We start from the raw sequence: 114110 nt of genomic DNA, 5'->3' as shown, positions 1-114110 counted from the left end.
CGGAGAGGGTGGAGGTGTCACGGCGGTGGCCGGTCCATTGGTCCACCACTTCGAGCCCAAGCCCTGACTTGGCGCCGCGGGCTGCCCTGGCGTCCGTGTGCTGCAGCAGGTAGCGGCCGTCACTCATTGCCACCAGGCGCTCGGACGCCGCCACAGCCACCTGCTCCAGCCTGGCCGCCAGGACGTAGCTGTTCAGGCTCATCCGGTAGGTGTTCTCACCGCGGCCCGACGCGGCCTCAGCGAGCCCGGCCAGCATCTGCGCCCGCTCCGCCGGGCCGCGGCAGGCCCCGGCCGCCTCGTGGTATTCAGTCGTTATGGCCTGCAGTGCGGTGAGGCAACGGGAAGCCACACCGGCAGCCACTTCGGCATCCCGCGCTGCGCGGACTGCCTCCGCGGCTTCGGCGCGCAACCGCTCCAGCCGTTGCGGATCAGCCTCGAAGCCGGCGGCTTGTTCGTCCAGCGCCAGGACAATGTCTTCGGAATCGAAGAGCTCTGCGACCCGGGCAGCCTCGTCCTGCGCGGTGCGCACTGCTTCCTGGAGCGCTGCCGCTGAGGGGGCGTCCAGCAGCTGGCCGCGGACTTCCGCTGCGGAATTGAAGCCCGCAGCAGGCAGGGCGAGGTCAAGCCGGGCCGTGGTTTCCCATTCGTGCTCTTCCGCCGCAGCCAGGACGGCATGCGCCTCAACAGCCTGGTCCAGGACGGCCACGGCCTTGCCAAGTGAGCGCAGCCGGCGTGCCAGCGAGGGGTGTCCGGCACGCAGCTCCGCCAGGGCCTGGTTGAGGGCGTTCTGCTGCTCTGCCAGGTCCCTGCCCGCGGATGCGGACCTGGCAAGTTCCTTGTCCGTTTCCTGCCGGGACCGAGAGGCAGCGTCCAAGTCGTCTTTCAGCGTGCCCAGGCGGGACCGCAGGGTTTCAAGCTCTTCTGCTGCGAGCGCGGCATCGTCGGCAGCACGGACCGCGTCCGCGCAGTCCTTTGCGGCTTGCTCCTCCGCGGCGTCGCCGCCCCGGCCGGCGAGGACGGCCACCAGTTGCTCCGCTTCGGCCAGACTGCGGGCGACGTCCGAGTGTGCAGCGTCTGCGTCCTCGTAGGCCTGCCGGGCGTCTTCTTCCTGTTGCGCGAGGCCCGGGCCTGTGGCCCTGCCCTTCGCGGGGTCCGGGTGGGCGGCGCTGCCGCAGACGGGGCAGGGAGCTCCATCAGCAAGGCTTGCCGCGAGCTCCGCCGCAGTGTTGGCCAGGCGCTCTTCCCTCAGGTCCAGCCATACCTGCTTGGCTTCAAGCTGGCTGCTGCGGGATTCTTCCCAGCGGGCTTTGACGGCGTCCCGGGCCTCAGCGGCCCGACGATAGCGCCTCACCACCTCAAGCAGTTCCTTTGCGTCCCGGGCTTCCTTGGCGAGCAGCGGGGCCGCCGCCGCGCGCTGTTCCAGCGGACCCGATTCCTCCAGCAGGCGGTCCTGTTCACCCTGCAGTTCCGCGGCCCTCCGGCCCAAGTCCGTGAGCGCAGCCGCAAGCTTCTCCTGCTCCTTGACCAGGCCGGCCTGCCGGCCCCGAAGCGACTGCAGCCGCTCCTCATCCGGGAGCCGCGCCTCCACCACGGCCTGCAGGGAACGCAACCGGCCAAGTTCGGCCGCGGCATTCGCCGGCAGGCCGGCCGAATCCCGCAGCTCCAGCCCGGCAAGCTCCGCTTCTTCCGCCGCGGAGACCCGCAGCAGGGTGAGCGAGGATCCGGCGGCCCCTGCGGCGGCACGCACCTTTGCTGCGGCGGCATCAACGCTGTGCAGCTGGCCGGCAAGCACTTCTGCCTGGCGGTGCCGTGCAAGCCGGAGAAGGTGCCCTTCCAACTCCGGGCCGCCAGCCTCTACGGCAGCCTTCCGGACCGAAGCGGCGCGGAGCCTCCGCCCGCGTTCGGTCCGGGCTTCCTCGGCTTCGGCCGCCGCCACCCGGCCGCGGCTGATCTTCCCTGCCTCGTCCGCGTCAGCTTCCAGCGCCGCCAGACGGTCGACGGCGGCCTGCTGCAGCCAGGCAAGCCGGGCCTCGGCACCTGTGTCCTGCTGTTCTGCGGCGTCGAGGCCCAGCGCTGCGGCTTCTGATTCCGCCCTGCCCGCAAGCATCGCAAGCTGTCCGGAAATCGCGGCAACTTCCTGGCGGGCCAACTGCGCCTGGCGGACCAGGTCCTGTTCCACGGCTTCGAACCGCTGCGTTCCAAAAAGCTTCTGCAACAGCTCCAGCCGGTCCGTGGCCTTGGACCGCAGGAAGGCAGCAAAGTCCCCCTGCGGGAGCATCACCACACGGGTGAACTGTTCCCGGTCCATTCCCAGCACGGCCATGATCTCCGCACCGGCCTCGTCGTTGCGGGCGGACAGCTCTTTCCAGTCCGCCCCGATCCGCTCCCGAAGAAGCGTCTTGGCCTGCTGCGTAGTGAAACCGTTGCGGCCACGGGCACTGGGCTTATCCCATGCCGGCGAACGAGTCACCTCGAACCGGCGCCCCTGGGCCGAGAAGACACAGGTCACCGCCGGTTCCCGGGAGGGATCCGCGTGGTCGCTGCGGAGCCGCTTTCCCTCCTGGCGGGCGCCCGGCACGGAGCCGTACAGGGCGAAGCAAATAGCATCCAGGACACTGGTTTTTCCGGCACCCGTCGGTCCGTTCAGGAGGAAGAGGCCGTGGGCGCTGAGCCGGTCGAAGTCGATCTCCTCCGTACCCGCGAACGGGCCGAACCCGGAAATCCGCAGGGAATGAATCCTCACCCCGACACCTCCTGCAGGCGGACATTTTCAAGGGCGGCGGCCAGCGCGGCCTGCTCCGCTTCATCGGCGTCCCTGCCGCGGACATGGGAGAGAAAGCCGCAGCACACTGCGAGATCGTCCGGAGCCTCGGCGAGCCGGCTGCTGTAGGTGGCGGATGTGCCGGCGGCGCCGCCCTCGGGGTCGAAGCCCAGCACCAGCGTGTCGGGGAAACGGGTCCGCAGGCGCTCCATGGCGCGCGCAGGCCGCTGCGCATCCGTCAGGGTGATCTGGCAGTAAGCGGACTCGGCCCACTTGTGGTCTTCGGACGCCAGGAGGTCTTCAAGCCTGCCCCGCAGCACGGCCAGGGCGCGGGGCGCTGCCCAGGTCACCTCCTGGATTTCCTCCAGCCCGTCCGGACCAATGTCCACCAGCCACGCGCCCTTGCGGTGGTTTGCTTCCGAAAACGAATAGGCCAGGGGCGACCCGGAGTACCGGACCGTATTCGAGAGTTCCTGCCGGCCGTGCAGGTGGCCGAGCGCGGTATAGGTGAAGGCGTCGAACAGGTCCAGCGGCACCGCCCCCACGCCGCCGATGCTCAGGTCCCGTTCGCTGTCGGAGCTGATGCCTCCGCTGGCGAAGGTGTGGGCGAGGACCACCGAATGAACCGGCGACTGCTCCGAGCGCCGTTCAATGTCCGCCTGAACCAGTGCCGCGGCCGCACGGGTCACCTCGAAATGGCTGGCGGTCTCCACACCCAGCTGGTCCGCCACGAGCCTGGGTTCCAGCCACGGGATGCCATAGACGGCCAGGACAGGACTGCCTGCCCCGGTGCCGGGTCCCAGCGGCAGGACAACAGGCTCGGCAAGTCCTTCGACCCTGGTGCGAAGGTGCACTCCCCCGCGTTCCAGCAGCCGCGAGGCGAAGCCCAGCCTGATGGCGGAATCATGGTTTCCGCTGGTGAGCACCACCTGCGCGCCGGCAGACGTCAGCCGCACCAGCGCGTCATCCAGCAGGCGGACCACGTCCACACCGGGGAGTGCACGGTCGTAGACGTCCCCGGCGATCAGGACCACGTCCACCGCGTGGCGGGTGACGGCATCCAGCAGCTGCTCGACGAAGTCCCGCTGGGCATCGAGCATGCCTACGCCGTGGAAGGACCGGCCCAGGTGCCAGTCGGAAGTGTGAAGTAACCGCATGTTCCTACGCTATCGGCTGGCACTGACAGAACGTGGCCGCACCCGCAGCTCCACGCAGCGGTCTGCCCTATCGCTTCCCGTCGCCGTCAAAGAATGCCTGCGCCTCACCGGCCCGGGCCGCAGGCAGTCCGGACCGGGACGGTTCGGCTGCAGCTGCCCGCGGATCACCCAAAGGGGAGCCGGCGGTGGTCTCCTCCGCTGCCGTCAGGCCGCCGTCCGCACCCGGCCCCGCCACCTCCACGGAGGCCCCGGCCGCTGGGGAGGGGAGGGCGCGGAAGACCAGTCCCGCGATGGCAGCGCCGGCCAGCGGCGACAGGACGAAGACCCAGAGCTGCTCCATGGCCCAGGCCGAGCTGAACACCGCGGACGCAGCGGCGCGCGCGGGGTTGAACGGCAGGTTGCCGATGGCCTGTCCCAGCTGGAGCAGGACGGCGAAGCTCAGGCCAACCGCCAGGGCAGCCGCCGGCGTGTTCGAGTTATTGCGGCCGGCCGCCCCCAGGAATACGGCGACGATCAGGGCAGCGCCCAGCATTCCAAGCAGCAGCCCCGCTGCCAGCGGCGCCTGGATAATGGAGTGCTCACCGTACCCCGGGCTGACGGTGTCGAACGCCGTCCGGCTGTCCGCGATGCCGGGAAGGGTCCGCAGGACGCCATAGAGCACCAGGGCGCCCGCCATCGCTCCCGCCAGCTGTGCGGCCATATAGGCAGCCGCCGCCACGGTGCGGATCCGGCCGGCCAAGAGGTGCCCCAGCGTAATGGCTGGATTGAAGTGGCCCCCTGAGACATGCCCGAACGCCAGCATTGCTGCTGTTACGGCAAGGCCCGCAGCCAGCGGGGCGGGCAGCGGGCTGGACTGCGGGATGGTGAACAGCGGCACGCCGACCGCGGCCAACATCAGGAACAGGGTTCCGAAGGCCTCAGCTGCAAGGCGGGGCACCAGCCCGTACTGCGCCGCCGCCGTTCCGGGCAGCGAGGTATCTTGGCGGTCGGTGCCGGGCATGCTCATGTGTGACCTCGGGGTAGGTGCGGGAACGGGTGCTGCACGGGGCAACCCCACCATTATTCCAGCCCGGTCCGCAGTTTTGGACCCGGGCCGGCCGGGTGCCGCAGTCCGGGTCGCCCCCCTCCCCGCAGGCCACGGTAAATTTGGCCCATGAGCAACGACCCGGCACTTCCCGCGCCCACCTTGAAATCCCGCATCCACGGCTGTCTCCTGGGTGGTGCGTTGGGCGACGCCCTGGGCTACGCCGTGGAGTTCGACTCCATCGGCAGCATCCGGCAGCGGTTCGGCGGCCGGGGTCTCACAGATTTTGCGCAGCTCCCGGACGGGGGCGTGTTTTCGGACGATACCCAGATGACGCTCTACACCGTGGACGGGCTGGCGGAAGCACTGGAGTGGGCGAATTCGGGGGTCGGAGCAGACGTCAATGCCTGCCTTTGGCTTGCGTACCTGCGCTGGCTGGCCACGCAGGGCGAGGACGCCGGCCCCTCCGCGCCCGCGCCCCAGCCCCGCTGGATCGACGGACAGACGGTCCTGCACCAGCGCCGGCACCCCGGCAAGGCCTGCATTTCCGGCCTGGCCACCGGGGAGATGGGCACCTCGGCCCGTCCCGTCAATCCCGATTCGAAGGGCTGCGGCACCGTGATGCGCTCAGCGCCGTTCGGCCTGATTCCGCACATAGCGTCCGACGCCGTCTACAAGCTAAGTGCCGACGCCGCCGCCCTGACACACGGACATCCTTCGGCGCGGCAAAGCGCCGGAACATTCAGTCTCCTGATCCATCGGCTCGTGGCCGGCGAGGGCCTGCAGGAGGCGGCCTCCGCGGTGGCGGCGTCCGCCCGCGACCTGCCGGACGTTGCGGCCGAGCTGCCCGATCGCCTGGCCGCTGCCCTGGACCTGGCGGCCAGGGGCTTAGTCTCCCCCGAGGAACTGAACCAGGCACTCGGGGAAGGCTGGGTCGCGGAGGAGGCTCTCGCCGTCGGACTTTATGCGGCGCTGGCCACCCTGCCGGGCCGGCGCGCAGGCACCCGGGACGCGGCGCAACGGCACTTCCGCGAAGCGCTGGCGGTGGCCACCAACCACAGCGGGGACAGCGATTCCACCGCGTCGGTTGCGGGCAACATCCTGGGTGCCCTCTATGGCGAGGACTGCCTGCCGGAGGAATGGCTGGGCGCACTGGATGGCCGGGACGTCATCCGCGGGACGGCCGGCCTGCTGGTAAAGGTCACGACTGGCGAAGGCTGATGTTGTTGCACGCCTCGCAGACGTCCTCGGGGATCAACCCCCGGCTCTGGAGGAGTGCGAAGGCCCGGCATCCCAGGCAAAACCCGGCGAAGGCTTCCAGGGAGGCCGCCACCACCAGGATCCCGAGCACCGTCCAGGCAGCGGGCTGTGCGCCGGCGAGGAACAGGGCGAGTGCCAGTGTGGACATCGCCGCACCGATGCCCTGGGCAAAACGCTTGGGCGGGCCGGGCACCAGCTTGGTCCGGCCCAGCCTGGGCGCGATGACCTTGACTGACAAAAGCGCCAGCGGGGAAAAGCGCGGCCCGGACAGGACCCTCAGCCAGAAGCCGGCGGCGATCGCCAGGAGGCCCCAGCCCGAGCCGGTGACAGCGGTGACCAGTGCCAACAGCACTACGAGGCCGGCGGTGATGCGTGCTGCATACTCGTTGACGGGGTTCGGGAAGGCAAAAAGGGAACGCATAGAGCAAGGGTAGGGGCGCGCCTGCTAGGCGGAGAAGCTTTGTTGCCTCGCGTGAACTGATGTGCCGTGGCCCACCATCTGAAGGAACTCGCCCTCAGAGAGCACCTCGATGGCCTGGCCGCGGCCGTGGAGCTCCAGGACCCGGCGTGCCTTCCCCGTCAGCCGGCCGGACCGCAGGTCGGCGGCGTCGAAGCCGTCGCCCACCACCAGGACCGTAGTGCGGCCGGTAACCCGGCTTTCCGTGCGCGCGCCCAGCTCCGCGGAGCGCATCTTCGCCTCGGGGCGGGCCATGGTGAGCTGTCCGGTGAACACCACGGTTTGGCCGAAGAGCGGGTGGCCCGGTTCGGCGTCCGGGTTGGGCGCGGGGTTCTCGCCTTCCTCCGGCCATCCCGGAAGGAAGGGCCGTGCCGGCGCCGCTGCCCCTCCTGCAGCCTGTGCCATGGCGGCGATGCTGGGCTTGGACAGTACCCCCGTGGCCGGATCGAAGGCCGGCTGCCGGGGCATGGCCAGGCCCAGCGAAAGGAACAGCTCGGCCAGGCTGTTGGCGCCGTTCCGGCGGGCGATGTCGATGAGGATGCCGGCACAGGCGCGGGCATCCTCCACGGCGTCGTGGTGGTTCAGCAGCGGCACGCCTGCTTCTTCGGCGGCGAACGGCAGCGAATTGGACACCAATGAATAGCAGCGCCGCGAGAGCATGACGGTGCACACATAGTCATACGCCGGCCCCGGCAGGCCTGAAACCTCCAGGGCGGAACGGATCACGCCCAGATCGAATGCGGCGTTGTGGGCCGCCAGGACATCGTCGCCGATGAACGCGCCGATCTCCGGGAACAGGTCCCCGAAGCGCGGCATGCCGGCTACGTCCGCGGCGGTGATGCCGTGGATGCGCACGTTGTGATATTCAAAGTGGTCATGGTTCGCGGGGGGCCGCATCAGCCAGGACGCCTCCTCCACGATCCGGCCGTTCCGCACCTTGGTCAGGCCCACGGAGCACGGGGATCCACGGAAGCCGTTGGCCGTCTCAAAGTCGATCGCCGTAAAGTCCAAACCCACGGCCCCCACTTTACCGCCGGTGTCCCCACAAACCGGTCAAGTACCCTTGAGGGGTGAACTTTCCTGTGATAACTGACCTCGCCGTGTCCATGCTGGGCGGGGCAGGACCGGTCCAGCCGCAGCTGGCCTCTTTCCTGCCCGACTGGCTGAACCCCCAGGTCTTCCTGGCCGATCCCGCTCTCGCTCCCTGGGTGGTGCTGCTGGTCTGCGGCATTGTCTTTGCCGAGACCGGCCTGCTGGTAGGGTTTTTCCTCCCCGGCGATTCCATGCTGTTCACCGCCGGCCTCCTGGTGGCCACGGACACCATCAAGTTCAATGTCTGGATGTTCGCCCTGCTGATTGTGGTGTCCGCGATCATTGGCAACCAGACCGGTTACCTCATCGGTTCCAAAGCCGGCCCGGCCATCTTCAACAAGCCCAATTCACGCCTCTTCAAGCGCGAGAACGTGGAGAATGCGCACGCCTTCTTCGAAAAGCACGGCGGCAAGGCACTGATCCTGGCGCGGTTCGTTCCGATCATCCGCACGTTCGTTCCGGTCATCGTGGGCGTTGCGCAGATGAACCGGAAGAAGTTCTTCCTCTACAACGTCATCGGGGCCCTGCTGTGGGGCGGCGGCGTCACCCTCCTCGGCTACCTGCTGGGCGACCGCATCCCCTGGGTCCGCGACAACCTGGACGTCATCTTCATCGTCATCGTGCTGGTTTCGGTGCTGCCCATCGGCGTCGAAATCCTGCGCGGCATATCCGCAAAGCGCCAGGCGGTGGCCTACGGCACTGACCCCGTGGACGAGTTCATCGAAGAGCACACACCGGAAGAAGAACACCGCACGCCCCGCGACACCCAGGGCCTCCGTCCGGAGTAGCCCGCCCCGGCACCACGCCCGGTTCCGGGGGTCAGCGGTGGTTCAGGGCCTCGACGACGGCCGGCAGCAGGGCGCGGAAGGCCTTCCCCCGGTGGCTGATCGCGTTCTTCTCCGCGGGCGTCAGCTCCGCGCAGCTGCGGTTGTCCCCGACGGGCTGCAGGACCGGATCGTACCCGAACCCGCCGGCTCCGCGCGGTTCGCGCAGCAGGAAGCCTTCAAGCTGCCCGTACTCCACCACCTCGCGGCCGGGGAGGCCGCCGGCGTCCGGAACGGCCAGTGCTGCGGCGCAGACGAAAGCCGCGCCGCGGTGTGCGTCCGGCACATCGCGTAACTGGGCGAGGAGCAGCTGCAGGTTGGCCTCGTCATCGCCGTGCCGGCCAGCCCAGCGTGCCGAGAAAATCCCCGGCGCCCCGCCCAGCACGTCCACGGCCAGGCCGGAATCGTCGGCAATCGCCACAAGTCCGGTGGCCTCCGCCACAGCGCGCGCCTTCAGCAGCGAATTCTCGGCAAAGGTCACACCGCTTTCGACGACGTCGGGGGCACCTGCCGCCGCTGCGTCCACTACCTGGGTGTCGACGTCGAGCCCCGGCACCTGCCCGCGCAGCAGTTCGCGCAGCTCGCGCAGCTTGCCCTGGTTATGGGTCGCGAGCACCAGCCGCGCGCCCTGCCGGCCGGAACCGGCCGGAGTCCGGACACTCACAGGGTGTCCGCCAGGGTTTCGCGCTGGATTGCCGCGAGCTGCCCGGTGCCCAAAAGTGCCAAATCCAGGAGCGCGTCCAGCTCGGCGCGGTCGAACGGGGCACCTTCAGCGGTTCCCTGCACCTCGACGAATTTTCCGGAGCCGGTGACCACCACGTTCATGTCCGTCTCGGCCCGGACGTCCTCCACGTACGGCAGGTCCAGCATGGGAACGCCGTCGATGATCCCGACCGAGACGGCGGCAATGGTGTCCACCAGCGGCTCCGCGGTTCGGGCAATCAGCTTGTTGTCCCGGGCGAACCGGATGGCGTCGGCGAGCGCAACATAGGCGCCCGTGATGGCAGCGGTGCGGGTGCCCCCGTCGGCCTGGAGGACATCGCAGTCCAGGACGATGGTGTTCTCGCCCAGTGCCTTGGTATCGATGATCGAACGCAGCGAACGTCCAATCAGCCGGGAAATCTCATGCGTGCGGCCGCCGATCTTCCCCTTGACCGACTCACGGTCCGAGCGGGTGTTCGTGGCCCGCGGCAGCATGGCGTATTCGGCGGTGACCCAGCCGCGGCCCTCCCCTTTAAGCCAGCGGGGCACGCCGGCGGTCAGGGATGCCGTGCACAGGACCCGCGTGTTGCCGAACTCGATCAGCGCCGAGCCTTCGGCCTGGTTGGACCAGCCGCGGGTGATGCTGATGGGGCGGAGCTGGTCCGGCGCGCGGCCGTCGGCGCGCACGATGGGCACTGCGGTTGCTTCAGAAGTCATGCCTTTAGCTTATCCACTGCACCGGCACCGGTTCGCGTCGGAAGGCGGCTTGCCGCCCACTCCAGCGACGCTAAATCGTGTAATGCACTCCGGCCACGGCGACTGCAACATCCCCGCCGAAGACCGGGCGGGCCTCCGCCATGACGGTGGTGGGCGAGGTCCACACCGGGATGTGTGTCAGGAGGAGCCGCCGGGCACCGGCCGCCGCGGCAGCCTCGCCGGCCCGTTTTCCGGTCAGGTGCACGTCCTTGACGGCGTCGTCACGGCCCTCTTCGAAAGCGGCTTCGCAGAGGAACAGGTCTGCGTCCTTCGCGGCCTCTTCGAGGCCGGGGCAGGAATCCGTGTCGCCGGAATACGTCAGGGTGCGGGACACAGGGTTGCCGTGCTTGTCCGGTTCCACCACCTCAACACGCAGGGCGTAGGCCTCTTCGACGGGGTGGTTCACCGCGAAGGGGGTGACGGTGAAGGGGCCCACAGTGACAGATTCGCGTTCGGCCCAGTTGGTGAAGTCGAATTCCTCATGCATGCCCGGGTCGAGGTCCAGGCCGTAGGCGGTGGCCATCCTGTCCGCCGTGGCTGCTGGTCCCCATACCGGGATCCGGTCGCGGCCCCAGCCGCCGGGCTTCCACCGCACCGCCACGTGCAGGCCGCAGAGGTCCATGCAGTGGTCCGGGTGCAGGTGGGTAAGGAAGATCGCGTCGATGTCTTCCAAGTCGGTGTAGCGCTGGATGGCGCCGAGCGCCCCGCTCCCCAGGTCCATGACGACTTTCCACGTCCGTTGGCCGTCCGTGGCGGTGAGCAGGTAGCAGGAGGCCGGAGATCCGGGCCCGGGGAAGGATCCGGTGCAGCCCACGATGGTCAACTTCACAGTCCCGGCCCTCCCACGAAATTGGAGATGCGCGGGCGCGTCCGGGAACTCCGCGCGGCGGCGATCATTTCCGGGGTGATGCGCGCCAGGCTGCCCGTGGGGTACTGCGCGGCGACGTGGTCCACGTGCCGGACGGAGAGGACCTCCGGGCCCAGGAAGCGGCGGGCCAGAGTTTCGAACTGGCGGGCATCCCCGGTGGCGACGAAATGGTGTTCCGGCGGGTCGGCGGCGTCCCTTTGCAGCCCGTGCGTGGCCAAGGCGCGGTACACGTCCTTGGCCGTTTCCTCTGCGCTGGAGACGAGGGTGACGTCGGCGCCCATGACGTAGGAGATGACGCCGGTCAGCAGCGGATAGTGCGTGCAGCCCAGGACCACGGTGTCCACCTCAGCGGCCTTTAGCGGCTCCAGGTATTCTTCCGCGACGGCCAGCAGTTCGGCCCCGGTGGTGATTCCCGCCTCCACGTATTCCACGAAGGCCGGGCAGGCAACGGAGGTGATGGACAGGTCCGGAGCGGCGGCGAAGGTATCCTCGTACGCGCGCGAGCCCACCGTGGCGGAGGTGCCGATGACGCCGACGCGGCCGGTGCGCGTGGCAGCCACGGCGCGCCGGACGGCAGGCTGGATGACCTCGATCACCGGGATCCCGTACCTGGCGGTGTAGCGTTCACGGGCGTCGCGGAGGACAGCAGCCGACGCCGAGTTGCAGGCTATCGTGAGCAGCTTGACTCCGGAGTCCACCAGTTCGTCCATCACGCCCAGGGCGTTCGCCCTGACTTCCGCGATGGGAAGGGGACCATAGGGCCCATTGGCGGTGTCGCCGACGTAGAGGATGGATTCGTTGGGGAGCTGGTCGATGATGGAGCGGGCCACGGTGAGCCCGCCAACTCCGGAGTCGAAAACCCCAATCGGGCGGGAGGCCACCGGCGCAGCCGAATCCGCGGACGGGTCCTGGAGCGGCGCGGGTGTGTCCGGGGATGTTGTCATGGTCATTCGAGGATAGGTGTTCCGGGGCGCGTCAGCCATGATGGTGTGGCCTTCGCCTCATGTCTGGTTTCTCACAGGCCGGCAGCGGCACGGCAGCGGTCACCGGCGGGGTTCCAGCGACAGCAGCATGGCCTGGACCAGCGACTCCTGCAGCCAGGTGGCGAAATTGTAGACCAGGGCCAGGTAGCTCTCCACGTCCTCGGCCTGGGACCAGTCCTGCATCCTGTGGACGTGGTCCGCGTCCGCCTCATCGCGGATATCCAGCCGCTCGGCCAGCACCAGCCGGACGTCGTTGAGCGCCATGGACCAGTGCTTTGCGCCCTGGGGCGTCAGGATGATCTCGTCCTTGTCCAGGTCCAGTGCGGCCGCGCGCAGGGCGCCGATCTTGGTCTCCCGCAGCGAGCGTTCGGTGAGCTGGCGGAACTCCAGGGAAGCGCCGTCGTCGTCCTTGGACACGTTGGGAAGGAGCCGCTTCATGGCGCGGTCCGACGGCACGGCGACGTCCATATCCAGCCCGATCAGGGCGGCCAGGGGGTCCTGCCCTTCCCGCTCTTCGGGCTCCAGCATGGAGATGACGTCGCTGAAGAGGCTGCGGAGGAGGTCCCGTTCCGCCGGTTCCAGGAACCCGGTGATGCCTTTGAGTCCGTTTTTGAATGCCTTAGCCATGTTTCCCCTTGCCCTGGCCGGATCCGCCGGACTTCCCGGAGTTGCCGCCGGGGCCGCCGCTCGCTTTCTCCACGGTGGCCCACAGCCCGAAACCGTGCATGGCCACCGCGTGCCGTTCCACCTGTTCCTTGCTGCCGTGCGCCACGATCGAACGGCCCTTCCTGTGGACCTCCATCATGAGCTTGTTCGCTTTGCTCTCCGAGTAGCCGAAGTAGCTTTGGAACACGTAGCTGACGTAGCTCATGAGGTTGACGGGATCGTTCCAGACCACCAGGTTCCAGGGGACGTCCGGGGCGGTCAGGGAGCCGGTGGCCTCCGCTGTCCCGGTCCGGGTGCCCTCCTGGGTATCAGGGCCGGGCGCAACGCTAATGGTCATCTGTCCATTCTATGGGGCGGGTGGGCCCACACCGGCGCGGGCCCCGCGGCGAAGCGAAGCGAGACGTGGGAGCCGGTGGGTGGGCCCACACCGGCGCGGGCCCCGCGGCGAAGCGAAGCGAGACGTGGGAGCCGGTGGGGACTAGAGTGATTTTCGTGAGTACCTCAGCCGGCTGGGACCATCCCCGCACGTCCTTTTACACCGACCATTACGAGCTCACCATGCTCCAGGCCTCGCTGCATTCGGGCGCCGCGCACCGGAAATCCGTGTTCGAGGCATTTGCCCGGCGCCTTCCGGATGGCCGGCGGTACGGCATCGTGGCCGGCACGGGCCGGCTGCTCGAGGGGATCGCAAACTTCCGGTTCGGCGATGCTGAGCTCGAATTCCTGGAACGGACCAACGTGGTCAACGGGAAGACCCTGGACTTCCTGGCGTCCTACCGGTTCAGCGGGGATATCTGGGGCTACGCCGAGGGCGATGCCTACTTCCCGCACTCCCCCATCCTGATCGTGGAGGGGACCTTCGCCGAGGCGTGCATGCTGGAGACCTACATCTTGTCCGTTCTTAACCACGACAGCGCCATAGCATCCGCGGCGTCCCGCATGGTCAGTGCCGCCCACGGGCGGCCCTGCATCGAGATGGGCTCCCGGCGTACGCACGAGGAAGCGGCCGCGGCCTCTGCCCGCGCCGCCGTCATCGCAGGCTTCGACAGCACCTCCAACCTGGAGGCGGGCATCCGCTACGGCATCCGTACCGTGGGCACCGCCGCCCACTCCTTCACCCTCCTGCACGACACTGAACGGGACGCCTTCGAAGCCCAGATCGCCTCACTCGGGGAGGGCACGTCCCTCCTGGTGGATACGTACGACGTCGAAGCGGCCGTCCGCAGGGCCGTTGACCTTGCCGGTCCCCGGCTGGGCGCGGTGCGGCTGGACTCGGGCGACCTGGTGGACCAGGCACAGTGGGTGCGCCGGCTCCTGGACGACCTCGGCAATGAGAACACCAAGATCGTGGTCACGTCAGACCTGGACGAGTTCGCCATCGCTGCACTGCAGTCGGCCCCCGTGGACGCCTACGGGGTAGGCACTTCGCTGGTCACCGGTTCCGGCGCGCCCACGGCCAGCATGGTCTATAAACTGGTCAGCCGCACTGATGACGCCGGAGATTTCGTTTCCGTGGCAAAGGCGGCCAAGAACAAGGCCAGCGTGGGCGGCCGCAAATACGCCCTGCGCAAGCTCAACGAACGCGGCACCGCCACCGCCGAGGTGGTGGGCGTGGGCCAGCGCCCCGAGGATGACGGTAACGACCGGCCCCTCCTGCAGCAGTTCATGAAAAACGGCGAGCTCCTGCCCGGCTGGACCGGCCATGACGGCGTGGTCCGGGCACGGCAGCGGCACGCGGATTCGATGGCCGAACTCCCGCTGGTGGTCAACCGCCTGCAGCGGGGCGAGGCCGCCATTCCCACCATCTATGAGGAGGACTGATGTCGCGCGCCCTGATCATTGTCGACGTGCAGAACGATTTCTGCGAGGGCGGTTCGCTGGCTGTTGCCGGCGGCGCAGCCGTGGCCGGAGCCATCAGCGACTACGTGGATTCGCACCACACTTCGTTCGACCACATCGTGGCCACCCAGGACTGGCACATCGACCCGGGAAGCCACTTCTCCGACACTCCCGATTTCAAGGACAGCTGGCCCCCGCACTGCGTGGCCGGCACCCGGGGAGCCGAGCTGCACCCGGAACTGGACACCGAATACATCGAGGCCTATTTCCAGAAGGGCCAGTACGCCGCCGCCTACTCGGGCTTCGAGGGCCTGCTGGCGCCCGAGGACGCCGTCCCTACCGGTGAACGCCAGCCCGGCACCGGGGATCCGAACCGGTTCGCCCCCGACGGGGACGCCATCGGCCTCGACGACTGGCTGCAGAGCCACGACGTGGAGGACGTGGTGGTGGTCGGCATCGCCACGGACTACTGCGTGCGGGCCACGGCGCTGGACGCCGTCCAGGCCGGCTACTCGGTCACCGTGATCCGCTCATTGACCGCGGGCATCGCCGAGGACCTCGAAGAAACAGTCGCTGAGCTGGAGCTCGGCGGCGTGGACGTGGCCTGAGCGCCTACTTCCGCCCGATAAACCAGTCCTGGAGCTTCCGCAGGCGCGCCTGCAGCTGCTCCTCGTTCGCCTGGGCCACGGCCGGGCCGCCGCACACTGTCCGCAGCTTGGTATGCACAACGCCATGCGGTGTCCCGGTGCGGGCGGACCACGCGGCCACGTTCTTCGCCAACTCGTTCCGAAGGTCCATCAGCATCCGGTGGTCCGGTACGGCGGGCGCCTGGCTTTCGCCGGCCTGCGCGGGCGCCTTCCGGCCCTTGCGGCTCAACTGCTCGTGCTGGCGCTGCCGCAGCAGTGTTCCCACCTGCTCTGCGTCCAGAAGCCCGGGGATGCCCAGGAAGTCCAGTTCGTCGTCGGACCCCACCTCGCCGCCGGTGCCGAACTCGCCGCCATCGAAGAGCACGCGGTCGAAGGAAGCCTGCGAATCGAGCGCCTCGAATTTGCCCTTGGTCAGGCTGTCCGAGGCCTTCTCCTCACGGTTGGCCTCATCCATCAGTGAGTCTTCAGGAGTGAAGAGGCCGTCCCCGTCCTTCTCCGGCCGGTCCAGGGCGTGGTCGCGTTCGGCCTCCATGCTGTTGGCCAGCGCCATCAGCTGCGGGACCGACGGCAGGAAGACCGACGCCGTCTCGCCCCTCTTGCGGGCACGGACGAAGCGTCCTACGGCCTGGGCGAAGAACAGCGGGGTGGAGGTTGAGGTTGCGTAGACGCCCACCGAGAGCCGCGGCACGTCCACGCCTTCGGATACCATCCGCACAGCCACCATCCAGCGCTTGTCCCCGGCGGAAAACTCTTCGATCTTGCTGGAGGCCTTGGCGTCGTCCGAGAGGATCACCGTGGGCGATTCCCCCGTGATCCGCTTCAGCTGGCCGGCGTACGCGCGGGCGTCCTCGTGGTCCGTGGCGATGACCAGGCCGCCGGCGTCCGGCACCGTGCGGCGGACTTCGCTGAGCCGCTTGTCCGCGCCGGCCAGGACCGCGGGGATCCATTCGCCGGCGGGGTTCAGCGCGGTCCGCCAGGCCTGCGAGGTGACGTCCTTGGTCACCGCTGCCTCGCCCAGGGACGCAGCCATTTCCTCGCCACCGCTGGTGCGCCAGCGCATCTGCCCCGAGTACGCCATGAACATCACGGGCCGGACCACGTGGTCCCGCAGGGCGTTGCCGTAGCCGTACGTGTAGTCAGCCTTGGAACGGCGGATGCCGTCACGGTCCTGCGCGTACTCGACAAACGGGATGGGCGATGTGTCCGAACGGAACGGCGTACCGGTCAGGGACAGCCGGCGCACGGCGGGGTCGAAGGCCTCGCGCAGGCCGTCGCCCCAGGACAGGGCTTCGCCGCCGTGGTGGATCTCGTCCAGGATGACCAGGGTGCGGGCGGCCTCGGTCTTGGCACGGTGCAGCATGGGCTTGCTGGCCACCTGGGCGTAGGTGACGGCGACGCCGATGAAACCGCGCCCGTGCTGGCCGTCCGAGTTCTTGAAATTGGGATCGATGGCGATCCCCACCCGCGCGGCGGCGTCAGCCCATTGCCGCTTCAGGTGGTCCGTGGGTGCCACGATGGTCACCCGGTTGACCACGCCGGAATCGATCAGTGTTGACGCCACGCGCAGCGCAAAGGTTGTCTTACCGGCGCCGGGGGTGGCTACGGCAAGGAAATCCCTGGGGTTGTTGCCCAGGTAGAGATCCAGCGCTTCCTGCTGCCAGGCACGGAGTTTCGGGGCGGTTCCCCAGGCTGCACGTTCCGGGTAAGCCGGAGGCAGGGTGGGGCCGCCAAAGAGCGTCTCCGTCACTATTTGTTGTTGCCCGAGTCCCCTCCGGGACCCTTGCCGCCGTCATTGCCCGGGCGGAGGCCTTCGTAAACCTCTTTGCACGTGGGGCACACCGGGAACTTCTGCGGGTCCCGGCCAGGCGTCCAGACTTTGCCGCACAGGGCGATGACGGGCTCCCCGGTGAGTGCGGACTCCATGATTTTTTCCTTGCGCACGTAGTGCGAAAAGCGCTCCCGGTCGCCTGGCTCCACTTCCTGGCGCAGTTCCTCGCGCTCAATGGTGGCCGTGGACGTTCCAGCCCCGGAAAGCTCGCGCATCGGGTCGTTTTCGAGAGGGTCCGTCATGCTAGTCATGCCTTCCATCTTAGCCGTTAGTCAGGCTCCGCGTTCGACGGCGGCGTGTCACCGGCATGCCCGCGGAACCCGCCGCCTTCGCGCGTTCCGCCCTGGCCGGGAGGCTCCGACGTCGCACCTTGGGGCCCCGCCTAGAGCCCCTGCCAGGCGGGCTTGCTGTCGTAGGTGTGCCGGTAGAAGTCGGCGAGTTTCAGGGCAGAGGCCGCCGCTTCATCCAGCAGCACGGTGGCGTGCGGGTGGAACTGCAGCACCGATGCCGGGCAGACAGCTGAAACCGGGCCCTCCACCATGTCCCGCACGGCCTGTGCTTTCCGCGCGCCCGTGGCCAGGAGCACTATGTGCCGGGCGTCCATGATGGTGCCCAGGCCCTGGGTGATCACATGGTGCGGCACTTCGGACAGGCCGTTGAAGAGCCGGGCATTGTCCCGGCGGGTCTGCTCGACCAGGCTGGTGATCCGCGTCCGCGAGGCCAGCGAGGACCCCGGCTCGTTGAAGGCGAGGTGCCCGTCGGTGCCCACGCCCAGCAGCTGCAGGTCAATGCCGCCGGCGGCCGCGATGGCTTCCTCGTAGGCCGCGCAGGCGGCCGGAATGTCCGCTGCCGCACCGTCCGGGGTGTGAACATTCTCCGGCCGGATGTTCACCCGGCTGGTGAACCCGCGCCGGATCACTTCGCGGCAGGACCCGGGGTGGCCCTCGGGAAGCCCCACGTACTCGTCCGGCATGAAAGCGGACGCACGGCTGAAATCGAGGCCTGGCCTGGCCGCGAGCTCATCATAGACGGGCAGCGGCGAGGACCCAGTGGCAAGGCCCAGGACAGCGTCCGGCGTGCGCTCGAGGAGGGCTTGGATGGCGTCCGCGGCCAGCCGTCCCAAGGCTTTGCTGCCGTTGAGGATCACTACTTCCATGGGGTTCCCTTCCGGTTGTCCGCGTCAGCGGGCGTTCACGTCAGCGGTTGTTTCACAAGGGCGGGCTGCTTCACCGGTTCACCGCCACCTGGGCCAGCAGTTCCGGGCCGCGGGCGTCCAGCCACCGTCCACCCAGCCGGACTCCGCCGGCGAGCAGCGCCAGGCCGAGCAACGGGCCCGCTGCAAGGTTGGCCCAGCCCAGCGCGCGGTTCCCGGTGAGGAACTCCCCCGCCAGCAAGGCCGATTGGGGAAGGACCAGGATCCCCAGGACCGCCATGCCGATAACCTGCACTGCGAGGGTCTGCGCCACGTTCCCGGGCGGTTTCTTGAACGGGCTGTCGCCGGGGAGCGGAACGGCCACCGTGTACCTGGCGGACACCACCGAGGCCAGGCCAAGGCCGGTCAACAGGATCCCCAGGCTCAGGCCCAGCAGCCCCGGAAGCCCCGCCCACGACCCATTGAGTGCGGCCTGCCCCACAGCGAAGGCGAACACCACCGGCAGGGCGAAGGCGAGGCAGGCCAGCACGCGCCCCAGCCGGTCCGCCGTGCCGGAGACTCCGGTGGCCAGGTGCAGCGCGAAGGCGGTGTTGTCATACGAGACATCCGCCGAAATCGACCAGGCCAGGATGAATGCCGCCAGCGGGGGCAGGATCACCAGCCCGCCGAAGTCCCCGGTTTGGACGCCCTGGAAATAGAGGATCACGGGCAGCAGCGGGATCACCGCAAGGGACCCTGAATAACGCGGGTCCTTGACCCAGTACGTGAGGCACCGGGCCATGACGGCGGCTGCAGGGGCGGCCGGTACCGCGCCGAGGAGTCCCAGGTGACCACCGCCGCGCTTGGCCGCTCCCGCAAACGGCGGGGTTACCAGGGCACGTTCCATGAGCACCTTCCAGCACCAGGTCAGCCCTGCAACCGTGCCGGCCGCGATCAGCAGCTTAAGGACCGCCGCGCCGGCCTGGCCGGCGGCCGCCTCCCCGCCCAGCGACCAGGCGGCACCCAGTGGTGTCCAGGACAGCACCCTGGCCAAACCGGGCAGGAACCCAGGCGCCTGGCCTTCCATTGCCAGAACCGCCAGCAGCGGCACCAGGACCACCAGCGGCACCATGAAGGCAAGGCCGCTGGCGTCCTTGAACCGCCGTGAAGCTGCCAGGCCCGCCGTCGCGGTCGTGACCACCTTGGCCAGGATGACGCAGCCGGCAACGCCCAGCAGGGCGCCGGCGAGGGCCGCGAGCGCCGGAATGATGCCGGTGGACCAGGTGGCAACCGTGGCCAGTGCCGCCAGGAGGGTGGCGAGGCCAGGCACTCCGAGCAGGCCGCCAAGGGCCAGTCCCGTGAGCAGTTGCGGCACCGGAACGGCAAAAGTGGTGAACCGGGACGGATCCAGGGTCAGGTCTGCAGCGGAGGCCACCACCGGCACGACCCCCCAGCCCCCGATCACTGCGGCTCCGCCGAGGACGACGGCGGTGTAGGCAACCTCGTGCGGCGCGGAGCGCAGCGCCACGAGGACGATGGCCGCGGCGGCCACCACGCCCAGCGCATAAAGAGCCGCCAGCACCATGCCGGCCAGCTGCCACGGGCTGCGACGCAGTGCGTTGCGCAGCAGTGCCAGTTTGAGCCTTAGAAGGTGCGCAACCATTCCAGCCCCTCGGCGCTGTTCCGGCCGCCCACCAGCTCCACGAAACGCTCCTCCAGCGTGGCGTTGCCGCGCACCTGTGCAACCGTCCCGGCCGCAAGCAGCCGGCCGGAGGCCACCACCGCCACGTGGCTGCACATCCGCTGGACCAGGTCCATGACATGGCTGGAGACGATCACCGTTCCGCCGGATGCCACATAGCGGTCCAGGATGGCACGGATGTTGGCTGCGGACACCGGATCGACTGCTTCGAAAGGTTCATCCAGCACCAGGACCCTCGGGGCGTGGATGAGCGCCGAGGCGAGCGCGATCTTCTTGGTCATGCCGGCCGAGTAGTCCACCACCAGGGTGCCCGCTTCCTGCTCCAGGTCCATCGCCGCCAGGAGCTCGGCCGCCCGGGGCGCCACCGTTGCGCGGTCCATGCCCCGCAGCAGGCCCGCATAGGTAAGCAGCTGCTCGCCGCTCAGCCGGTCAAAGAGCCGGACACCGTCCGGAAGGATGCCCAGCAACCGCTTCGCTTCAAGAGGATGCTGCCAGACGTCAACACCATGGACCAGCGCGGTGCCGAACTCGGGCCGCAGCAGCCCCGTGGCCATGGACAGCATGGTGGTCTTTCCGGCACCGTTGGGGCCCACAACGCCGAAGAAAGACCCGGCGGGAACGTCCAGGCTGATCCCGTCCACAGCGATCTTGGCGCCAAACCGCTTGGCCAGGCCACGGATGGACAGTGCCGGGATTTCCGCGCGGGGCACCGGCGGCGACGGGACGGTCATGCTGCCAGCCTAGACCCTAGAACGATTGCCGGGGCATGGCCCGTTCGTACTGGGGCGGCCAGGGAAGGTCATGTCCCAGTTCAAACGCGGCGCGGAGCCACCAGTGCGGATCGCGCAGCGCCGCCCGTGCAATGAGGACAGCGTCGGCCTGGCCGGTGGCAACGGCATGCTCAGCCTGGTCCGGCGAGGTCAGCAGGCCCACGGTTCCCGTGGGCACCTGCGCCTGGCTACGGATGGCGGCGGCGAATCCGGTCTGGTACCCCGGGCCCGGCTTGATCTGCTGGTGCGCCACCAGTCCCCCGCTGGAGACGTCGATCAGGTCCACACCGCGGTCCACAGCCTCCCGCGCCAGGCGCACCGAAGCGGCGAGGTCCACGCCGCCGGCCGCCCAGTCGGTCGCGGAAATCCGCAGGAGGAGCGGCATGGAATCGGGAATGGCGCCGCGCACCGCATCCACCACGGCGAGCATGAGCCGGTTGCGGCCGGCTTCGTCGCCGCCCCAGCTGTCCTCGCGCGTGTTGCTCAGCGGGCTCTGGAACTGGTGCAGGAGGTAGCCGTGCGCACCGTGGATCTCGACGGTGTCGAACCCGGCGTCCACCGCGCGGCGGGCGGAGGCGGCGAAGTCCGCAATGACCTGGCGGATCTGGTCCTCCGTCATGGCGGCAGGTGCGGCGTAGCCGTCAAACGCCACCGGTGACGGCCCCACGGTGGCCCATCCGCCGTCGGCCGTTTCCACTGTGCCCCGGCGGCCGGAGAAGGGCCAGTAGGCCGATGCCTTCCTGCCCGCGTGGGCCAGCTGGACGCCGATCCGGACACCGGCGGTACCGTGCCGGTGGACGAAAGCGGTGATGCGCTGCCACCCTTCCTGCTGCGCATCGTTGTAAAGGCCTGTGTCGCGCGGGCTGATCCTGCCCTCCGGATTGACCGCCGTCGCTTCGGTCAGGATCAGTGCCGCCCCGCCGGCGGCGAAGGATCCCAGATGCATAAGGTGCCAGTCGTTGGGCACCCCGGGCGCTTCAGGATCGTCGCAGCTGTACTGGCACATCGGGGAAACCCAGCCCCGGTGCGGGACCTCAAGGCCGCGCAGTGTCAGCGGCTGAAACAGCGCCGGCACTAGAACAGGACCCGGGCCAGCGCCTGGCGGGCCTTGGCCACCCTCTCGTCGCCGGTGCCCACCACATCGAAAAGTTCAAGCAGGCGGACCCGGGCAGTCTCCCGTTCCGGCCCGAAGTTCCGGCCGATGAAGGCAACCAGTCGGTTAAGGGCGTCTTCGACATGCCCGCCGGCCACGTCGAGGTCCGCCACCGCCAGCTGCGCCTCCAGGTTGTCCGGCTCATTTGCGGCCTGCGTCCGCACGGCTTCGCTGTCCTGGGCCGAAAGCGGCTGCAGCCTGGCCATCAGCTCAACCTGCGCCAGGCCGGCCTTGGCCTCGTGGTCCGATGGCATCTCGTTGAGCGCCTGCCGGTAGGCATCGGCGGCTGCGGCGTAATCGCCGGCCTCGATCGCGTCAAAGGCGGCCTGGTGGAGCGGCGGCAGCGGCGCAGGGCCGGCATCGCGCGGCTCGCCCCCGCCCAGGCTGCCGGTGACGCCGTTGGCGGCCGCCACCTTGAGCAGTTCATCGAACAGGGCCCGGACCTGCTGCTCGTCGGCGCTCCCCTGGAACAGCGGGACCGGCTGGCCCTTCAGCACCGCAACGGCCGTGGGCACAGCCTGCACCTGGAAGGCCTGGGCCAGCTGGGGAAAGGCGTCAATGTCCGCGGTGCCCAGCACCAGGCGGCCGCCATAGCCGGCCACCAGGCGCTCCAGGGTGTCCACCACTGCCGCAGACTCCGGCGAGTAGGCAGCCCACAGCGCGAAGACGACGGGGACCTGCGCGGACAGCTCCACCAGTTGCTGGAAATTGCCCTCGGTGACGGCCACGGTCAGTTCGGGGTTGCCCTGGGCTGCGGGGGCGTCCAGGGTCGCCGGGCTGCCCGGAGCACCGCCGGGGGCCGGCGCTGCAGGCGGGGCGGGGCGTTTCAGGGAGGAAAGGTCGACGGCGCCGCGCAGGTTAACCAGATTGGCAGCGGCAGGAGGGACTGGGCGGGAAGCTGGCGAACTCATGCTTTCCACTCTAGCCACTCCGGCCGCTGCCGGAAGTACTGCGCGCGGGTAGGGGCCTACTTGAAGCTGGCACCCACCAGGCCGCGGGTTGCGGCCACCAGTTTCATCGGATCCGCCGAACCGGCCGGTGGAACATAGACAGCCACCGATTCGGCGAAGGTGAGCACCATGCCGGTGGTGGTTTCCGTGCCGCCGGCCAGCGCGGCGGCGTCGCTGCCGATAGTGAGTTTGTCCCCCTCGGCCTTGGGTGTGCCCTGGAAACCGAAGTTAATCCTGCCCAGCACCAGTGCGCCGCCGTCCGAGGTGCGGAACACCACGGTGCTGCCCGGAACCACCTTGTGCGTGAAGGTGAAGTTGCCGTTGGTTCCTGCCTTGGCCACCTCGGCCTGGTAGGAGAGCGTGTCCGCGATGTACGGCGAGGAGTTGCCTTCCACCAGCTTGGACTTGAAAGCGGAGTTGGACTTGGTGAGGCGGTCCGCCAGACCGGCCATGGCCTCGGCCCCGCTGTAGAGCAGGCCGGACTTGTCATCCGCTGCCAGCGTGTCTGTTCCTTCACGGCTTATGGAGGGGAACGTGGCTCCGGGCTGCAGGGGCGTGGTTTCCACGAGCTTGTAGTTTTCGCGCGGGGAAGCCTGGACAAGTGTCAGCAGCTGCGGAACCACATTTCCGTCACCCTGGGTGACCGCAAGGACGGAGCGCGGCCAGTCACGGTCGGTGGTCACCACCGTGGTGAGGAGCTTGGTGGCCCGGACGGGCATCCTGGCCGCATACGTGCCCACCTTGGAACGGATCTTGTAGTTCTGGGTGCGGACCTCCAGCTCGGTGCCCGCCACCCGGCTGGCCAGCTTGCCTGCGTTCTTTGCGGCGTCCGCGGCCTCAACAGCACTGGAAACCTGCTCCAGGATGCGGCGGAACTGCGTGTCCAGGAGGACCGGCGATGCCGCGCCGGGTCCGCCCGGGGAAGTTTCGGCGGACGAGGCGCCCCCGGTGGGTTCGGGGCTCGGGCTGGCCGCGTGGGCCACCGGCGCGGAGAGTGCGATGAGGAAGGCGGCCAGGCCGGCAGCCACCAGGCTGAACCCGGACGCCTGCCCGGACCGGGCCTTGGCCTTCGCCTCGCTGCGGGCGCGGGCCTTCCGGGCAAAGCCGCCGCCGAAGCCCCTGCCGCCGCCGCGGACCGCTGCCGCACCGCCGAGGGCGATGAAGATGCCGGCCAGGATGAGCAGACCGCCCAGGATCATGAGCGGGATGGCCCACGGGGTGGAAGTGTCGTTGGGAAAGGTTACCGAAACCTTGGACGGAGCCGGCTTGGTTCCGTCGGAGGCCAGCAGGAGCGACCAGTCGCCGTCCGCAGGCGGCGTCCAGGAGTATTCCAGCTCCCCGCTGGCGTTCTCGGTGGCCACCCAGAGGTCTGACGCTGCGGGGTTCGGCGCAGCGGCTTCGCCGTCGGCGTGCTCCACCTGCAGTTCCTTGCCGTCTTCGGAGACCCCCGTGACGGTATTGTGGGCCGTCTTTCCCACCCAGGCTTCGACGTCGTCCGGCCGGCCGGCTGCAAGCAGGAAGCTGCCGTCGCCTTCGATGTTGATGGTGGGCGTGCCGCCGTGAAGCGTACGCAGCCCTTGGTCAATGACCGTCAGGGGAGCTTCGGCGGAGCCCCCGGGCAGGGACGCCGTAAACGTCTCGGCGGGTGCCCAGATGGTTCTCTGGCCGATACCGGCCAAAAGTGTCAGGAGGCCGAGCAGCACGAGTGCGGCTGCAGTCTTTAAACGCAAGGGAAACACCTATCATCAGCGGGGGTTTACCTTCAATAGTAACCGTTTTGTTACCAGCCCCGCGGATTGCGGCGGCGGGCCGGGTCCTGCGGCCCGGTCGACAAGGCTGCTGATAGTGTTTGCGAAGATCAACACACCGGCCCGCCCACGCGGTGCCACGCACGGAACGGGCCCCAGAATTCAGTGACTGACAAGACGGACGGCGGCCCCGCGTCAGCGGGACAACCGGGCGGGAACCACGCCCCCGGCACCGGCCCCTCCGCAACGCCGGATTCCGCAGCCGGGGCAGCCCCTGCGCAGGCGACCCAGAGCCAGGTTTCGCAGAGCCAGGCGGCCGGGCTCCCTGGTTCCGCGGCGGGCCCCGGCGCCGCACGGCGGAAATTCTCGGCTGCGGCCGGCCTGGGTATGGTCATGCGCCGGCTTCGCCAGCCGCTGCCTGGCGCCCAGCCCAGGCTGCGGTTCGAAATGCCTCCGGAAGCGCAGCATAACGGCAGCAGCGAAGTCGGGGATCCGGAGCAACTGGAACCCCGGTTTGGCGACCTTGGCCCGAGGATGTCCCCGCAGCATCCCTTGTACATGGGTTTCATGGGCACGGTGGGCGTCGGCCTGGCGCTGCTGGTCTACTGGATAGGATCGAACACCACACAGCTGCTGCTGTGGATCGTTGCCGCCCTCTTTATCGCGCTGGGCCTGGAACCGGTGGTTAGCTGGCTCGAAGGCCGCAGGATCCCGCGGCCGGCGGGCATCCTCGTATCCGTCACCGTCCTGGTGGGCGCCGTCGTCGGATTCTTTGCCACACTGATACCCACCATCGTGGAGCAGGTGAGCGAAATCGTGGAGCAGGCACCCCTGTGGATCCGCGACTTCATCGATTCCGACTTCTTCCGGAGCCTGGACGACCAGTTCGGCGTGCGGGAACGGGTCACCGAGGAGCTGGACAAGTTCGTCAACGATCCCGCCGCCATGGGCGGCATCTTCGGCGGCGTGGTGGGTTTCGGATCAACCGTGGCCAATGGGCTGTTCGGCGCCCTGATCGTCCTGGTGCTCAGCCTCTACTTCCTGGCGGCGCTGCCGGCGATGAAGAAGTGGGGCTACCGGCTGGCGCCGCGTTCCCGCCGGGACCGCGTGGAGGCCCTCTCCGAGGAAATCACCCGCTCCGTGGGCAACTACGTGATGGGCCAGGCCATCGTGGCCCTGCTCAACGCCACGTTCGCATTCATCGTGATGTCCATCGTGGGCATACCGTTCGCCCTGCTGCTGGGCTTCGTCGTGGCACTGCTGGCATTCATTCCCCTGGTGGGCGGGGTAATTGCCGGGGTGGTGGTGGTGCTGGTGTCCCTGACTGAGGGGTGGCAAAGCGCAGCAGTTTACGCAATCGCCTACTTCGCCTACCTGCAGTTCGAGGCGTACTTCATCTCCCCGCGCATCATGCAGAAAGCCGTGGCGGTTCCCGGCGCTGTGGCGGTGATCTCGGTAATCGCCGGCGGCAGCCTCCTTGGGGTCCTGGGCGCGCTGATCGCGATCCCCACCGCCGCGGCAGCGCTGCTCCTCATCCGGGAAATCTTCATCGTGCGCCAGGACAAGCACTGACCGCTCCGGGCAGGAACCGGGACAGGCCCCCGCCAGGGCAAGCACCGGCCCGTCCCGGACGGCCGGTCTGCACTGCTAGGCCGTTGCGGCTGCAACCGGCCCGTTCCACTCCTGGGGAAGCCCGCCCGGGGCCCCTCCGGGAACCACAGTGTCCACGATTTCCTTCAACGCGCGCGAGGCCTGCTTCTCCCCCACCCAAAGGTGCTTTGCCCCGTCAACACCCACGACACGGGCCTGCGGCACGAGGCTGAACCGCGAGGCGGCTTCGGCCGGCTGCAGGTAGTCGTCGTGCTCCGGGACCACCACGGTCAGCGGCTTGCCCGACTCGGCCCACTGCACCAGGTTCTTGTCCGTCGCGCGGTGCAGGGGCGGGGACAACAGCACCGCACCCTCCACCTGCTGCGCCACGGGGTCCACGGCACCGTACATCAGGGCCAGTTCAGTCCCAAAGGACCAGCCCACCAGCCAGCGGTTGGGAAGGCCGCGGTCCGCGGCGAAAGCCGCCGCCGCCTCAACGTCGTACCGTTCACCGATCCCCTCCTCGAACGAGCCGCTGCTGGTGCCCCGCGGCGAGGAGGTGCCGCGCGTGTTGAACCGCAGCACGGCCACGCCGGCCAGCGCGGGCAGGCGGTAGGACGCCTTCCGGAACACGTGCGAATCCATGAATCCGCCGTGGGTAGGCAGAGGGTGAAGGGTGATCAGCGTGGCTTTGGCCTCGCCCGATTCCGGCAGCGCGAGCTCGCCTACCAGGGTGTGCCCGTCCGCCGTGCGCAGTTCCACGTTCTCGCGCCGCGCCGGCAGGACCGTTGCGGCACGGATGGGCACTGGGCCTTCGGACTGGGTGAACGCGTACGACGCCGGATCAAAAGTCATGCCTGCAAGCTTAGCCAGTTTGGCACCGTCTTCGCCCGGGACCGGGTCAGGCGGCGCGGGCGCACGCATGCGGCAGGTTCCCGGCACGGACTCTACCGGTAGCGGTAGCTGCGGGTCATCCAGCAGTTGGTGTGCCAGTGGCGGCGCTCTGCCAATCCGGCGGCTGCCCCAAAGAGGTGGTCGTCCTTCCACACCACCAGGTGCGCCACGCCGGGAAGGACCGCGGTGGAACATTCCGGGCAGATGTACGTCTTCTCAGCGTTCCGGGCGGTCATGGTCCGGACCATCCACTCACCGTCCGGCGCGCTTTCACGGCGGGCAATACCGGCGCGGGCCCGCTCCAGATCGAGTTCCGGCACCTCCCCGCCGCCCCTCTTGCCTGCACCCCTGGCACCGCCGGGGTGCAGGCCCTTCCCGGAGACCGGACGGCGGGGGCGGTTGGAGCGCGGCATGGTTCCATTCTGCCCGACGCAGGCGGCGTCCGGGGCCAGCGCCTGCACCCGCAGACGGTAGTCTGTACGGCGTGCGACTCGTGATTGCTAAATGTTCCGTTGACTACGTCGGCCGGCTCAAAGCCCACCTTCCCCTTGCCACCAGGCTGCTGCTGGTCAAGGCGGACGGCTCCGTCCTGGTCCACTCCGACGGCGGTTCCTACAAGCCCCTGAACTGGATGAGTCCACCGGCGACCCTGCGCGTCATCTCTCCGGACGAGGTGGACCTGGAACTGGGTGTCGTGGAGCAGTGGACGGTCCAGTCGGCCAAGACCGACGACCGCCTCATCATCAACATCCACGAGAAACTGGATGAGTCCTCGCACGACCTCGGCGTGGACCCGGGCCTGATCAAGGACGGAGTGGAAGCGGACCTCCAGCGCCTCCTTGCCGAACAGATCGAGACGCTGGGCTCGGGTTATTCGCTGATCCGCAGGGAATACTTCACGGCCATCGGCCCGGTGGACATCCTGGCCCGGGATGCGGATGGCGGCACCGTGGCCATCGAACTCAAGCGCCGCGGCGATATCGACGGCGTGGAGCAGCTCACCCGGTACCTTGAACTGCTGAACCGCGACCCCCTCCTGGCTCCGGTCCGGGGCATCTTTGCGGCCCAGCAAATCAAGCCCCAGGCGAAGGTATTGGCGACTGACCGCGGAATTGATTGCGTCACGCTGGACTATGACGCAATGCGCGGCGTGGACGACAGCGAATCCCGGCTCTTCTGAGCGCCTGCAAGCGATAGTGCCCACGCGGTTAACCCGTTTTTTACCAAAATTTGCGTTTTTGGCCTCTCCGGGCCGTTGACCTGCGGGAATGGGCATGAAATTCTTGAAGCAGTCTTTGTGTAGGTGTTTTTCATGCTCGCAAGACATGTTGCGAGCGCGAAGCTCCTGCAGCACCGGCCCTGTCGAGGGCGGGTAAGCCAGGATTCTTCTCGCGGAGTGACCAAGCCCGGTGCGAGGTGTGCCGGTCTTAAACAAGTTCCAAATGAGGAGAAATACATGGCACAGGGAACCGTGAAGTGGTTTAACGCAGAAAAGGGCTTCGGCTTCATTACTCCGGACGACTCAGATGGTGACGTATTTGTTCACTACTCCGAGATCCAGACCGGTGGATTCAAGACCCTCGACGAGAACCAGCGCGTTCAGTTCGAAATCGGCCAGGGCGCCAAGGGCCCCCAGGCCACCGGCGTGACGCTGGTCTAGTCTCCCCCGCCGACGGGCCGCACGCAGGTCCGCAGCGACAAATGATCCCCGGCGACACCGCCGGGGATCATTTTTTTATCCCGGAATCTTCTAACCGTGGGCGGGTTCGCCGGTCCTTCGATGGTCCGCGAGGTTGATGGCTTCCTGGATCAGCCGCAGCAGGTGCCCGTCATGGAGGGAGTAGATGACGCGGCGGCCGTCCTTCCTGGCATCCACCAGTCCGCTGAGCCGCAGCTTTGCCAGATGCTGGCTCACCACGGTCCGCGGCACTGCGGCGACATCCACGAGCTGCGTTACGGATTGCGGCCCCTGCGCCAGCTGCCACAGAAGCTGCAGCCTGGTGGGTTCGGCCAGCATGCGCAACGTGCCCGCGGCACCTTCCAACAACTGGGCATCGGGAGTGACGGCGTGGAAAAGGGAGGGCTGGTCGGTGCTTCCGCCGTTACCCGTCCCGCCCGCGCCCGGTTCGCTGCCCTGCACTGTGGTCCTCCTCTGCTGCGTTTCCGGCTCCAGTATTCCCGGTACCAATCTGCCTCGCTCCAGCGCGCCCGGCTCCGGTGTGCCCGGCTCCGGTGTGCCCGGCTCCGGTGTGCCCGGCTCCGGTGTGCCCGGCTCCGCCGGTCTGGCCGGGCCAGGCGGCGAACGCCCCCGCAGTGCCCAGTGCCGCGACGATTGTCAGTGCCGTCGCAGCAACACCCAGGCCGGCGGCAGCGCCAAGCCATCCCGCCAGCGGATAGGCCACGATATAGCAGGCATGGGAAAGCGAAAACTGCGCCGTGAAGACGTAGGGGCGCGTCTGTTCCGTCGATGCCTCACGCAGCAACCGCGCGGAGGGCGTCAGGATGGTCGAGATGCCCGCCCCCAGCAGGAACCACAGGGCAGGCAGCCACCACCAATCCTGCCCGGGCCCGGCACGGGAGGTGGCCAGGAACGTCACTGCGGTGGCACCGGCCAGGACCAGCGGGACCAACCCTGCTCCCGCGAGCATCACTGCGCGGTCCCCGAAGCGCGCCAACAGCCCGGGCGCCGAGAGTGCCACGAGCATGGATCCGACGCCGAAACAGGCCAGCACGAGGGCCAGGTCCGTCTCCGGGCGCCGCAACACCTCCCGCACATAGACCACGGAGTTCACCAGGACCAGCGCGGTGGGAGCTGCCGCCACCATGTTCAGCGCCAACAGCGGGCGCAGCCTGCCGTCCCGCCAGAAGAGCAGCACTCCCAGCGTGGTGCGCTGCCATAGCGAACCGGCCGCGGGCGGGGCGGCGTCCGGCTTTGGCAGGACCGTCACGGCAACCAGGCCCGCGGAGAGCAGGAAGCCAGCCACCGTGCCCAGGAAGAGATTGTTGTAGCTGACCTGGGTCAGGAGCAATGCCGCCACCGCAGGGCTGGCGAGTGCCTCCAGGTCGTACGCAAGCCGGGACAACGACAGCGCCCGGGTATAGTCCTGTTCCTCCTTCAGCACGCTGGGAATCAGCGCCTGGAAGGTCGGCGTGAAAGTGGCCGACGCAGACTGCAGCAGGAAGATGACTGCGTAGATCTGCCAGGCTTCGGTGATGAACGGCAGGCTTAACGCCATGCCTGCCCGCACGAGGTCAGCGCCGATCAGCACCGGCTTCCTAGGCAGGCGCGCCACCAGCGCGTTCACTACCGGGGCGAAACCCACGTAGGCCAGCATCTTGATGGTCAGCGCCGTGCCCAGGACCGCACCGGCGTTGCTGCCCGCAATGTCGAACGCCAACAGGCCCAGCGCGACCGTCAGCAGGCCCGTCCCCAGAAGGGCCACCACCTGGGCGGAGAACAGCCTCCGGTACGTCGTGTTCCGCAATACCGCCAACATCGGACCCTCCATCAAGTGCACATGTGCATCTTCATGCACTGAATTGTAGCGCGGGCCTGACTCCCAAGCGGGGCGGCGCCGCTACCGCACGAGGGTGCGCAGCAGGCGTGCGCCTTGCCCGAATGAGAGCCCGGGCAGGTAGGCGCGGGTCAGGGCCCGCCCGATCGCAGGCAGGTGCAGGGGGTCCTGGTAGTAAAGGTAAAGGGAACGGTACTCCGGCTTGAACCTCGATTTAAAGGCCGCCAGCGAGCGGAAGCCATACACCGGTTCCAGGGCCTTGCCCACCACGTCCAGGATCCGCACCAGGTTCTCCTGGCCGCCGTCGCCCGAACCTTCTTCGGCGCCGTTGCCGGACGCGCCGCCAGAATCCGCGACGCCGGAACCGGTTCCGCCGTCGGTCCTTGCCGTTCTCTGCGTGGCCGCCGGCGCGCCTTCCACGGCTGCCAGGCCATGCATGCCTGCGGCGCCCTCTGGCCGGCGGGCCAGCGGCGAGCCGGACAGCGAGATGGTGTCCACCGACCCGCGCAACTCCACCACGGCGCACGCGATCAGGAACTCCATCACTCCCGGGAATGCTCCGGCGCCCCGGCGCATGACATCCAGCGTGCGGCTGACCAGCCTCCCGCCGTCGTACACGGGAAGCCAGCTGGTGACCCCGTGGACGGCGCCGTCCGGATCAACAGCCAGGCAGCACAGGATTTCCGGGTCGTCCAGTTCGTCGACGCCGCCCAGGGTAAAGCCCATCTCCGGCACCTTCTTGCCGGCAGCCCACTCCTCGGAGACCTCGTCAAGGCGGGCCCGCAGTCCTGGAGGAAGTTCGCGGTAGGGCGCCCATACGGACCGGATGCCCAGCTTCGCGGCGCGGTTCTGCGCCGTCCTGACGTTCTGCCACTCCTTGCCCTTGAACTCCAGGTTGCGGATGTCCAGCCTGGTCTCCTGCGCCACCTCCACCCGCGCGAAGCCGCGGCCGCTCAGGGCCGGCCAGATCTCCTCGCCGCAGGAGTAAAGCGCCGGTACCAGGGCATGCTCACGGCAATAGGCAAGGAAACCTTCCAGGGACCGCTGCCGGTGCCCGGACGGTCCGAACGGATCGCCCAGCGTCAGCGCGACGCTGCCGTGCTGCTGGAACGCGACGGCGCCGTTTTCCCCGGGACTGAACCAGTAGGAGTTGGGCTCCCACAGAGCCATCCAGGACAGCGGTCCTCCGCCCTGGCGCAGCAGGCGCCGCGCTTTGGCGCGCTCTTCCTGTCCCGCATCCTGGGAGCGGTGGCTGCCGCGCAAGGCCCACCACACAGCCACCAACGCAACGCACCAGAACACTGGTCCCGCCGCGGCGAACAGCACGGCCTCGGTGCCGCTCCGGCCGGCAAAGACGTCCTGATAATGCTGCGGCAGTGGAACGGGCAGATACTGCCGGGCCAACTCCGCGAAGAGCCCCGAAACGCTTTGGTCCCGCTGCCGGCCGCCCGGGGCGGACCACGCGGCGGTGTAGGAGCCGGCCAGCAACAGCCAGGTTCCGCCTGTTGCCGCGCCCAGTTTCCGCCGGACAGCGGGCGGCGTTCCTACGCGAAAGTGGCGCCGGTTCAGCCAGAGCACGCCCGCCAGCAGCAGCGGAGCCAGGGCAACCGGCAACAGGTGGACGGCTGCGGTGCCGGGCGGTCCACCCCGGACGCCAGCCGGCGCCGGAACATCCGCGAACATGGCCAGATACACGACGGCGAGTGCGGCCACCGACAGCTGGACCGCCAGGACGATGTTGAGCGCCAGCCTCCGGCCACGGCGCATGGCATCCGCGCAAATGAGCAGCAAAGCAACCGGCACCACGGACAGGGCAAGGCCCAGCGGACCCCCGAACCCTGCGGTTCCGCGCTCAAGGCAGGCTGTGCCCTCGGCAGTTCCGCAGCCGGCTGCAAGCTGTCCCAGCGTGGGGACCGGGCTGAGGACGATGTCACGGAGCAGGGCCAGCGGTCCCGTGGGTGCCCGCGCAACCCCCGTGAGGATGGGCCCGACCGCAAACACGGCCACGGTGAGAGCCAGGAGGTTCCGCGTTTCCCTGCCCGTGGAGTGGTGGCGCCGTGGCTGGCCGTCGCCGCTTTGAATCCACCAGCCTGCCGCCAGGCCGAGCAGCGCACCCATCAGGCCCACCACCGTTTCAGGGTGGCCGACGTAGAGAACCAGCAGCAGAGAACCGGCCAGCACCGCGGCGCGGAGCCGGCGCTGCCACAGCACCGGAAGGCGGGCACTGGCGGCCAGCCCCGCCGTCAGGACCGGCGCATAGGGACCAATCAGCGTCCCGTCCGCCATGTTCCCGAGCCAGCTGTCGCCTGCATGCCCCGCCACCTGCGTCAACAGCAGGAAGAGCGTCACCGCAGCGAATTGCCCGCCGAAGAAAAGCACCGCTGCGGCTGGCGTGCCCAGTTTCCGCTCAGCAGGGCCCAACAGGAACAGGAGCATAACCGACGCTGCCGCGTAGGCCAGCGGGTTTGTTGCAAAGAACAGGCTGGTAAACATGGACCACCAGTTCCCGGACCGGAGCCCGGATGCACTCACGCCGGCGATATCCTGCAGGCCCTGCGGTGGTCCGGCGAGGATACTGCCCGTCACCGCCCCCAGCCCCAGCAGCATCACGAGAACGGTCACCGTCAGCGGTGCCGAAGCCGCGGTCTGCCGGCTCCACTGTGCGGCCGTCCGGATCATGCCGCGCCACGCGGACGCGGGCTGCGGGTCCTGTTGCGACAGCGTCACGGGCCGATCCCCCACCGCCGGGCCAGCTGGCCCAGCGCGTCCGCGAAGCGCAGCGAGGAAGTATCCCACGAGTGGCCCGCGCCCTTGACCTCATGGGAATCGACGCTGAACCCGGCCCTCTCTGCGGCTGCGGTCAGCGTGTGCAGGTACCCGAGGAACTCGGGGTCTTCACTCCCGGCCGTGAGGTATGCAAGGCTGCCGTCGAATCTTTGCCGTTCCATGATGGCCAGCGGTGTCTGGCGGGTGAAGGCGTCCGGATCGCCCGGAAACGCTGCCTCGATGGTCCGGTTCCGATCCTTTGCCAGTGCCGGTTCGGCCTCGGCAGAGAATGCCAGGACGGCTGGGAAAAGCGCGGGATGCCGGGTGCCCAGCTGCAGCGCGCAGGTGCCGCCGAACGAGAAGCCGCCCACCGCCCACTGCCTGTGGTCCGTGTCCACGGCCAGGGTTGAGTGGATCCAGCCCACCACGTCCCTGCTCAGGAACGTATCAGCCTGCGCAATCCTGGTGTCCATGCACATGGTGTTGGCGGACTGGGAGCCGTTGGGATCCGGCACCACCACCACCGGGGCAACGCCGCGGTGCGAGGCGGCGAAGGCGTCCATGTGCTCCTGCAGCCTGCCGCCGGTCAGCCAGTCGCCAGGCCCGCCGGGCTGGCCCGCCACCAGCACCAGGACAGGAAGCGCGGGGCGGTTCTGCGCAAAGTAGGCCGGCGGCAGGTAGATGTAGGCGTCGCGGGTAGTCATGCCCGAGGCGGTGCCGGGAATAGCGGACCTGCGCAGGACTCCCCCGGCGGGAATGCTGCCTTGCGGCTGCCACCGGCGGAGGGCGGCGCCGTCGGACACTCCCGCTTCCCGCATCAGTGAGGGCTCCAGGGGCGGCACCCGGTCCGCTGCGCCACCTGCAAGGTCGGCCACCGAGCGGTTCAGCCCGTAAAAGGCGTTGACCTGTAGGGTGGCCATCAGGACCACCAGGAGGGCCGCCGCTGTGGCGGCGGCCCGGGCTCGTGGCCGGCTTTCGCGCCAGCGTGCTGCGGAGATAAGGCAGGCGGCTGCCGCAAGGACAACCCAGAGCAGTACGCGGTCAGCAATGTTGCCGGGAAAGACGGCAAAAACGTTGACCAGGAGCCAGTGCAGGGTTTCCACCAGCGCGAAGGCCCACGCTGCAGACCCCGCGACCCGGCAGGCCCAGCTCCAAAGCCGGTCACCGCGGGAAGAAGACCGGCGGGCAGGGAGGGCGGAGGGAGAAAGCAGGTACGCCAGCGCGCCTGAACCGAGGAGAAGGGCAGACCACCACAGCGGGCCGTCGGTAAGCCGGACGTCAAGGATCCAGTCCACGCGGGCTAGCGCCAGGTCCCCACGCCAATGACCGGGCCGGCTTCGAGCCACGAGGACAGGCCCGTATAGGCGTCGAATTTCATGGCCAGGTGGAGATCCTGGCCCTCGTAGCGCAGATCAACAATCACGACGTCGGGCTGGACCTTCACGGCCTCGGCCTCCGTGGGTGCGCGGCGCCCCAGGAGTTCAAGGGAACTGCGCCTGAACCTGTGCTTGGGCCGGACGCTCAGCGAGAAGAGACGAAACCACTCGAGGTCATTGTCCTGATAACGACAAACCCCCATCTGCCAGCTGTTTCCAGCCGTGCAAATGGAGGCGTCCACCGTGCCGAGGGCACGCCGCAGATTGAAGCGGCGCACCCCCGAAAGGCACAGTGAAAATACCAGCAATCCAAAAATGACTGCCATGGCGATGAACGGAAGACTCGATGCGTCCATCAGGGTGTTGCTAGCGGATCCCAGCGGTAGCCGAGCCGCCCAGCTGGGCGTTGTCAGCAACAATAACCACCCGGTTGTTGTCGACGGAGAAGAATCCGCCGTCAACATCTACCGAAATACGGTCACCCGACACCGGCTGGATGGCCAATTCACCCTCGGCCAGGATCGCCAGCAGGGGCGAGTGGCCGGGCAGGATTCCGATTTCACCATCGCTGGTGCGGGCCTTGACCATCTTGGCCGCTCCGGACCACACGAAGTGGTCCGCTGCGACAATCTCAACCTCAAGCTCAGCCATATTACTTGGTCTGTTCCTGGATCTTGGCCCACTGGCGCTCAACGTCATCGAGGCCACCGACGTTGAAGAACGCCTGCTCCGCGATGTGGTCCAGCTCGCCGTCGCAGATGGCAGCGAAGCCTTCGACGGTGTCCTTGATGGAAACCGTGGAGCCCTCGACACCGGTGAACTGCTTGGCGGTGTAGGTGTTCTGCGACAGGAACTGCTGGATGCGGCGTGCACGCGACACGACGATCTTGTCCTCTTCGGAGAGTTCATCCACACCGAGGATGGCGATGATGTCCTGGAGTTCCTTGTTCTTCTGCAGGATCTGCTTCACACGGACGGCCGTGTTGTAGTGGTCCTTGCCGATGTACTGCGGGTCCAGGATTCGCGAGGTGGACGTCAGCGGGTCAACGGCCGGGTACAGACCACGGGAAGCGATTTCACGGGAGAGTTCCGTGGTCGCGTCCAGGTGTGCGAAGGTCGTTGCCGGAGCGGGGTCGGTGTAGTCATCTGCGGGAACGTAGATGGCCTGCATCGAGGTGATGGAGTGGCCCTTGGTGGACGTGATGCGCTCCTGCAGGAGGCCCATCTCATCAGCCAGGTTGGGCTGGTAACCCACGGCGGAGGGCATGCGGCCCAGCAGGGTGGATACCTCGGAACCTGCCTGGGTGAACCGGAAGATGTTGTCGATGAAGAGCAGCACGTCCTGGTTCTGGACATCGCGGAAGTACTCCGCCATGGTCAGTGCGGACAGGGCCACGCGCAGACGCGTTCCCGGCGGCTCATCCATCTGGCCGAACACAAGGGCGGTGTCCTTCAGGACGCCTGCCTCTTCCATTTCTACCCAGAGGTCGTTGCCCTCACGGGTACGCTCGCCCACACCGGCGAACACGGAAGTACCACCGAAGTTGCGGGCAACACGGGTGATCATTTCCTGGATGAGAACGGTCTTGCCCACGCCGGCGCCGCCGAAGAGGCCGATCTTTCCACCCTTGATGTACGGGGTGAGAAGGTCGATGACCTTGATGCCGGTTTCCAGCATCTCGGTGGAGCCCTCGAGCGAAGCGAAGCTGGGTGCCTTGCGGTGGATGGGCCAGCGTTCGCTGACGTCCAGTTCCGACTCGGCAACGTCGAGGGGCTGGCCCAGGACGTTGAAGATGTGGCCCTTGACACCGTCGCCGACGGGCACGGAGATGGGGGCGCCGGTGTCTACCACGGAGGTGCCGCGGACGAGTCCGTCAGTAGCCTGCAGGGAGATGGCACGGACGAGGTTGTCACCCAGGTGCTGGGAGGTCTCGAACGTAATGGTCTTGGTCTCACCGTTGAGAGTAATCTCGGTGGTGAGGGCATGGTAGATCGACGGGATTGCGTCAGCCGGGAATTCGACGTCGACAACCGGGCCGATTACGCGCGCAATGCGGCCGGTGGCACCGGACGTTGCGGCTACGTTTTCGGTAGCAGTGGCAGTCATCTCTCTCACTTCACTCAGTAGATGGCGTGGGGTTAAGTTTATCTGTTGTGGTGCAGGTTCCGCGGGAACCGAGTCTGGTGCAGGCTAGGACGCGAGGGCGTCCGCACCGGCAACAATCTCGGACAGTTCCTGCGTAATTTCGGCCTGGCGGGCCGTGTTGCGCAGACGCGTGTACTTCTTGATCAGTTCCGTGGCGTTGTCCCCGGCCGACTTCATCGCGCGCTGGCGGGCAGCCAGTTCGGACGCTGCAGCCTGCAGCATGGCTGCAAAGAGGCGCGATTCGATGTAGCGCGGCAGCAGTGCGTCCAGAACCTGCTCGGTTTCCGGCTCGAACTCGTACAGGGGCAGCAGGTCCGATTCGGAGGCTGCTTCCTCTTCCACGACTTCCAGCGGCAGGAGGCGGATGACCGTGGGCTCCTGGGTAACCATCGACTTGAAGCGGGTGTAGACTACGTGGATTTCGTCCACGCCTCCGTCCTCGAAGTCAGCGGCAAAGTCGGCCAGCAGTGCCTCGCCGATTTCACGGGCGGTGCCGAACTCCGGGGAGTCAGTGCCGCCGGTCCATACGCGGGCGTACTCGCGGTTCCGGAAGTCGAAGTAGGCCTGCGCCTTTCGACCCACGAGGTAGGTTTTGACTTCCTTGCCTTCAGCGTGGAGAAGCTCGTTGAGACCTTCCGCCTGCTTGAGCACACCGGCCGAGTAGGAACCAGCCAGGCCGCGGTCCGAGGTAAGTACCAGGACGGCGGCGCGGCGGATCTGCTCCGGCTCAGTAGTCAGCGGGTGGTCGATTTCGCTTTGGCTTGCGACAGCAGAAACGGCGCGCGTGATCGCGTTCGCGTAAGGCAGTGAAGCTGCTACGCGCGCACGGGCCTTCCCGATGCGCGAGGTAGCGATCAGTTCCATCGCCTTGAAGATCTTGCGCATCGACGTGGTCGAGCTGATCTTCTGGCGGTAGACCCGGATCTGGGCTCCCATACTTATCCTTTCCTAACATTCCGTAGCCGGGAGTGCCGGACCCCTGGGGGCCCGGCACACCCGGCGGGCGGAACTAGCGCTTCTGCTTGACGATCTTTTCCTGGTCAACGTCGCCTTCGGAGATAGCATCATGCTCCTCGTGGCCGGCGCCTACCAGGTGGTTGTCACCCTCGCCGAAGAAACCCTTCTTGAAGTCGACGATGGCCGACTTCAAGGCTTCGACGGTGTCATCGTCCAGCACGTTGGTCTGCGCCAGCGTGGTCAGGATCGAGGACTTGTGCGCCAGGTGCTCCAGGAATTCGCTCTCGAAACGGCTGATGTCCTCAACCGGAACGTCATCCAGGTAGCCGTTGGTGCCGGCCCAGATGGAGACAACCTGGTTCTCGACCGGGAACGGCGAGTACTGGCCCTGCTTGAGAAGTTCCATCAGCCGCGCTCCACGGGTCAGCTGCTGGCGGGAAGCCGCGTCCAGATCCGAGGCGAACATGGCGAAAGCCTGCATGTCGCGGTACTGGGCGAGGTCCAGCTTCAACGTACCGGAGACCTTCTTCATGGACTTGACCTGCGCTGCACCACCCACGCGGGACACCGAAACACCCACGTCGACAGCAGGACGCTGGTTGGCGTTGAAGAGGTCCGACTGGAGGAAGATCTGGCCGTCGGTGATGGAGATGACGTTGGTCGGGATGTAGGCGGAAACGTCGTTCGCCTTGGTCTCGATCAGCGGCAGGCCCGTCATGGAACCGGCACCCAGTTCGTCGGACAGCTTTGCACAACGCTCCAGCAGGCGGGAGTGCAAGTAGAAGACGTCGCCCGGGTAGGCTTCGCGTCCCGGCGGGCGGCGGAGGAGCAGGGAGACCGCACGGTAGGCTTCAGCCTGCTTGGACAGGTCATCGAAGACAATGAGGACGTGCTTGCCGCCGTACATCCAGTGCTGGCCGATGGCCGAGCCGGCGTACGGAGCGAGGTACTTGAAGCCTGCGGGGTCGGAAGCAGGAGACGCCACGATGGTGGTGTACTCCAGTGCGCCGTTGTCCTCGAGGGTCTGGCGGATGGCGGCAATGGTGGACGCCTTCTGGCCGATTGCCACGTAGATGCAGCGAACCTGCTTGGTCACGTCGCCCGAAGCCCAGTTGGCCTTCTGGTTGATGATGGTGTCGATCGCGATGGCGGACTTACCGGTCTGGCGGTCACCAATGATCAGCTGGCGCTGTCCGCGGCCGATCGGGATCATGGCGTCGATAGCCTTGAGGCCGGTCTGCATCGGCTCGTGCACCGACTTGCGCTGGGTTACGCCCGGGGCCTGGAGTTCCAGCGCACGGGTGGTCTCAGCCTTGATCTCGCCGAGGTCGTCGATGGGCACGCCCAGCGGGTCGACCACGCGGCCAAGGAAGGCGTCACCGACGGGAACGGACAGAACCTGCCCGGTGCGGTGTACTTCCTGGCCTTCTTCGATCCCGGTGAAGTCACCGAGGATGATAACGCCGATTTCGCGGACGTCCAGGTTCTGGGCGAGGCCCAGGGTGCCGTCCTCGAAGCGCAGCAGCTCGTTCGCCATGACCGAGGGAAGGCCCTCAACACGGGCGATGCCGTCACTAGCGGTGGTTACGCGGCCGACCTCTACGCGCTCTGCGTTTCCGGGTTCGTAGGACGCCGCGAACTCGTTCAGCGCATTACGGACGTCGTCGGCGTTGATGGTCAATTCGGCCATCTGCAGTCCCTGCTCTCCTGTTTTGTGATCATCGTTGTCCACGATGACCGGGGTTTCTATCAGTTAGGTTGTGCGTGTCCGGCTAGCCGGCCAGCTGGCGTTGCAGCTCGCCCAGGCGGCTCAGCACCGAAGCGTCGAGCACTTCGTCACCGATCTGGACTCGGATACCGCCAATGAGCGACGGGTCAACGTTCACGTTGACCTTCAGCTCCCGGCCGTACATCGCATTCAGACCCGCCTCGAGGCGTTCCAGCTGCGTCGGCGTCAAGGGGCGGGTCACGCTGACCGTTGCAATCCAGCGCTGCTGGCGCTTTGCTGCAAGCTCGGCGAACCGTTCCACAAGCCGCGTGGGCTTGATGCCGCGGGGCTGAGTGACAGCCTGGACGATGAGGACCTTGGCTTCCTCACTGGCTCCGGGTACCAATTTCTCGGCCAGCGATGCCTTTGCTGCACCACTTGCCTGCGGCTCGGACAGAGCACGTTGTACCTCGTGGCTGGAGGCAACAGTCTGGTTGAAGGAGAACAGATCGTTCTCCAGCTCTTCCAGGCCGGAGATTCCGGAGGCAGAAACGGCCGACTTGTTTTCAGCAACGGAAATGACCACCGTTGCGGCAAGAGTCTCGAGTGCATCGCCGATATCCCGCGCCGATGCCCAGCGTGAACTGGCCAGTCCGCCCGCGATCTCTGCAGCATCAGCGGAGACTTTCCCGCCAACCAGCTGCTTGACCAGCGCCGACTTTTCGTCACCGTTGCGGGACGGGTCAGTCAGGGCACGGCGCAAGCCAGCCGAGCTGTCCACCATTCCCAGAATTCCGAAGAGTTCCTTTGCCAGCTGCAGCGACGCCGTGGGAAGTTTTGCTTCCAGCGCGGCCAGGGCTGTTGCCAGCGATTCGCTCGATACGCCTGCCATTACTTAGCTGCACCTGCGTTCTGGGACTCCAGATCTGCCAGGAAGCGGTCCACTACCCGCGCTGCACGCTCGTCGTCGGTCAGTGCTTCGCCAACGATGCGGCCGGCCAGGGTGGTGGCCAGCGTGCCGACCTCGGAACGCAGGGACACAACTGCGGCCTGGCGCTCCGATTCGATCTGCGCGTGGGCCTGGGCCGTGATGCGGGCAGACTCAGCGGCTGCCTTTTCCTTGAGATCCGCGAGGATCTGTGCACCTTCGGCGCGGGCTTCCTCACGGATGCGGTTGGCTTCGGTGCGGGCGTCGGTCAGCTGCTGCTTGTACTCTTCGAGTGCAGCAGACGCCTCAGCCTGGGCCTTTTCAGCCTTCGCGATGCCGCCTTCGATAGCCTCGGCGCGCTCTGCGAAGGTCTTCTCGAACATCGGGACAACGAACTTGACCACGATGAACATGAGGATGGCGAAGCCCACGAGGGTAACGCCCATTTCCCAGAGGTTGGGCATCAGGGGGTTAACTTCGCCCTCAGCGGCGGCTGAGATGATCAGCTGATTCATATTTCACCCGTCCTTTTCTACTCGGTTTTGAAAGTTCGCTTCGCTCTAAGGACTAGAGAACGAAGGCGAAGACCAGACCGAGGATGGCGAGGGCTTCGGTCAGTGCAAGGCCGAGGAATGCGATCGGCTGCAGGACGCGCTGTGCCTCAGGCTGACGGGCGACGCCGTTGATGTAGGCAGCGAATACCAGACCAACACCGATACCACCGCCGATTGCGGAGAGACCGTAACCTACGAGGTTGAGATTGCCTTCCATTTTTCTTCCTTTCAAGATGCCATCTGTGTGGCAGGTTGTTTGGGTTGCTCTATCCCCGTGAGGGGAAGCTTAGGTGTGCCTAGTGGCTGTCGGCGTGGAGTGCGCCTTCGATGTAGATCGCGGTCAGCAGGGTAAAGACATAGGCCTGCAGGACCATGATCAGGGCTTCAAGCATGTACATGGCGATGGCACCGGCGAGGACCAGGAGCGAGGTTCCCTTGAGCAGGATGTTCTCCTGCATCACAAGGAACTCGATACCGGAACCGGCGATCATCACGATCAGGTGGCCGGCCAGCATGGTGGCGAACAGACGGAGGCTGTGCGTCACGGGCCGGACCAGGAAGTTGGAGATGATCTCGATCGGGATAACGATCGGCAGGATGAACCACGGGACACCCGAGGGAACGGTGGCCAGCTTGAAGTAGCGCAGGCCGTTCTTCTTGACGCCGATGGCGATCCAGGTGAAGTAGACCAGGCCGGCCAGGACGTAGGCGCCGCCCACGTGCGAGAAGGTGGGCAGCTGGAACAGCGGAATGGCGCCGTAGATGTTGTTCACCAGGATGAAGAAGAACAGGCTGAACAGCAGCGGGACGTACTTGATGAAGTCCCTGCCGCCGATGATGTCCTTGGCGATGCCGTTGCGGACGAAGCCATAGGCGGCTTCGCCGGCGAACTGGAGCTTGCCGGGTACCAGCTGCTGCTTGCGTGCGGCGAGCACGAAGAAGACGGCGATAAAGACGACAGAAAGGAGGACCAGCAGCATCTGCTTGGAGAATCCCTCTGCGGCACCCCACGGCAGGATTGCCGGCAAATGCATTTCGTTAATACCAGGAGGAGTGAACTCTCCTGAATCTTGGGCCGGGAGCGCAAGCGCGATCAACGCGTTTCCTCTCTGCAGTGTCCATCATTGGGCGTTGGGCGGGGTCCGGCAGCCTGAAGGCCTGCTGTTTCCCCTGTGAAATTATTTGGCATTAGTGTCGCCGTCCGTGGACGGCCCGCTGGCAGCATGACGTTCCCCAGCTTTTTGTCGAGAACTGGTGAGGCCATGCATGTGGGAAAGGTAAAAACCTCCGACGGCTCCAAGCAGAGCGCCTGCGAGCACAATCCAGCGCGTTCCCCACAGATAATCCAGCCCCCACCCTATCAAACTCCAGACGATGATTCCGCCAATGATGTAGCTGAACACAGCCATTCCGGCGTTGTATCCGCCGTCAGAGCTGTCGCTGGATACACCCGGGGCGGAGGGGCCCGTTCGGCGCGCGGCGGAGCCGCCGTCGCGGTGGTTCTTGCGGTCACGCATCGGGGCTGTCCTTGCTGTGCGGGTCGTTGTAGATCTGGAGGCGGGCCTTGCTGAAGCCGTACATCTCCGCCGCCTGCCACAGGATGACGGCTGAAACGGCGCCGGCGACAAACCAGGTGCTTTCCAGCCAGGCAGGCTGGCCGACGGCGAACAGCACGGCAGCGAAGCCCACCACCTTGATGAAGTACATGGCGACAAACACCCCGATCGCACCGGACGGGTTGTTTCGTCCCACCACGTGGCCGGCCAGCAGGCTGATGCCGAAGAAGAGCATGACCAGGAGTCCGCCTGCCGCACTGGACAGGATGGCTTCGGGTCCTGCCAGCAGCCAGCCCGCACCGGCGCACACCACCAGTCCTGCGGCTGACGCCACCGAACTGAGCTTGAGGAGGTGCAGCCACAGCGACGCCGTGGGACCGGATGCGCCGACGCGTCCGCTGCCGGAGGCAGGTCCGGGGTCGGCGTTGGCGGTCATGAGATCCCAATCGTCGGCGGCTGATGGCAGGGAGCCACCAGGCTGGTAAAGGAGGGGGCAGCTTTATGGCTGCCCCTGAATTCTACATGAGATAGAAATTATTTGGGAACCGGTCATGCCCGTGCGTCATCGCCCCGCCTTACCACGTACGGCCACGCGGTCACGAGGCCCATGACAAGGGTCGCGGAGATGTCCACCACCAGCACTACCTGCCAGGGGAAGACCGCAAACGCGAGGCCTCCGAAGGACAGAATCGCGGTCCAGAGGTACATGAGGACGACGGCGGTGCGGTGCGAGTAGCCGATGTCCAGCAGCTTGTGGTGGAGGTGCCCGCGGTCCGCCGACCAGGGCGACCGGCCGCGGGCGGTGCGGCGGACCACCGCGAGCCCCAGGTCCAGCAGCGGCAGGAACAGGACGGCGAACGGCAGCAGGATGGGGATGATGGTGGAAATACCGTTGGCCCGGTCATAAAGGCCGGAGGTGATCTGCCCGGTGGACACCACGCCGGCGGAAGCCATCAGAAGGCCGATCAGCATGGCCCCGGAGTCCCCCATGAAGATCTTGGACGGGAACCAGTTGTGCGGCAGGAAACCCAGGCACGCGCCTACCAGGACGGCGGTGAGCAGCGTCGCCAGGTCCGAATAGTCCAGCAGTACGGCGTTGCGGTGGACCCAGTAGGCAGTGAAGAAGAAGGCCGTCCCGCCGATGACGGCCACGCCGGCCGCCAGCCCGTCCAGGCCGTCGATGAAGTTGAAGGCGTTCATGGTGACGACGATCAGGCCCGCCGTCAGCACCACCCGCAGTGTCTCGTTCTCGAGGTGGATCGGCTCGGGCACCCACGGGACAATGGTCATCTGGACGCCCCACAACGCCACCGTGAAGCCTGCGATGCTCTGGCCGATCAGTTTCACCCACCAGCGGATGTCCAGGAGGTCGTCCGCGACGCCCACCAGGACGATCACGGCAGCACCGGCCAGGACACCCCACGGCGAAAAATTGTTGCGGTAGATGTCCTTGACGAAGAAGGACTGGCTGGCCACCACCAGCGCCACCATCACGCCCAGGAACATGGCCACCCCGCCCAGCCGGGATACCGGCGTCGAATGCATGTCGCGGCTGCGGATGGGCAGGTGGAGTTCCATCCGCCGCCCCACCACACGGGCAGCCCAGGTGGCGGCATAGGACACTACCGCGGCGGTCAGCCCCATGAGGAGGTACATGATCATGGCGTACGGGCCGTTTCAGCAGGAGCTTCGCTGCGGGAAGGCTGCAGCCGGACGGTCAACCGGCCTTGCATAGGAGGGCTCACTGGCAGGGAATCTGTTCGTTGATAAATGAAACTTCTCCGTCGCCGAGCGCGCAGCAGGCCCGCGGTTTTTCCTATACGCGCGGCCTTACAGGGCTGTATTACAGTGGACTCTAGTCAAAGATACTAGCGCCAACGGCTCCATGGCTTCGCGCAACACGGGCGCACTCCCACCGGGGACATCCCTGACAGCCATGCTGAAAGGACCCCATGACACCCCGCGTAGCAGTCGCCGCCGTAACGTTCAACCGGCCCAAGGAACTTGCGGTGCTCCTGCGCGCCATCAATGCCCAGACGGCGCCCGTGGAAACCATTTGCCTCGTGGACAGCGGGACCGCCCCTGCGCGGGAGGTTGCCGCCGGGCACGCCAACGTTGACTACATCCGTTCGGAGGCGAACCTCGGCGGCGCCGGTGGTTTCGCCCTGGCCGCGTTGAAGGCGGTGGCCAGCGGAGCGCGGTGGATCTGGATGATGGACGACGACGCCGAACCAGCCGATCCGGAATGCCTCGCCACGCTGATCCGCGAGGCTGAGGCACGCGACCTTGAGGCGGTGGTCCCCCTTGTTACGGCGCCCGGGCATCCGGACCGGCTCTCCTTCTTCTTCCGCCTGGACGGCAAGGTCACGCACAGCCGCGCGGACGTCGAGAAGCTGGGATTCCTCCCGGACAACGGACATTTCTTCAACGGCGCCCTGATCCGTTCGGACGTGTTCTTCAAGGTGGGGCTGCCGGACATGCGGCTGTTTATCCGCGGCGACGAAGTGGACTTCACCATCCGGCTGCGGCGGGCCGGCGTCAGGTTCGGCACCGTCACCACCACGGCCATCACCCATCCGCACGCCTTCACCGAGACACAGCACGTCTATGGTGCGCGGTGGCACGTGATCGTGCCGGATTCCGCGTTCAAGCGCCACTACTACTACCGCAACCGCGGCTACCTGATCCGGCGCTACTTCCGCGTGAAGTCCCTGGTTGCGGACGTGGGCGGCTACTTGGGCTACTTCGTGCAGCGCCGTGACCTGGCCGGGCTCACCGCGTGGGCGAAGTCCTTCGGGGCCGGCCTGCGCGGGAAGGGCTTCGGACCGCTGGAGGACCAGAAGTTCTAGGCGAATTGGCCGGGAGCCCGGCAGTGCCGCGCTCCCGCAGTACAGTGCCAGGCCCTACGGCACCGGTCCGCCGGGCCCCAGCTCATCCCCTCCTGAGCCGCCGGCGCGCCAGCAGCCAGAGCAGGACCCAGGGTTCGCCAAAGACCCGGTAAGCCACACGGCGGGGATGGAGCAGCAGCCGCCACGCCCATTCCAGGCCAAGCCGGCCAAGCCAGCGCGGAGCCAGTTTCTGGACACCGGCGAGCTGCTCGATGGCTCCCCCCACGGCGCAGTACACCGCCGGCGGCAAAGAGCCGAGCCTTCTCTGCAGCACTTCTTCCTGCAGCGGCATACCCAGGCCCAGGAGGACCAGTTGCGGCTGCTCGCGCTGGAGCCACTGCACGGCTTCCTGTTCCACGGCACTGTTCCACCCGGCGCCCGGAAAACCGGAGACGCGGGCGCCGGGGACGATGGCCTGCAGCCTGCGGACCGCACCGGCGTTCGCTTCCGCCCCGGCGCCCACCACAGCGATACGTTCCAGCCCTGCCACCTGCCCTAGGGCCGGCAGCCAGTCGTTGGTGCCCAGCCGATAGTCCATCACCGGCCCCTCGGCATCGCCGGTCCGGCCCCACAGCCACAGCAGCGGCGCACCGTCCAGGAGGACCACATCGCTTCGGTCGTAGAAACTGCGGAAAGCCGGATCCGAATGGGCAAGGGTCACGCTGTGCAGGTTGTGGCCCAGCACGGTGCGGGTGCCGCCTTCCCGAACGAACCGGCCCAGTTCCACCATCAGCTCAGGGACCCTGAGCGGGGTTGCGTCGACGTCCAGGACCGGGACCTGCCGGCGCTTTGGCGCCATCAGGCGTCTGTGGCCGCGGCGGAGTCTCCACTGGCGGCGGAGGGGCCATCCGAAACCGGCGCGCCGTCGTCGTCCGCGGGACTGCCATCGGCGGAAAGCCTGTCGTCGGGACCGGGCATGGCAGCATCCTCCGCCGGGGCAGCCTCGCCCAGCCCAAGCACTCCGGGGACCTGCTCACGCAGCTGCTCCAGGCTGACGGCGCCCTGGCGTACGACGCGCAGCACCGGGCCGGTGGCATCCACGATGGTGGACGGGACGGCTTCGCTGCCTTCGAGCGGCCGGAAGCCGCCCTCAAGGTAGACCTCCACAGACTCCGCGAGCTGTTCACGGGCCTCCGCACCGGTCTGCGCCGCGGGCCGGCCGGTGCGGTTGGCCGAGGAGACCGCCAGTGGACCGGTGAGGGTCAGCAGTTCCTGGGCGATCTCGTCGGCAGGCATGCGCAGGGCAACCGTACCCTTTGTTTCGCCGAGGTCCCAGTCCAGGGAGGGCTGCGCGTGCAGGATCAGGGTCAGGCCACCGGGCCAGAAGGCCTCCGCGAGCCTCCGCGCATCGGCGGACACGTCCGTGGCCAGCCCATCCAGCGCGTTGATCCGCGGAATCAGAACCGGCGGCGGCATGGCGCGGCTGCGTCCCTTGGAGGCGAGAAGCAGGGTGACGGCCTGCGGCGAGAAGGCATCGGCGGCGATTCCGTACACCGTATCCGTGGGAAAAACGACGCACTTGTTCTCGCTGATGGCTCGCTGGGCGTGCTCCAGTCCCTCGGCGAGCTGTTCGGTGCTGGTGCAGTTATACGTTGTGGTCACTGGCCTATTCTTTCATTCCGTACGGCCCGGGGCAGCACGCAGCGCACTCGTGGCACGCTCCTTGCCGTTGAGGTCCAGGTGCGTGGTGATGCCCTGCCATGCCCCGGCGTGCTCCATCATTGCCGCGATCCATCCGGCCTGGACTTCCGCATGCTCCATCACGAAGTAGCCGCCGGGGCGGAGCAGCCTCGCAGCGGACTCCGCTGCCGCCGTCGGGAGCTCCATGCCGTCCGCTCCCCCGCCATACAGGGCCTCGGGAGGGTCGTGAAGCGCCACTTCAGGTTCGTTCGGGACCGCCTCGGCGGGGATGTAGGGCGGGTTGGAAACCACGACGTCGACAGTTCCGTTCAGTTCCTGCAGCGCGTCCCGCAGGTCTCCGAGCACCAGGTGGACACCCAGCGGTGCCAGGTTCCTGGCGGCCCAGGCATGCGCGAAAGGGCTGAATTCCACGGCGTGGACCTCGGCCCCGGGCACTTCGGAGGCGACGGACCCGGCAATCGCACCGGAGCCGGTGCCCAGGTCGACAACACGCGGCGCTGCCGCTCCCTGAAGGTGGTCGATGACCAACTGGACCACGGACTCTGTTTCCGGCCGCGGGATGAAGACCCCTGGGCCCACCGCGAGTTCGAGGTAGCGGAAATGCGCCACTCCGGTGATGTGCTGCAGGGGCACCCGCCCGGCGCGCTCGGCCACCAGTTCCGCATACCCCTCCGGCGCCGGGGCATCCCCCAGCATCAGGGCGCGGAGACGGCCCAATCCCACATTGAGGAGATGGTCCGCCAACAGTTCAGCGTCGACGCGCGGGCTCGGAACACCGGCATCGCGCAGAACGGCGGTAGCTTCAGTGACCGCTTCCGCCAGGGTCTGGCCTGCACTCATACTGCGGTACTAGTCGCCGAGGGCGTCCAGGCGGGCCTGTTCGTCCATTTCGATGGCCGACTGGATGACCGGTTCCAGATCGCCGTTCATGACCTGGTCCAGGTTGTAGGCCTTGTACCCGGTGCGGTGGTCAGCGATGCGGTTTTCCGGGTAGTTGTACGTGCGGATGCGCTCCGAACGGTCCATGGTGCGGATCTGCGACTTCCGCTGCTCCGAGTTGGCGGCGTCGATCTGTTCCTGCTGGTGGGCCAGGATGCGCGCCCGGAGCACGCGCATGCCGGCTTCGCGGTTCTGCAGCTGCGACTTCTCATTCTGCATGGCCACCACGATGCCCGTGGGCAGGTGGGTAATGCGGACGGCGGAGTCGGTGGTGTTCACCGACTGGCCGCCCGGTCCGGAGGAACGGTAGACGTCGATCTTGAGGTCGTTCTGGTTGATTTCCAGTTCCTCGGGCTCGTCGACTTCGGGCAGGACCAGCACGCCGGCGGCCGAGGTGTGGATGCGGCCCTGCGACTCGGTGACGGGAACCCGCTGGACACGGTGCACGCCGCCTTCGAACTTCAGCCGGGCGTAGACGCCCTCGGCAGGATCGTTCGAGCTGCCCTTGACGGCCATCTGGACGTCCTTGTAGCCGCCCAGGTCCGACTCGGTGGCGGAGATGATTTCGGTCTTCCAGCCGCGGGACTCCGCGTACCGGGTGTACATGCGCAGGAGGTCGCCGGCGAACAGTGCGGCCTCATCGCCGCCTTCACCGCCCTTGACCTCAAGGATCACGTTGCGGGCATCATCCGGGTCGCGCGGGATCAGCAGGCGGCGCAGCCTGGCGGCGGCGGCTTCCAGCTTCTCCTCCAGCTCAGGCACCTCGGCAGCAAACTCGGGATCCTCCGCAGCCATCTCCCTGGCCGCGGCCAGGTCATCCCGCAGGCCCTCCCAGCGGTGGTAAGCCTCAACAATGCCGTTCAGCTGAGCCGACCGCCGGCCCAGTTTACGGGCCAGCCGCTGGTCGGCATAAACAGCAGGATCCCCCAGCTGCGCCTGGATGGAATCATGCTCATCAAGCAGGCCTTGTACGGACTCAAACATTTTTCAAAACCTCTTTCGACTTGTACAAGTCTAGTAACCCGAGGGCGAAGGTAGACAAACGGGGAAGGTGACCCTGCTGGGTGGCGTTCGGTTTTGCCGCCCCGGGAGTGGCAGGTGACGTGCGGTCGTCGTCGCATTTTTGCCGGCCAGGGGCTGCATCTAAGGATCGGGCCGAGGGGCCCGACGCGAGCTTGCGAGCGTTGGGAAGGCCCCTACCGCTGTCGGAGCGTTGCTGCTGACGTACGCAGTACGTCAGCAGCAACGCGAAGGGGCGGGGCCGGCAAAAAATGCGGCGACCCCACCCCCCCAACTCAGCTACTTGTCGTTATCCGACTTCGCGCCAAGCGTCGTCTTCTGGACCTGCATGAGGAACTCGACGTTGCTCTGGGTTTCCCGGATCTTGTTGGTGAGCAGTTCAAGGCTCTGCTGGGTTTCGAGTCCGGAGAGGACGCGGCGCAGCTTCCACATGATCTTGACTTCCTCGGGGGAAAGCAGGTTCTCTTCGCGGCGGGTACCGGACGCGTTGACGTCCACGGCAGGGAAGATGCGCTTGTCGGCCAGCTGGCGGGACAGGCGGAGCTCCATGTTGCCGGTGCCCTTGAACTCTTCGAAGATGACCTCGTCCATCTTGGAACCGGTCTCCACGAGCGCGGTGGCCAGGATGGTGAGCGAGCCGCCGTTTTCGATGTTGCGGGCGGCGCCGAAGAAGCGCTTGGGCGGGTACAGGGCTGCGGAGTCCACACCACCGGACAGGATGCGGCCGGAGGCCGGTGCCGCCAGGTTGTAGGCGCGGCCCAGGCGGGTCATGGAGTCCAGCAGGACTACCACGTCCATGCCCATTTCCACCAGGCGCTTGGCGCGCTCGATGGAGAGTTCGGCCACGGTGGTGTGGTCATCGGCGGGGCGGTCGAAGGTGGAGGCAATGACCTCGCCCTTGACCGTGCGCTGCATGTCCGTGACTTCTTCGGGACGTTCGTCAACCAGCACCATCATGAGGTGGACCTCAGGGTTGTTGGTGGTGATCGCGTTCGCGATGGACTGCAGGATGAGCGTCTTGCCTGCCTTGGGCGGGGAGACGATCAGGCCGCGCTGGCCCTTGCCGATGGGGGCAACGAGGTCGATGACGCGGGGGCCGATCTTCTTGGGATCGGTCTCCAGGCGCAGGCGCTCGGACGGGTAGAGCGGAACCAGCTTGGCAAATTCCACCCGGTCCTTGAGTTCTTCGGCAGTCTTTCCGTTCACGGAGGTGACGCGGACCAGTGCGTTGAACTTCTGGCGGTTGGACTGCTGGCTGCGGTCTTCGCCTTCACGCGGTGCACGGATCGCGCCGACGACGGCGTCACCCTTGCGCAGGTTGTACTTCTTGACCTGGGCCAGGGAGACGTAGACGTCGTTGGGGCCGGGCAGGTAGCCGGAGGTACGGATGAAGGCGTAGTTCTCGAGGACGTCCAGGATGCCGGCTACCGGCAGCAGGACGTCGTCCTCGGTGACCTCGACGTCGTCCACATCCGGGCCCTGATTGCGGCCGCGGCGGCGGTCGTTACGGTCGCGGAAGCGGTCGTTGCGTGAGCCCTCGCGGTCCTGGCCGCCCGAACGGTCGCTGCGGTCGCGGCGGTTACGGCGGTTGCGGCGGCTTCCGCCGTCGGAATCATCGTCCCGGTTGTCATCACGGCGGTTTTCGCGCTGGCCGGAATCGCGCTGGCCGGAGTCACGGCCGCCGTCGGAGCCGTCGCGGCCGCCGCGGTTGCGGCCGCCTTCGCGGCGTTCGCGCTGGCCTTCGCCTTCGCCGGAACCCTCGGTGCGGGTTTCGGCAGCCCGCTCGGCGCCTGCCTGCTCGGCCGGTGCCTCGCCTGCCGAGGCACCCTGGGGTGCAGCAGCGGCGGCCTCGCCACGGCGGCGGTTACGGGTGCGGGGCTGGCGGCGGTCGGCGCCGGCCTCCGCAGTTTCGGAGGCCGCTTCGGGCTGCGCCGGAGCGGCTGCCTCGGCTGCGGCGGGCTCGACGGCGGCGGGAGCCACCACGCCGTCGCTCACGGCACGCCGGCTGCGGCCGCGGGTGCGGGTGCGGGCAGCGTCCGCGGCCGGGGCTTCGGACGTTTCCGGAGCAGCAACCGGGGCGGCGGCCGGAGCAGCTGCGCTCTCGGCGGCCTTCTCGGTGCGGACCGGAGCCTTGGCGGGCGTGCCGGCACGGTGGGCCGAGATCGCCGCGACCAGGTCCCCCTTGCGCATGCGGGAGCCGCCGGAGATGCCAAGCTGGCTGGCAAGGGCCTGCAGCTGGGCGAGCTTGAGGCCGGCCAGGCCGCTGCTCTTGGCGGATGCTGCCGGCGGTTCGGCAACAGAAGATGATAGTTCCACAGCTGGCGACAGCTCAGTGGTTTCGGTCACGAAGGATCCTTCCCCCTCGACGGCGTCCAGACCGGGAGCTGGACGCGATGATTTGATCTGGGCTGCAGTTCAGATCTGCAGCCGGGATTTCGGCCTTGCCGGATGGATTTCGGCCAGCAGGGCCGGATACTTCTCACCTTGCGTTCCGCCCGTGGCGGAACGCTTGACTGACGCTTGAGGGGCAGTTTGATGCTGCAGGTTCCTGCGACAGGCCAAGCAGGCGGCACCGGAATAGATTGCGCAGTAGAAGGCCGATGAGCAGCTAGGTGCAACAGCAGATCAGATAGGCGGAATTACCGCCGGTGCACGTCCACCTTAGCACCTTCAACGTCCACCGACAGCTTCAGCACGCGCCAGCCCACATCCGGCGTGTTGGCGGCTGTGAAGCCCGCAATGAAGTCCAGCGTCTTCGCGGCGTCCGATTCCCCGTTTGCCAGCACCAGCACCGTAGGTCCTGCGCCGGAAACCACGGCTGCGTGGCCCTGGGCACGGAGGGCCGCGATCAGTGCCGCGCTGGGCCGCATGGCCTCTGCCCGGTAGCTCTGGTGGAGGTAGTCCTCGGTGCCGGCCAGCAGGAACTCGGGGCTGTGCGTCAGCGCGTGGATCAGCAGCGCGGCGCGGCCGGCGTTCATGGCGGCAGCATGGTGGCCTACTGATGCAGGCAACAGGGCCCGCGCGGCCTCGGTGGAAAGCTCGAAGTCCGGAACGGCAACGATGGGAACCACCTGCTCCACTACGGTAGCCGTGGTGCTCCTGTACTGGTCACTGTCCTGCCAGGACAGCGCCAGTCCGCCGAAAATAGCGGGAGCGACGTTGTCCGGGTGGCCTTCCATTTCACTGGTCAGCTGAAGGATCCAGTCGCGTCCCCTGCGGCTTTCGGCCGGGACGAGCTGGTTGGCGGCAGTCACCGCGGCCACGACGGCAGAGGCGGACGAACCGAGGCCGCGGCCGTGCGGGTTCACGTTTTCCGCCGTGATCTTCAGGCCGCCGTGCTGGAACCCAAGCCGCCGGAAAGCTGCCTCCATGGCCCGTACCACGAGGTGGCTTTCGTCCCGCGGCAACGTTCCTGCCCCTTCGCCGCGCAGGTCGAAAAGCAGTTCGTCCGTGTCCAGGGTCTCCACGGTCAGGGTGTCATGCAGGCCAAGTGCCAGCCCCAGGCTGTCATAGCCGGGCCCCAGGTTGGCCGTGGTGGCCGGAACCCGCACGGTAACGCTCTGTCCCGCGTCGATAAGGTGCAGGCCCACGGACGGCCGGGATGTGGTGTCCAAGTCTATTTTTCTTCCAGTCCCAGTTCAGCTGCCACGGTGACGACGTCGTTCGGAACCTTTACGGGCTGGACGTCGCTGCCGTCCTCGGTGCGGAGCGCCCACTGCGGGTCCTTCAGGCCGTGGCCTGTGACCGTGATGACGATGGTCTTGCCCGAAGGCACCTCGCCTGCGGCGTGCTTCTTCAGGAGGCCGGCCACTCCTGCGGCGGAGCCGGGTTCCACGAAGACGCCCTCCTTGGCGGACAGCCAGCGGTGGGCCGCCAGGATTTCGTCATCGGTGACGGCGTCGATGAGTCCGCCGGACTCGTCCCGGGCGCCAATGGCGCCGTCCCAGGAGGCCGGGTTTCCGATGCGGATGGCCGTGGCGATGGTGTCCGGCTCCGTGATGGGGTGGCCGGCGACGAAGGGTGCGGCGCCTGCGGCCTGGAAGCCCCACATGGCGGGCGTCCTGGTGGAAACAGGCTCCAGGGTGCCGACTGTGGCGGATTCGAAGGGTGCTGAGTACTCCTTGTAGCCCTTCCAGTACGCAGTGATGTTGCCGGCGTTGCCCACGGGCAGGACGTGGATGTCCGGGGCGTCACCCAGGGCGTCTACCACCTCGAACGCACCGGTCTTCTGGCCCTGGATGCGGGCCGGGTTCACGGAGTTGACCAGGAATACCGGGTAGGACTCCCCCAGTTTCCGGGCGATGTCCAGGCAGTTGTCGAAGTTGCCGTCTACCTGCAGCAGGGTGGCGCCGTGGGCGATGGCCTGGCTCAGCTTCCCCATCGAGATCTTGCCTTCGGGCACCAGCACGGCGCACTTCAGGCCGGCAGCGGTGGCGTAGGCGGCAGCAGAGGCGGAGGTGTTGCCGGTGGACGCGCAGACCACGGCCTTGGCGCCGGACTCCACGGCGGCGGTCATTGCCATGGTCATGCCACGGTCCTTGAACGAACCCGTCGGGTTCATGCCCTCGACCTTAAGGTACACCTGCGAGCCCGTAAGTTCGGACAGCTTCTGTGCGTGCACCAGCGGGGTTCCGCCTTCGCCCAGCGTAATGACGCGGGTGGCCGCGGTGACAGGCAGACGGTCAGCGTATTCGCGGATGACGCCGCGCCATTGGTGAGCCACTTAGACTCCTTCTACCCGCAGAACGGATGTAACTGAATTAACGACGTCGAGGCGCTTCACGGCCTCGACGGTGGCCGCCAAGGCAGCCTCGGGTGCGCGGTGGGTGACGATCCGAAGTTCGGCGGACTCCACGCTGGATTCCGCGTCGCGGTGGATGGTCTGCCGCATGATCTCAATCGACACGCCCTGCTCGGCGAACAGCTGCGTGATCCGGGCCAGTACGCCGGGCTGGTCTGCAACGTCCAGGCCGATGTAGTAGCTTGTGACGGCCGCGTCGATGGGCAGCGCCGGGATGTGGCCGGTGGTGGTTTCGGTGCGCTGGGGTCCGCCCAGGACGAGCCGGCGCGCCGCCGACACGAGGTCGCCCAGGACCGCCGAGGCCGTCGGCGTACCGCCGGCGCCCTGCCCGTAGAACATCAGCTCGCCGGCGTTTTCCGCCTCCACGAATACCGCGTTGAAGGCGCCGCGGACGGCGGCCAGCGGGTGTTCGCGCGGGAGGAGCGTGGGGTGGACCCGCACGGAAACCCCTTCGCCGCCGTCGGAATCAGTCAGCTTTTCAGCGATCGCAAGCAGCTTGATGACGAAGCCGGCGTCCTTGGCTGCGGCGATGTCGGCGGCGGTGACGCCACTGATGCCCTCGCAGTAGACCTCTTCCAGTGGGAAGCGGGTGTGGAAGGACAGGGTGGCCAGGATGGCGGCCTTGGCGGCGGCGTCGTGGCCCTCCACGTCTGCCGTGGGGTCGGCTTCCGCGTAGCCCAGTCGCTGGGCCTCCGCGAGGGCGTCGGCGAACTGTGCGCCCGTGGAGTCCATCTGGTCAAGGATGAAGTTGGTGGTGCCGTTGACGATACCCAGCACGCGCGTGATCCGGTCGCCGGAGAGGCTGTCGCGGATTGGGCGAAGGATGGGGATGGCTCCGGCGACGGCGGCCTCGTAGGAGAGCTGGACGCCGGCCTTGTCCGCTTCCTCGTAGAGGGTGGGGCCGTCCTGTGCGAGGAGTGCCTTGTTGCCGGTGACCACGCAGGCGCCGTTGCTTAGTGCGGAGAGGATCAGGGTCCGGGCCGGCTCGATGCCGCCCATGAGCTCGATGACCAGGTCCGCGTCCTTGACCAGCGTCCCGGCGTCGGTGGTGAAGAGCTCCTGCGGCAGGTCCACGTCGCGAGGAGCTCTGACATCGCGCACCGCGATGCCGCTGAGCTGCAGGCGGGCGCCGGTGCGGGCAGCAAGGGCGTCGGCGTCCTCAATGAGAATCCGCGCAACCTGGGCCCCAACGTTGCCACAGCCCAGCAAGGCTACTTTCAGGGTTCGCATTTCCGTCATTCAGGCTCCCATGTCGCGGTTCAGCAGGTCTTCTTCGGTTTCCCCGCGGACAATGAGCCGGGCTTTTCCGTCGCGCACCGCGACAACGCCCGGCCGGGCCAGATAGTTGTAGTTGCTCGAGAGGGCCCAGCAGTAGGCGCCGGTTCCCGGTACAGCAAGCAGATCACCGGCTGCCACGTCCCCGGGCAGATATACATCTCTAACAACTATGTCGCCGCTCTCGCAATGTTTGCCCACTACGCGGGACAGCTGCGGGGCCGCCTGGGACGTGCGCGAAGCCAGGATTGCCGAGTAATCCGCGTCGTAGAGCACCGGCCGGGCGTTGTCGCTCATGCCGCCGTCCACCGAAACATACCGGCGCGCATACGTAACGTTGTAACCGCCGTCACCCCCCGCAGCCTCAGGCGCATCCACGCGGACGGTCTTCAGCGTGCCTACTTCATAAAGCGTGAAAGTGGTGCTGCCCACGATGGCGCGTCCGGGCTCAATCGAGATGCGGGGAGACTTGATGCCCAGCTCACCGCAGGTTGAACGCACGACGGCGGCCATCGCCACCGCGATTTCCGCTGCGGGGCGGGGGGTGTCCACGGGGGTGTAGGCGATACCGTACCCGCCGCCGAGGTCCAGTTCCGGCATGGTGATGGCGTACTTCTCCTGCATCGCCGCCAGGAAACGGAGCAGTTTCTCTGCGGCCAGAGCGAAGCCGTCAGGCTCGAAAATCTGGGACCCGATGTGGCAGTGGAGTCCCAGGAGCTCGATGCCTGGATGGGCCGACGCTGCGGCCACTGCTTCTTCCGCGGCGGAGATGCCTGCCTCGGCCGTGGTGTCCGCGGCCATGGACAGACCGAACTTCTGGTCCTCGTGGGCGGTAGCGATGAATTCGTGGGTATGTGCGTGGACGCCGGGGGTCAGGCGCAGCATCACTTTCGCCTGCGCGCCGCGCGCCTGCGCGATGTTGCCAACACGGACCAGTTCGTCGAGGCTGTCCACCACGATACGGCCCAGCCCCATGTCCAGGGCGCGATTGATTTCGGCGTCGGACTTGTTGTTGCCGTGCAGCGCCACGCGCTCGCCCGCGATGCCGGCACGGGCCGCAACGGCGAGTTCACCGCCGGAGGCAGTGTCCAGGCGCAGACCCTCTTCCTCCACCCACTTCACCACTGCGGTGCACAGGAAGGACTTGCCGGCGTAGTAGACGTCCACCCCGCCGCAGATGTCGGCGAACGCCGCGTCGAAGGAGTCCTTGAACGCCCTGGCCCGGTCACGGAAGTCCGCCTCGTCCATGACGAACAGGGGCGTCCCGAACTGTTGCTTCAGCTCAGCGACGCCCACGCCGCCCACGGTGATGGCGCCGTCGGCCGCGCGGTCCACGCTGCCCGCCCACATCGGTGCGTGCAGCGCGTTCAGGTCCTCGGGGATGGCAAGCCAGCCGGGGGCCAGCGGTGACTCGGCAGGGTTGGGCGCGGCCGCCGCATTTCCGGTTTGCGCAGACATGCGCCTCACATCCGTTCCGGCGCCGAGACGCCCAGCAGGTCGAGTCCATTGGCGAGCACCTGGCTGGTGGCGTCATTCAGCCACAGGCGGGTGCGGTTGAGGTCGGTGACGGGCTCGTCGCCCATGGGTGCCACACGGCAGGCGTCGTACCAGCGGTGGTAGGCGCCGGCGATGACTTCCAGGTGGCGGGCCACGCGGTGCGGTTCGCGCAGCTCCGCTGCCTTGGCCACAATGGACGGGTAGCTGCCCAGGTGCGAGAGCAGTTCGTTTTCCGTGGCGTGGTCCAGCAGGGACGCGTCGAAGCGGTCAGTGCCGTCCACCTGGCGCTCCACGCCGGCAGCCACCGCGTTGCGGGCGGCACCGCGGGACCGCGCGTGGGCGTACTGGACGTAGAACACCGGGTTCTCGTTGCTGTGCTTCTTCAGCAGCTCCGGGTCCAGGGTCAGCGGCGAGTCAGCAGGGAAGCGGGCCAGCGAGTAACGGACGGCGTCCTTGCCCAGCCAGTCGATCAGGTCCTTGAGCTCGATAATGTTGCCCGCGCGCTTGGACAGCTTGGCGCCGTTGACGGACACCAGCTGACCGATCAGAACCTCGATGTTCTTCTCCGGATCGTCGCCTGCCGCGGCGGCAATGGCTTTGAGCCGGTTGATGTAGCCGTGGTGGTCCGCGCCCAGCAGGTAGATCTTTTCCGTGAAGCCGCGGTCCTTCTTGGACAGGTAGTAGGCGGCATCAGCTGCGAAGTAGGTGGGTTCGCCGTTGGCGCGGATCATCACACGGTCCTTGTCATCGCCAAAGTCGGTGGTCCGCAGCCAGACCGCACCGCCGTCGTCGAAGACGTGGCCCTGCTCGCGAAGGCGCGCCACGGCACTTTCGATGGCGCCGGCGTCGTGCAGTTCCTGCTCCGAGAAGAAGACGTCGAACTCGACGCCGAAATCCGCCAGGGTCGACTTGATGTCCTTCATCTGCGCCTCGTAGGCGGCGGCGCGGATGACCGGGAGGGCGGCAACTTCGGTGAGCTCGCGGATATCGGGGTGCGCGGCAAGGACTTCGTGGCCCAGGTCCTGGATGTACTGGCCCGGGTAGCCGCCATCGGGCACCGGGAGTCCGTGGAGCCGGTTATAGACGGAGTGCGCGAAAGTGTTCATCTGCGAGCCGGCGTCGTTGATGTAGTACTCGGCGGTGACGTCCGCCCCGGATGCCCGGAGGACGCGCGCGATGGCGTCGCCCAGGGCAGCCCAGCGGGTATGGCCGATGTGCAACGGCCCGGTGGGGTTGGCGGAGACGAACTCCATGTTGACCGTGTGGCCGGCGAGTGCGGAATTGGTGCCGTACTGGGCCCCGGCCCCTACGATCACCTTTGCCAGGGCGCCGGCGGCGGCAGCGTCGACGGTGATGTTGAGGAACCCCGGCCCGGCGATCTCCACGCCGGCAACTCCGTTGATGTCCTTGAGACGGCTGCTCAGGACCGTAGCGAATTCCCGCGGGTTCGTGCCGGCCTGCTTGGCCAGCTGCAGCGCGATGTTGGTCGCCCAGTCGCCGTGGTCGCGGTTCTTCGGCCGCTCCACCCGGACCTCGTCGGGCACAGCGGATGCCGAAAGGGCGATCTCGCCGGCGGCGACAGCGTCTTTCAGGCAGGCGGATATGGCGAGGGAGAGTTCTTCGGGAGTCACCCCTCTAGCCTACCGGGGGCCAGTCACAGCAAAGAATTTCCGCCGCCGCTGCGCCGATTGTTCCTCCCGCCGCAGCAGTCCGAACCAATTTCCCCGTTGCTGCGTTGACAATGATGAAAAGACCTAAGCATTTCCCCTGACCGAACGGCCGCGCCATGAGACCTTCCGTACGCAAGACCCTCTTCGCCGGCGTCGCCGGCCTTTCCCTCGCCGGCACCGTGGCGGCGTGCGCACCAACCTCCACTGGCACCACCTCACCGGACGCCGCGACGGGCGGTTCGGGGACGCCTGCCGCTCCTTCGGCCGCATCTCCAGGTACGTACAAGGACGGCACATACAGCGCGGACGGCAACTACGTCTCCCCCAACGGCACCGAAACCGTGGGCGTGCAGCTCACTCTTGCCTCCGGGACGGTCACGGACGTCAAGATCACTGAACATCCCAGCAACCCAAACACACGGAAATTCCAGGGCGAGTTCGCCGGCGGAATTGCCGACCAGGTGGTGGGCAAAAACATCGACGACCTGAACATCTCCAAGGTAGCCGGATCATCACTGACCAGCGGCGGTTTCAACCAGGCCCTGGAGCGCATCAGGTCCCAGGCTCAGTAGCCGTGGCGGCGGGAAGATAGCCGTGGCGGCGCAGGCAACGGCCGGACAGCACTCCTTCGCTTTCGAAGGGATCGGCACGCGGTGGGAGGTTTCCACGCCCGCAGTCCTCCCGGCAGCGCTGCGGACGCGCCTGCGTGACCGGGTCGAGGCGTTCGACGGCGACTGGTCGCGTTTCCGCCGCGGCTCCCTGGTGGCTGCCATGGCGCGGGCACCGGGGAGCTATCGATTCCCGGCTGAAGCGGAAGTCCTCGGCGGGCTCTACCGGCGGCTGTACGAGCTCAGCGGCGGCGCTATGACACCGCTGATCGGAGGCAGCCTGGAGCAGCTGGGCTACGACCCCGATTACTCTTTGCAGCCCCGCGGTTCAGCAACGCCCGCCCCTGCGTGGGACGACGTCCTAAAGTGGAGTGGCCGCTCCATCACCACACAGAGTCCGGTGGTCCTGGATATCGGGGCTGCGGGAAAGGGGATGCTGGTGGACCTGCTGGCCGCTGAACTGGAAGCTGCCGGTATGGAGTCCTGCTGCATCAACGCCAGCGGCGACCTGATGGTCCGCGGGCCCGAACCCCTCGCCGTAGGCCTCGAGCACCCCTACAACCCGGCGCAGGCGATCGGCGTTGTATCCGTACGCAACCAGGCGCTCTGCGCTTCAGCGGCAAACCGCCGCGCCTGGGGTGACGGACTGCATCACGTGCTGGATGGGACCACAGGAAGGCCGGTCCGGACAGCGGTGGCCACCTGGGCCCTGGCCGACACCACCGTGCTGGCAGACGCATTGGCGACCGCACTGTTCTTCATGCCCGGCAGCGCGCTTGAGAAGGACTTCGATTTCTCGTGGCTCACTGTCTTTTCCGACGGCAGCGCCGCCTACTCCCCCGGGTTTGCGGGGACACTGTTCACATGAGTGCTTCGCATCCACCGGCTGCTTCGCGCCCTGCGGGCAGGTCCAAAGGCCACACCCTCCGCGGCGGGGTGGACACGGCACTGGGCCGGATCACGATGTACCGACTCATCCTGATCGTCCTCGCCGTGCTTACCGCCTACAGCCTGGTGCTGGAGCTGTTGGGCTGGCTGACCTTTGGCCTGCCGGAGATGGCGGCGCACCTGGTTATCTGCCTGGGTGCGACGTACGCCGCCAACAGGGTGATGGCCGCGTTGTTCCGTGTTCCGCCGCATCCGGAGTCGCCCTTGATTACCGGATTGCTGCTCTACTTTCTTTTTTGGCCGTCCTTCAGGGCCATGGACGTTGCAGGCACCCTGCTGGCGTGCGTGTTCGCTTCGATGTCCAAATACGTCCTCGCCTGGCGCGGACGGCACGTTTTCAACCCCGCCGCCGCTGGAGCTTTTCTCGCCGGACTGACGGGCCTGAACATCGCCACTTGGTGGGCTGCCACGCCTGCCATGATGTTCGTGCTGGTTCCCGGAGTCCTGCTGGTGCTTTACCGAGTGGGAAAGTTGCGCGTGGCCGGGGTGTTCCTGGCTGTGGCGGCCGGCATCATCACGGTGGAGCTCCTCCGGGCCGGAATGTCGGCCGAGCAAGCGCTGTGGCAGGCCCTGGCGCAACGGCCTTTGCTGTTCTTCGTGGGCTTCATGCTTACGGAGCCCCTCACGCTGCCGCCGCGGCGATGGCAACAATTCGCCGTGGCTGCCCTGGTGGGTGTGGTTTTCGCGGTGCCCTACAACCTGGGGTTCGTGGCAAACTCACCCGAGCTCGCGCTGTTGCTCGGCAACCTCGTGGCGTTCCTTGCCGGCCAGCGGGGGACGATGAATCTGTCATTCGTTGCCTCGAAGCCCCTGACAGCTACGACGCATGAATTTTCGTTCCAGCCGTCCCGCCCCGTGCGTTTCCTGCCAGGGCAGTACATCGAAGTGGACTTGCCGCATGCCCGCTCAGACGGGAAAGGCCGACGGCGGGTCTTCAGCCTGGCAGGCAGCCCCCACGACCGTCTGGTTCGGTTCGCTGTCCGCGCCTCGGAGCCCGTTTCCGCTGCCAAGGGCGTACTCCTGGCACTGAAGCCGGGGGACGCACTGAAAGCCACCAGTGTGGGAGGCGATTTCCTGTTGCCCCGCGACCCGGCAAAACCGGTCCTGCTGGTTGCCGCCGGGATCGGAATCACGCCATACATGTCCTACTTGCGGTCAGGGGAACTCCAGCGCCGCGACGCTGTCCTTTTGGTCCTGGCCAGGTCTACAAACGAGGTGCCTTACGCCGACGAGCTCCACCGGGCCGGAATCCGGACCATCATCCGGACGGCCGACAGCGCCTTGGCCGACGCTGACCAGTCAGGGGCCAACCCCTCCCCTGCCGACCACTCTTCCACCCGCCGCGATGTGTCACGGGCAACCGCTGGCGCTGGCAGGCTGGACGCAGCCGGGCTGCACGCTTTGGTCCCGGACATCCACAGCCGCGAGGTGTACATCTCGGGTTCGCCGTCCTCCGTCGCATCTCTGCGGACAGCCGCGCGGCAGGCAGGTGCGCGACGCGTCCATACAGACTCCTTCGCCGGGTACTGATGGTCCTCCCCGGCTGTCCCGCGGCTGATTTTCCTTTGCGGGCCACCTTCCTGCTAAGCTCTAGGACGTCCCGCCAGCAACGGCGGGAATCCGGATTGCCCTCGTAGCTCAGGGGATAGAGCGTCTGCCTCCGGAGCAGAAGGCCGTAGGTTCGAATCCTACCGAGGGCACCACAAAAAGAAGCACCCTGTCGCTGACAGGGTGTTTCTTGGTTTCTACCCTGAATCCCTGGCGCGCCGTAGGTTCCCGAAAACTGCTCCCACCGCCCTATGTCTGCAGCAGTCCGGTGGTGTGGATCGTTTCGAGGAATGCCTCCCAGGCGTCGCCCAGGGGGTCTTCGGGGAGGGTGTCGGGGCAGGGGTAGGTGTCCCAGGCGGGGTGCGCGGGGTGGAGGTCGCGGGCATCGATGTAGTGGCGGCCGGTTGGGTCAGGTGGTGGGTCATCCGGCGGGTATTCGGTGTTCGGGCAGGAGTGCTCCGGGTCCGTAGGGTTCGGGAGGTGTTCGGGCAGCATGCAGCCGTGCGGGTGCTCGGGCACGCGGTCGATGTTGAGCGTGGTGGCGGGCAGTTGGGGTGGGTGCCAGGAGTGGGGTTCGGTGTTGTAGTGGCGTCCGGCCGGTGAGGTCCAGCCTGGTGGTGTGGTTTTGGTGGCCGGGGTGGGGGTCCAGGTGCTGGCGTGTTTGAGCCGGTGGTGTTTCGGGCAGGGCTGGGCGAGGTTGCTGACGCCGGTGGTGCCGCCGTGCTGCCAGGCGGTGAGGTGGTCCGCGTCGTTGTCCAGGGAGTGGTTGGTGCAGCCCGGGAACGGGCATTTCGTGTCCCGGAGCCGGAGCCAGTTCCGCATGGCCTGCGGGATGCGGTAGCTGGTCCGGCCGATTTCCAGCGGTGCCCCGTCGCGGGGGTCAACAAGGACCCGGTAGAACGAGCCGGCCCCGTCGGCCAGGATCTGGCGGGCGATGGAGGCCGGGACGGGGCCGTACCCGTCCAGCTCTGCCGGTTCGTCCGTGAGCCCGAGCAGCGCGAACACCGGCACGGTGACCAGGACCTGCGCTTTGGGGACCGGCACCCGCGCCAGGTCACCGTTACCGGCCCGCCCCTCCTCGGCCGGCCCGGCGGAGTCAGCACCGGCATCAGCGGCGGTATCGGCGGCGCCACGGGCGGCACCATTCTCGGTGTCGGTGTGGGTGTGGGTGTGGGTGTCGGGGTCGCGCCCTGAACCGTTGCCGCCGGCTGTGGCGTGGTCGGGGGCTGTGTTGTTGGTCAGGAGGGCGGTGGCGAAGATGTCGGCCCGGAGCTGGGTGAGGGTCCGTGACTCGGTGGGGCCCTGGAGGGCGCGGGCGATCGCGGTGGTCCGGTTCCAGATCGCCTCGGCCTGGTGCGCGGGAAGGTACGCGCTGAACCAGGACATCCCGTCCAGGTCCGCCGAACACTCGACCCTGCGGTCCGCGACACCCTTCACATGCCGCTTCTCCAGGCTCTCGGGGTGGTGCCGTTCGCGCCAGGCCCGCACCCGGGACCGGAACCTCCCCGGCGTCAGATCCCCCGCCACACACCCCCACACCCCGCCAGCCAGACCACCAGCGCCAGCCGCATCAGGATCAGCCACACCAGGGCCGGCCGGGTCCGGCGCATCGGGGCCGGGGAGAGTTGGTTGTGGGGTGAGGAAGTGGGTTTCCAGGGCTGTGGTCCCGGCGGTGGTGAGGCCGGTGGTTTCATCACACGCGATGACCGCGTGGCGCCAGGAGATCGCCCCGGCCTGCAACGCACCCAACGTTACGGGCAGGTCCGTGCACAGGGCCCGGGCCTGGGACAGGAACAAGGCCGCGGCGCCGTCACTGATCCGCAGGAGACAGCCGACCTCGGCCCGGATCGACACCTCCAGCATCCCCGCGGCCTTCACCGCCGGCGGAGCGAGGACCGTTTCGAGCTCGACGAACCGGGCAGCAGCCCGGGCCTTCAACGCCGCGGCCTTCGCCTCACACCGGGCCGCTTCGGCCATCACCTCCAGGAGGGCATCGGCCTCGACCCGCATCGGATCAGCCCACCAATCCCGCACCCCACCACCAGGGACACCGGCAGTCTCCGCCGCACCCGCATTGCCCGAAGGCCGCGAAACCTTGCCGGCGACGGTGCCGGAATTCGGGTGGGCAGCCGTAGTCCCCGGGCCGGCAGCACTGGCGGAACCCGGGCCGGCAGCAGCCTGCCGCACCAGGGCATCCAGGCGCGCGGCGGAGCCCCCAACAGCCTCCACCGCCACCCCGATACCTCCACCAAAACCCATACCCACATCATCCAACCCGGGTCCGACATTTTGAGCTGGAGCATCTCAACGAACCTGTCCCCGGGATCACAGGGCCTTGCGACGGGGTTCCGGGACATAGGCCGCAGTAACCCCAACAGGTGTGCCGTCGCGTAATTGTCACAGGCCGCTCGTACGCTGATTTGACCACGTTGAGGGGGTACGCCATGGATGTTCCATTTTGTTCAATCGTTCCGCCATACCTGCTGAAGCGCCTTGCCCGGCTGGATGCGCCACAGTTCTCAGCAGCTTCCCGGGCAGCCAAGGAGGCGCTGGGGCATGTCCGGTCCGTCCAGGCAGCCCGCCGCCAGGCCGTCGGACTGGAGCCGCCGAAAGCTGCACGGGCTGCAGCTGCCGGCCTCCCGCAGCGATCCATCTTCGACGCCGGGGGCGCGGAAATCCTCCCCGGCAAGCTGGTACGGAAGGAAGGCGGGAAGCCAACGGGGGACGCCTCGGCCGACGAGGCCTACGACGGACTCGGCCACACCCACCGGCTCTACGCCGACGTCTTCGGTCGCGATTCCATCGACGGCAAGGGCCTCCCGCTTAACGCCACCGTTCATTTCGGCAAGCTGTATGACAACGCTTTCTGGGACGGCACCCAGATGGTCTTCGGCGACGGCGACGGCGAGGTCTTCGACCGCTTCACCAAGTCACTCAGCGTCATCGGCCACGAACTGGCACACGGTGTCACCCAGTATTCGGCGGCGCTTGCCTACCGCAACCAGGCCGGCGCGCTCAATGAGTCAATGTCGGACGTTTTCGGCGCCCTCGTCGAGCAGCATGTGCTGAACCAGCCAGCCAAGGAAGCATCATGGCTCATCGGCGAGGGACTTTTCACGCCTGGGGTGGAGGGCCTCGCCCTCCGCTCCATGAAGGCTCCCGGGACAGCGTACGACGACGATGTGCTGGGTAAGGATCCACAGCCGGATTCGATGGACTCGTATGTGCGGACCAGTGCAGACAATGGCGGTGTGCACATCAATTCCGGAATCCCCAACCGGGCGTTCTACCTCGTGGCCGACCAGCTTGGCGGATACGCCTGGGAGGCACCCGGCAGGATCTGGTACGAGGCGCTGACCTCGGGTTCCTTACCTGCGACCGCCACTTTCACCGTCTTTGCCCGCGCTACGACAGGCGCCGCCGTCGAGCTTTACGGGAACAGTTCCCCAGAGCATGACGCCGTGCGCCAGGCATGGGAAACTGTGAAGGTCAAACTATAGACCGCGTGCCAGGCGTGGCCCACCGCCACTGCCCGGCAGAAGCCAGGCACGCGGAACTCCAGGGGCCAGGCATGAAGATCAGTGTGGAACGCTCGGGCGGCATAGCAGCGCTGACCCGCGTCTGGACCGTGAACGCCCAGTCGCCAACAGCCCGCGACCAGTGGCTACCCATTATCGAAGCCTGCCCTTGGGATGCGGTGCCCCGTACGGCAAGCGCTGCCGCCCGGGAATTCGCCGGCGTGGGACAGCCGGACCGCTTCATGTATTCCATCCGCGCCGGCCAGCGACGGGCTGCACTGCCGGAGCGGGCCGTCACCGGGCCGTGGCGGGTTCTGGTGGACAGCGCCAGGGCTGCCGCCGAAACACCCGGACACCCCAACGGCCGCGGACCCGTCAGCCGATCCCGGCGTCTCCGGAAATCCGGATCAGTCGGCTGATTCTGGCAGCGAATAGCGCCGTAAACCGGTCAGCCCGCAGCCGCCAAATTCCCCCGGAAGGCCCGCCGGTAGGACTGCGGGCTGGTATCCAGCACCTTGGCAAAGTGGTGCCGCAGCAACACGGGGTGGCCAAATCCCGACTCACGGGCAACCTCTTCGATGTTAAGGTCCGTGGATTCGAGCAGTTCCTGGGCCCGGAGTACGCGTTGGGAATTGAGCCAGGCGGCCGGCGTGGCCCCTGTTTCGGCGCGGAACCGCCGGGCAAAGGTCCGCGCCGACATGTGGACCCGGGCGGCCAGTTCGTTGACCGGATGTTCCTGGTCCAGGTTCTCCACCATCCATCGCAGCAACTGCTCCATCGGAGCGGAACCACAGGCAGGAATGGGCCTCTCGATGAACTGGGCCTGCCCGCCGTCACGGTGCGGCGGCACCACCATGTCCCGGGCGATCGCCGCAGCAACCTGCGCGCCGAGCTCCACCCTGACCAGATGAAGGCAGGCGTCGATCCCGGCTGCGGTTCCCGCCGAAGTGATGACGTTGCCGTCCTGTACGTACAGCACGTTCTCATCGACCTGGACCCCCGGGTACTTCGCCAGTTCACCGGAAAAGTGCCAGTGCGTGGTGCAGCGGCGCCCCGCGAGCAACCCTGCTTCAGCCAGAGCAAAGGCCCCGGAACAGATGGACATGACCCAGGCACCCCGTGCATCGGCAGCACGCAAGGTCTCAAGGACAGATTCCGGCAAGCCCTCCGCCCGCCCGAACGGCGTCATGATCACCAGGTCCGCATCAGCTGCCGCTTCCAGGCCCAGCTCCACCTCCATGGCCACGCCGGACTGCGCCGGCACCCTGCCTGGCATGGGCGTACACACCCGGAAATCGAAAGCCGGGACGCCGCTCCCGCGCCCGGAACGGTCGGTCCCGAAGACCTCCATGACGGTCCCGAACTCGAACATCGAAAAGTGGGGAGCCACGATTACCGCAACGCTTTTAAGCATGCCTCCAGTGTGGCAGAAATATGCCTCTTTTGGTCATTTCTGCCACTGTTTTCTCGAAGGCGCCAGGAGAACCATGGAGTTATGGAAGTCATAGCTACCCTCGCCGTCGTCATCATCATCATGTCCGCCACCTCCACGGTGGCGGCGCTGCTCAGGGATGGCCGCGGCAACACGCCGCCGGTCGCCTCCCACGAGGCGTGGTCCGCCCTGGACCTTCCGAGCAGCGGCTACTCGTTCCGCATCTTCTAGCCGGTCCGGGCGCCCCGCAGCCCCAGGGCAGAGCCGCCCAGCCACCGAAACCAAAGCCAGGCCGCAGTAGACTGTCTGCAGCCATGACATTGCATATTTCCTATCCCGCCGAGCTGCCGGTCTCCGAGCGCCGCGAGGACCTCATGGCGGCCATTGCCGCCAACCAGGTCACCATCATTGCCGGCGAGACCGGCTCGGGAAAGACCACCCAGATTCCCAAGATGTGCCTGGAACTCGGCCTCGGGGACAACGGGCTGATCGGACATACCCAGCCCCGCCGGCTGGCAGCGCGCACGGTTGCCGAACGCATTGCCGAAGAGCTGGGCGTGGAAATCGGCCAGGAAGTGGGCTTCCAGGTCCGCTTTACCGGGGAGGTCAGCAAGGCCACCAAGGTCAAGCTGATGACGGACGGCATCCTGCTGGCCGAGATCCAGCGGGACAAGCTGCTGCGCAAATACAACGCGATCATCATCGACGAGGCCCACGAGCGCAGCCTCAACATCGACTTCATCCTGGGCTACCTCAAGCGGATCCTGCCGCAGCGCCCGGACTTGAAAATCATCATCACCTCGGCCACCATCGATCCGGAACGCTTCGCCAACCACTTCGGCACCCAGGAAGAACCCGCGCCCATCATCGAGGTCTCGGGCCGGACCTACCCCGTGGAAATCCGCTACCGACCCCTGACCCAGCCCAGGGAGGACGACGAAGAGGCTTCTGACGACGAACTCGAGGAGGACCGCGACCCGCTGGATGCCGTGTGCGACGCCGTCGACGAACTCGCCAACGAGGCGCCGGGCGACATCCTGGTGTTCTTCTCCGGCGAGCGCGAGATCAGGGACGCGGCGGACGCCCTCCAGGCCCGCATCCAGTCCAACCGCCGGCTTACAGGCACCGAGGTACTCCCCCTCTTCGCCCGCCTCAGCCTGCAGGAGCAGCACAAAGTCTTCCACCCGGGCAGCAAAAGGCGGATCGTGCTGGCCACCAACGTGGCGGAAACGTCCCTGACGGTACCCGGCATCAAGTACGTCATCGACACCGGAACCGCCCGCATCTCCCGCTATTCGCACCGCACCAAGGTCCAGCGGCTGCCAATCGAGCGCGTATCACAGGCTTCCGCGAACCAGCGCTCGGGCCGTTGCGGCCGAGTCTCGGACGGCATTGCCATCCGCCTCTACTCCGAGGAGGACTTCGAGTCCAGACCCCAATTTACGGACCCCGAAATCCTCCGCACCAACCTCGCCGCCGTCATCCTCCAAATGACCGCTATGGGGGTGGCCAGGGGCCCCAAGGACGTGGAGGCATTCCCCTTCGTTGAGCCGCCGGAGACCCGGGCAATCAACGACGGCGTCAACCTCCTCCGCGAACTGGGCGCCCTTGCGCCCACCAGCGGAGCGAATAACGACGGCGCGAAACGCGGCGGTGGCCTCACCGCCGTCGGACAAAAGCTTGCGCAACTGCCCGTGGACCCCAGGCTGGGCCGGATGATCGTGGAGGCCGGAAAGCGCAACTGCGTCCGGGAAGTCATGATCCTCGCCGCTGCGCTCACCATCCAGGACCCCCGCGAGCGCCCAACGGACAAGCAACAGCTTGCGGCGGAAAAGCACAACCGGTTCAAGGACGAGAACTCGGATTTCACCGGTTACCTGAACCTCTGGAACTACCTGCAGGAAAAGCAGCAGGAGCTTTCGTCGTCGGCATTCCGCCGGCTGTGCCGGGCCGAATTCATCAACTACCTGCGCGTGCGCGAATGGCAGGACCTCTTCGCCCAGCTGCGCCAGCTTGCCCGCCCGCTGGGCATCAGCCTGGACAACAAGCGCCTGGCGGATCCCGTGGGCAACCATGACGGAATCCACATCAGCCTACTGTCCGGCCTTCTGAGCCACATCGGAATCCTGGACGAACGCAAGCGCGAGTACGCCGGCGCCCGCGGCAGCCGGTTCGCCATTTTCCCGGGATCCGCGCTGTTCAAGAAGTCGCCCACGTTCGTGATGGCGGCGGAGCTGGTGGAGACCAGCCGCCTGTGGGCGCGCGTCGCTGCGAAGTTCGATCCGCTGTGGGCGGAGCAGGTGGCTCCGGACCTGGTCAAGCGCAGCTACAGCGAGCCACACTGGTCCACGCGGCAGGGCGCCGTCATGGCATACGAGAAGGTCACCCTCTATGGGGTGCCGATCATCGCCCAGCGGCGGATTAACTACGGCCGGGTGGATCCAGCCGTGGCGAGGGAGCTTTTCATCAGGCACGCTCTCGTGGAGGGCGACTGGAAGACCCATCACAAGTTCTTCCACCGCAACCGGGCGCTCCTGAACGAAGTGGAGGAACTCGAAAATCGCATGCGCCGCCGGGACCTCCTGGTGGATGACGAGACGCTGTTCGAGTTCTATGACGCGCGCGTGGGCCCCGACGTCGTCTCCGAGCGGCATTTCGACAAGTGGTGGAAGGAGGCCCGGCAGAAGAACCCCGACCTCCTCGACTACGACAAGTCGCTGCTGCTCAGCGACGACGCGGAGGACCTCGACGAGTCGGCGTACCCCAGGACCTGGCGCCACAAGGGGTTCGACCTGCCGCTGACCTACGAGTTCCACCCGGTTGCGCCCGGCTCACCGCCGAATCCGTCCGACGGCGTCACGGCCGAAGTGCCGGTGCTGTTCCTGAACCAGCTCGATGACGCCCCGTTCCGCTGGCTCATCCCGGGCCAGCGGGTGGAGTTGGTGACGGCACTGATCAAGTCCCTGCCCAAGAATATCCGCAAGAACTTCGTGCCGGCCCCGGACGTCGCGCGCCAGGCGGTGGCAGCATTGGAAGCGGACTTCGATCCTGCCACCGATGACCTCGAGCCTTCGCTGGAGCTCGCGCTGCGCCGCATCCGCGGGGCCATCATCCCGCCCGGTTCCTGGAACTGGGATGCCGTTCCGCCGCACCTGCGCTTTAGCTTTAAGGTGGTGGACAGCAAGGGTAAGGTCCTGGACGAAGGCAAGGACCTTGCAGCGCTCCAGGAGAAGCTGGCCCCCGCCACCCGCCGCGCCATCGCAGAGTCCCTGGGCGCCACACCGGCATCCACGGTACCTGTCAGCCGGGGCAAGGTCGCGGGAGGCAAGAGCGGCGGCAACGGGAGCAGGCCGCAGCGCGGCAAGGACGCGTACGACGGCGCCGCACCGCAGGGCGCGCAGCCCGCCGGGGTTCCGGCGGACTCAGCCCCTGCCGGGTTCGTGGAGCAGGACGGCCTGGTCGAATGGAGCTTCGGCACCCTGCCGCGTGAAGTCAGCAGCATGGTGAAGGGCCACACTGTGACCGGCTATCCGGCACTCGTAGACTACGGCACCTCCGTCTCCTTGCGGGTGTTTCAGACGTCCGCGGAACAGCTCGATGCCATGCGCGGCGGCGTCATCCGGCTGCTGGCGCTGCGTGTTCCGGCGCCGGACCGGTATGTGCTGGAGCACCTGAACAACACGGAGAAACTAACGTTCAGCCAGAACCCGCACGGCTCGGTCTCTGCCCTGATCGCCGACTGCGCGCTGGCTGCCATCGACAAGCTCACGCCGGAGGAACTCCCCTGGGACCGGGAGTCCTTCGATGCGTTGTACGAGGTGGTCCGTGCGGAGCTGATCGATACCGTCTTCAGCGTCACCGCCGTCGTCGAACGTATCCTTGCCAGTACGCGGAGGATCGAGAAGCAGCTGAAGGGAACCACCAGCCTCGCCCTGATCAGTGCACTCAATGACATTAAGAGCCAGCTGGAGCAGCTGGTCTACCCAGGTTTTGTGGCACGCACGGGCTACGCGCAGCTCAGCCAGCTCCCCCGGTACCTGACCGCCATCGAACGGCGCCTGGAACGCCTGCCGGGCAACGTGCAGCGGGATGGCCTGAACATGGCCGTGATCCAGCGGCTGGAGGACGACTACGACGACGCCGTGGCCGCCCTCCTCCCCGGGCGGAAGGCCGGCCGGGAGTTAACCCAGGTGCGCTGGATGATCGAAGAGCTCCGGGTGAGCCTGTTCGCCGTCGAGCTCGGCACGGCGTATTCAGTGTCCGAGAAGCGGATCCGCACTGTGCTGAACAAGGCGCTCGCCCCCGCCTGACTGCGCGACGCCCCGCAGGGTGGCCAGCTCGCGTTCCGTGCCGGCTCAGGATTCCGGCACGAACTCTCCGTAGCCGGCGGCCCGGAGCCCCCCGCGGAGCTTCTCGGCATTGGCGTCCAGCACCGCAGGGTCCGGGTTCTGGTCCGCGGACGCAAAGTCGAAGTCCGCCATGCTCTGCGACGGCCACACGTGGACGTGGAGGTGGTTGACCTCATAGCCCGCCACGATGAGGCCCGCCCGCCGGGCATTAAAGAGGTCCACCTGGACGGCACCGATGCGGCGGGCCACCTCCATGACCTTGGCGAGGGTCTCCGGGGAGGCATCGGTCCAGCGGTCCACCTCCTCGCGGGGCACCACCAGGGTGTGGCCGTCCGCCAGCGGCCCGGTGGTCAGGAAAGCGGCAACGTCGTCTTCGCGCCAAACGAAGCGGCCCGGAATTTCGCCGTTCAGGATCCTGGTAAAGATGGTGCTCACGCGTCTGCCTCCCTGGCGGGTGCCTGCAGGGTGCTGGTGTCCAGCACGAACCGGTATTTCACATCGCCTGCCACCATACGGTCGTAGGCCTCGTTGAGCTGTTCCGCAGTCACCATTTCGATGTCCGACACCACTCGGTGCTCAGCGCAGAAGTCCAGCATCTCCTGGGTCTCCGCTATGCCGCCGATCAACGAGCCGGCGTAAGCAATCCGGCGCCGGATCAGTGCGCCCGGATTCACTGGTGGCATTGCCTCTGAGGGCAGGCCCAGCTGGAACAGTGCACCGTCCACCCGCAGGGTGCGGAAGAACGGGTTCAGGTCGTGGGGCGCCGCAACAGTGTCAATAATGAGGTCGATGCTGCGGTTTGCCGCTGCCATCGCGTCCTCGTCGCGTGACAGCACCACTTGATCCGCCCCAAGTTCCAGGGCAGCTGCAACCTTGGATTCCGACGTCGTGAACACCACCACCCTGGCGCCCATGGCCTTGGCGAGCTTGACGGCCATGTGGCCCAGCCCGCCGAGCCCCACCACGCCCACTACGTCGCCTTCTTCCACGTCAAAGTGGCGCAGCGGCGAATACGTCGTGACTCCTGCGCAGAGCAGCGGCGCGGCGGCGGCCGGGTCCAGTGATTCAGGAACGCGGAGCACATAGCCGCGGTCCACCACAATGGACTGTGAGTAGCCGCCCTGGGTGATCGCGTCGCCGTTGCGGCGGTCCTTGGAGCCGTAAGTTCCGGTCATGCCCTTTTCGCAGTACTGCTCCAGTCCGTCCAGGCAGCTGTCGCACTTCCGGCAGGAATCAACAATGCAGCCCACTCCGACGCGGTCGCCCACCGCGAAATCCGTGACGGCGGAGCCCACGCGGCTCACCGTTCCCACGATTTCGTGGCCGGGTACCAGCGGGTACGTGTCGCCGCCCCATTCACCGCGGGTTGCGTGCACGTCGGAATGGCACAAGCCACAGTACTCGATGGCGATCTCGACGTCGTCCGCTTTCGGGGCGCGCCGGGCAACGGTCAGGGGCACCAGCCCGCTGTCTCCGGAGACGGCACCGTAGGCGGCGGCCAAGGTGCCGGCACCCGTGGGGGCGGTACCGGCGTCGTCAACGGGAGCAACCGGGCGGGCAAGGGGCGGGGGCACGGGACGTCCAGGGGTCATAAGGCGACCGTACCCCCGTGGCCGGGGGCGATGCCACTTGGCGGCCCGTCACCCCTGGGCGCCGCACCGGTGGCAACAGGCAACTCCGGGTTGTTCGACCACTCCGAGAAGGATCCCGGATACAGTGCTGCCCGAAAGCCCGCGATTTCCAACGCCGCCACTTCGTGTGCGGCCGTGACGCCGGAGCCGCAGTACACAGCCACGGGAACGCCGGCCCTGACACCCAGTCCAGTGAAACGCGCGTTCAGGTCGGCGGCGGGCAGGAAGCGGCCGTCGCCGTCGAGGTTGTCCGACGTCGGCGCGCTCAGTGCGCCGGGGATGTGGCCGGCGCGCGGGTCCACAGGTTCCACCTCGCCCCGGTAGCGCTCCCCCGCCCGGGCATCGAGCAGGAGCCCGGTATCTGCCCACGTTCCGGCAGCGCCGGCGTCGAGCACCGGCATGTTACCCGTGCCGAGGGTGACGTTTCCTTCGGAGGGAGCCACGGTGCCGGACTCCACCGGTAACCCGGCAGCGCGCCAGGCCGCAAGCCCGCCGTCCAGCAGGTAGACCTCCCCGAGCCCGGCGTCCCGCAACATCCACCAGAGCCTGGCCGCTGCGAGGTTGCCGGAATCGTCGTAGGCCACCACTGTGTCGCCGTCGTTGATGCCCCATCCGCGGGCGGCCACCTGGAAGTCGGCAGCCGCGGGCAGCGGGTGGCGGCCCCTCGACGGCTCGGCCGGGGCGGCGAGTTCGCCCGGCAGGTCCACGTACACGGCGCCCGGCAGATGGCCGGCAAGGTAATGCGCGTGACCGTGCGGATCCCCCAAAGCCCACCGGACATCCAGCAGCACCGTCCGGCTGCCCTGTTCCAGCCGCTCCGCCAGGTCCGCGGCACTGATCAAGGGGCCCGTCCCCATCAGACCTCCACCCATTCACGCGGGGCGAGGTGGGCGTACTCCGTGCCATATTTGGCGCCGATCCTGCGGACATGGGATTCCACTATGCCCAGGCCGTTATCGTTCAACAGGCCGTCATGGACCTGGAAGGCGCGTGGCGCCCGGACCGCGATGACGAAGTCCACTACCTCTGCAACCTTGCTCCACGGAGCGTGCAGCGGCACCAGCAGCGTACGGACCGCCACGCCGTCCGGGACCGTGAACGAGTCCCCCGGGTGGAACACGTTGTCGTCCACCAGGTAGCCGATGTTGGCCACCAGCGGAATCTGGGGATGGATCAGCGCGTGCTGACTGCCAAAAGAACGGACCTTGAAGCCCGCCGCCTCAAAGGCGGAGCCTGGCTCCACGGTGTGGATCCGGCCGGCGGCCGCCGGCGCTTCGGTCCGCATGCCCGCCGCTACGCCCTCCGGGGCGAAGAGTTCGAGGCCCGGATTGCCGCCCATGGCGCCGGCAACGGCGGGCTTGTCGATGTGGTCCGTGTGTTCGTGCGTGACCAGGACAGCATCCGCGCCATCCAGCGCCTCGCCGCACTCGGAAAAATTGCCCGGGTCCAGGACCAGGACCCGCCCGTCCTTTTCGAGCCGGACACAGGCATGCGTGTACTTGGTCAGCTTCATAGCGCCAGCCTAGGGTCCGGCCGCGAACCCTGTCCACGGCAGCCCGGCTGGTAATCTGGATCTTTGCCACCACCCCTACGGAAGCGAGTTCCTCCATGCCGCTCGGCGCCCAGGCTGATGCCACCAAGCCCGCCCGGACCGGTACCGCAGCCGGCGGCAAGGAGCAGCGTGTCACCAAACAGCGCCGGGCCGTCAGCGCAGCCTTGGACGAACTGAACGACTTCGTCAGCACCCAGGAGCTTTACCGGATCCTGCAGAACCAGGGCGTTTCCGTATCCCTGGCCACGGCGTACCGGATCCTCCAGTCCCTGGCGGACGAGGGCCTGGTGGACGTTCTTCGCAACGGCGAGGGCGAAGCCGTGTACCGCCGCTGCGCCGTCACGGGCCACCACCACCACCTGTTGTGCCGCAACTGCGGCAAGGCCGTGGAAGTGGAGGCGCCCGCCGTCGAAACCTGGGCAGCACGTACCGCCGCAGAACATGGCTACACCGAGGTGGCGCACACGGTGGAAATCTTCGGACTCTGCCCCGACTGCACTGCCCGAAAGGCTGCCGGCGACCCGCTCGCTTAGGCCGGCTTCAGCACCCGTCCGTTCAGGCCTTTGCGGGCACGGACGGATCCGACGGCCCGGCACGCGACGTAGATCAGGAATGACAGGGTGGTCACATAGGGGCTGATGGGGATCCGGCCGCCAAGGGCCAGCAGGATTCCACCCACCGTCGCCGTCATGGCGAAGACCACGCTGAGAGCCACCACAGCCACCGGGGACGATGTCACCCGCAGGGCGGCCGCCGCCGGAGTAATGAGCAGTGCCAGGACCAAGAGGGCTCCCACCACCTGAATGGACAGCGCCACACTGACGCCAAGCAGGACCATGAACCCGATGGCGAGCGTCCGTACCGGCACTCCCCGGGCCTCGGCTAGTTCGGGATCAACGCTGGCAAAGTTCAGCGGCCGCCAGATCAGGGCCAGCGCCACCATGACCATCAGGGCGGTCCCGGCCAGCGCCTGGAGCTGCACCGTATCAACGGAAACAATCTGACCGGTGAGGAGCCCGAACTTGTTTGCGGCCCGGCCCTCGTAAAGTGACAGGAAGAGGATGCCCAGGCCCAGGCCGAAGGGCATGATGACGCCGATGATGGAGTTCTTGTCCCGGGCCCTGACACCCATGAGGCCCAGCAGCAGGGCAGCGGCCACCGAACCGATGAGGGAGCCGAACACAATGTCCGCGCCGATGAGCAGGGCGAACGCGGCGCCGGCAAAGGACAGCTCCGAGATGCCGTGCACGGCGAAGGCCAGGTCACGCTTCATCACAAAGGTGCCCACCAGGCCGCCCAGCAGGCCGAGGACGGCTCCGGCCCAGATGGAGTTCTGGACCAGCACCAGCAGTTCGCCGTAGTTGTCGAAGTTGAAGATGGCGCCCAGAAGGCTGTCGAAATCCATCAGGCGGCCTCTCCGGCAAAAGCGTGCGGTTCGGCATGGTGGTGCGTGGTGGCGTCGGGCAGGCCTACCACCACGATGCGGCCGTTGGCATGGATCACTTCAACATGGCTGCCGTACAGATCGGACAGGACTTCGGTGGTCATGACCTCTTCCGGGGTGCCTACTTTGAAGCGTCCTCCGGCCAGGTACAGGACCCGGTCCACATAGTCGATGATCGGGTTGATCTCGTGCGTCACGAACACCACGGCACTCTGGTGCTCGTGGCACTGGCGGTTAATCAGCGAACTGACAGCCTGCTGGTGGTGCAGGTCCAGGGACAGGAGCGGTTCGTCGCAGAGCAGAACCTGCGGATCCGTGGCCAGCGCCTGCGCCACGCGCAGCCGCTGCTGCTCACCGCCGGAAAGCTGGCCTACCGGCACCTTGGCGTAATCCGAGGCGCCCACCAGGTCCAGGAGTTCATCGATCCGGCGGTTCACCCTGGCGGACGAGAGCCGGAACCCCCACCGGTGCCCGTCGACGCCCAGGCCCACCAGGTCGCGGGCCCGCATGGGGGTATCCGGGGCGAAGGATTTTTGCTGGGGTATGTAACCGATCATGCTGCTGCCGCGTTCGACGGGCCGGCCCCCCAGCGCCGCCTTGCCCTGATGCAGTTCCTGGAGACCCAGCAGCACCTTCAGGAAGCTGGTTTTGCCACTGCCGTTGGGACCGAGCACGGCGAAGAATTCGCCGGGCCTGATCTGCAGGTCAAGGCCTTCCCAGAGCGTCCGTTGGCCGAACCTGAGGGACGCCCCGGTGAGGCTGACCAGTGATTTCAACTATTTTTCTCCCAGAGCCTTGCCGATGTTCTCCACATTGTCCGTCATCCACTGCAGGTACGTCTTGCCTTCCGGCAGGGTTTCGCTGAAATCGACCACGGGGAGGCCCGCCAGGTCGGCGGCCTCCTTGAGCGCCTGCGTCTGTGGGCCTTCGGTTTGGCCGTTGTAGGCCAGGATGCGGACGGACTTCGATTCTACGAGGTCGGTGGTTTCCTTGAGTACGGCCGGGGGCACGTCGGAGCCCTCTTCGATCGCGGCCGTGTAGTCCTCCGGGGTGGCATTGACCAGCCCGGCATCTTCCAGGAGGTAATGGGGAACCGGCTCGGTGACGGCCACCCGTGCGCCGCCCGCGCTGTCCTTCAGGGCGTCAAGCCTGGCGTGCAGCGCGTCGAGTTCCTTCTTGAAGGCCTCGGCGTTGGCGGTGAAGCCCTCGGCGGATTCCGGATCCAGCTCGCCAAGCTTGGCGGCCAGCTGGTCGGCGATCTTTTCCATGGCGGAGAGGCTGTACCAGACATGTTCGTTGAATTCGCCGTGGCCGTGCCCGTCCTCGCCGTGCTCTTCTTCAGCGTCCGCTTCTTCAGTCGTTGCCCCGGCGGTGGCGTCCCCGCCGGCGGTTGCTTCCTCCTCCAGGCCGGAGAGTTCGACGGCGTTCAGCACCTTCGCTTCATCGAGGTTGCTGTCCTCGGCCAGCGTGTGGATGAAGCCGTCGTAGCCTCCGCCGTTCTCCACCACCAGGTCGGCCTTGGAGACGGCCAGGCGGTCCTGTGCCGTTGCCTCGTAGGAGTGCGGGTCCTGGCTGGTCTTGCTGATGATCGCGGTGACGCTGACCTTGTCTCCGCCGATCGTCCTGACGATGTCCCCGTACACGTCCGTGGACGTGACCACGCTCAACCCATCGTTGGCTGGAGCAGCCTCAGGCTGTTGGCTGCAGGCAGAAAGCAGGAGGCCTGCCCCGGCAAGGACGGCAAGGGTGGATCGGGCAGCGGCGGATCGGCGCACGGGAACCTCAGTTCGGTAGAGGGGCAGGACAACCCCTCCACCTTACACCTAAATAGGAATGATTCCTATTTAGAAAAGAAGCTCAAGCACCGTTCTCCTGACCGAAGCGGCGGATTCCCCGGGCCTGGGTGGCGTCCCGGATCTCGCCCACCAACTGCTCGATGACGTCCTCCAGGAAGAGGACGCCCTGCGTGTTCCCGTCCGGGCCGATGACGCGGGCCAGGTGGGACCCTGTGCGCTGCATGACGGACATGGCCTTTTCAATCTCGTCGTCCAGCGCCAGGTTGGCCAACGAACGGACCCTGCTTTCGGCGATGGGATAACCCGAAGCCGATTCCGGGATGGAGAGGACGTCCTTGACATGGAGGTAGCCGTACAGCAAGTCGTCCTCGTCCAGCATGGGAAACCGGGAGAAACCCGTCCTGCTGACGGCCTTTTCGAAGTCCACCGGAGTGGTGGGTGCCTTGAGCATCACCAGCTTGTCCAGCGGAACCATGATGTCCGCGGCGCTGTAGTCGGAAAACTCAAGCGCACCGGTGATCAGGCCGGCCTCGTCATCCACCAGTCCGTGCCGCGTGGACTCCTGGACGATGGACTGGACCTCCTCCAGGGTGAAGGAGGAGTTCACCTCGTCCTTGGGCTCGATGCGAAGCAGCTTCAGGATATGGTTCGCGGACCAGTTGAGGGTGGCGATGACCGGGTTGACCAGCCGTGCCACGAACATCAGGGGCGGAGCCAGGAACAGCGCGGCCTTGTCCGCCATGGAGACGGAGATGTTCTTGGGCACCATCTCACCGAACGTCACGTGCAGGAACGTCACGATCATGAGCGCCACACCGAAAGCCGCCACGTCGGCGATTTCCTTAGGGATGCCCAGCGCCTCCAACGGCACGGCGAGGAGATGGTGGATGGCAGGTTCGGCCACCAGCAGGATGAGCAGGGAGCACACGGTGATGCCCAGCTGGGCACAAGCCAGCATGAGGGAGACATTTTCCATTGCCCGCAGCGTTGTTTGCGCCCGCTTCGAACCGGCTTCGGCCAGCGGTTCAATCTGGCTGCGCCGGGCGGACATGACGGCGAATTCAGCGCCGACAAAGAAGGCGTTCCCGAGCAGGAGAACGGCCAGCCAAAAGATCCCGGCCCAGTCGTTCATTGTCCGCTCCCCTGGGTTTCATGATGGCCCTCCGCCTGGTGCGGTGCGGGATGGAAGCAGATCCGGTCGATCCGGCGTCCGTCCATCCGGGTCACGCTCAGGGTCCCGCCTTCGACCGGGACGCTGTCGCCCACGGCGGCAATCCTGCCGAGCTGGCTCATCACGTAACCGCCCACGGTTTCATAGGCCGATTCATCCGGGACCGTGAGGCCCGGGATCTGCTCGGACAGTTCGTCGGGACGGAGCAGCCCCGGGAAGTACCAGTCTCCGGAGGCACTCTGGAGGAGGCCGGGACGGACCTTGTCATGTTCGTCCGCCACCTCGCCCACAATTTCCTCCACCAGGTCCTCGAGGGTGGCGATGCCTGCCGTTCCGCCGTATTCGTCCAGCACAACGGCCAGCTGAAGGTTGCCGTCACGCAGTTCCGCCAGGAGCGCGTCCAGGTGGATGGTCTCCGGAACACGGAGGACTTCCGTCATGATGGCCCCTGCCTCAAGCTTGTGCCGGCGGTCCGCCGGCACGGCCACGGCCTTCTTTACGTGCACCAGGCCGCGGATATCGTCCGCGGAATCGCCGATCACCGGGAACCTCGAATATCCCGTCCTGCGCGCGGCGTCCAGCACGTCGGACACCGGCTGGCCCGCGTCGATGGTTTCCACCCTGATACGGGGCGTCATGACGTCCGCTGCGGTCCGGGTGGAGAAATCAAGGGTGCGGGCCACGAAATTGGCGGTCCCGGCGTCGAGCGTTCCCATGGCGGCCGAGCGGCGCACCAATGAGGCAAGCTCCGCCGGTGTGCGGGCACCGGAAATTTCTTCCTTGGCTTCCAGGCCGAAGGCGTTGAGGACCTTGTTGGAAAAGCCGTTCAGGAGCACGATGGCGGGCTTGAAGACGGCGGTAAACATCAGCTGCGGGCGCGCCAGCGCCTTCCCCACCCGGAAAGAAAGGGCAATCGCCATGTTCTTGGGAACCAGTTCGCCCAGGAGCATCGAGAGCAGCGTGGCGAGCACCATGGCGAGCACCAGCGAGATCGAGTACACGGCAGGCTGGGGAAGTCCGACGGCGGCCAGCGGAGCTTCCAGCAGCCGGCCCACCGAAGGTTCCATGACGTAACCGGTGAGCAGCGTGGTGAGAGTGATGCCAAGCTGGCAGCTGGACAACTGGGTGGAGAGGGATTTGAGGCACTTCAGCAGCGGGACGGCACCGGTATCACCATCGTCAACCGCCCTTTGGACCGTGGGCTGATCCAGTGCGATAAGGGAAAATTCAACGGCCACGAAGAACCCGGTGCCTGCGATGAGCAGCAGGCCGGCGGCCAGCAGGAGCCATTCCACTCAGCATCCCGCCTGACGGCCCCGGGCGGGACTTGCGGGAACCAGGCCGGAACGGCTGTCTTTGGCCCGTTCCGGCGGAGGGTGGTCGGCTGAAGCCGGCCCTCTTTCCGTGCGGGGCGCAGCCGGCCCCGGCTCGGGCTGGTGATGGGCATTCGTTCGGGGTCTGCCGGCTCGGCGGGTGGACTGCGCAGAGGTCGCTTTGGGCCTCCGCTGACAGCCCCCAGGCCGGCACCTGGATTTACTGTCCATAAGGCCCACAGTCTACAGGAGCGGGAGGCGGCGCTTGGCCTGGGACGGGCGGTGCGGAAGAGACCAAGCGAACCGGTGCGGAGACCCGGATCCGGGCCTCCGGACGTCACTTCATGATTTGGGTCACGCTTATTGGCAGTTAACGCGTGATGCTCACTAGACTTGCAAGGTCTGGGTTCAGAGGACGCAGAGACTGGTTCGAACGGAGTACTCAAGCACCGTGGGCCGGAGAGAAATCAAACTCATGGAAGAGGCGTATTTCAAGTGCCAGAGCAGCCTAGCCACCGTCTACCAGAGGAATTTGGCGGAAACGAGTGGCTCGTTGACGAACTGTACGAGCAGTACCAGAAGGACAAGAACGCAGTAGACGCAAAATGGTGGCCGCTGTTCGAATCCTTCGACTCGGGCAGCCGTTCTTCTTCCAACGGAAATTCGGGGAACGCGTCCAACCCACCCACCACGCAGATTCCGGTTGTTAAGGCAGCTCCTGCGGCTCCGGCAGCGCAGCCGGCTGCAGCTCCTGCCGCTTCCGCACCTGCCCCGGCACCGGCGCCGGCAGCAGCCCCCGCGAAGAAGGCACCCGCCACCGTGGCCCGCGACGGCTCCAAGAAGACGGAAGCAGGCGGCGGCACTCCCCCGATTCCGGCGCAGCTGCCCAAGAACGTCAAGGCCCCCACGGCCCCGGAAGAGGACGTCGTCTCCGTACTTCGCGGACCTGCCAAGGCCATTGCCACCAACATGGTGACCAGCCTCGAGGTCCCCACGGCCACCAGCGTCCGGGCCATCCCCGCCAAACTGCTGATCGACAACCGCGTTGTCATCAACTCCAACCTGGCCCGCGCCCGCGGCGGCAAAGTCTCCTTCACGCACCTGATCGGCTACGCCGTGATCCGGGCGCTCTCCCAGTTCCCCTCCATGAACGTCTACTACGACGAAGTGGACGGCAAGCCCGTCGCTGTGCAGCCGGCACACGTCAACTTTGGCATCGCGATCGATATGCCGAAGCCTGACGGCACCCGCCTCCTGATGGTCCCGAACATCAAGAAAGCGGAGACCCTGAACTTCTCGGAGTTCTGGCACACCTACGAGGACCTGATCAAGCGCGCCCGCAACGGCAAGCTCACCGCAGAGGACCACCAGGGCACCACGGTCTCCCTGACCAACCCGGGCGGCATCGGCACCGTGCACTCAGTGCCCCGCCTTTCCAAGGGCCAGGCCGCCATCATCGGCGTAGGCGCCCTCGACTATCCGGCAGAATTCCAGGGCGCCAGCGAAAAGATCATCGCGCAAAACGCCATCAGCAAGGTGCTCACCCTCACGTCCACCTACGATCACCGCGTGATCCAGGGTGCCGGCAGCGGTGAGTTCCTGAAGCTGGTCCACTCGCTGCTGCTCGGTGCGCAGAACTTCTACGACGAGATCTTCGAGTCCCTTCGGATTCCGTACGAGCCCGTCCGCTGGAGCGCCGACAAGCAGGTTGACCCCGCTGACGAGATCAACAAGGTCGCCCGGATCCAGCAGCTCATCCACTCCTACCGCGTTCGTGGCCACCTCATGGCGGACACCGACCCCCTGGAGTACGTCCAGCGCAAGCACCCGGACCTCGATGTCCTGACCTACGGCCTGACGCTTTGGGACCTTGACCGCGAATGGCCCACGGGTGGCTTTGGCGGCAAGCCCAGCCTGAAGTTCCGCGACATTCTGGGCGTTCTTCGCGATGCTTACTGCCGCACCACGGGCATCGAGTACATGCACATCCAGGAGCCGGCCGAGCGAAAGTGGTTCCAGGACCAGCTTGAGCACCCCTACTCCAAGCCCAGCCGCGAAGAACAGCTCCGGATCGTCTCCAAGCTGAACGCCGCAGAGGCCTTCGAGACCTTCCTGCAGACCAAGTTCGTGGGCCAGAAGCGCTTCTCCCTCGAGGGCGGCGAGTCGCTGATCCCGCTGCTGGACGCCATCATGTCCGACGCCGCCGACGACGGCCTGGACGAGGTTGCCATCGGCATGGCGCACCGCGGTCGCCTCAACGTGCTGACCAACATCGCCGGCAAGACCTACGCACAGGTCTTCCGCGAATTCGAGGGCACGCAGGACCCGCGTTCCGTCCAGGGCTCCGGTGACGTGAAGTACCACCTGGGCACCGAAGGCACGTTCACGTCGGACAACGGCAAGGAAACCAAGGTTTACCTGGCCGCCAACCCGTCCCACCTTGAGGCCGTGGACCCGGTCCTCGAAGGCATCGTCCGCGCCAAGCAGGACCGCCTGGACCAGGGCGAGACGTTCCCCGTGCTGCCCATCATGGTCCACGGCGACGCCGCATTCGCCGGCCAGGGTGTGGTTGCCGAAACCCTGAATCTGTCCCAGCTGCGTGGCTACCGGACCGGCGGAACCATCCACATCGTGGTCAACAACCAGGTGGGCTTCACCACCGCGCCGTCGTCCTCCCGTTCCTCCACGTACTCCACCGACGTTGCCAAGATGATCCAGGCACCGGTCTTCCACGTGAACGGTGACGACCCCGAGGCCGTGGTCAGGATCGGCCAGCTTGCCTACGAGTTCCGCCAGCGGTTCCACAAGGACGTTGTCATCGACATGGTCTGCTACCGCCGCCGCGGCCACAACGAGGGCGACGATCCCTCGATGACCCAGCCGTTGATGTACAACCTCATCGAAGCCAAGCGCTCTGTGCGAAAGCTCTACACCGAGTCGCTGATCGGCCGTGGCGACATCACCGAGGAAGAAGCAGAGCAGCTGCTCCGCGACTACCAGGAACGCCTGGAGCGGGTGTTCGCCGAAACCCACGCGGCGCAGACTTCCCCGATCCCGATCATCACGGCCGACTCCGCCGCGGTTTCGGACATCGAGCGCCCCATGGCACAGCAGTCCGACTCGGGAGTGAACGCTCCCGTCTCCACCGCCATTTCCGCCGAGACCCTTGCCCGGATCGGCAAGGCCCACGTCGAGGTACCTGAGGGCTTCACCGTTCATGCCAAGCTCAAGCAGCTCCTCGAAAAGCGTGAGCAGATGTCCCGCGAAGGCGGCATCGACTGGGGCTTCGGCGAAATCGCTGCATTCGGCTCGCTCATCATGGAAGGCGTTCCCGTCCGGCTCGCCGGCCAGGATTCCCGCCGCGGCACCTTCGTGCAGCGTCACGCCGTGTTCCACGACCGCGCCAACGGCAAGGAATGGCTGCCCCTCGGCAACCTCTCCGATGACCAGGCCAAGCTCTGGATCTACGACTCGCTGCTCTCCGAATACGCCGCCATGGGCTTCGAATACGGCTACTCAGTGGAGCGTCCCGACGCGCTGGTCCTCTGGGAAGCCCAGTTCGGTGACTTCGTCAACGGCGCCCAGACCATCATCGACGAGTTCATCTCGTCCGCCGAGCAGAAGTGGGGCCAGCGCTCGTCGCTGGTGCTCATGCTGCCGCATGGCTACGAAGGCCAGGGCCCGGACCACTCGTCGGCACGAATCGAGCGCTTCCTGCAGCTGTGCGCCGAGGAAAACATGATCGTGGCCAACCCCACCACGGCCGCCTCGCACTTCCACCTGCTGCGCCGCCAGGCCTACAGCCGTCCGCGGAAGCCCCTGATCATCTTCACGCCCAAGCAGCTGCTGCGCCTGAAGGCTGCGGCGTCCTCCGTGGAGGACTTCACCAGCGGCGCCTTCCGCCCCGTGATCGGTGAACACGAGCAGCTGGCCGCGAACGCCGTCGAACGCGTCCTGCTGGTTTCCGGGCGCCTGTACTACGACCTGCTGTCCACCCGGCAGAAGACGGGCGACACCACCACGGCAATCATCCGCGTCGAGCAGCTCTACCCGCTGCCGCACGAGGAAATCGCCGCGGAGCTGGCGAAGTACCCGAACGCCGAAGTCGTATGGGCACAGGACGAGCCGGCAAACCAGGGACCGTGGCCGTTCATCGGACTGAACCTGCCGGACGCCCTGGACCGCAGGATTCGGCTGGTTTCGCGCCCCGCGTCGGCCTCCACTGCTGCCGGTTCAATGAAGCGGCACGCGGCGGAGCAGGACGTCCTGCTGAAGCAGGCATTCGCGCGCAAGTAAGCACCAAGGCTGCCCGGCCGGACGTCGACCCATCAGACTCCGGCCGGGCAGTTGCCGTTTAATGGACAACACCGGCCAGGCCCCGGAAGTGAAGAGGTACGTGTGGAAGACAGGAAGCTGCTCATCGCAGCTGTAGGAGATGAACTGCTGGCGGGAGTGGGCGACCCCCGCGCGCTCGGATGGTTTGGACGTGTGCTGGCCCGCACTCCCCAGGACGGCACACAGGTGGAAAGCTATGCGCTGGCCTGCCCTGAAGAGGGCACCGAAGGCCTGGCTGCACGCTGGCTTGAGGAAGCGGGCCGTCGTTTCAGCGGCCAGGCAGAGAACCGGCTGGTGATCGGCCTGTCCGGCCGCGACATCGAGTTCGGCCTCTCCACCGCGCGGAGCCGCCTTAACCTGGCCAATATCCTCGATTCGGCCTCCCAGAACCGCATCGAGGTCTTTGTAGTGGGACCGCCTCCCACCCTCGATCCGGTGCGCAACCGGAGGCTGGATGAGCTCAACACCGCCTTCGCCGACGTCACCACCCGCCGGAAGCACCTTTACGTTGACACCTTTTCCCCCCTGCTGAACCACGAACAGTGGCGTCAGGACCTGGCAGCCAACGGCGGGACTCCCGGCCAGGCCGGTTACGGGCTGATGGCCTGGCTCGTCCTGCACCGCGGCTGGTTCCAGTGGTTGGGCATGGACTCCCCGGAGTAGCGCTGGTTCGCGATATATCTTGATCGCCTGAGTGACCGGGGGTACCGTTGGAAGCTCAACACGATATATCGCCTTTGGAGGAGACGTGTCCGATCAGCAATGGAACATTACCAGCCCGCAGACCATCGACGTGGACGGTGTTTCGTCCCTGAAGCTGGGCATGATCCGCGGCCGTTTTGACGTGGTCACGCATCCGGAACCGGTGGCCCGGATCGAGGTCACGGACGTCCAGGGTGACTCCTTGGCGGTGTCCGTTTCCGGCGGCCGGCTGGAAATCCGGCACCAGCTGCACGGCGCGCAGGGCTGGTTCAAGAACCTGATGGGCACCGTCAGCCACAACAGCGAGAACTCCGCCGTCATCAGCATTGCCCTCCCCGCTGGCGTGGACGTTGAAGCGGGCATCGTCAGTGGCAATGGACTGGTTTCCGGAACGTCCGGCCATACCCGCCTGAATACGGTTTCCGGCTCGGTGGTGGCGGACGGAACCCATGGCCAGCTGGACGTCAACACCGTCAGCGGCGAGGTCGCGGCCCGCAACCACACCGGGGTGTTTACGGCAAAGAGCGTTTCCGGCGAGGTGACCGCTTCCGGGGAGCTGACGAATGTCAGGGCCAACACCGTCAGTGGCGGGCTGAGCTTCGACCTGCACGGCTTTACGCATGACTTCGGGGCGAATTCGGTTTCGGGGGACCTCACCATCCGGTTGCCGTACGACGTCGGCGTGGACCTTATCGCCAAGTCGGCCAGCGGCGCCGTGGTCATCGACAACCAGCGGTTCCCGCACCTCTCGGGGTCGGTAGAGACCATTGCGGGCCCTGACCGGCAATTGATGCTGCTGCGGACCAACTCGGTGTCCGGAGCAACGTCCGTGCTCCACCGGCCCGCGCCGGGAGACGCGGAAGCAGGCCTCTGATGCCTCCCGTGTTCGCGCACGGTGCACTACGCCTATACCTCCTGGCCCTGCTTGAGTCGGGCCCTAAACATGGATATGAGCTGATCAAGGCGCTGAAGGAGCGGTTCGGCGGCACGTACTCCCCCAGCGCGGGGACCATCTATCCGCGCCTGGGGAAACTGGAGGCCGAGGGCCTCGTGGCCACCGAATCGGCGGGCCGCCGCACCAACTACCGCATCACGGCTGCGGGCCTGGACGAGCTGGAGCGCCGGCGGGACGAGCTTGCCGGGGTGGAAAACGACATCTCCGCGTCGGTGCGGCGGCTGGCCGACAGCCTGCGTGAAGACATCCGCAGCAACATGCGCGGCCTCCGGGCAGACCTTGCCGCCACGGCTGAGGCGGCCAGGGTCGCGGCGCAGTCAGCAGCCCAGTCAGCGGAGATGCGCCTCCCCGGCGGCCGCCTGCCCCCGCAAACCGGGCGGCCGCTCAGGGATGCCGAGGCCATGCTGCAGGAGTTCCGCGACGGAATCCGCGCTGAGCTGCGGCTTCGCTCCCGCTACCAGCCCCTCAACCCGTCCACCGTTGAAACGATGCGCACGGTCCTGGACCAGGCGGGCACCGCCATCCGCAACTCACTGGACGCCTAACGGCCCGTGCCTCCCGGTTCGCGGGCACCTTGCAGATGTGGGAGACTTGAGGGCAGCTCTTTTGAGTACCAACAGTAAGGAGGCCAGCTATGAGCAAGCGTGCACGCAAGCGTCGTGACCGTAAGCGTGGCGGCGCGAACCACGGGAAGCGCCCCAACACCTAGGCACATGCCAGGTAACTTGGTTACAGCAAAGGACCCCGGAAACCTCATTGGTTTCCGGGGTCCTTTCTGTACGGCGCCCAGGCGGCCGGACACCCGCCCTGGCAGTTACGCGTCGACCGGCCGGATCGAATGTATCCGGTCCAGGATCGCGTTCTTCAGGTTCTCCGGGGCGGCCTCCGTGCAGGAACGCTTGACCACTTTACGGATGACGCACTCGAGGTCGTACTGTTCACTGCACTCCGGGCACTCGTCGAGGTGTGTCTTGATCTCCGTGAGGTCCTCCCGGGTCAGTGCGCCGTCGAGGTACTCGTAGATCCGTTGCATCCGGGTGTCATCGCAATCGCCCAATCCCTGGCAGTCGCTCATTTTCCGCTCTCCTGTTGTGTGCTTCCTGCCGCGTCCCCTGGCTCGGCGGCGGCCTTGAATCCGCGCTCGGCGGCGTATTCCCCGAGCATGTCCCGCAACATTTTCCGGCCGCGGTGGAGCCGGGACATCACCGTACCGATGGGGGTGTTCATGATGTCTGAGATTTCCTTGTAGGCGAACCCCTCCACATCGGCGAAGTACACGGCCAGCCGAAATTCCTCCGGAATCTCCTGCAGTGCGCGCTTTACGTCCGAATCCGGAAGGTGGTCCAGCGCCTCGGCTTCAGCGGACCTGAGGCCGCTGGACGTGTGCGACTCCGCCCGCGCCAGCTGCCAGTCCTCGATGGTGTCCGAGTTGGACTGCAGCGGCTCGCGCTGGCGTTTCCGGTAAAGGTTGATGTAGGTATTCGTGAGGATCCGGTAAAGCCAGGCCTTGAGGTTGGTCCCGGGCTTGTACTGGTGGAACGCCGAGAACGCCTTGGTATAGGCCTCCTGCACCAGGTCCTCGGCGTCGGAAGGGTTACGTGCCATCCGCATGGCGGCCGAGTACAGCTGGTCCACGTACTGCATGGCATCCCGCTCGAACCGGGTCCGCCGCTCTTCCGCGGACTCAGTGGCGACGTCCACCGGTTCTTCCGGGGCGGCAGCGGCTGGTCCTGCCGCGGCGGACGGTTCCTCATAGGTGGCCGGGACGGCCGGATCCAGGGTGCTCATTGCCCTCAAGTCTACTGGCAGGCCGCGCCCCGGTGGCGTGCCGTATTCCGTCGGACCGGACAACAATGCGTCCATCTCCACCGGACCTGGCGCGGAGACTATGTCCGTTACGCTTCCCAAGGCCCACCCCGTTCCTGTCCATCACGCAGGCTGCAGGCCGCGGAGCGCGTTCGGGCGCCGGCAGCTGCTGCCTGGAGTGTGTCCGTGCTCTTGTGCGGTCCTGCGGTTGCGGACCTGCTCTACGTAACCCCGCGCCTTGGGCAAATATTCCCCAAAAGTGCAAGACTAGAACGGACTCCCCCGCTTTATGCGGCTCGTCCATCCAGGAGGAAACCCATGTCCTTGACCCGTATGCTTGCACGGCCCATGCTGGCCTCCAGTTTTGTCCTGGCCGGAATGGACAAGCTCAAGAATTCCGATGACACCGCCCGGCAGCTTTCTCCGTTGCTCCGCAAAGCCGCCGCGGCACTGCCGTTCCAGGCTGATGAGAAGGCCCTTGCGCGCGTCATCGGCGGTACCCAGGTTGGCGCCGGGATCCTCTTCGGAATGGGCAAGTTTTCCCGCCTCTCCGCCGGCCTGCTGACCGTGGTCTCGCTCCTAAACACCTTCGTGGAATGGCGCAGCGCCGATATCAGCAGCAAGGAAGGCCGCGAGCACCGGCGCAACCAGCTCCTGAAGAACCTCTCGCTCAGCGGCGGCGCCCTCCTGGCCTCCGTGGACACCGCAGGCAAGCCGGGGCTGGCATGGCGCGCGGAGCACCTTGCGGCGGACGCCCGCAGGACCACAAACAAGAAGATCCACAAGGCCGATAAAGCCGTTCGCCGTGCCGTCGGGCACGCCACGGGGGCATAAAGCCGAATGACCGCAGCACCCGCAGCACCGGCCGGCACCGGAGCGCCCCTTCCCCATTGGCCCGCACCGTTCGCGTCGCGGCCCGTCAACGCCACCCTCACGGTCCCCGGTTCCAAATCGCTGACCAACCGGTACCTGGTGCTTGCCGCGCTGGCTGACGGCCCGTCCCGCCTGCGCGCACCTCTGCATTCCAGGGATTCGGCCCTGATGATCGAGGCCCTGCGCCAGTTGGGAGCCACCGTCACAGAGGTCCCCGGAGACGGGGCGTTCGGTCCGGACCTGGAGGTCGTTCCGTTCAGTGCCGACGCGCCGGCGGCGGACGTGGCCATCGACTGCGGCCTGGCAGGCACCGTGATGCGCTTCGTCCCGCCGCTTGCGGCGCTGCGCAAAGGGGCCGGCGTGTTCGACGGCGACCCCCACGCCCGCAAGCGGCCCATGGGAACCATCATCGAGGCACTGCAGGGGCTGGGCGTCGCGGTATCGGCAGAAGGGGGAGGCACGCCGTCGTCCCTTCCGTTCGTAGTGGAAGGCACCGGCGAAGTCCGCGGCGGCCACCTGGTGATCGACGCCAGCGCCTCGTCCCAGTTCGTGTCCGCCCTGCTCCTGGTGGGTGCCCGGTTCACCGACGGCCTGCACCTGGAACACTCGGGTGGCCCGGTCCCCAGCCTGGACCACATCAACATGACTGTTGCCGTCCTGCGCGGCGCCGGGGTGCAAGTGGACGACTCCACGCCCAACCACTGGGTGGTGCAGCCCGGCTCGATCCGCGCCTTCGACCAGCGGATCGAGCAGGACCTTTCCAATGCCGGCCCGTTCCTTGCCGCGGCCCTGGCGACCGGCGGAACAGTCCGGATTCCGGAATGGCCCGAGCGGACGCAACAGGTAGGCGACCTGTGGCGCACCATCCTCGCTGACATGGGCGCGGACGTGACCCTTCGCGACGGAACGCTGACGGTCACCGGCGGCCAGGAAATCAAGGGCGGCGATTTCGCCGATACGAGCGAACTTGCCCCTACCGTGGCGGCCCTCTGCGCACTGGCCTCCGGCCCATCGAGGCTGAGCGGCATCGCGCACCTCCGCGGCCACGAGACGGACCGGCTCGCCGCGCTCGTGACTGAAATCAACCGGCTGGGCGGCGATGCCGAAGAGACCAGCGACGGCCTGGTGATCCGTCCGGCCCCGCTGCACGCCGGCGTCGTCCACAGCTACGCGGACCACCGCATGGCCACGGCCGGTGCCATCCTTGGCCTCGCCGTGGAGGGCGTGGAGGTGGAGGACATCGCCACCACGGGCAAGACCATGCCGGACTTCCCCAGGCTCTGGTCCGGGATGCTCGCGCAAGGGGCGGAGGGTTCGGGCAGTGGCTCGGAGCACTGACTCCTGGGATGAATCGGATGTCCGAATCCGGCCCAGCAAGAAGGGCTCCCGGCCGCGCACCAAGGACCGGCCGAGCCACGATGACGCCGTTACCGGCCGCATCATCACGGTGGACCGGGGTCGCTATACGGCCGTAGTGGACGAGGATTCCGCCTCCGAACGCGTGATCATTGCGGCACGGGCACGGGAGCTGCGGCGCTCCCCCGTGGTGGCCGGGGACTTCGTGTCACTGGTTGGCGATGTCTCCGGCGAGCCCGATACGCTGGCCCGCCTGGTCAGGATCCAGGAGCGCCGCACCCTGCTGCGCCGCAGCGCCGATGACACGGACCCCGTGGAACGCGCCGTCGTGGCCAACGCGGACCAGCTGGTCATCGTGGTCGCCGCCGCCAACCCGGAGCCACGGACCGGGTTCATCGACCGCGCGCTGGTGGCAGCGTACGACGCCGGCATCGAGCCGATCCTGCTCGTCACCAAGGCGGACGTCAAGGATCCTGCGGAGCTCCTGTCGAATTACACGCACCTCGAGTTCCCCGTCATTATCAGCCGGACGGCCGACGACCGGGCCTCGGGAATCGACGCCCGCTCCGATGACGGGCTGTCCGCCCGCCTGGACAGCGAGGCCGTTGCCCGCCTCCGCGCCTACCTGGACGGCAAAGTCACCGTGATGCTGGGCCATTCCGGCGTGGGCAAGTCCACCATGGTTAACGCCCTGACCGGCGCGGAGCGGGCCACGGGCGGCGTCAATGCCGTGACCGGCCGGGGACGCCACACGTCCTCATCCGCGCTGGCCCTCCGGCTTGCTGAAGCTCCCCCGGGCAGCTGGATCATCGACACCCCCGGGATCCGCTCGTTCGGGCTGGCCCACGTGGACCCCGACCGGATCCTGCGCTCGTTCCCGGACCTCTCGCCCGGGATCGAGGACTGCGAACGGGGCTGCAAGCACACCGCCAGCGCCGTGGACTGCGGGTTGGATGCCTGGGTCAAAGAAGGGCACGCAGGACCCACCGGCACCGCCCGGCTGGCGTCCCTGCGCCGCCTCCTTGGGGCGGATCCGCGCAACGAGGCACAGGAAGCCAAGGAACTCGGCAGCGTCACCTGACGCCGGATCTCCCAGCAGATCCGCGCGCAGACGGTAGTTTGGAAGCATGATCCAACCCGCTTCGAGCTACAACGATGACCTGCGCCTGGCCCATGTCCTGGCCGACTCCGTGGATGACCAGACCATGAGCCGCTTCAAGGCACTTGATCTCCATGTGGAGACCAAGCCCGACCTGACGCCGGTCACCGACGCGGACAAGGCCGCCGAGGAGGCCATCCGCGGCCAGCTCTCCCGGTCCCGTCCGCGCGATGCCGTGCTCGGCGAGGAATTCGGCAGCACCGGCCACGGCTCACGCCGCTGGATCATCGACCCCATCGACGGCACCAAGAACTTTGTCCGCGGAGTACCGGTCTGGGCCACCTTGATCGCACTCGTGGACGAGGGCGAACCGGTGGTCGGGGTGGTCAGCGCTCCCGCCCTGGGCAAGCGCTGGTGGGGTGCCAAGGGTATGGGTTCCTACACCGGCCGTTCCCTGGCGGCAGCAAGCCGGCTACGGGTCTCCAACGTCTCCAACCTGGCGGACGCATCCCTGTCCTACTCGAGCCTGGGCGGCTGGAAGGAACGGGGCAACCTGGACGAGTTCCTGGGTCTGACCGAAGACGTCTGGCGCACCCGGGCTTTCGGGGATTTCTGGTCATACTGCATGGTGGCGGAGGGTTCGGTGGACATCGCCTGCGAACCCGAACTGAACCTGTACGACATGGCCGCACTGGTGCCTATCGTGGTGGAAGCCGGCGGCCGCTTCACTTCGCTGGAAGGCCAGGACGGGCCTTTCGGCGGGAATGCGCTGGCCACCAACTCCATCCTGCACACTGAAGTGCTGCACCGCCTGAACCCCTACCTGGACGACCTCCTCTAGCTTCACCGGACCTTTCCCGGCCGAAGATTACGATGACGGGCGCCCCGAACTGAGGCGCCCGTCGTCGTTATATTCGCCCAAAGGAGCTATCAGCGGCTGCGCGTAACAATCGCCTTAACATTGCGGCCCGCTTCAACCTTGCCCGCCGGATGTCCTACGCTCTTAACCAGGTCACGAGTGCCAGCGCTAAACCCCGGTTTGCTGGCCGGCAACCCTCCATTCGCGGTGGGGTGCCCCGGGTGACGACCAGGCCGGTCCGGAGCGGATGCGGCAAGCGCGGATTCCCCGTTTGTGGAGTCCTTTCCCAGTGAGGTCTCTGTGACAAGTGCCACCGTCACCCCCGCCCGTCCGGCCCTGCCCGCCGACGCCCGTATTGAAGCAGCGGCCCGGCCGCTGGCCGCCGTCACCGGCGCCGAAATCCAGGCGCCCCTGATCACCGGCGGACACGTCCGCTATGCGAACCTCGACTACGGCGCCTCCGCCCCGGCGCTGTCTGTGGTCTCGGCTTACCTGAACGAAATCCTGCCCTACTACGCCAGCGTGCACCGCGGCGCCGGGTATGCGTCCCAGATCAGCACGTCCGTTTACGAGAACGCACGGAACATCGTGCGGAAATTCGTGGGCGGCCGGCCGGACGACTCGGTCATCTTCACCCGCAACACCACCGACTCCCTGAACCTGCTTGCCGGCTGCCTCCCGCTTACCGGCGGCCGGCCCGACGGGGACGTCCTCTACCTCGACATCGAGCACCACGCCAACCTGCTGCCGTGGCAGGGCGTCCCGCACCGGAGCATCGTGGCCGCGGACAGCATCGCCGGAACCCTGGAGGCCGTGCGCGCCGAACTTGAGCAGGGCGGCGTTAGCCTCCTGGCCGTAACGGGCGCCTCCAACGTCACCGGCGAGATCCTCCCGGTGCGCGCCCTTGCCGCGCTCGCCCACCAGCACGGCGCCCGGATTGTCGTGGACGCCGCCCAGCTCGCGCCGCACCGCCGCGTGGACATCGCAGCGGACGACGTCGACTACCTCGCCTTCTCGGGACACAAGCTCTACGCGCCTTTCGGCGCCGGAGTGCTGGTAGGCCGCCCCGACTGGCTGGATGCCGGCACCCCCCACCTCGCCGGCGGCGGCGCCGTCACGGAGGCAAAGCTCGACGGCGTCAGCTGGGCTACCGGACCGGCCCGCCATGAGGGGGGCTCACCCAACGTGCTGGGCGCCGCCACCCTGGCGCGGGCCGCGCAGGTCATCGCGGGACTGGACCAGGAGCGCTGGCACGCCCATGAGTCGGCCATTCGGTCTTTCCTGGTGGAGGGCCTGCAGGAGATCAGCGGAGTGAGGGTGCACCAGATCTTCAATGACTCCAACCCGGAGACGGACACCATCGGCGTGGTCAACTTCTCGGTGGAGGGCTACGACGCCGGGCTCGTGGCGGCATACCTGTCCGCCGAGCACGGCGTGGGCCTGCGCGACGGCCGCTTCTGCGCCCATCCACTGCTCAAGCGCTTGGGACTGCCGTCCGGTTCACTGCGGGCCAGCTTCGGTGTGGGTTCCCGGCTGGAGGACGCGCAGCGCCTGCTGGCCGGCATCCGGGCCCTCAGGACCACCGGCCTCGGCTGGGACTACGTGGTGGACGCCGGCCGCTGGGTGCCGGCCAACGACACCCGGACCTACCCGCACTGGGCGCCGAACACCCCGGGTACCGCCGGTGCAGCTCCCTGCACGGACACCTGAGTCCTGGACCGGACGGGGCCTGTGCCGCCGGCCGGTTCCATGTTGCTGATGCGGTAAATTCGAGGGGTAATCCTCGGCGCACCAGCTGCCCGGGCACGGGAAACGGGAGGCGGCACGGTGGTTCGGGGTGGCCCCAAGCTAGATCACGGACGACGCCAGGAGCTGGGCAGCAGCTTCCGTTCCGGCGGCAGCCACTACCAGCGGGTGCGGCCCGGATATCCCGAAGACGCAGCCCAATGGGTGGTTCCTGAAGGGGCACGGGACGCACTGGACGTTGGAGCCGGAACCGGAAAATTCACCGCCCTCCTACTGAATCGGGGATTGGCGGTGACGGCTATCGACCCGTCCGCAGACATGCTGGCCCAACTGAAGTTCCACTGCCCTGGTGCCACGGCGGTGGCGGGGACAGCGGAGGCGACAGGCCTGCCCGGCGCGTCGTTCGACGTCGTCACTGTGGCCCAGGCATGGCACTGGTGCGATCCGCTGGCGGCAAGCACCGAACTGGCGCGTGTGCTGCGGCCGGGAGGCATCCTGGGTCTCGTGTGGAACCAGCTGGACACGTCTGTGCCGTGGGTGCACCGCCTGTCGCGGATCATGCACGCGGGGGACGTGTACAAACCTGACTTCCGGCCGGTGGTGGGGCCCGAATTCAAGGGCCCGGAGGGGCACGTCACGCACTGGCAGGACACCGTGACCACCGAGGACCTGATGGAGTTGGCCAAGTCGCGCAGCTATTACCTGCGGGCAGGCGAGGCGACCCGCGCCAAAGTGCTGGCGAACCTGGACTGGTACCTGCACGACCATCTGGGCCACGCCGCCGGGCTCGACCTGAAGCTGCCCTACCTGACGTTGGCGTGGCGCGCCGCCAAGGCCTGACCCTTGCCCTGCCGTGCCGCCCCGCACCCGGTAGGCTTGACCTGTGAAGACCAGCGCGCCCTCCTCCTCCATCGAGGACTACGTTAAGGTCATCTACTCCTTCACGGAGTGGCAGGACAAGGCCATTACGTCCTCGCAGCTCGCGCAGCGGCTGGGCGTTGCAAATTCTTCGGTGTCCGAGATGGTCCGCAAACTCAAGGACCAGGGCCTGGTGGACCACAAGCCCTACAGCGCCATCACGCTGACCGACGCCGGGCTGCGGCTGGCGCTGGCCATGGTGCGGCGGCACCGTCTGATCGAGACGTACCTCGTACAGCAGCTCGGCTACAGCTGGGACGAGGTCCACGACGAGGCGGAACTGCTGGAGCACGCTGTATCGGACACGTTCATCGAACGGGTTTCGGCCAAGCTGGGCCATCCGCTGAGGGACCCGCACGGCGACCCGATCCCCTCCGCGGACGGCCAGGTCATGGTGCCGCGGGCCCACCTCATGGGCGAACTCGATGAGGGCCACACCGGCAGGATCACGAGGATCAGCGACGACAACCCGGATCTCCTCCGGTATCTGTCCGCCGAGCACATCGACATCGACGATGAAGTCGAAGTGCTGGGCCGGCGTCCCTTCGGAGGAGCCTTAGTGGTGCGGATCCGCAATGCCGGCCGAAGCAGGGACTACGACTTCGCCGAGGAGATCACGTCAGCACTCTGGGTCCACACGGACCACCCGCATCCCGGCTGCCTCCTGGGTGACGGCTGACGTGTGGCGCGCCTGGCTGGCAGTGGCTGCAGGCGGCCTCCTCGGCACGGAACTGCGGTACGGCCTGGGGTTGGTTTTTCCGGAAGGTACCGGATCTGTTCCATGGACAACACTCCTTATTAACGTTGCAGGAAGCTTTGCCCTCGCCGCATTGACCACGCTCTGGATGGCGCGGCCGCAGACATCCTTCTGGCTGCGTGCGGGGATCGGCCCGGGGCTGCTCGGATCCTTCACCACCTTCTCCGCCGTTATGTTCTCCACCGACCAGCTGCTGCGGGCTGGTGAACACCAGGCGTGGCTGCTGTACCTTGCCCTGTCGCTGGTGTTCGGCCTCGCCGCTGCGGGGGCCGGCTGGCGCCTGGGCCGGTTGCTTGCGTGTCCTGCGGAAGTCACACCATGACGGCGGTGCTGGTAGGCCTGTTCGGGATGGCAGGCGCCCTGCTCCGGTTTGCCGTGGACAGCTGGTTTGCCCACCACAGCGCACGGCGCAGCGTCCGCGGGCCCGGCAGATCGGGGCGGCAGCACTGGCCGTGGGCTACTCTGCTGGTCAACGTGGCAGGCTGTTTCCTGATCGGGCTGACCTACGCCGCCACGGAAAGTCCGGCCATGACACCCGAGTGGCGGGCCGCCGTCGGAACGGGCCTCGCCGGCGGGCTCACAACGTTTAGCTCATGGACTACCGCCACCATACGGCTGTTCAGCGAGGCGCGGTTTGGGGCGGGTGCGGTGAACGTGGCCACGAACCTGGTGCTGGGGTTTGCCGCCGCGGCTGCGGGGGTGGCGCTGGCCTCCTGACCGGGCGGGCCTGTTGCTGCCGAAAAGCGATTTGGAGCCCTCCCGTATGGTGGACAGTGATGATTAGCAGACGTGACGCAGCAATTGCCCTCGACATACCCCTTGAAATGGCGCAGCGCCACGGCCTGCCCAAGTGGATGGCGGAGGAGGAACTCGGGGCCCTGCTGGACAACCCGCCGCCGTGGCTGGTGCAGTCGCGGGCCAACCGGACCGGGAAGCGCCCGGTGTGGGTCCACTTGGTATGTGCAGTGTGCGGCTACGAGGAAGCAGCCCGGCCCAAGAAGTGGTGGCCCGACTTCAGCTTTGTTGCCTGCGAACACCACACCAGGCAGGAAGTGCCGGAACGCCCCGCCGGAGCCGTCCGGAGCGAATTCGAAGCGGTCGGCACGCGCTTCATCGGCGTCGTGGATGTCGTAGACCAGTAACAGGCAGTTCGGTGCGCTGGTTCAGTTTCGACGCGCATCTTTCCTGACGCCCCCATATATGGGCCGCGTCAGGGAACATCCGCGTCGAGAATGATGCTCCCGGGCAACGCAAAAAACACCCCGGTCCAAGGACCGGGGTGTTTTCACAAAAAGTGGAGATGGGGGGAATTGAACCCCCGTCCGATGTCGTGTTGTCAGGGCTTCTCCGGGCGCAGTTTGCGTCGGATTTTCTCGGCCCCAGCCATGCTGCAAACAGCTGGCTGATCCGGGCCCAGTCACCTAAGAGTCCCGTTCACCCCGATGACGAGGGTAAACAGCAGTGGCTATCTAAATGACGCCAGGAACCGGGGCGATAGCAACCCCGGGCTGACGGACTGTCTTACTGCTTAGGCAGCAAGAGCGAAGTCAGTGCGCTTAGATTCGGCACTTATTGGTTTGCAGACAGCGTTAACGAGATAATTCTGCATCCTCGGCCCGCTTCACCTGTCGCGACTAACATCGTCGAAACCGATCATCCCCGTATTTTGTTACCAAACCGGCAGGCATGCCCACCGGACTATTTATCATAACGCATGACCCCCGCGAATCATTCCCGGACGCCGGCAGGGTCAGCGGCGGCGGTTGCGTTCCCGCATTTCGCGCTGGGCTTCGCGGTTGTCCTGCTGCTCACGGAGGGTCTGGCGCTTGTCGTATTCCCGCTTACCGCGCGCTACGCCGATCTCCACCTTGGCCCGGCCATCCACGAAGTACAGCTGCAGCGGAACCACCGTATACCCGGATTCGCGGATCTTGTGGGCGATCCTGGTGAGCTCCTCGCGGTGCAGGAGCAACTTGCGGCGGCGGCGCGCCGCGTGGTTGGTCCAGCTGCCCTGGTTGTATTCGGGGATGTGGATGGCTTCCATCCACAGCTCGTCATTGTAGAACGTGCAGAAGCCGTCCACCATGGAGGCATGCCCCTCGCGCAGGGACTTCACTTCGGTGCCCATGAGCGCGATACCGGCCTCATAGGTATCCAGCACATGGTAGTCGTGCCGGGCCTTGCGGTTGGTGGCCACCACTTTCCGGCCACTTTCTTTAGGCACGGGAGTACTCCTCAATCCAAGAATCCGTCGGCCTCCCGGCCTGCCGGCCGCGGAGTCCTACCAGTGTACGGCAGCGCCGGCGTGCTCCTAGAGCAGCCCCATCGGGTCCACCGCGGAGCCGTTCAGCCAGGTTTCAAAGTGGGCGTGACAGCCGGTGGAGTTGCCGGTGTTGCCCGAGTAGGCGATGAGCTGCCCCTGCGAAACCTGCTGGCCATTAGCGACTACGATGCTGGCGTTGTGATAGTAGATGGTGGTCAGGGAATTGCCCTGGACGACTCCGTGCGAGATCTTGACCCGCCAACCGCCGCCGTCGGCCGAGTTCCAGCCGGAGCTGAAGACCTCGCCGGCCGCCGCCGCGTAAACGGGTGTGCCGCAGGCAGCTCCGAAGTCAATGCCGGTGTGCATGTAACCGCCGGTGCCGTAGAAGTCGATGGTACCGGGCGGTGTGGCGCGCCAGCCAAAGCCCGAGGTGATCGGAACGCTGGAGGCGAAGGGGTGCCGGAGTCCAAAGGCCGACGGCGATCCCACCGGCGGCACGAACGGCCGGGACGGGGGCGGGGGCTGGTTCCTTGCTGCCGCGGCGGCGGCAGCTGCGGCCGCAGCGGCAGCAGCACGCCTGCGCTGTTCGGCCAACCATGCCTCGCGAAGCCGGCGGTCGCGTTCCTTGATTTCGGCCGCAACGGCGACCTGGTTCGCCTTCACACCCGCGAGTTGTGTCTGGATTGCAGGTTTCGCGGCCTGCAGTTCCTTGTTAAGCCGGGTGGTGTCGGCAATGAGCTTATCCACCTTGGACTTCTTTGCCGCCGCTTCATCCCTGGCAGCTTTTTCACGCACCAGGGCAGCGTCAGCCTTGGCCTTGAGGTCCCTGATCTCCGCTTCCACTGCCTGAAGGCGGGCCTGGGAGTTCACATTGGTGGCGTTCTGCTGGGAGAGCTTGTCCATGGCCGCGTTCTGGCTGCGCATCGCCTGGTCTGCCAGGTCCATGGTCTCCGTCAGGCTGGAGCCGCTGTTGGAGCCGAAGAAGAGGGAGAGATTCGACGGCACTCCCCCGGACTTGTAGGCCTGCGTGGCGATCTGCCCGATCAGCTTCTTAGTGTCGGCAATTTTCTTCTTGTCGGTTTCCAGCTGCTGGGTGATCTTGGCCTTGTTCTGCTGTGCCATATCCACGCGGGCGGACAGTGCTTCCACTTCCTTGACCGCACCTGCCACCCTGCCCTGCGCTTCGAGGAGAGCCTGCTGCGCACCGGGGAGCTGGCCCTGATAGATGACCAGGTCGCCTGCGGCCTTGGCGATGCGGGCGTCAACGAACTCCAGCGACTGCTGCACGCGGGCCGCTTCAGCGTTCAGGGCTGCCTGCTTGTCTTCCAGTTCGTCGGCGAACGCCGCGGGAGCAGACGAGGCAAGCCCGGCGGCCAGGACCACCGCAATGACACCACTCATGAGCGAGGTCCCGCGCGCACGCGGGCGCCCGCCATGGCTGCGCCGGCGGCTCTTTATTTGGTCCATGTCATTCATAGGCTTTCCTTGTTCGGCTTGCATCAGCTTAGACGCGCAAGTATCGGCGTAGGGTCAAGAGTGACGAAATTCCCGCTAAGGATCCGCCAAGGATTATCAAGGCGGGCGCCAGGATCAGGGTCTGGCTGGATGAGATAAACGCGGTGTCCGGGTACTGCCGGGACATGAAGTCGCCCAGGAAGAAATGGGCCACCGCCCACAGAGTTCCGGAAGCCAGCGTGGCGCCGATAACCGCGGCGATGACGCCCTCGAGGATGAACGGCAATTGGATCACTGTCTTTGACGCGCCCACCAGGCGCATGATGCCTGTTTCGCGCCGACGGCTGAACGCGGACAGCCTGATGGTCGTGGCGATCAGCAGGATGGCACAAACAATCATGACTCCGGCGATTCCCACTGCAACAAGGGAAGCCCCGTTCATCACCGAGAAGAGCCGCTCCAGAAGCTGCCGCTGGTCAATGACGGTTTCCACGCCCGGCTGGGAGGAGAACGTCTCGCTGATGATCTGGTACTTCTCCGGATCCTTCATGTTGATCCGGAAGGAGGCAGGCAACTGCTCCGGCGTGACGGAGTCAACGATGGGCGAATTCGAGAACTGGTCCTTGAAGTGCTTGTAGGCCTCTTCCTGGGACTCGAACTGGAAGTCGTTAATGTACTGGCTGACCGCCGGCGATTCGAGGAGGGCGCTAAGGTTCTCCTGCTGCTCGGCGGTGACGGGCCCGCCGGCGCAGCCCGCCGCCGTCGAACCTTCCCCACACAGGAAGATGGCCACCTGGACTTTGTCGTACCAGTAGCCCTTCATCTGGTTGATCTGCATTTGCAGCATGCCCGCGGCGCCCACGAAGGTGAGCGACACGAAGGTCACCAGGATCACGGAGACCACCATGGAGACGTTGCGGCGCAGGCCGCTGCCGATTTCGCCGAGGATAAATGCAAGCCTCATCGCGGCGCCTCACCTTCCGCGGCGGCACCCGGCGCGGCTTCGGGTTCCTCCCGGCCGCTGGCGTCCTTCAGCCGGCGGGATTGCCCGACGACGGGGATCAGGGAGGTGTACAACGCCTTGGCTTCGTCGCGGATCACCACGCCATTCTTGAGTTCAACCACGCGTTTGCGCATCTCGTTGACGATGTCGTCGTCGTGCGTTGCCATCACCACGGTGGTGCCGTTCTGGTTGATCTTGTCCAGGACGCCCATGATGCCCATGGACGTGGTGGGATCAAGGTTTCCCGTGGGCTCGTCGGCGAGGAGGATTCCCGGGCGGTTGACCACCGCGCGTGCGATGGCGACGCGCTGCTGCTCGCCGCCGGAGAGCTCGTGCGGCATGCGGTGTTCCTTGCCTTCGAGCCCCACCGTCTTGAGTACCTCGGGCACGGTGTCCCGGATGACGCTGCGGCTCTTGCCGATCACCTGCATGGCGAACGCGACGTTGGCAAAGACGTTCTTCTGTGGCAGCAGGCGGAAGTCCTGGAAGACGACGCCGATGCCTCGGCGGAGGCGCGGGACCCGCCAGCTCGAAATCTTGGCGACGTTCTGGCCGGCCACGTAGACAGCGCCGGAGGTGGCCCGGTCCTCTTTCAGGACGAGCCGCAGGAAGGTCGATTTTCCGGAGCCGGATGCGCCGACGAGGAAGGCGAACTCGCCCCGCTCGATCTCAAGGCTCACAGAGTCCAGCGCTGGCCGGGCTTTTTGGTCGTAGACCTTGGTGACATTCTCGAATCGGATCATGGCCCTAAGTACCCTGCAGCGGCTGGGCCGGGACGGCACAGATCTGCAGCCGGTGCACGGGTTTTCGTTGGGGGAAGTAGGGCCCCGGCCTTTCGACTATACGCAGGACCCGCGGCCTCTTCGCGGGGTTTGGGGCGGTGTGTCGCAGGATCGGCCGTCCGCCGCCACCACGTTCACTGCGCCCGCGGACGTGCCGGGCCTACTTCTCAGCGTTGCGGTTGTCGGTACGCCAGCGGATGCCCGCGTCGATGAAGTCGTCGATTTCGCCGTCGAACACTGCAGAGGTGTTGCCGACTTCGTGTTCGGTGCGGAGGTCCTTGACCATCTGGTACGGGTTGAGGACGTAGGAGCGCATCTGGTCACCCCAGGATGCCTTGACGTCTCCCGCCAGGGCCTTCTTTTCCGCGTCTTCCTGTTCTTTCTTGAGCAGGAGAAGCCGGGACTGGAGGACACGCATGGCCGCCGCACGGTTCTGCAGCTGCGATTTTTCGTTCTGCATTGACACTACGGTGCCGGTGGGAATGTGCGTGAGTCGCACCGCGCTGTCCGTCGTGTTGACCGACTGGCCGCCGGGGCCGGAGGACCGGAACACGTCCACGCGGATCTCGTTGTCCGGAATCTCGATGGAGTCCGTCTGCTCGATAAGGGGGATGACTTCAACGGCGGCGAACGAGGTCTGCCGGCGGCCCTGGTTGTCGAAGGGGCTGATGCGGACCAGCCGGTGCGTTCCTGCTTCCACGCTCAGGGTGCCGAACGCGTAAGGGGCCTTAACCTCGAAGGTGGCGGACTTGAGCCCGGCTTCTTCGGCGTAGGAAGTGTCCATCACTGTGGTGGGGTAACCGTGGCGCTCAGCCCAGCGCAGGTACATGCGCAGCAGCATTTCCGCGAAGTCTGCGGCGTCCACGCCGCCGGCGCCTGCCCGGATGGACACGACGGCTTCGCGTTCGTCGTACTCGCCGGACAGGAGGGTGACAACTTCAAGGTCCTTGAGTGCCTTGCGGATGGATTCCAGTTCCGCGGCGGCCTCCCCCATGGAGTCCGCGTCGTCTTCGTCCTCGCCAAGTTCGACGAGGACTTCGAGGTCATCGATGCGGGACGCGAGGCTGGTGAGGCGTTCCAGTTCGGACTGGCGGTGGGACAGCCGCGAGGTGATTTTCTGGGCCGCAGCCGGGTCGTCCCACAGGTCCGGTTCGCCTGCCCGCTCGCTGAGTTCTGCGATGTCTTCCTTGAGCGCGTCAATATCGGTGACCCGTTCGATGGACTCATAGGTGGCGCGGAGAGCGCGGATTTCTGCGGAAAAATCAATATTGGCCATGGTCGTTTAAGCCTACGCTATCCGGTGGAAACGTCCGGTCCCGGCCTCAGCGGGTCAGCCGGGACCGGGCTGTGGACGAGGCCTCGATGGGGATACCGCCGGGAACAAGGAAGTTCGCCACAGGCGGCCGCACCACCGCGGTGAGGACTACGACGGCGGTCGTTCCGTCCGGCGTGCCGGTCGACGGGGCGACCGCGAGGCTGTCGAAGCGCAATGATCCGGGGCTGCGGGTAACGAAATCTGCAGCAGCGTTCCTGACGCGGGCAGCATTAAGCGAGGCCGACGGCGGCCCGCCCCTGGTCTCCACCTCACCCAAGGTGTAGCTGTCGGCGGCGGCCAGCGCGGCGCCGTCGGCCAATGAGAGCAGGCGCTTGTGCTCGAGGTAAACGGAGGAAATGCCGATGACCACGGTGGCAACCAGCAGCGCCAGGGCCACGAATCCCAGGATCATGACGGTAATTTGCCCGGCCTCGCGGTCCTGCTGCTCCCCGGGCGTCACCTTTTTCACGGAGGTCACCGGAACCTGCCCACCAGCTGGGTCGAGGACGCCTCTACCTCTGTGGCGCCCAGACGGAACCCCTCTCCGAAGGGCAGGAAGGGCAATGGTACGTCCAGGCTGACCGTGACGGAGACGGTACTTCCGGCGGACTGGCAGTCGGCCGGGGCACAGGCCACCGCCACCCGTGCAGCTTCCGGGCCGTGCCCAAAGTCCTTGAGCGCGATGGCTACTGCCTGTTCGGCAGCTGCCAGCGCGGACGCTTCGTCCGGCTGGGCGACGTAAACCTTCGCGGCCTGGTCCGCAGCACCCACTACTGCGAAGGAACCGCCCTGGAGCTGGGCGACCGTAATGATGAAATAGACGACCGGGACCATCAGCAGCAACGCGAGGAAGGTGAACTCCACAACCGCGCTGCCCCGTTCGCCGCCGGTCGGGCGGCCGGACCCTGCTGTGGGGTCTCCGTCGCCGAGGCCGCGGCGGAAGAATGCCAAGGCTCGGGAGAACCCGGCCCGCGGAAGGTATCGGCCGGGGCTTGCCGGGCGGCCTGCCCGGAATCTCCCTGGGCACTCACGGCTGGACAGCGGCATGGCCCTTCACCTCCAGCATCTCCCGTGGACCGATCAGGCCGATGACCGGCAGCGGCGCACGGACCGTGACTTCGAGCGTCCGGAGACCACCCACTGTCACCTCAGCGGTGGTGACGTGCTCGGCGAACCCGGGGTTGAGGGCGAGGCCTACAAGGCTGCGGGTCCGTTCCTCCGCGTCCGCGGCTCCCCGATCTGCGAGTGTCCCGTACCGCGCGCCGGAAGCCGCAGCGTCGATCAGCGTGTTCCGGACATGCAGGACGAGTGCCAGTTGGACGATCGCCATGAAGAACAGCGTGAGCAGGCTGCCTACCAGGACAAAATCCACCACTGCTGAGCCTTGTTCGCGTCCTTGTGAACCGTCCCTGCGCACGGCGGCCGCCCGCGGTTCACCGCCCCTTCGTGCCCTGCCCCGCCCTGGGACAGCCATGGGTCAGCTTCCGACCCTGTCCATTGCCTGGTTGAACATGGTCTCCAGGGCGGGCCCGGCGAGCGCGAGCAGTGCTGCGACCAGGACCGCGGACATCAACGTGATCATGACCCAGCCCGGGACGTCGCCGCGTTCAGGATGGTCCGCAGGATGGCGGGCTGGTGCGCTGCTTCCGGTGACGTCGATCAACAGCACGGCCAAGCGGAGTCCCATTTTCTTCATTTCTAGTCCTGTTCCTTGAGTTGCAGCGGTTTGTCAGGTTCACGGGGAGCTTTCCTAGAATCCCAGATTGATCGCAGCGATGCCCGGAAAGACGGCGAAAATGACGGTGAGGGGCAAAACGCCAAAGACGAGCGGCACCATCATGGCAATCTCCTTCTTGCCGGCAGCTTCCATGAGTTCCCGTTTTGCCGTGTCCCGGACGTCCTGCGCCTGGGCGCGGAGCACGTCTGACAGCGGCGTGCCGCGTTCTGCCGCGACGATTATTCCGTCGACGAACCGAACCAGCGGTGCCAGGTCGGTGCGGGCAGAGAACTCCTGGAGCGCCTGGACGAGGGGCTTGCCCGCCCGTGTCTCGGCGATGATCTTGGCAAACTCCTTGCTGAGTTCTCCTTGCGAGCTACGGCAGACCCGGTCCAGGGCGCCGCTGGCGCTTTCACCCGCACTGACCGCAAGGGCCATCAGTTCCGCGAGGCTGGGGAATTCGGCCATCATGCGTGCTTCACGGCGGCGGATCTGCACGCCCAGCCAGTAGTCGCGCATCATGAAGCCGCCAACGGAGCTGCCGATCACGACAATCACGGCGAAGACAGGATTGAACCGTCCGGCGGCAGCACCGAGCACAATGACGATGAGCGCCGTGGCGAAGCCTGCCGCCGCCCAGAGCATCTGTTCCGCGCGGAAATCCACGGAGGCCTTCCTGATTCCGGCCTGGGCAAGCCGCCTGTCCGTTGCACCGGGTGCCGGGTTGAGCCGCCCAATGCCGGCGAGGGCGTCGCGGAGGATCGGGCGGAGGATCCGTTCAAGCGGGCCGAAGGGTGTCACGTTATGTTCGCCGGCGCGCAGCAGTCGGGATTCGAGGTTCTGTGCCTTCAACTGGGGTTCGATGCGCTCGGCGAGGGTTGTGGCGCGCATGTAGGGGGAACGGAAGATGACAAGCCACAGCCCGGTTCCCAGAAGGATGCCAAAAACAGCCGCGAGCGGATACCCCGGAGTCATCGCAGCACCCGTTCGTCTTCAGGAAGTGCGCCGATGCGGAGCATTATCGAATAGCAGAATAAGGAGACCACCAGGCCGCCCACCAGGACCCCGGCACCCATAGCGGTGTTGTACGCCTGCACGGCCTCGGGTCGGGTGGACAACAGGAGCATGACAAACCAGGGGGCAGCCACGGCAAGCCGGGCGGCGTTGACCGTCCATGACTGGCGCGCTTCGAGCTCGCTTCGCGTCCTGGCACTCTCCCGCAGGAAGTCGGCCAGTGTGCCAAGCAGCTTGCCAAGGTCAGAACCGCCCACCTCCCGCGTAAGGCGCAGGGCTTCGACGATCCTGTCCGCGACCGGGTCCGCCAGCCGGTTCTTGAGTTTGTTCAACGAGCCTTCGAACTGGCCACCGGCCCGGTAGTCCGCCCCGAACTCCCGAAAGACCTGCCGGAGTTCCTCCGGGCCCTTGTCGCCAAGTTGGATAAGGGCTTCGGGCAAAGGCAGGCCCGCCCGGATGGCGGAGCGAAGGTGGTCGACTACGTCGGGCCAGAGTTGGCGCAGCAGCGCCGTCCGCTTCTTTGCACGCCACCGCAGGATGGTGATTGGCAGCCATCCCGCGAACAATCCGAAGCAGATGGCGATGGGCAACGAGCCGCTTGCAGCAAAGAAAACCAGCGCCACGAAGGCGCCCAGGGCCATGCATGTTCCCAGCAGCCCGCCGACGGAGACTTTGTCCACGCCTGCCGCGGCCAGGAGGTCAGCCAGCCGGTTGGGCCGCGCTTCCGCCGGGGCCGCGGGCGGCAAATCCCAACAGGACCACCAGACGAGGAAAAGCCCTGCGCCGGTGGTGACGCCGAGAAGTGCCGGAATCATCGCAGGTCCAGCAGCGCGGCGACGTCGTAGCCGGCCCGCGCGAACTTCTCAGCGGATGGCATGGCATTGGCCCGGGGTTGGAGAGAGCCGTCGGTCATCACAAAGACAGGCGATGACTCGATGATCCCGTTCTCCACGCGGCGGCCCAACGAAAGAATCTCCGTCACTTGCCGGCGCCCGTTTGCGTGCCGGCTGCAGTGGACCACCAGGTCGATGCACGACGCGACGGTGGGGACCACAAATGCCGACGATATGTTGTCGCCTGCGAGGAGCGGCAGCGTGCAGAGCTTGGTGACGGCGTCATGTGCTGAATTCGCGTGGATGGTGCACATTCCTGGCATGCCGGAGTTCAGTGCGATGAGCATGTCGAGGCTTTCGGCCTCGCGCACTTCGCCTACTACGAGCCGGTCGGGACGCATCCGGAGTGCTTCCTTGACCAGTCGCCGGAGCGGAATTTCGCCCTTGCCCTCGAGATTGGGCTGCCGGCACTGCAGGCCCACCACGTCGCGCAGCGGGAACTGCAGTTCGAAAATTTCCTCAACGGTGATCACCCGTTCCCGGCTGCCAATCCCCGCAGCGAGGCAGTTCAACATGGTGGTTTTGCCGGCCTGCGTGGCGCCTGAGACGAGGATGTTCAGCCCGCTGGAAACGGCTGCTCCGAGGAACCGTGCCGCCTGCGGGGTGAGCGTTCCCAACTCGACCAGGTGCTCGAGCCTGCTGGCCTTGATGACGAACTTCCGGATGTTGACGGCCCAGTGGCGGCGGGTAACGTCCGGAATCACTACGTGCAGCCGGGATCCGTCCGGCAGGGCAGCATCCACAAACGGTGTGGACATGTCCAGCCGCCTGCCTGAACTCTTGAGCATCCGTTCCACCAGGTCGCGGACCTGCTGTTCCGAGAGGCTGAGGGAGGTCAGTTCAGATTCGCCGTTGCGGGCCACGTATATTTCGTGGGGGGCGTTGATCCAGATCTCTTCGATTGTCGGGTCATCCAGCAATGGCTGCAGGACGCCAAAACCGGCGACGGCGTCGAACAGGAACTTACGAGCCGCATCCAGGGGGCCAAGTGGAGGAAGCGGCCCAACGAGTGCACGCTCGTCGTAATCCGTGACGGCCGCCTCGACAAGCCTCCGCACTTCTCCGGCCTGCCTGGACGGGTCCAGGCCTCGGCGACGGATGAGCTCGCGGACCTCGTCCTCAACTATCCCCAGAGCGTCCACGCAGTCCCCCAAATGATCCGCTGCCCCGGCCGGGGCGGTGCAACTGGGTAAAGCTTAAGGACTGTACATCACACAGCCAAGTCATATCAGGCGTGGTGTGGATAACGGGGGTTCACCGGAAGATGTTGAACGCGCTCCAGCCTGAGCCCACGGTCTTCGGACTTCCCCACGCCCCACTGTTGACGGGGTAGTAGGCAAGGCGGCCGTCGGTCCAGCGGGCCATCAGCCCGTGGCTTCCTGCGCCCTCGTACCCCTCCAGGCGGGTGATGGAATCTATGTTGTTCCAACCCGACCCGATACGGGACCTCGCTTCGGGCATGAAGGCGCCGGCACCGTTGGAGCGATAAAGAATCAGGCTTCCGTCGCTGCGCTTAGCGAGGATGTCCTGGTTCGAGTCGCCGTCGTAGTCCGCCATCGTGATGTAAAGCCCGCTCCAGCCGGAGCCGATGAGCACGCGGGAGCCGAAGGTCCCGTTTCCGGTGTTGGGGTAGTACCACAGGGTCCCCGCGGGGTCGTACGCGACCACTCCCGGGTACTTGTCGCCGTTCTTCCACATGCCAACGGTTACTTTGAAGCCGCCCCAGCCCTGACCGATGGCTTTGGCGCTTACGAAACCTCCCGCGGAGCGTCCCTCGTAGTAGGTAAAGCGCCCGTCCTTCCACTGGGCAAGGACGTCGAGAACGCCATCCTGGTTCCAGTCTGTGACAAATCCGGTTTGCACGCCCGACCACCCCGCACCGATTGCTGCGCGTGGCAGGAACCCGCCGTTGCCGTTGGACGGATAGTTCCACAGAGTTCCGTCGGGCCCGACCGCCAGGGTGTCGGCAGTGCTTCGAACCGAGGCGCTGGCCGGGGCCGGTTCCGGCGCCGCCGGGGCCGGGGCCGGAGCCGGAGCCGACTCTGAGATTCCGAGCAGAGGGTCAGCGTACAGCAGCAGATTCGGTGTGCCGCTGGTGGCTCCTACAATCTTTCCGGGTTCAGCTTTGGCCAGGAGCCTGGCCCCAACCTCAGCCGGGCTGAGCGCCGGCGAGACAGACAGCACGGCGGCGGCTGCCCCGGCCACATGGGGCGTGGCCATGGACGTTCCCGACAGTGAAGCCGAAGCAGAATCCGAGTCCTTCCAGGCTGAAGTTATGGCGACGCCGGGTGCGTAGAGGTCGACGCACCGTCCGTAGTTGGAGAAAGAAGCCTGCCGGTCTGCCGAGTCGCTGGCGGCAACCGTCAAGGCCGCCGGCACACGGGCAGGAGAACGGCCACAGGCATCAGTCTTTGCATTTCCGGCGGCGGCTACCACGGTGACGCCGTCACTAATGAGTCCATTGACTGCCGAATCCATTGCGGTACTGGTGAAACCGCCGATGCTCAGGTTCGCCACCGCGGGCGTGCCGGTCTGGTGTTGGGCCGCGATCCATTCCAGGCCCGCGATGACATCAGACGTGTATCCGGAGCCGTCGCAGGCGAGGGCGCGTACTGGTACCAGGGTGGCGGTCTTTGCAACGCCGTATGCTTTACCCGCCGCAGTGGCCGCAACATGCGTCCCGTGTCCGTTGCAATCCCCCAGGCCGTCGTTGACTACGCTCCAGCCCTTCGCGACCCGGCCACCAAAATCAGCGTGGGTTGCCCGGATGCCCGTGTCTACAACGTAAATGCGGACACCGCTGCCTGAGGCTGTATAGCTGTAACTGCCCGACAGGGGAAGCGCCCGCTGGTCAACACGGTCAAGACCCCATGTGGCAGGCTTCTGCGTCTCGTCGATCCCGACCAGCGAATCGGGCTCAACGGACAGTACCCGCTTGGACCGGGCCACGGCTGCGGCTTGACCGGCTGTGGCGGTGACCACGGCGCCACGGAGAACGTTGGAGAACGTCCGTCCGACGCCGATGCGCTGCGCCCGCAGGCCCCTCGCCTCTGCGGCCATATCCGTGCCAGGCGCATATGTCACGACGTACCGGCGTTCCGCCTCGTCCGGTGCCGGAGCGGTAGTGGCGGCGGTCGCGGGCAGCGCCCCCGGGAGAAGCATGAAGGAAGCCAGGACTCCTGCTGCGATGGCGGGACCGCCGGATTGGAAACGAATGGTTCTTCCTCTTCCTCGTGTGGGCAGCAGAAAAGTGCGGCGCGCGTGGGGTTTACAGTTCTTAACGCTAACCGCTGGCCACATCCCTATCGGAACACCTTCGCGATTCCTTGGCATAACCTGCGGCTTCCGCGTGGCGCGCCTTCAGGAGAGCCTGCATCCGAGGTGCGCACCTTATCCGGGCCTGTTTTAAAGGTGTACGCCCCGGGCACCAAAGGGGGCGGTTGCGCCCTGGTGATAAATTTGACCGGTGATGTCTCAGCTCCCCAGCCCCAATGCTGTACTCAGCCCCAAGTCGGAGCGGCTGCATTGGGTGGACACCGCGAAAGCCGCCGCCATACTGCTCGTAGTGCTTTACCACGTGGGCGGCACCGGGGTAACCATGTTGTTCCCTGGTACAGACAGCGCGGCTCTGACCACGTGGAATGACTTCAGCCGCATGTTGCTGCCCTTGAGAATGCCGTTGTTTTTTCTTGCGGCGGGCATGCTGGCTTCGAAGGCAATCCACCGGCCGTGGAGAGAGTCCTGGCGTTCCCGGTTCGCGGACATCCTGTGGCCCTACCTGCTGTGGAGCATCGTTTTCTCCCTCGCCGCGGGCTTTGCCTACAGACCTGCCGACCCTTGGGGCTATGCGGCATTTAGTTTGGGAACAGTCTTCCAAGGGGGGACTGCTTACTGGTTTCTGCCCGTACTCGTGGTGTTCTTTATCGCCGCCAAGCTGTTGCGCCGGCACTCGCAGCTGGCAACACTAATGGCGTTGCTGGTCCTGGTTGCCCAGCCGGCAGTCAAACGGCTAATCCCTGAGTTCGTCCCTGACACCATGGCAGCCAACATCGGCCGCATCGCCATTTTTGCTCTCTGGTACTTCATCGGCTGCTACGCGTCAACGCAGGTGAAGCGTCTGGCTGACACTGGCACCCGAATGCTGGCCCTGGGGGCGGTGCTTATGTACGCCGGGTTGGCCCACTTGGTGTATGGCCGCGGCACTGAGCTGCCCGTAATTACCGTGATGACCATTACGGGGCTGGTGGCGGCCATCATGGTTTCCGTATGGGCGTCCCGTTTCGGTCCTGTAAGGACGGCGTCACGGTACCTGGCTGCCCGCACGTTGCCGCTCTATTTGCTTCACCCTGTGATTCTGGCGGTAGTCGGTGGACTCGCCGCTTTCTTTGGCGGCGGGAGAAGCACCATCCCGCAGGATCTGGCCGTCCTCAATGCGGCGGCTGTTCCAGTCTTACTTCTCGTTGTCACGGCTGCTTCCCTGGCGCTGTACGACCTGGCGGTCGATTCGAGGTTCCGGTGGCTCTTCAAACCTCCACTGCGGGCAGCACATCCTGCGGCTTTGGACGTCAAAGCGGCGAAAGAGTCACACTCCCGCGCCTGACGAAACCGCTCCCACGGCCGCCTCGATCTATGGCTGACCGCAGAGACGCTTCCTAGCGGGAAGGGGTGTCCTGATATCCGTACGGGTTGGTCTGTTGCCAGCGCCAGTGGTCAGCACACATCTGCGCCAGGTCGCGTCGAGCCGACCAGCCCAAGTCAGCGAGAGCCGCAGAGGCGTCCGCGTAACTCACTGCCGCATCGCCCGGCCGCCTGGCGGCGAACTCGTACGGTATCCGGCGGCCCGCGGCCTCACTGAAAGCCTCGATGACCTCGAGCACTGAAGACCCCCGCCCCGTGCCCAGGTTCCATCTGAACGTGCCCGTAGCCCGGTCAAGATAATGCAGCGCAGCCAAATGCCCTGCCGCGAGGTCCATCACGTGTATGTAGTCCCGCACCCCCGTCCCGTCGGGCGTCGGGTAATCGTGCCCGAAAACCATGACCTTGTCCCGGCGTCCCACGGCCACCTGCGCTACGAACGGCAGAAGGTTGTTGGGCACACCCCGGGGGTCTTCTCCGATACGACCGGACTCGTGCGCGCCCACGGGGTTGAAATACCGCAGCAGGGCTATGCTCCAGCGGGGGTCCGCCGCGCCAAGATCGCTCAGGATGTCTTCGATTTGCTCTTTGGTCCTGCCATATGGGTTTGTGGCATCCATGGGGGATTTCTCGGTCAGGGGTACGTGTTCGGACGCCCCGTAAACGGTTGCGGAGGAACTGAACACCAAACGCCGCACTCCTGCGGTTTCCATGCTCTCCAGCAGGTTGACGGTACCCACAACGTTGTTTTTGTAGTAGGCAAGCGGACGCTGCACGGACTCCCCCACCGCTTTGAGTCCAGCGAAGTGGACGACGGCGTCGACGCCACCTTCCGCAAACACGGCATCGACCGCTTCCGCGTCCAGCAGGTCAACTTCGCGAAAATCAACAGTGCGCCCGGAAAGCTCTTCGACCCGGCGCAGAGACTCGCTGCTCGAGTTCATGAGGTTGTCCAGCACGATGACGTCATGCCCCTCCTGGAGCAGGCACAGAGTAGTGTGGGACCCGATGTAGCCGGCCCCGCCGGTAACCAAAACCTTCATGCCTGCAAGTCTAGGGCGGCCAGCGGAAGGCAACGCACCCATGCATTGCGCCCCCGCCCGCCGGCCCGCCCAATATGGCCCCGCCGGCAACTCACGATAAAGTTGCTCCTTGTGATCTCCAACCCTGCCCTCGTCGTGCCCGCACAAGAGTCGCACAGTGTCAGTCCATCAAAGACCGGCCGTTACCAGCCGGAGATCCAGGGCCTGCGCGCCTTGGCGGTCCTCGTCGTCGTCCTCTACCACCTGTGGCCGAACCGACTGAGCGGCGGCTATGTCGGCGTCGACGTATTTTTTGTGATTTCGGGATATCTGATCACTTCGCACATGTACCGGGAAGTTGAGCGCACCGGACGCGTCGCCCTCGTCCAGTTCTGGGCCCGCAGGATCCGCAGGCTCCTGCCGGCTTCCATCTTCGTGCTCGGAGTATCGCTCCTTGGGGTCTTCCTTTGGATGCCAGCCACCGTTTGGGAAGTATCTGCGCGGCAGGTCGCCGCAAGCGCCCTGTATGTCCAGAACTGGATCCTGGCCAACGACGCCGTCGACTACTCGGCCATGCACAATGACGCCACCGTTGCGCAGCACTACTGGTCGCTGTCCGTCGAAGAACAGTTCTACCTGGCCTGGCCAGTCACCCTCATGGGCGTACTGTTCCTGGCGCGTCGGTCTGCAAAACGATCGGGCAGAACCGAGGTGCCGTCCCCGCGGACCACACTGATCCGGGGTATTGCGCTTGTGGGTGCCGCTTCCCTGGCGTACTCCATCCTCTTGACAGCGCAGAGCCAGGCCACCGCCTATTTCGTCACACCAACACGCGTGTGGGAGTTTGCCGCCGGTGCCCTGGTCTCACTCCTGTTCCTTGACCGCCAGTTCACCGGAAAGACTGCATCGCTGCTTGCATGGGCGGGAATAGCCCTGATCTGCATCTCGTCATTCGCATATGGCGCTGCAACCCCGTTCCCCGGCTGGACTGCGACGTTGCCTGTGGCCGGAACCGCGCTCGTACTCGTATGTGCCGGAAGCGGCGCCCGGTCCGCGCCGGCCTGGTGGCTCTCCCGCCGCCCAATGACCTTCCTCGGGGACGTGTCTTACGGCCTCTACCTTTGGCACTGGCCGCTGATCGTCCTCGGCCCGTACATTTTGGGGCAAGGCCTCGGCCTGGCTGGAAAAGTCCTCGTCCTGGTGCTCTCTGTGTTGCTTGCATGGCTGACAAAGATCGTTGTTGAGGATCCGCTGCGACGCGGAAAGCTTCTCCGCGCTTCCTGGCGTCCATACGCGTTCGCTGCCGGAAGTTCCGCGCTGGTTGCGGCTCTCTGCTTCGGCCTGGCAACAGCGGCTTATGCATCGTCCGGCAACACGGATACCCGGAAGCTCGGAGTCTGCTACGGCCCAGGCGCGCTGCAGCCGGCCAACGACTGCGGCCCCGTCTCCGGGATGGAAGCGCCCAGCCCGGGGCCGGCAACAGTCGCCAAGCAAAACACCGAGCCCGCCTACAAGGGTTGCCAGACGGGGATAACCGAAAGCGAGGTCCTCAGCTGCAACCTTGGGGTGGATAAGGACACAGCCGAAACCACTGTCGCCATCGTCGGCGACTCCCACGCGACTGCGTGGTTCGCTGCCATGGACGAGCTCGCAAAGTTGCAGCGCTGGCACGTGAAGACCTATACCAAGGGGTCCTGCCCCGCCTCAACCGCTATAAGGGTCCTTCCCTCGGAGACCACGGATGAGGCGCAGCGCACCTGCGTTGAATGGAACCGCAAGGTGAATGCCCAGCTCGAAGCCGACCGGGACATTTCCACTGTTTTTACCGCATCCTATTCGACGGCCTACACGTTCAAAGCCGGTCCGGACAGCCCCACCAAAGATCCTGCGGTGGACGGTTTCAAGGAAACCTGGCGCAAATGGATGGACGCAGGAAAAGAAGTGGTGGCTTTCGACGATGTGCCCCGGACCAATGGGGAATTCGTCCCTACGTGCCTGGCCAACAACCCGGACGACCCTCTTGCCTGCGCCGTGCCCCGGACCGAGGCGTATCCCGCCAATACAGCGATTGGCAACGCCGGGAGAGCCATGCGTGCGGAGGGTGTCCGACAAATCAGCCTTAGGGAGCAGTTCTGCGACGAAAAGATCTGCTATCCGGTTGTAGGGTCAATGATCGTGTACCGCGATTATTCGCATCTCAGTGCCGAATATTCCAAGGCCCTTGTTCCGTACATTTTGGAGCAACTGTAGCGATGCTTCACCAGGCACTGAAAGCTCTGCAGTAACAAAGGCCACAGGCTTCACTCTGGTATCGCGGGCGGGCGGATGCTATCGTTTCGGCGTCAAGACCTCGCGAATTGATGCATCGGTTTCCCGTGTCGTGGCAACCGGTCAAGGTGAACCAGGTGGCGTGCTTTTTCCGGAGTACGCTGTCGCTCCGGAGAGATAGATGAAACCGAACCACATCCAGCCCGTCTGGCGACCTACGTTCGTCAAGTCACTCACCGTAGTGGTGGTCGCCGCCGTCGCGGCAGTTGGCCTTCCGGCTCAGGCCGTCGCTCTTGAACCTGCACCGGCCGTTTCCGCCACGCCCGCCGGGGACCCGACGGTTATGCCCTCCCCCACCCCAACAACACAGCCGACGGACGGGGCAGCGCCAGAGATGTCGTCACCGGCCACGGAACCCGGAGAGACTGTCCCTCTGGATCTGAAGCGCCTGCAGGACGAGATTGGCGCCAATGGCGCCCACATGGGCCAGGGCCTTAAATCAAAGCAGACAGGTTCGCCCCGCTCCGGGAAGACCGAATCGCTCTCTGAAATGGTGCAGACCCAAAACACCTGGCAGGCCCCGGGGATCCAAGGGCTGGACGTCAGCAGCCACCAACCCACTGTTGATTGGCCCGCGCAGTATTCCATGGGGGCCCGGTTCGCATATGTAAAGGCATCCGAGGGCCTCACCTACCGGAGCCCAACGTTCAATTCGCAATACGCGGGCGCGCAGGGCGTAGGAATGCTTCGCGGCGCCTACCACTTCGCTTTGCCGAGTATCTCAACAGGCGCCGCCCAGGCCGACTACTTCGTGAACAGCGGCGGCGGTTGGAGTCCCGACGGTAAGACCATGCCGCCGCTGCTCGACATTGAGTACAACCCGTACAGCAGCCTCGGCAATACCTGCTACAACATGAGCGCTTCCGCCATGGTCAACTGGATCAAGGATTTCTCCAACCGGATTCTTTCCCGGACGGGCCGGTTGCC

General features: G+C 66.5%; 108 protein-coding genes, 1 tRNA gene, 1 other RNA gene and 1 riboswitch (2 of these 111 cut by a window edge). Of the genes, 35 read left to right on the top strand and 75 right to left on the bottom strand.

Going from position 1 to position 114110, the window contains the following annotated elements; translation table 11 throughout:
• The 3 genes from ACIQCN_RS02135 to ACIQCN_RS02125 all read right to left on the bottom strand — a co-directional run.
• Positions 1 to 2743 carry the 5' portion of an AAA family ATPase gene (locus tag ACIQCN_RS02135; protein WP_400609182.1) on the bottom strand. It extends 302 nt beyond the left edge of the window, so 2743 of the gene's 3045 nt are visible here — the first part of the coding sequence; it begins with the start codon at positions 2741 to 2743; its stop codon lies off the left edge, out of view.
• A complete protein-coding gene (locus tag ACIQCN_RS02130) occupies positions 2740 to 3918 on the bottom strand; it encodes an exonuclease SbcCD subunit D (protein ID WP_400609179.1) in 1179 nt (392 codons plus the stop codon). The genes ACIQCN_RS02135 and ACIQCN_RS02130 overlap by 4 nt, the downstream gene beginning before the upstream one ends.
• Before the next feature lie 67 nt (positions 3919 to 3985).
• Positions 3986 to 4924 carry an aquaporin gene (locus tag ACIQCN_RS02125; protein WP_400603327.1) on the bottom strand — a complete coding sequence of 313 codons (939 nt, stop codon included), beginning with the start codon at positions 4922 to 4924 and terminating at the stop codon, positions 3986 to 3988.
• A gap of 147 nt (positions 4925 to 5071) precedes the next feature.
• Here ACIQCN_RS02125 and ACIQCN_RS02120 point away from each other — a divergent pair, with 147 nt between their 5' ends.
• Positions 5072 to 6163: an ADP-ribosylglycohydrolase family protein gene (locus tag ACIQCN_RS02120; protein ID WP_400609176.1), complete on the top strand. Its 1092-nt coding sequence runs from the start codon at positions 5072 to 5074 to the stop codon at positions 6161 to 6163.
• Here ACIQCN_RS02120 and ACIQCN_RS02115 read toward each other — a convergent pair.
• Both ACIQCN_RS02115 and ACIQCN_RS02110 read right to left on the bottom strand, forming a co-directional pair.
• On the bottom strand, positions 6144 to 6623 hold the full coding sequence (locus ACIQCN_RS02115) for a DUF4395 domain-containing protein (protein ID WP_400603325.1): 480 nt from the start codon (positions 6621 to 6623) through the stop codon (positions 6144 to 6146). The two genes, ACIQCN_RS02120 and ACIQCN_RS02115, sit on opposite strands and share 20 nt — an antisense overlap.
• Positions 6624 to 6647: 24 nt before the next feature.
• On the bottom strand, positions 6648 to 7676 hold the full coding sequence (locus ACIQCN_RS02110) for an exonuclease domain-containing protein (RefSeq protein WP_400609174.1): 1029 nt from the start codon (positions 7674 to 7676) through the stop codon (positions 6648 to 6650).
• A gap of 68 nt (positions 7677 to 7744) precedes the next feature.
• On the opposite strand from ACIQCN_RS02110, the gene ACIQCN_RS02105 reads away from it, so the two are divergent.
• Positions 7745 to 8539, top strand: coding sequence for a DedA family protein (locus ACIQCN_RS02105; protein ID WP_400604259.1), 795 nt, complete (start codon positions 7745 to 7747; stop codon positions 8537 to 8539).
• Positions 8540 to 8570: 31 nt separating this feature from the next.
• Here the strand turns inward: ACIQCN_RS02105 and rdgB are convergent, their stop codons facing one another.
• The 6 genes from rdgB to clpS all read right to left on the bottom strand — a co-directional run bounded on the left by rdgB (position 8571) and on the right by clpS (position 12887).
• Entirely contained in the window at positions 8571 to 9239 is a 669-nt protein-coding gene (gene rdgB / locus ACIQCN_RS02100; RefSeq protein WP_400609172.1) for an RdgB/HAM1 family non-canonical purine NTP pyrophosphatase, read from the bottom strand.
• Positions 9236 to 9994 carry a ribonuclease PH gene (gene rph, locus ACIQCN_RS02095; RefSeq protein ID WP_400536266.1) on the bottom strand — a complete coding sequence of 253 codons (759 nt, stop codon included), beginning with the start codon at positions 9992 to 9994 and terminating at the stop codon, positions 9236 to 9238. Before rph ends, rdgB begins: the two co-directional genes overlap by 4 nt.
• Before the next feature lie 70 nt (positions 9995 to 10064).
• Positions 10065 to 10862: an MBL fold metallo-hydrolase gene (locus ACIQCN_RS02090; RefSeq protein WP_400609170.1), complete on the bottom strand. Its 798-nt coding sequence runs from the start codon at positions 10860 to 10862 to the stop codon at positions 10065 to 10067.
• The gene (gene murI / locus ACIQCN_RS02085; RefSeq protein ID WP_400604258.1) at positions 10859 to 11845 is read right to left on the bottom strand and encodes a glutamate racemase; all 987 of its coding nucleotides are present in this window, start codon (positions 11843 to 11845) and stop codon (positions 10859 to 10861) included. The genes ACIQCN_RS02090 and murI overlap by 4 nt, the downstream gene beginning before the upstream one ends.
• Positions 11846 to 11944: 99 nt before the next feature.
• On the bottom strand, positions 11945 to 12511 hold the full coding sequence (locus ACIQCN_RS02080) for a DUF2017 domain-containing protein (protein ID WP_400603321.1): 567 nt from the start codon (positions 12509 to 12511) through the stop codon (positions 11945 to 11947).
• Entirely contained in the window at positions 12504 to 12887 is a 384-nt protein-coding gene (clpS, locus tag ACIQCN_RS02075; protein WP_400609168.1) for an ATP-dependent Clp protease adapter ClpS, read from the bottom strand. Before clpS ends, ACIQCN_RS02080 begins: the two co-directional genes overlap by 8 nt.
• A gap of 155 nt (positions 12888 to 13042) precedes the next feature.
• Between clpS and ACIQCN_RS02070 the strand changes: the two genes are divergently transcribed.
• Positions 13043 to 14371 carry a nicotinate phosphoribosyltransferase gene (locus ACIQCN_RS02070; protein ID WP_400603319.1) on the top strand — a complete coding sequence of 443 codons (1329 nt, stop codon included), beginning with the start codon at positions 13043 to 13045 and terminating at the stop codon, positions 14369 to 14371.
• Entirely contained in the window at positions 14371 to 14997 is a 627-nt protein-coding gene (locus ACIQCN_RS02065) for an isochorismatase family protein (RefSeq protein WP_400603318.1), read from the top strand. Before ACIQCN_RS02070 ends, ACIQCN_RS02065 begins: the two co-directional genes overlap by 1 nt.
• A 4-nt stretch (positions 14998 to 15001) precedes the next feature.
• Here the strand turns inward: ACIQCN_RS02065 and ACIQCN_RS02060 are convergent, their stop codons facing one another.
• From ACIQCN_RS02060 to ACIQCN_RS02025, 8 genes are all read right to left on the bottom strand, one after another.
• Complete coding sequence (locus tag ACIQCN_RS02060; protein ID WP_400603317.1) at positions 15002 to 16783, bottom strand: DEAD/DEAH box helicase; 1782 nt, start codon at positions 16781 to 16783, stop codon at positions 15002 to 15004.
• Positions 16783 to 17124 (bottom strand): DUF3039 domain-containing protein, encoded by a 342-nt coding sequence (locus ACIQCN_RS02055; protein ID WP_377216911.1) that lies wholly within the window; start codon positions 17122 to 17124, stop codon positions 16783 to 16785. The genes ACIQCN_RS02060 and ACIQCN_RS02055 overlap by 1 nt, the downstream gene beginning before the upstream one ends.
• Before the next feature lie 122 nt (positions 17125 to 17246).
• A complete protein-coding gene (nagB, locus tag ACIQCN_RS02050) occupies positions 17247 to 18020 on the bottom strand; it encodes a glucosamine-6-phosphate deaminase (protein WP_400609166.1) in 774 nt (257 codons plus the stop codon).
• A 70-nt stretch (positions 18021 to 18090) separates the two neighbouring features.
• On the bottom strand, positions 18091 to 19659 hold the full coding sequence (locus tag ACIQCN_RS02045; RefSeq protein ID WP_400609164.1) for a transporter: 1569 nt from the start codon (positions 19657 to 19659) through the stop codon (positions 18091 to 18093).
• Positions 19641 to 20429, bottom strand: coding sequence for an ABC transporter ATP-binding protein (locus ACIQCN_RS02040; protein ID WP_400609162.1), 789 nt, complete (start codon positions 20427 to 20429; stop codon positions 19641 to 19643). The genes ACIQCN_RS02045 and ACIQCN_RS02040 overlap by 19 nt, the downstream gene beginning before the upstream one ends.
• A 16-nt stretch (positions 20430 to 20445) precedes the next feature.
• Complete coding sequence (locus ACIQCN_RS02035; RefSeq protein WP_400609160.1) at positions 20446 to 21543, bottom strand: NADH:flavin oxidoreductase/NADH oxidase; 1098 nt, start codon at positions 21541 to 21543, stop codon at positions 20446 to 20448.
• A complete protein-coding gene (locus ACIQCN_RS02030; protein ID WP_400609159.1) occupies positions 21543 to 22532 on the bottom strand; it encodes a co-chaperone YbbN in 990 nt (329 codons plus the stop codon). The genes ACIQCN_RS02035 and ACIQCN_RS02030 overlap by 1 nt, the downstream gene beginning before the upstream one ends.
• Positions 22533 to 22588: 56 nt before the next feature.
• Positions 22589 to 24301, bottom strand: coding sequence for a hypothetical protein (locus ACIQCN_RS02025; protein ID WP_400609156.1), 1713 nt, complete (start codon positions 24299 to 24301; stop codon positions 22589 to 22591).
• Positions 24302 to 24484: 183 nt separating this feature from the next.
• On the opposite strand from ACIQCN_RS02025, the gene ACIQCN_RS02020 reads away from it, so the two are divergent.
• On the top strand, positions 24485 to 25891 hold the full coding sequence (locus ACIQCN_RS02020) for an AI-2E family transporter (protein ID WP_400609153.1): 1407 nt from the start codon (positions 24485 to 24487) through the stop codon (positions 25889 to 25891).
• Positions 25892 to 25966: 75 nt separating this feature from the next.
• On the opposite strand, the gene ACIQCN_RS02015 is transcribed toward ACIQCN_RS02020, so the two are convergent.
• Together ACIQCN_RS02015 and ACIQCN_RS02010 are read right to left on the bottom strand one after the other, a co-directional pair.
• Positions 25967 to 26764 (bottom strand): alpha/beta hydrolase, encoded by a 798-nt coding sequence (locus ACIQCN_RS02015; protein WP_400603309.1) that lies wholly within the window; start codon positions 26762 to 26764, stop codon positions 25967 to 25969.
• 92 nt (positions 26765 to 26856) lie between these two features.
• Entirely contained in the window at positions 26857 to 27216 is a 360-nt protein-coding gene (locus ACIQCN_RS02010) for an ATP/GTP-binding protein (RefSeq protein WP_400603308.1), read from the bottom strand.
• Positions 27217 to 27287: 71 nt separating this feature from the next.
• On the opposite strand from ACIQCN_RS02010, the gene nucS reads away from it, so the two are divergent.
• Both nucS and ACIQCN_RS02000 read left to right on the top strand, forming a co-directional pair.
• The gene (gene nucS / locus ACIQCN_RS02005) at positions 27288 to 27983 is read left to right on the top strand and encodes an endonuclease NucS (RefSeq protein ID WP_400603307.1); all 696 of its coding nucleotides are present in this window, start codon (positions 27288 to 27290) and stop codon (positions 27981 to 27983) included.
• Between the two features lie 276 nt (positions 27984 to 28259).
• Positions 28260 to 28463, top strand: a complete 204-nt coding sequence (locus tag ACIQCN_RS02000; RefSeq protein ID WP_011692441.1) for a cold-shock protein — start codon at positions 28260 to 28262, stop codon at positions 28461 to 28463.
• Positions 28464 to 28553: 90 nt separating this feature from the next.
• Here ACIQCN_RS02000 and ACIQCN_RS01995 read toward each other — a convergent pair whose 3' ends face one another.
• From ACIQCN_RS01995 to ACIQCN_RS01920, 16 genes are all read right to left on the bottom strand, one after another.
• The gene (locus ACIQCN_RS01995; protein WP_400603306.1) at positions 28554 to 28943 is read right to left on the bottom strand and encodes an ArsR/SmtB family transcription factor; all 390 of its coding nucleotides are present in this window, start codon (positions 28941 to 28943) and stop codon (positions 28554 to 28556) included.
• Positions 28906 to 30300, bottom strand: a complete 1395-nt coding sequence (locus ACIQCN_RS01990; RefSeq protein ID WP_400609151.1) for an MFS transporter — start codon at positions 30298 to 30300, stop codon at positions 28906 to 28908. The genes ACIQCN_RS01995 and ACIQCN_RS01990 overlap by 38 nt, the downstream gene beginning before the upstream one ends.
• 81 nt (positions 30301 to 30381) lie before the next feature.
• Positions 30382 to 32997: a bifunctional lysylphosphatidylglycerol flippase/synthetase MprF gene (locus ACIQCN_RS01985; protein ID WP_400609337.1), complete on the bottom strand. Its 2616-nt coding sequence runs from the start codon at positions 32995 to 32997 to the stop codon at positions 30382 to 30384.
• A gap of 44 nt (positions 32998 to 33041) precedes the next feature.
• Positions 33042 to 34379: an alpha/beta hydrolase gene (locus tag ACIQCN_RS01980; RefSeq protein WP_400609149.1), complete on the bottom strand. Its 1338-nt coding sequence runs from the start codon at positions 34377 to 34379 to the stop codon at positions 33042 to 33044.
• Between the two features lie 5 nt (positions 34380 to 34384).
• Positions 34385 to 34816 carry a DUF2550 domain-containing protein gene (locus ACIQCN_RS01975; protein WP_400603303.1) on the bottom strand — a complete coding sequence of 144 codons (432 nt, stop codon included), beginning with the start codon at positions 34814 to 34816 and terminating at the stop codon, positions 34385 to 34387.
• Positions 34817 to 34826: 10 nt separating this feature from the next.
• Positions 34827 to 35111: a F0F1 ATP synthase subunit epsilon gene (locus ACIQCN_RS01970; protein WP_400603302.1), complete on the bottom strand. Its 285-nt coding sequence runs from the start codon at positions 35109 to 35111 to the stop codon at positions 34827 to 34829.
• A gap of 1 nt (position 35112) precedes the next feature.
• Complete coding sequence (atpD, locus tag ACIQCN_RS01965; protein WP_400603301.1) at positions 35113 to 36567, bottom strand: F0F1 ATP synthase subunit beta; 1455 nt, start codon at positions 36565 to 36567, stop codon at positions 35113 to 35115.
• An 84-nt stretch (positions 36568 to 36651) separates the two neighbouring features.
• Positions 36652 to 37542, bottom strand: coding sequence for a F0F1 ATP synthase subunit gamma (locus tag ACIQCN_RS01960; protein WP_400603300.1), 891 nt, complete (start codon positions 37540 to 37542; stop codon positions 36652 to 36654).
• A gap of 73 nt (positions 37543 to 37615) precedes the next feature.
• Positions 37616 to 39253 (bottom strand): F0F1 ATP synthase subunit alpha, encoded by a 1638-nt coding sequence (gene atpA, locus ACIQCN_RS01955; RefSeq protein ID WP_400603299.1) that lies wholly within the window; start codon positions 39251 to 39253, stop codon positions 37616 to 37618.
• Positions 39254 to 39335: 82 nt separating this feature from the next.
• Entirely contained in the window at positions 39336 to 40163 is an 828-nt protein-coding gene (locus ACIQCN_RS01950; RefSeq protein ID WP_400603298.1) for a F0F1 ATP synthase subunit delta, read from the bottom strand.
• The gene (locus tag ACIQCN_RS01945) at positions 40163 to 40714 is read right to left on the bottom strand and encodes a F0F1 ATP synthase subunit B (protein WP_377216931.1); all 552 of its coding nucleotides are present in this window, start codon (positions 40712 to 40714) and stop codon (positions 40163 to 40165) included. The genes ACIQCN_RS01950 and ACIQCN_RS01945 overlap by 1 nt, the downstream gene beginning before the upstream one ends.
• 52 nt (positions 40715 to 40766) lie before the next feature.
• Entirely contained in the window at positions 40767 to 40970 is a 204-nt protein-coding gene (gene atpE / locus ACIQCN_RS01940; protein ID WP_009356484.1) for an ATP synthase F0 subunit C, read from the bottom strand.
• Positions 40971 to 41049: 79 nt separating this feature from the next.
• Positions 41050 to 41850: a F0F1 ATP synthase subunit A gene (gene atpB / locus ACIQCN_RS01935; RefSeq protein WP_400603296.1), complete on the bottom strand. Its 801-nt coding sequence runs from the start codon at positions 41848 to 41850 to the stop codon at positions 41050 to 41052.
• An 81-nt stretch (positions 41851 to 41931) separates the two neighbouring features.
• Positions 41932 to 42270, bottom strand: a complete 339-nt coding sequence (locus ACIQCN_RS01930) for a hypothetical protein (RefSeq protein WP_400603295.1) — start codon at positions 42268 to 42270, stop codon at positions 41932 to 41934.
• Positions 42263 to 42745, bottom strand: coding sequence for a hypothetical protein (locus ACIQCN_RS01925; RefSeq protein ID WP_400609147.1), 483 nt, complete (start codon positions 42743 to 42745; stop codon positions 42263 to 42265). Before ACIQCN_RS01925 ends, ACIQCN_RS01930 begins: the two co-directional genes overlap by 8 nt.
• A gap of 113 nt (positions 42746 to 42858) precedes the next feature.
• On the bottom strand, positions 42859 to 43971 hold the full coding sequence (locus ACIQCN_RS01920; RefSeq protein ID WP_400603293.1) for an MraY family glycosyltransferase: 1113 nt from the start codon (positions 43969 to 43971) through the stop codon (positions 42859 to 42861).
• 290 nt (positions 43972 to 44261) lie between these two features.
• Between ACIQCN_RS01920 and ACIQCN_RS01915 the strand changes: the two genes are divergently transcribed.
• A complete protein-coding gene (locus ACIQCN_RS01915) occupies positions 44262 to 45158 on the top strand; it encodes a glycosyltransferase (protein ID WP_400609145.1) in 897 nt (298 codons plus the stop codon).
• A gap of 82 nt (positions 45159 to 45240) precedes the next feature.
• On the opposite strand, the gene ACIQCN_RS01910 is transcribed toward ACIQCN_RS01915, so the two are convergent.
• The 10 genes from ACIQCN_RS01910 to argS all read right to left on the bottom strand — a co-directional run bounded on the left by ACIQCN_RS01910 (position 45241) and on the right by argS (position 58001).
• Positions 45241 to 45996, bottom strand: a complete 756-nt coding sequence (locus ACIQCN_RS01910; RefSeq protein ID WP_400603291.1) for a WecB/TagA/CpsF family glycosyltransferase — start codon at positions 45994 to 45996, stop codon at positions 45241 to 45243.
• The gene (locus ACIQCN_RS01905; RefSeq protein WP_400609142.1) at positions 45996 to 46799 is read right to left on the bottom strand and encodes an L-threonylcarbamoyladenylate synthase; all 804 of its coding nucleotides are present in this window, start codon (positions 46797 to 46799) and stop codon (positions 45996 to 45998) included. Before ACIQCN_RS01905 ends, ACIQCN_RS01910 begins: the two co-directional genes overlap by 1 nt.
• Positions 46800 to 46811: 12 nt before the next feature.
• Positions 46812 to 47678 carry a peptide chain release factor N(5)-glutamine methyltransferase gene (gene prmC / locus ACIQCN_RS01900; protein ID WP_400609140.1) on the bottom strand — a complete coding sequence of 289 codons (867 nt, stop codon included), beginning with the start codon at positions 47676 to 47678 and terminating at the stop codon, positions 46812 to 46814.
• A gap of 9 nt (positions 47679 to 47687) precedes the next feature.
• A complete protein-coding gene (prfA, locus tag ACIQCN_RS01895) occupies positions 47688 to 48761 on the bottom strand; it encodes a peptide chain release factor 1 (RefSeq protein ID WP_400603288.1) in 1074 nt (357 codons plus the stop codon).
• A 315-nt stretch (positions 48762 to 49076) separates the two neighbouring features.
• A complete protein-coding gene (rho, locus tag ACIQCN_RS01890) occupies positions 49077 to 51143 on the bottom strand; it encodes a transcription termination factor Rho (protein ID WP_400603287.1) in 2067 nt (688 codons plus the stop codon).
• Positions 51144 to 51436: 293 nt separating this feature from the next.
• The gene (gene thrB, locus ACIQCN_RS01885; protein ID WP_400603286.1) at positions 51437 to 52411 is read right to left on the bottom strand and encodes a homoserine kinase; all 975 of its coding nucleotides are present in this window, start codon (positions 52409 to 52411) and stop codon (positions 51437 to 51439) included.
• Positions 52412 to 52413: 2 nt separating this feature from the next.
• Positions 52414 to 53520, bottom strand: coding sequence for a threonine synthase (gene thrC, locus ACIQCN_RS01880; RefSeq protein ID WP_400609138.1), 1107 nt, complete (start codon positions 53518 to 53520; stop codon positions 52414 to 52416).
• Complete coding sequence (locus tag ACIQCN_RS01875; protein WP_400609136.1) at positions 53521 to 54837, bottom strand: homoserine dehydrogenase; 1317 nt, start codon at positions 54835 to 54837, stop codon at positions 53521 to 53523.
• The gene (lysA, locus tag ACIQCN_RS01870) at positions 54838 to 56331 is read right to left on the bottom strand and encodes a diaminopimelate decarboxylase (RefSeq protein WP_400609134.1); all 1494 of its coding nucleotides are present in this window, start codon (positions 56329 to 56331) and stop codon (positions 54838 to 54840) included.
• Positions 56332 to 56336: 5 nt separating this feature from the next.
• The gene (argS, locus tag ACIQCN_RS01865; protein WP_400609132.1) at positions 56337 to 58001 is read right to left on the bottom strand and encodes an arginine--tRNA ligase; all 1665 of its coding nucleotides are present in this window, start codon (positions 57999 to 58001) and stop codon (positions 56337 to 56339) included.
• Between the two features lie 155 nt (positions 58002 to 58156).
• Here argS and ACIQCN_RS01860 point away from each other — a divergent pair, with 155 nt between their 5' ends.
• The 4 genes from ACIQCN_RS01860 (at position 58157) to ACIQCN_RS01845 (ending at position 61299) form a co-directional block, all read left to right on the top strand.
• Positions 58157 to 58612, top strand: coding sequence for an FMN-binding protein (locus tag ACIQCN_RS01860; protein WP_400603281.1), 456 nt, complete (start codon positions 58157 to 58159; stop codon positions 58610 to 58612).
• Between the two features lie 22 nt (positions 58613 to 58634).
• Positions 58635 to 59516, top strand: a complete 882-nt coding sequence (locus tag ACIQCN_RS01855; protein ID WP_400609130.1) for an FAD:protein FMN transferase — start codon at positions 58635 to 58637, stop codon at positions 59514 to 59516.
• A gap of 95 nt (positions 59517 to 59611) precedes the next feature.
• The gene (locus ACIQCN_RS01850) at positions 59612 to 61126 is read left to right on the top strand and encodes an FAD-dependent oxidoreductase (RefSeq protein WP_400609335.1); all 1515 of its coding nucleotides are present in this window, start codon (positions 59612 to 59614) and stop codon (positions 61124 to 61126) included.
• Between the two features lie 97 nt (positions 61127 to 61223).
• Positions 61224 to 61299 (top strand) — tRNA-Arg (locus tag ACIQCN_RS01845).
• A gap of 94 nt (positions 61300 to 61393) precedes the next feature.
• Here ACIQCN_RS01845 and ACIQCN_RS01840 read toward each other — a convergent pair.
• The gene (locus ACIQCN_RS01840; protein ID WP_400609128.1) at positions 61394 to 63403 is read right to left on the bottom strand and encodes a DUF222 domain-containing protein; all 2010 of its coding nucleotides are present in this window, start codon (positions 63401 to 63403) and stop codon (positions 61394 to 61396) included.
• Between the two features lie 185 nt (positions 63404 to 63588).
• On the opposite strand from ACIQCN_RS01840, the gene ACIQCN_RS01835 reads away from it, so the two are divergent.
• Positions 63589 to 64644 (top strand): M4 family metallopeptidase, encoded by a 1056-nt coding sequence (locus tag ACIQCN_RS01835; protein ID WP_400609126.1) that lies wholly within the window; start codon positions 63589 to 63591, stop codon positions 64642 to 64644.
• A 71-nt stretch (positions 64645 to 64715) separates the two neighbouring features.
• Positions 64716 to 65081 (top strand): hypothetical protein, encoded by a 366-nt coding sequence (locus tag ACIQCN_RS01830; protein WP_400609124.1) that lies wholly within the window; start codon positions 64716 to 64718, stop codon positions 65079 to 65081.
• Between the two features lie 29 nt (positions 65082 to 65110).
• On the opposite strand, the gene ACIQCN_RS01825 is transcribed toward ACIQCN_RS01830, so the two are convergent.
• Positions 65111 to 66076, bottom strand: a complete 966-nt coding sequence (locus tag ACIQCN_RS01825; RefSeq protein WP_400603275.1) for a GlxA family transcriptional regulator — start codon at positions 66074 to 66076, stop codon at positions 65111 to 65113.
• 81 nt (positions 66077 to 66157) lie between these two features.
• Between ACIQCN_RS01825 and ACIQCN_RS01820 the strand changes: the two genes are divergently transcribed.
• The gene (locus tag ACIQCN_RS01820; protein ID WP_400609121.1) at positions 66158 to 66325 is read left to right on the top strand and encodes a hypothetical protein; all 168 of its coding nucleotides are present in this window, start codon (positions 66158 to 66160) and stop codon (positions 66323 to 66325) included.
• A gap of 83 nt (positions 66326 to 66408) precedes the next feature.
• Positions 66409 to 70404, top strand: coding sequence for an ATP-dependent RNA helicase HrpA (hrpA, locus tag ACIQCN_RS01815; RefSeq protein ID WP_400609119.1), 3996 nt, complete (start codon positions 66409 to 66411; stop codon positions 70402 to 70404).
• 45 nt (positions 70405 to 70449) lie between these two features.
• Here hrpA and ACIQCN_RS01810 read toward each other — a convergent pair whose 3' ends face one another.
• The 4 genes from ACIQCN_RS01810 to ACIQCN_RS01795 are packed head-to-tail and all read right to left on the bottom strand — an operon-like array spanning position 70450 to position 73587.
• Positions 70450 to 70878, bottom strand: a complete 429-nt coding sequence (locus ACIQCN_RS01810) for an HIT family protein (protein WP_400603272.1) — start codon at positions 70876 to 70878, stop codon at positions 70450 to 70452.
• Positions 70875 to 72035, bottom strand: a complete 1161-nt coding sequence (locus tag ACIQCN_RS01805) for an NAD(P)-dependent alcohol dehydrogenase (RefSeq protein ID WP_400603271.1) — start codon at positions 72033 to 72035, stop codon at positions 70875 to 70877. The genes ACIQCN_RS01810 and ACIQCN_RS01805 overlap by 4 nt, the downstream gene beginning before the upstream one ends.
• Positions 72032 to 72931, bottom strand: coding sequence for a sulfurtransferase (locus ACIQCN_RS01800; RefSeq protein WP_400609117.1), 900 nt, complete (start codon positions 72929 to 72931; stop codon positions 72032 to 72034). Before ACIQCN_RS01800 ends, ACIQCN_RS01805 begins: the two co-directional genes overlap by 4 nt.
• Positions 72931 to 73587 (bottom strand): MBL fold metallo-hydrolase, encoded by a 657-nt coding sequence (locus tag ACIQCN_RS01795; protein ID WP_400609116.1) that lies wholly within the window; start codon positions 73585 to 73587, stop codon positions 72931 to 72933. Before ACIQCN_RS01795 ends, ACIQCN_RS01800 begins: the two co-directional genes overlap by 1 nt.
• A gap of 95 nt (positions 73588 to 73682) precedes the next feature.
• Here ACIQCN_RS01795 and ACIQCN_RS01790 point away from each other — a divergent pair, with 95 nt between their 5' ends.
• Positions 73683 to 74159, top strand: a complete 477-nt coding sequence (locus tag ACIQCN_RS01790; protein WP_400603268.1) for a Fur family transcriptional regulator — start codon at positions 73683 to 73685, stop codon at positions 74157 to 74159.
• Here ACIQCN_RS01790 and ACIQCN_RS01785 read toward each other — a convergent pair.
• The 5 genes from ACIQCN_RS01785 to ACIQCN_RS01765 all read right to left on the bottom strand — a co-directional run bounded on the left by ACIQCN_RS01785 (position 74156) and on the right by ACIQCN_RS01765 (position 79332).
• Positions 74156 to 75031 (bottom strand): metal ABC transporter permease, encoded by an 876-nt coding sequence (locus tag ACIQCN_RS01785; RefSeq protein ID WP_400603267.1) that lies wholly within the window; start codon positions 75029 to 75031, stop codon positions 74156 to 74158. The two genes, ACIQCN_RS01790 and ACIQCN_RS01785, sit on opposite strands and share 4 nt — an antisense overlap.
• Positions 75031 to 75846, bottom strand: a complete 816-nt coding sequence (locus ACIQCN_RS01780; protein WP_400603266.1) for a metal ABC transporter ATP-binding protein — start codon at positions 75844 to 75846, stop codon at positions 75031 to 75033. The genes ACIQCN_RS01785 and ACIQCN_RS01780 overlap by 1 nt, the downstream gene beginning before the upstream one ends.
• Positions 75847 to 76845 carry a metal ABC transporter substrate-binding protein gene (locus ACIQCN_RS01775; protein ID WP_400609114.1) on the bottom strand — a complete coding sequence of 333 codons (999 nt, stop codon included), beginning with the start codon at positions 76843 to 76845 and terminating at the stop codon, positions 75847 to 75849.
• Between the two features lie 82 nt (positions 76846 to 76927).
• Positions 76928 to 77998, bottom strand: coding sequence for a hemolysin family protein (locus ACIQCN_RS01770; protein WP_400603264.1), 1071 nt, complete (start codon positions 77996 to 77998; stop codon positions 76928 to 76930).
• Positions 77995 to 79332, bottom strand: coding sequence for a hemolysin family protein (locus tag ACIQCN_RS01765; RefSeq protein ID WP_400609111.1), 1338 nt, complete (start codon positions 79330 to 79332; stop codon positions 77995 to 77997). Before ACIQCN_RS01765 ends, ACIQCN_RS01770 begins: the two co-directional genes overlap by 4 nt.
• Positions 79333 to 79845: 513 nt before the next feature.
• Here ACIQCN_RS01765 and ACIQCN_RS01760 point away from each other — a divergent pair.
• The 5 genes from ACIQCN_RS01760 to ACIQCN_RS01740 all read left to right on the top strand — a co-directional run bounded on the left by ACIQCN_RS01760 (position 79846) and on the right by ACIQCN_RS01740 (position 86051).
• Positions 79846 to 83646, top strand: a complete 3801-nt coding sequence (locus ACIQCN_RS01760; RefSeq protein ID WP_400603262.1) for a multifunctional oxoglutarate decarboxylase/oxoglutarate dehydrogenase thiamine pyrophosphate-binding subunit/dihydrolipoyllysine-residue succinyltransferase subunit — start codon at positions 79846 to 79848, stop codon at positions 83644 to 83646.
• A 102-nt stretch (positions 83647 to 83748) separates the two neighbouring features.
• A complete protein-coding gene (locus ACIQCN_RS01755) occupies positions 83749 to 84348 on the top strand; it encodes a GDSL-type esterase/lipase family protein (protein ID WP_400609110.1) in 600 nt (199 codons plus the stop codon).
• Positions 84349 to 84433: 85 nt separating this feature from the next.
• Positions 84434 to 85261, top strand: coding sequence for a DUF4097 family beta strand repeat-containing protein (locus ACIQCN_RS01750; protein WP_400609107.1), 828 nt, complete (start codon positions 84434 to 84436; stop codon positions 85259 to 85261).
• On the top strand, positions 85261 to 85887 hold the full coding sequence (locus ACIQCN_RS01745) for a helix-turn-helix transcriptional regulator (protein ID WP_400603259.1): 627 nt from the start codon (positions 85261 to 85263) through the stop codon (positions 85885 to 85887). The genes ACIQCN_RS01750 and ACIQCN_RS01745 overlap by 1 nt, the downstream gene beginning before the upstream one ends.
• A gap of 89 nt (positions 85888 to 85976) precedes the next feature.
• Positions 85977 to 86051 carry a 50S ribosomal protein bL37 gene (locus ACIQCN_RS01740; protein ID WP_369299106.1) on the top strand — a complete coding sequence of 25 codons (75 nt, stop codon included), beginning with the start codon at positions 85977 to 85979 and terminating at the stop codon, positions 86049 to 86051.
• Between the two features lie 105 nt (positions 86052 to 86156).
• Here the strand turns inward: ACIQCN_RS01740 and rsrA are convergent, their stop codons facing one another.
• Positions 86157 to 86417, bottom strand: a complete 261-nt coding sequence (rsrA, locus tag ACIQCN_RS01735; RefSeq protein WP_400603258.1) for a mycothiol system anti-sigma-R factor — start codon at positions 86415 to 86417, stop codon at positions 86157 to 86159.
• Positions 86414 to 87205, bottom strand: a complete 792-nt coding sequence (locus ACIQCN_RS01730) for a sigma-70 family RNA polymerase sigma factor (protein WP_400609105.1) — start codon at positions 87203 to 87205, stop codon at positions 86414 to 86416. The genes rsrA and ACIQCN_RS01730 overlap by 4 nt, the downstream gene beginning before the upstream one ends.
• A 261-nt stretch (positions 87206 to 87466) precedes the next feature.
• Between ACIQCN_RS01730 and ACIQCN_RS01725 the strand changes: the two genes are divergently transcribed.
• From ACIQCN_RS01725 to ACIQCN_RS01680, 10 genes are all read left to right on the top strand, one after another.
• The gene (locus ACIQCN_RS01725) at positions 87467 to 87982 is read left to right on the top strand and encodes a DoxX family protein (RefSeq protein ID WP_400603256.1); all 516 of its coding nucleotides are present in this window, start codon (positions 87467 to 87469) and stop codon (positions 87980 to 87982) included.
• A gap of 6 nt (positions 87983 to 87988) precedes the next feature.
• The gene (gene aroA, locus ACIQCN_RS01720) at positions 87989 to 89359 is read left to right on the top strand and encodes a 3-phosphoshikimate 1-carboxyvinyltransferase (RefSeq protein ID WP_400609103.1); all 1371 of its coding nucleotides are present in this window, start codon (positions 87989 to 87991) and stop codon (positions 89357 to 89359) included.
• Positions 89343 to 90458, top strand: a complete 1116-nt coding sequence (gene rsgA / locus ACIQCN_RS01715; RefSeq protein ID WP_400609100.1) for a ribosome small subunit-dependent GTPase A — start codon at positions 89343 to 89345, stop codon at positions 90456 to 90458. The genes aroA and rsgA overlap by 17 nt, the downstream gene beginning before the upstream one ends.
• A gap of 46 nt (positions 90459 to 90504) precedes the next feature.
• Entirely contained in the window at positions 90505 to 91317 is an 813-nt protein-coding gene (gene hisN / locus ACIQCN_RS01710; RefSeq protein ID WP_377216974.1) for a histidinol-phosphatase, read from the top strand.
• Between the two features lie 169 nt (positions 91318 to 91486).
• Positions 91487 to 91600, top strand: a riboswitch (SAM riboswitch).
• A gap of 35 nt (positions 91601 to 91635) precedes the next feature.
• Entirely contained in the window at positions 91636 to 93045 is a 1410-nt protein-coding gene (locus ACIQCN_RS01705) for an aminotransferase class V-fold PLP-dependent enzyme (protein ID WP_400609098.1), read from the top strand.
• A gap of 117 nt (positions 93046 to 93162) precedes the next feature.
• Positions 93163 to 93921: a class I SAM-dependent methyltransferase gene (locus ACIQCN_RS01700; RefSeq protein ID WP_400609097.1), complete on the top strand. Its 759-nt coding sequence runs from the start codon at positions 93163 to 93165 to the stop codon at positions 93919 to 93921.
• Positions 93922 to 93964: 43 nt separating this feature from the next.
• Positions 93965 to 94678, top strand: coding sequence for a metal-dependent transcriptional regulator (locus tag ACIQCN_RS01695; protein ID WP_400603251.1), 714 nt, complete (start codon positions 93965 to 93967; stop codon positions 94676 to 94678).
• Entirely contained in the window at positions 94668 to 95078 is a 411-nt protein-coding gene (locus ACIQCN_RS01690) for a fluoride efflux transporter FluC (protein WP_400609095.1), read from the top strand. The genes ACIQCN_RS01695 and ACIQCN_RS01690 overlap by 11 nt, the downstream gene beginning before the upstream one ends.
• Positions 95075 to 95473 (top strand): fluoride efflux transporter FluC, encoded by a 399-nt coding sequence (locus tag ACIQCN_RS01685; protein ID WP_400609094.1) that lies wholly within the window; start codon positions 95075 to 95077, stop codon positions 95471 to 95473. Before ACIQCN_RS01690 ends, ACIQCN_RS01685 begins: the two co-directional genes overlap by 4 nt.
• A 59-nt stretch (positions 95474 to 95532) precedes the next feature.
• Positions 95533 to 95898 carry a hypothetical protein gene (locus ACIQCN_RS01680; protein ID WP_400609092.1) on the top strand — a complete coding sequence of 122 codons (366 nt, stop codon included), beginning with the start codon at positions 95533 to 95535 and terminating at the stop codon, positions 95896 to 95898.
• Positions 95899 to 96048: 150 nt separating this feature from the next.
• Here ACIQCN_RS01680 and ssrA read toward each other — a convergent pair.
• The 14 genes from ssrA to ACIQCN_RS01610 form a co-directional block, all read right to left on the bottom strand.
• Positions 96049 to 96417: a transfer-messenger RNA gene (gene ssrA / locus ACIQCN_RS01675) on the bottom strand.
• Positions 96418 to 96506: 89 nt separating this feature from the next.
• Positions 96507 to 96980: an SsrA-binding protein SmpB gene (gene smpB, locus ACIQCN_RS01670; protein WP_400603247.1), complete on the bottom strand. Its 474-nt coding sequence runs from the start codon at positions 96978 to 96980 to the stop codon at positions 96507 to 96509.
• Positions 96981 to 97067: 87 nt separating this feature from the next.
• Positions 97068 to 98495 (bottom strand): peptidoglycan DD-metalloendopeptidase family protein, encoded by a 1428-nt coding sequence (locus ACIQCN_RS01665; RefSeq protein WP_400609090.1) that lies wholly within the window; start codon positions 98493 to 98495, stop codon positions 97068 to 97070.
• A gap of 28 nt (positions 98496 to 98523) precedes the next feature.
• Positions 98524 to 99438: a permease-like cell division protein FtsX gene (gene ftsX, locus ACIQCN_RS01660; protein ID WP_400603245.1), complete on the bottom strand. Its 915-nt coding sequence runs from the start codon at positions 99436 to 99438 to the stop codon at positions 98524 to 98526.
• On the bottom strand, positions 99435 to 100220 hold the full coding sequence (gene ftsE / locus ACIQCN_RS01655; RefSeq protein WP_400609088.1) for a cell division ATP-binding protein FtsE: 786 nt from the start codon (positions 100218 to 100220) through the stop codon (positions 99435 to 99437). The genes ftsX and ftsE overlap by 4 nt, the downstream gene beginning before the upstream one ends.
• Positions 100221 to 100419: 199 nt before the next feature.
• Positions 100420 to 101535: a peptide chain release factor 2 gene (prfB, locus tag ACIQCN_RS01650; protein WP_400603243.1), complete on the bottom strand. Its 1116-nt coding sequence runs from the start codon at positions 101533 to 101535 to the stop codon at positions 100420 to 100422.
• A gap of 46 nt (positions 101536 to 101581) precedes the next feature.
• Positions 101582 to 102052 (bottom strand): pilus assembly protein TadG-related protein, encoded by a 471-nt coding sequence (locus ACIQCN_RS01645; RefSeq protein WP_400609086.1) that lies wholly within the window; start codon positions 102050 to 102052, stop codon positions 101582 to 101584.
• Positions 102049 to 102525, bottom strand: a complete 477-nt coding sequence (locus ACIQCN_RS01640; protein WP_400609084.1) for a hypothetical protein — start codon at positions 102523 to 102525, stop codon at positions 102049 to 102051. The genes ACIQCN_RS01645 and ACIQCN_RS01640 overlap by 4 nt, the downstream gene beginning before the upstream one ends.
• A gap of 76 nt (positions 102526 to 102601) precedes the next feature.
• Positions 102602 to 102946 carry a TadE family protein gene (locus tag ACIQCN_RS01635; protein WP_400604251.1) on the bottom strand — a complete coding sequence of 115 codons (345 nt, stop codon included), beginning with the start codon at positions 102944 to 102946 and terminating at the stop codon, positions 102602 to 102604.
• A gap of 105 nt (positions 102947 to 103051) precedes the next feature.
• Positions 103052 to 103270, bottom strand: coding sequence for a hypothetical protein (locus tag ACIQCN_RS01630; protein ID WP_400603240.1), 219 nt, complete (start codon positions 103268 to 103270; stop codon positions 103052 to 103054).
• A 54-nt stretch (positions 103271 to 103324) separates the two neighbouring features.
• A complete protein-coding gene (locus ACIQCN_RS01625; protein ID WP_400609082.1) occupies positions 103325 to 104266 on the bottom strand; it encodes a type II secretion system F family protein in 942 nt (313 codons plus the stop codon).
• Positions 104263 to 105120 carry a type II secretion system F family protein gene (locus ACIQCN_RS01620; RefSeq protein ID WP_400603238.1) on the bottom strand — a complete coding sequence of 286 codons (858 nt, stop codon included), beginning with the start codon at positions 105118 to 105120 and terminating at the stop codon, positions 104263 to 104265. Before ACIQCN_RS01620 ends, ACIQCN_RS01625 begins: the two co-directional genes overlap by 4 nt.
• Positions 105117 to 106340, bottom strand: coding sequence for a CpaF family protein (locus ACIQCN_RS01615; protein WP_400609080.1), 1224 nt, complete (start codon positions 106338 to 106340; stop codon positions 105117 to 105119). Before ACIQCN_RS01615 ends, ACIQCN_RS01620 begins: the two co-directional genes overlap by 4 nt.
• Before the next feature lie 112 nt (positions 106341 to 106452).
• Positions 106453 to 108360, bottom strand: coding sequence for a S8 family serine peptidase (locus ACIQCN_RS01610; protein ID WP_400609079.1), 1908 nt, complete (start codon positions 108358 to 108360; stop codon positions 106453 to 106455).
• Between the two features lie 367 nt (positions 108361 to 108727).
• Between ACIQCN_RS01610 and ACIQCN_RS01605 the strand changes: the two genes are divergently transcribed.
• Positions 108728 to 109798 carry an acyltransferase family protein gene (locus ACIQCN_RS01605; protein WP_400609077.1) on the top strand — a complete coding sequence of 357 codons (1071 nt, stop codon included), beginning with the start codon at positions 108728 to 108730 and terminating at the stop codon, positions 109796 to 109798.
• Between the two features lie 52 nt (positions 109799 to 109850).
• On the opposite strand, the gene galE is transcribed toward ACIQCN_RS01605, so the two are convergent.
• Positions 109851 to 110876 (bottom strand): UDP-glucose 4-epimerase GalE, encoded by a 1026-nt coding sequence (gene galE, locus ACIQCN_RS01600; RefSeq protein WP_400609075.1) that lies wholly within the window; start codon positions 110874 to 110876, stop codon positions 109851 to 109853.
• A gap of 111 nt (positions 110877 to 110987) precedes the next feature.
• On the opposite strand from galE, the gene ACIQCN_RS01595 reads away from it, so the two are divergent.
• Together ACIQCN_RS01595 and ACIQCN_RS01590 are read left to right on the top strand one after the other, a co-directional pair.
• Complete coding sequence (locus ACIQCN_RS01595) at positions 110988 to 113105, top strand: acyltransferase family protein (protein WP_400609073.1); 2118 nt, start codon at positions 110988 to 110990, stop codon at positions 113103 to 113105.
• Between the two features lie 199 nt (positions 113106 to 113304).
• On the top strand, positions 113305 to 114110 hold the 5' portion of the coding sequence (locus ACIQCN_RS01590) for a GH25 family lysozyme (protein ID WP_400609070.1). 2536 nt of this gene lie beyond the right edge of the window; 806 of the gene's 3342 nt are visible here — the first part of the coding sequence; its start codon is at positions 113305 to 113307; the stop codon falls past the right edge of the window.

Source organism: Pseudarthrobacter sp. NPDC092424 (assembly GCF_044754925.1).
Taxonomy (GTDB): Bacteria; Actinomycetota; Actinomycetes; order Actinomycetales; family Micrococcaceae; genus Arthrobacter.
The sequence above is the reverse complement of the archived record's forward strand: the minus strand, read 5'-3'. Positions and strand labels throughout refer to the sequence as shown.

Coding starts and splice junctions, on each gene's coding strand:
- ACIQCN_RS02130 (WP_400609179.1), bottom strand. CDS start 3,918: ATGCGGTTACTTCACACTTCCGACTGGCACCTGGGCCGGTCCTTCCAC.
- ACIQCN_RS02125 (WP_400603327.1), bottom strand. CDS start 4,924: ATGAGCATGCCCGGCACCGACCGCCAAGATACCTCGCTGCCCGGAACG.
- ACIQCN_RS02120 (WP_400609176.1), top strand. CDS start 5,072: ATGAGCAACGACCCGGCACTTCCCGCGCCCACCTTGAAATCCCGCATC.
- ACIQCN_RS02115 (WP_400603325.1), bottom strand. CDS start 6,623: ATGCGTTCCCTTTTTGCCTTCCCGAACCCCGTCAACGAGTATGCAGCA.
- rph (WP_400536266.1), bottom strand. CDS start 9,994: ATGACTTCTGAAGCAACCGCAGTGCCCATCGTGCGCGCCGACGGCCGC.
- murI (WP_400604258.1), bottom strand. CDS start 11,845: ATGACAACATCCCCGGACACACCCGCGCCGCTCCAGGACCCGTCCGCG.
- ACIQCN_RS02080 (WP_400603321.1), bottom strand. CDS start 12,511: ATGGCTAAGGCATTCAAAAACGGACTCAAAGGCATCACCGGGTTCCTG.
- clpS (WP_400609168.1), bottom strand. CDS start 12,887: ATGACCATTAGCGTTGCGCCCGGCCCTGATACCCAGGAGGGCACCCGG.
- ACIQCN_RS02065 (WP_400603318.1), top strand. CDS start 14,371: ATGTCGCGCGCCCTGATCATTGTCGACGTGCAGAACGATTTCTGCGAG.
- ACIQCN_RS02055 (WP_377216911.1), bottom strand. CDS start 17,124: ATGGAAGGCATGACTAGCATGACGGACCCTCTCGAAAACGACCCGATG.
- nagB (WP_400609166.1), bottom strand. CDS start 18,020: ATGGAAGTAGTGATCCTCAACGGCAGCAAAGCCTTGGGACGGCTGGCC.
- ACIQCN_RS02045 (WP_400609164.1), bottom strand. CDS start 19,659: ATGGTTGCGCACCTTCTAAGGCTCAAACTGGCACTGCTGCGCAACGCA.
- ACIQCN_RS02040 (WP_400609162.1), bottom strand. CDS start 20,429: ATGACCGTCCCGTCGCCGCCGGTGCCCCGCGCGGAAATCCCGGCACTG.
- ACIQCN_RS02030 (WP_400609159.1), bottom strand. CDS start 22,532: ATGAGTTCGCCAGCTTCCCGCCCAGTCCCTCCTGCCGCTGCCAATCTG.
- ACIQCN_RS02015 (WP_400603309.1), bottom strand. CDS start 26,764: ATGACTTTTGATCCGGCGTCGTACGCGTTCACCCAGTCCGAAGGCCCA.
- ACIQCN_RS02010 (WP_400603308.1), bottom strand. CDS start 27,216: ATGCCGCGCTCCAACCGCCCCCGCCGTCCGGTCTCCGGGAAGGGCCTG.
- ACIQCN_RS02000 (WP_011692441.1), top strand. CDS start 28,260: ATGGCACAGGGAACCGTGAAGTGGTTTAACGCAGAAAAGGGCTTCGGC.
- ACIQCN_RS01990 (WP_400609151.1), bottom strand. CDS start 30,300: ATGTTGGCGGTATTGCGGAACACGACGTACCGGAGGCTGTTCTCCGCC.
- ACIQCN_RS01985 (WP_400609337.1), bottom strand. CDS start 32,997: ATGATCCGGACGGCCGCACAGTGGAGCCGGCAGACCGCGGCTTCGGCA.
- ACIQCN_RS01975 (WP_400603303.1), bottom strand. CDS start 34,816: ATGGACGCATCGAGTCTTCCGTTCATCGCCATGGCAGTCATTTTTGGA.
- ACIQCN_RS01970 (WP_400603302.1), bottom strand. CDS start 35,111: ATGGCTGAGCTTGAGGTTGAGATTGTCGCAGCGGACCACTTCGTGTGG.
- atpD (WP_400603301.1), bottom strand. CDS start 36,567: ATGACTGCCACTGCTACCGAAAACGTAGCCGCAACGTCCGGTGCCACC.
- ACIQCN_RS01960 (WP_400603300.1), bottom strand. CDS start 37,542: ATGGGAGCCCAGATCCGGGTCTACCGCCAGAAGATCAGCTCGACCACG.
- atpA (WP_400603299.1), bottom strand. CDS start 39,253: ATGGCCGAATTGACCATCAACGCCGACGACGTCCGTAATGCGCTGAAC.
- ACIQCN_RS01950 (WP_400603298.1), bottom strand. CDS start 40,163: ATGGCAGGCGTATCGAGCGAATCGCTGGCAACAGCCCTGGCCGCGCTG.
- ACIQCN_RS01945 (WP_377216931.1), bottom strand. CDS start 40,714: ATGAATCAGCTGATCATCTCAGCCGCCGCTGAGGGCGAAGTTAACCCC.
- atpE (WP_009356484.1), bottom strand. CDS start 40,970: ATGGAAGGCAATCTCAACCTCGTAGGTTACGGTCTCTCCGCAATCGGC.
- ACIQCN_RS01930 (WP_400603295.1), bottom strand. CDS start 42,270: ATGCGTGACCGCAAGAACCACCGCGACGGCGGCTCCGCCGCGCGCCGA.
- ACIQCN_RS01925 (WP_400609147.1), bottom strand. CDS start 42,745: ATGACCGCCAACGCCGACCCCGGACCTGCCTCCGGCAGCGGACGCGTC.
- ACIQCN_RS01920 (WP_400603293.1), bottom strand. CDS start 43,971: ATGATCATGTACCTCCTCATGGGGCTGACCGCCGCGGTAGTGTCCTAT.
- ACIQCN_RS01915 (WP_400609145.1), top strand. CDS start 44,262: ATGACACCCCGCGTAGCAGTCGCCGCCGTAACGTTCAACCGGCCCAAG.
- ACIQCN_RS01910 (WP_400603291.1), bottom strand. CDS start 45,996: ATGGCGCCAAAGCGCCGGCAGGTCCCGGTCCTGGACGTCGACGCAACC.
- prmC (WP_400609140.1), bottom strand. CDS start 47,678: ATGAGTGCAGGCCAGACCCTGGCGGAAGCGGTCACTGAAGCTACCGCC.
- prfA (WP_400603288.1), bottom strand. CDS start 48,761: ATGTTTGAGTCCGTACAAGGCCTGCTTGATGAGCATGATTCCATCCAG.
- ACIQCN_RS01875 (WP_400609136.1), bottom strand. CDS start 54,837: ATGACGGAAATGCGAACCCTGAAAGTAGCCTTGCTGGGCTGTGGCAAC.
- lysA (WP_400609134.1), bottom strand. CDS start 56,331: ATGTCTGCGCAAACCGGAAATGCGGCGGCCGCGCCCAACCCTGCCGAG.
- ACIQCN_RS01860 (WP_400603281.1), top strand. CDS start 58,157: ATGAGACCTTCCGTACGCAAGACCCTCTTCGCCGGCGTCGCCGGCCTT.
- ACIQCN_RS01850 (WP_400609335.1), top strand. CDS start 59,612: ATGTACCGACTCATCCTGATCGTCCTCGCCGTGCTTACCGCCTACAGC.
- ACIQCN_RS01840 (WP_400609128.1), bottom strand. CDS start 63,403: ATGGGTTTTGGTGGAGGTATCGGGGTGGCGGTGGAGGCTGTTGGGGGC.
- ACIQCN_RS01835 (WP_400609126.1), top strand. CDS start 63,589: ATGGATGTTCCATTTTGTTCAATCGTTCCGCCATACCTGCTGAAGCGC.
- ACIQCN_RS01830 (WP_400609124.1), top strand. CDS start 64,716: ATGAAGATCAGTGTGGAACGCTCGGGCGGCATAGCAGCGCTGACCCGC.
- ACIQCN_RS01825 (WP_400603275.1), bottom strand. CDS start 66,076: ATGCTTAAAAGCGTTGCGGTAATCGTGGCTCCCCACTTTTCGATGTTC.
- ACIQCN_RS01820 (WP_400609121.1), top strand. CDS start 66,158: ATGGAAGTCATAGCTACCCTCGCCGTCGTCATCATCATCATGTCCGCC.
- hrpA (WP_400609119.1), top strand. CDS start 66,409: ATGACATTGCATATTTCCTATCCCGCCGAGCTGCCGGTCTCCGAGCGC.
- ACIQCN_RS01805 (WP_400603271.1), bottom strand. CDS start 72,035: ATGACCCCTGGACGTCCCGTGCCCCCGCCCCTTGCCCGCCCGGTTGCT.
- ACIQCN_RS01800 (WP_400609117.1), bottom strand. CDS start 72,931: ATGGGGACGGGCCCCTTGATCAGTGCCGCGGACCTGGCGGAGCGGCTG.
- ACIQCN_RS01795 (WP_400609116.1), bottom strand. CDS start 73,587: ATGAAGCTGACCAAGTACACGCATGCCTGTGTCCGGCTCGAAAAGGAC.
- ACIQCN_RS01790 (WP_400603268.1), top strand. CDS start 73,683: ATGCCGCTCGGCGCCCAGGCTGATGCCACCAAGCCCGCCCGGACCGGT.
- ACIQCN_RS01785 (WP_400603267.1), bottom strand. CDS start 75,031: ATGGATTTCGACAGCCTTCTGGGCGCCATCTTCAACTTCGACAACTAC.
- ACIQCN_RS01770 (WP_400603264.1), bottom strand. CDS start 77,998: ATGAACGACTGGGCCGGGATCTTTTGGCTGGCCGTTCTCCTGCTCGGG.
- ACIQCN_RS01745 (WP_400603259.1), top strand. CDS start 85,261: ATGCCTCCCGTGTTCGCGCACGGTGCACTACGCCTATACCTCCTGGCC.
- rsrA (WP_400603258.1), bottom strand. CDS start 86,417: ATGAGCGACTGCCAGGGATTGGGCGATTGCGATGACACCCGGATGCAA.
- ACIQCN_RS01730 (WP_400609105.1), bottom strand. CDS start 87,205: ATGGACGCATTGTTGTCCGGTCCGACGGAATACGGCACGCCACCGGGG.
- ACIQCN_RS01725 (WP_400603256.1), top strand. CDS start 87,467: ATGTCCTTGACCCGTATGCTTGCACGGCCCATGCTGGCCTCCAGTTTT.
- aroA (WP_400609103.1), top strand. CDS start 87,989: ATGACCGCAGCACCCGCAGCACCGGCCGGCACCGGAGCGCCCCTTCCC.
- hisN (WP_377216974.1), top strand. CDS start 90,505: ATGATCCAACCCGCTTCGAGCTACAACGATGACCTGCGCCTGGCCCAT.
- ACIQCN_RS01685 (WP_400609094.1), top strand. CDS start 95,075: ATGACGGCGGTGCTGGTAGGCCTGTTCGGGATGGCAGGCGCCCTGCTC.
- ACIQCN_RS01680 (WP_400609092.1), top strand. CDS start 95,533: ATGATTAGCAGACGTGACGCAGCAATTGCCCTCGACATACCCCTTGAA.
- ACIQCN_RS01665 (WP_400609090.1), bottom strand. CDS start 98,495: ATGAATGACATGGACCAAATAAAGAGCCGCCGGCGCAGCCATGGCGGG.
- ftsX (WP_400603245.1), bottom strand. CDS start 99,438: ATGAGGCTTGCATTTATCCTCGGCGAAATCGGCAGCGGCCTGCGCCGC.
- ftsE (WP_400609088.1), bottom strand. CDS start 100,220: ATGATCCGATTCGAGAATGTCACCAAGGTCTACGACCAAAAAGCCCGG.
- prfB (WP_400603243.1), bottom strand. CDS start 101,535: ATGGCCAATATTGATTTTTCCGCAGAAATCCGCGCTCTCCGCGCCACC.
- ACIQCN_RS01630 (WP_400603240.1), bottom strand. CDS start 103,270: ATGAAGAAAATGGGACTCCGCTTGGCCGTGCTGTTGATCGACGTCACC.
- ACIQCN_RS01625 (WP_400609082.1), bottom strand. CDS start 104,266: ATGACTCCGGGGTATCCGCTCGCGGCTGTTTTTGGCATCCTTCTGGGA.
- ACIQCN_RS01620 (WP_400603238.1), bottom strand. CDS start 105,120: ATGATTCCGGCACTTCTCGGCGTCACCACCGGCGCAGGGCTTTTCCTC.
- ACIQCN_RS01610 (WP_400609079.1), bottom strand. CDS start 108,360: ATGCTTCTCCCGGGGGCGCTGCCCGCGACCGCCGCCACTACCGCTCCG.
- galE (WP_400609075.1), bottom strand. CDS start 110,876: ATGAAGGTTTTGGTTACCGGCGGGGCCGGCTACATCGGGTCCCACACT.